General features: G+C 59.0%; 105 protein-coding genes, 2 tRNA genes, 2 rRNA genes and 2 pseudogenes (1 of these 111 cut by a window edge). 62 read left to right on the top strand and 49 right to left on the bottom strand.

Annotated features, from left to right (window positions below; translation table 11 throughout):
• From F8N62_RS14640 to F8N62_RS14610, 6 genes are all read right to left on the bottom strand, one after another.
• Positions 1-2761: ribosomal RNA gene (locus F8N62_RS14640) — 23S ribosomal RNA — on the bottom strand; the annotation flags it as partial.
• 227 nt (positions 2762-2988) lie between these two features.
• Positions 2989-3064 (bottom strand) — tRNA-Ala (locus F8N62_RS14635).
• Between the two features lie 27 nt (positions 3065-3091).
• Positions 3092-3168, bottom strand: a tRNA-Ile gene (locus F8N62_RS14630).
• Between the two features lie 82 nt (positions 3169-3250).
• Positions 3251-4787 (bottom strand): 16S ribosomal RNA (locus tag F8N62_RS14625).
• Positions 4788-5428: 641 nt separating this feature from the next.
• A complete protein-coding gene (locus F8N62_RS14615) occupies positions 5429-6649 on the bottom strand; it encodes a CaiB/BaiF CoA transferase family protein (RefSeq protein WP_150711575.1) in 1221 nt (406 codons plus the stop codon).
• Positions 6650-6662: 13 nt separating this feature from the next.
• Positions 6663-7844 (bottom strand): acyl-CoA dehydrogenase, encoded by a 1182-nt coding sequence (locus F8N62_RS14610; protein ID WP_150711574.1) that lies wholly within the window; start codon positions 7842-7844, stop codon positions 6663-6665.
• A gap of 157 nt (positions 7845-8001) precedes the next feature.
• On the opposite strand from F8N62_RS14610, the gene F8N62_RS14605 reads away from it, so the two are divergent.
• From F8N62_RS14605 to F8N62_RS14560, 10 genes are all read left to right on the top strand, one after another.
• Positions 8002-8901: a LysR family transcriptional regulator gene (locus F8N62_RS14605; RefSeq protein WP_150711573.1), complete on the top strand. Its 900-nt coding sequence runs from the start codon at positions 8002-8004 to the stop codon at positions 8899-8901.
• A 433-nt stretch (positions 8902-9334) separates the two neighbouring features.
• Positions 9335-10456: a Re/Si-specific NAD(P)(+) transhydrogenase subunit alpha gene (locus F8N62_RS14600; RefSeq protein ID WP_150711572.1), complete on the top strand. Its 1122-nt coding sequence runs from the start codon at positions 9335-9337 to the stop codon at positions 10454-10456.
• Positions 10457-10471: 15 nt separating this feature from the next.
• Positions 10472-10792 carry an NAD(P) transhydrogenase subunit alpha gene (locus F8N62_RS14595; protein ID WP_003187417.1) on the top strand — a complete coding sequence of 107 codons (321 nt, stop codon included), beginning with the start codon at positions 10472-10474 and terminating at the stop codon, positions 10790-10792.
• The gene (locus F8N62_RS14590; RefSeq protein WP_150711571.1) at positions 10792-12225 is read left to right on the top strand and encodes an NAD(P)(+) transhydrogenase (Re/Si-specific) subunit beta; all 1434 of its coding nucleotides are present in this window, start codon (positions 10792-10794) and stop codon (positions 12223-12225) included. The genes F8N62_RS14595 and F8N62_RS14590 overlap by 1 nt, the downstream gene beginning before the upstream one ends.
• Positions 12226-12405: 180 nt before the next feature.
• Positions 12406-13899 carry an acetyl-CoA hydrolase/transferase family protein gene (locus F8N62_RS14585; protein WP_150711570.1) on the top strand — a complete coding sequence of 498 codons (1494 nt, stop codon included), beginning with the start codon at positions 12406-12408 and terminating at the stop codon, positions 13897-13899.
• Positions 13900-14218: 319 nt separating this feature from the next.
• Positions 14219-14434: a DUF1127 domain-containing protein gene (locus F8N62_RS14580; RefSeq protein WP_007902752.1), complete on the top strand. Its 216-nt coding sequence runs from the start codon at positions 14219-14221 to the stop codon at positions 14432-14434.
• A gap of 336 nt (positions 14435-14770) precedes the next feature.
• The gene (locus tag F8N62_RS14575) at positions 14771-15088 is read left to right on the top strand and encodes a DUF2388 domain-containing protein (RefSeq protein ID WP_150711569.1); all 318 of its coding nucleotides are present in this window, start codon (positions 14771-14773) and stop codon (positions 15086-15088) included.
• A gap of 106 nt (positions 15089-15194) precedes the next feature.
• Complete coding sequence (locus tag F8N62_RS14570) at positions 15195-15503, top strand: DUF2388 domain-containing protein (protein WP_150711568.1); 309 nt, start codon at positions 15195-15197, stop codon at positions 15501-15503.
• A gap of 27 nt (positions 15504-15530) precedes the next feature.
• Positions 15531-15851, top strand: a complete 321-nt coding sequence (locus F8N62_RS14565) for a DUF2388 domain-containing protein (RefSeq protein WP_150711567.1) — start codon at positions 15531-15533, stop codon at positions 15849-15851.
• The gene (locus tag F8N62_RS14560; protein WP_150711566.1) at positions 15848-17809 is read left to right on the top strand and encodes a DUF4105 domain-containing protein; all 1962 of its coding nucleotides are present in this window, start codon (positions 15848-15850) and stop codon (positions 17807-17809) included. The genes F8N62_RS14565 and F8N62_RS14560 overlap by 4 nt, the downstream gene beginning before the upstream one ends.
• 120 nt (positions 17810-17929) lie before the next feature.
• Here the strand turns inward: F8N62_RS14560 and trpA are convergent, their stop codons facing one another.
• Both trpA and trpB read right to left on the bottom strand, forming a co-directional pair.
• Entirely contained in the window at positions 17930-18742 is an 813-nt protein-coding gene (gene trpA, locus F8N62_RS14555) for a tryptophan synthase subunit alpha (protein ID WP_150711565.1), read from the bottom strand.
• A complete protein-coding gene (gene trpB / locus F8N62_RS14550; protein WP_150711564.1) occupies positions 18742-19977 on the bottom strand; it encodes a tryptophan synthase subunit beta in 1236 nt (411 codons plus the stop codon). Before trpB ends, trpA begins: the two co-directional genes overlap by 1 nt.
• Before the next feature lie 112 nt (positions 19978-20089).
• On the opposite strand from trpB, the gene F8N62_RS14545 reads away from it, so the two are divergent.
• Positions 20090-20983: a LysR family transcriptional regulator gene (locus F8N62_RS14545; RefSeq protein WP_150711563.1), complete on the top strand. Its 894-nt coding sequence runs from the start codon at positions 20090-20092 to the stop codon at positions 20981-20983.
• Here the strand turns inward: F8N62_RS14545 and F8N62_RS14540 are convergent.
• A complete protein-coding gene (locus F8N62_RS14540; protein WP_150711562.1) occupies positions 20980-21306 on the bottom strand; it encodes a DUF883 family protein in 327 nt (108 codons plus the stop codon). The two genes, F8N62_RS14545 and F8N62_RS14540, sit on opposite strands and share 4 nt — an antisense overlap.
• A 157-nt stretch (positions 21307-21463) precedes the next feature.
• Between F8N62_RS14540 and F8N62_RS14535 the strand changes: the two genes are divergently transcribed.
• The gene (locus F8N62_RS14535) at positions 21464-21679 is read left to right on the top strand and encodes a dodecin (RefSeq protein ID WP_010465710.1); all 216 of its coding nucleotides are present in this window, start codon (positions 21464-21466) and stop codon (positions 21677-21679) included.
• A 122-nt stretch (positions 21680-21801) separates the two neighbouring features.
• Complete coding sequence (locus F8N62_RS14530) at positions 21802-22023, top strand: DUF1161 domain-containing protein (RefSeq protein WP_150711578.1); 222 nt, start codon at positions 21802-21804, stop codon at positions 22021-22023.
• A 176-nt stretch (positions 22024-22199) separates the two neighbouring features.
• Here F8N62_RS14530 and F8N62_RS14525 read toward each other — a convergent pair whose 3' ends face one another.
• A complete protein-coding gene (locus tag F8N62_RS14525; protein ID WP_150711561.1) occupies positions 22200-23201 on the bottom strand; it encodes an LLM class flavin-dependent oxidoreductase in 1002 nt (333 codons plus the stop codon).
• A gap of 241 nt (positions 23202-23442) precedes the next feature.
• On the opposite strand from F8N62_RS14525, the gene F8N62_RS14520 reads away from it, so the two are divergent.
• Positions 23443-23874, top strand: coding sequence for an OsmC family protein (locus tag F8N62_RS14520; protein ID WP_150711560.1), 432 nt, complete (start codon positions 23443-23445; stop codon positions 23872-23874).
• A 179-nt stretch (positions 23875-24053) separates the two neighbouring features.
• On the top strand, positions 24054-24293 hold the full coding sequence (locus F8N62_RS14515; RefSeq protein ID WP_150711559.1) for a DUF1161 domain-containing protein: 240 nt from the start codon (positions 24054-24056) through the stop codon (positions 24291-24293).
• Between the two features lie 6 nt (positions 24294-24299).
• Here the strand turns inward: F8N62_RS14515 and F8N62_RS14510 are convergent, their stop codons facing one another.
• Both F8N62_RS14510 and F8N62_RS14505 read right to left on the bottom strand, forming a co-directional pair.
• A complete protein-coding gene (locus F8N62_RS14510; protein ID WP_150711558.1) occupies positions 24300-24722 on the bottom strand; it encodes a hypothetical protein in 423 nt (140 codons plus the stop codon).
• Positions 24723-24762: 40 nt separating this feature from the next.
• The gene (locus F8N62_RS14505) at positions 24763-25185 is read right to left on the bottom strand and encodes a hypothetical protein (RefSeq protein ID WP_150711557.1); all 423 of its coding nucleotides are present in this window, start codon (positions 25183-25185) and stop codon (positions 24763-24765) included.
• A 60-nt stretch (positions 25186-25245) separates the two neighbouring features.
• Here F8N62_RS14505 and F8N62_RS14500 point away from each other — a divergent pair, with 60 nt between their 5' ends.
• Complete coding sequence (locus tag F8N62_RS14500) at positions 25246-26322, top strand: aminopeptidase (protein ID WP_150711556.1); 1077 nt, start codon at positions 25246-25248, stop codon at positions 26320-26322.
• A 117-nt stretch (positions 26323-26439) separates the two neighbouring features.
• Here the strand turns inward: F8N62_RS14500 and F8N62_RS14495 are convergent, their stop codons facing one another.
• Together F8N62_RS14495 and F8N62_RS14490 are read right to left on the bottom strand one after the other, a co-directional pair.
• A complete protein-coding gene (locus F8N62_RS14495; protein WP_150711555.1) occupies positions 26440-27090 on the bottom strand; it encodes an HAD family hydrolase in 651 nt (216 codons plus the stop codon).
• Between the two features lie 27 nt (positions 27091-27117).
• Complete coding sequence (locus F8N62_RS14490; RefSeq protein ID WP_150711554.1) at positions 27118-27663, bottom strand: gamma carbonic anhydrase family protein; 546 nt, start codon at positions 27661-27663, stop codon at positions 27118-27120.
• 62 nt (positions 27664-27725) lie between these two features.
• Between F8N62_RS14490 and prlC the strand changes: the two genes are divergently transcribed.
• The 3 genes from prlC (at position 27726) to F8N62_RS14475 (ending at position 32239) form a co-directional block, all read left to right on the top strand.
• Entirely contained in the window at positions 27726-29804 is a 2079-nt protein-coding gene (gene prlC / locus F8N62_RS14485; RefSeq protein ID WP_191632384.1) for an oligopeptidase A, read from the top strand.
• Positions 29801-30088: a YheV family putative zinc ribbon protein gene (locus F8N62_RS14480; RefSeq protein ID WP_150711552.1), complete on the top strand. Its 288-nt coding sequence runs from the start codon at positions 29801-29803 to the stop codon at positions 30086-30088. The genes prlC and F8N62_RS14480 overlap by 4 nt, the downstream gene beginning before the upstream one ends.
• Before the next feature lie 111 nt (positions 30089-30199).
• Positions 30200-32239, top strand: a complete 2040-nt coding sequence (locus tag F8N62_RS14475; RefSeq protein ID WP_150711551.1) for a M3 family metallopeptidase — start codon at positions 30200-30202, stop codon at positions 32237-32239.
• Between the two features lie 81 nt (positions 32240-32320).
• On the opposite strand, the gene F8N62_RS14470 is transcribed toward F8N62_RS14475, so the two are convergent.
• On the bottom strand, positions 32321-32626 hold the full coding sequence (locus tag F8N62_RS14470) for a hypothetical protein (protein ID WP_150711550.1): 306 nt from the start codon (positions 32624-32626) through the stop codon (positions 32321-32323).
• Positions 32627-32843: 217 nt separating this feature from the next.
• Between F8N62_RS14470 and F8N62_RS14465 the strand changes: the two genes are divergently transcribed.
• The 3 genes from F8N62_RS14465 (at position 32844) to F8N62_RS14455 (ending at position 36494) form a co-directional block, all read left to right on the top strand.
• The gene (locus F8N62_RS14465; RefSeq protein WP_150711549.1) at positions 32844-33902 is read left to right on the top strand and encodes a PA0069 family radical SAM protein; all 1059 of its coding nucleotides are present in this window, start codon (positions 32844-32846) and stop codon (positions 33900-33902) included.
• A gap of 243 nt (positions 33903-34145) precedes the next feature.
• Positions 34146-34877 carry a carbonic anhydrase gene (locus F8N62_RS14460; RefSeq protein ID WP_150711548.1) on the top strand — a complete coding sequence of 244 codons (732 nt, stop codon included), beginning with the start codon at positions 34146-34148 and terminating at the stop codon, positions 34875-34877.
• Between the two features lie 90 nt (positions 34878-34967).
• Positions 34968-36494 carry a SulP family inorganic anion transporter gene (locus F8N62_RS14455; RefSeq protein WP_150711547.1) on the top strand — a complete coding sequence of 509 codons (1527 nt, stop codon included), beginning with the start codon at positions 34968-34970 and terminating at the stop codon, positions 36492-36494.
• A 118-nt stretch (positions 36495-36612) separates the two neighbouring features.
• Here the strand turns inward: F8N62_RS14455 and F8N62_RS14450 are convergent, their stop codons facing one another.
• The gene (locus tag F8N62_RS14450) at positions 36613-37263 is read right to left on the bottom strand and encodes a hypothetical protein (RefSeq protein ID WP_150711546.1); all 651 of its coding nucleotides are present in this window, start codon (positions 37261-37263) and stop codon (positions 36613-36615) included.
• A 372-nt stretch (positions 37264-37635) separates the two neighbouring features.
• Here F8N62_RS14450 and coxB point away from each other — a divergent pair, with 372 nt between their 5' ends.
• The 5 genes and pseudogenes from coxB to F8N62_RS14430 all read left to right on the top strand — a co-directional run bounded on the left by coxB (position 37636) and on the right by F8N62_RS14430 (position 42020).
• Positions 37636-38763 (top strand): cytochrome c oxidase subunit II, encoded by a 1128-nt coding sequence (gene coxB / locus F8N62_RS14445; RefSeq protein WP_150711545.1) that lies wholly within the window; start codon positions 37636-37638, stop codon positions 38761-38763.
• A gap of 82 nt (positions 38764-38845) precedes the next feature.
• Positions 38846-40432 (top strand): cytochrome c oxidase subunit I, encoded by a 1587-nt coding sequence (gene ctaD, locus F8N62_RS14440; protein WP_150711544.1) that lies wholly within the window; start codon positions 38846-38848, stop codon positions 40430-40432.
• Positions 40429-40542: pseudogene (locus F8N62_RS32165) on the top strand (outer membrane lipoprotein carrier protein LolA); the annotation flags it as partial. The gene ctaD and the pseudogene F8N62_RS32165, both read left to right, overlap by 4 nt.
• Positions 40543-40555: 13 nt before the next feature.
• A complete protein-coding gene (locus F8N62_RS14435; protein WP_150711543.1) occupies positions 40556-41107 on the top strand; it encodes a cytochrome c oxidase assembly protein in 552 nt (183 codons plus the stop codon).
• Between the two features lie 25 nt (positions 41108-41132).
• On the top strand, positions 41133-42020 hold the full coding sequence (locus F8N62_RS14430; protein ID WP_150711542.1) for a cytochrome c oxidase subunit 3: 888 nt from the start codon (positions 41133-41135) through the stop codon (positions 42018-42020).
• Positions 42021-42099: 79 nt separating this feature from the next.
• Here the strand turns inward: F8N62_RS14430 and F8N62_RS14425 are convergent, their stop codons facing one another.
• Positions 42100-42303 (bottom strand): twin transmembrane helix small protein, encoded by a 204-nt coding sequence (locus F8N62_RS14425; protein WP_008152470.1) that lies wholly within the window; start codon positions 42301-42303, stop codon positions 42100-42102.
• Between the two features lie 70 nt (positions 42304-42373).
• Here F8N62_RS14425 and F8N62_RS14420 point away from each other — a divergent pair, with 70 nt between their 5' ends.
• Genes F8N62_RS14420 through F8N62_RS14400 form a run of 5 tightly spaced genes read left to right on the top strand, consistent with a single transcriptional unit; the run spans position 42374 to position 46282 of the window.
• Positions 42374-43114, top strand: coding sequence for an SURF1 family protein (locus F8N62_RS14420; RefSeq protein ID WP_150711541.1), 741 nt, complete (start codon positions 42374-42376; stop codon positions 43112-43114).
• Positions 43080-43673 (top strand): hypothetical protein, encoded by a 594-nt coding sequence (locus tag F8N62_RS14415; RefSeq protein ID WP_150711540.1) that lies wholly within the window; start codon positions 43080-43082, stop codon positions 43671-43673. Before F8N62_RS14420 ends, F8N62_RS14415 begins: the two co-directional genes overlap by 35 nt.
• A gap of 10 nt (positions 43674-43683) precedes the next feature.
• Entirely contained in the window at positions 43684-44763 is a 1080-nt protein-coding gene (locus tag F8N62_RS14410) for a COX15/CtaA family protein (RefSeq protein WP_150711539.1), read from the top strand.
• On the top strand, positions 44751-45650 hold the full coding sequence (gene cyoE, locus F8N62_RS14405; protein ID WP_150711538.1) for a heme o synthase: 900 nt from the start codon (positions 44751-44753) through the stop codon (positions 45648-45650). The genes F8N62_RS14410 and cyoE overlap by 13 nt, the downstream gene beginning before the upstream one ends.
• The gene (locus tag F8N62_RS14400; protein WP_150711537.1) at positions 45647-46282 is read left to right on the top strand and encodes an SCO family protein; all 636 of its coding nucleotides are present in this window, start codon (positions 45647-45649) and stop codon (positions 46280-46282) included. The genes cyoE and F8N62_RS14400 overlap by 4 nt, the downstream gene beginning before the upstream one ends.
• Before the next feature lie 182 nt (positions 46283-46464).
• Here the strand turns inward: F8N62_RS14400 and F8N62_RS14395 are convergent, their stop codons facing one another.
• The 3 genes from F8N62_RS14395 to F8N62_RS14385 form a co-directional block, all read right to left on the bottom strand.
• The gene (locus F8N62_RS14395; protein ID WP_150711536.1) at positions 46465-47235 is read right to left on the bottom strand and encodes a MetQ/NlpA family ABC transporter substrate-binding protein; all 771 of its coding nucleotides are present in this window, start codon (positions 47233-47235) and stop codon (positions 46465-46467) included.
• 89 nt (positions 47236-47324) lie between these two features.
• Positions 47325-47999 carry a methionine ABC transporter permease gene (locus F8N62_RS14390; RefSeq protein ID WP_057712603.1) on the bottom strand — a complete coding sequence of 225 codons (675 nt, stop codon included), beginning with the start codon at positions 47997-47999 and terminating at the stop codon, positions 47325-47327.
• Positions 47999-49006: a methionine ABC transporter ATP-binding protein gene (locus F8N62_RS14385; RefSeq protein WP_150711535.1), complete on the bottom strand. Its 1008-nt coding sequence runs from the start codon at positions 49004-49006 to the stop codon at positions 47999-48001. The genes F8N62_RS14390 and F8N62_RS14385 overlap by 1 nt, the downstream gene beginning before the upstream one ends.
• 70 nt (positions 49007-49076) lie before the next feature.
• Here F8N62_RS14385 and katE point away from each other — a divergent pair, with 70 nt between their 5' ends.
• On the top strand, positions 49077-51407 hold the full coding sequence (katE, locus tag F8N62_RS14380; RefSeq protein WP_318181501.1) for a catalase HPII: 2331 nt from the start codon (positions 49077-49079) through the stop codon (positions 51405-51407).
• 126 nt (positions 51408-51533) lie between these two features.
• Here katE and F8N62_RS14375 read toward each other — a convergent pair whose 3' ends face one another.
• The 4 genes from F8N62_RS14375 to zur are packed head-to-tail and all read right to left on the bottom strand — an operon-like array spanning position 51534 to position 54333.
• Entirely contained in the window at positions 51534-52247 is a 714-nt protein-coding gene (locus F8N62_RS14375) for a PA5502 family lipoprotein (protein WP_150711533.1), read from the bottom strand.
• Positions 52248-52284: 37 nt separating this feature from the next.
• Positions 52285-53073 carry a zinc ABC transporter permease subunit ZnuB gene (znuB, locus tag F8N62_RS14370; protein ID WP_017341765.1) on the bottom strand — a complete coding sequence of 263 codons (789 nt, stop codon included), beginning with the start codon at positions 53071-53073 and terminating at the stop codon, positions 52285-52287.
• A complete protein-coding gene (gene znuC / locus F8N62_RS14365) occupies positions 53066-53851 on the bottom strand; it encodes a zinc ABC transporter ATP-binding protein ZnuC (RefSeq protein WP_150711532.1) in 786 nt (261 codons plus the stop codon). Before znuC ends, znuB begins: the two co-directional genes overlap by 8 nt.
• Positions 53851-54333, bottom strand: a complete 483-nt coding sequence (gene zur, locus F8N62_RS14360; RefSeq protein ID WP_150711531.1) for a zinc uptake transcriptional repressor Zur — start codon at positions 54331-54333, stop codon at positions 53851-53853. Before zur ends, znuC begins: the two co-directional genes overlap by 1 nt.
• A 66-nt stretch (positions 54334-54399) precedes the next feature.
• Here zur and znuA point away from each other — a divergent pair, with 66 nt between their 5' ends.
• Positions 54400-55320, top strand: coding sequence for a zinc ABC transporter substrate-binding protein ZnuA (znuA, locus tag F8N62_RS14355; protein WP_150711530.1), 921 nt, complete (start codon positions 54400-54402; stop codon positions 55318-55320).
• A gap of 79 nt (positions 55321-55399) precedes the next feature.
• Here znuA and F8N62_RS14350 read toward each other — a convergent pair whose 3' ends face one another.
• Together F8N62_RS14350 and F8N62_RS14345 are read right to left on the bottom strand one after the other, a co-directional pair.
• Entirely contained in the window at positions 55400-56350 is a 951-nt protein-coding gene (locus F8N62_RS14350; RefSeq protein WP_150711529.1) for a homoserine kinase, read from the bottom strand.
• A 57-nt stretch (positions 56351-56407) separates the two neighbouring features.
• Positions 56408-56698, bottom strand: a complete 291-nt coding sequence (locus F8N62_RS14345) for a DUF2782 domain-containing protein (protein ID WP_150711528.1) — start codon at positions 56696-56698, stop codon at positions 56408-56410.
• A 74-nt stretch (positions 56699-56772) separates the two neighbouring features.
• Between F8N62_RS14345 and polA the strand changes: the two genes are divergently transcribed.
• The gene (polA, locus tag F8N62_RS14340) at positions 56773-59541 is read left to right on the top strand and encodes a DNA polymerase I (protein ID WP_150711527.1); all 2769 of its coding nucleotides are present in this window, start codon (positions 56773-56775) and stop codon (positions 59539-59541) included.
• Between the two features lie 349 nt (positions 59542-59890).
• Here polA and yihA read toward each other — a convergent pair whose 3' ends face one another.
• Entirely contained in the window at positions 59891-60535 is a 645-nt protein-coding gene (yihA, locus tag F8N62_RS14335) for a ribosome biogenesis GTP-binding protein YihA/YsxC (protein WP_150711526.1), read from the bottom strand.
• A gap of 191 nt (positions 60536-60726) precedes the next feature.
• On the opposite strand from yihA, the gene F8N62_RS14330 reads away from it, so the two are divergent.
• The 7 genes from F8N62_RS14330 to F8N62_RS14300 all read left to right on the top strand — a co-directional run bounded on the left by F8N62_RS14330 (position 60727) and on the right by F8N62_RS14300 (position 68028).
• Complete coding sequence (locus F8N62_RS14330) at positions 60727-61017, top strand: c-type cytochrome (protein WP_150711525.1); 291 nt, start codon at positions 60727-60729, stop codon at positions 61015-61017.
• A 46-nt stretch (positions 61018-61063) separates the two neighbouring features.
• A complete protein-coding gene (locus F8N62_RS14325; RefSeq protein WP_150711524.1) occupies positions 61064-61675 on the top strand; it encodes a c-type cytochrome in 612 nt (203 codons plus the stop codon).
• A gap of 200 nt (positions 61676-61875) precedes the next feature.
• Positions 61876-62517 (top strand): thiol:disulfide interchange protein DsbA, encoded by a 642-nt coding sequence (gene dsbA, locus F8N62_RS14320; protein ID WP_150711523.1) that lies wholly within the window; start codon positions 61876-61878, stop codon positions 62515-62517.
• 14 nt (positions 62518-62531) lie between these two features.
• Positions 62532-63407: an endonuclease/exonuclease/phosphatase family protein gene (locus F8N62_RS14315; protein ID WP_150711522.1), complete on the top strand. Its 876-nt coding sequence runs from the start codon at positions 62532-62534 to the stop codon at positions 63405-63407.
• Positions 63408-65453 (top strand): GGDEF domain-containing protein, encoded by a 2046-nt coding sequence (locus F8N62_RS14310; RefSeq protein ID WP_150711521.1) that lies wholly within the window; start codon positions 63408-63410, stop codon positions 65451-65453.
• Positions 65454-65555: 102 nt separating this feature from the next.
• A complete protein-coding gene (locus tag F8N62_RS14305; protein WP_150711520.1) occupies positions 65556-66338 on the top strand; it encodes an N-acetylmuramoyl-L-alanine amidase in 783 nt (260 codons plus the stop codon).
• 76 nt (positions 66339-66414) lie between these two features.
• Positions 66415-68028 carry an EAL domain-containing protein gene (locus F8N62_RS14300; RefSeq protein WP_150711519.1) on the top strand — a complete coding sequence of 538 codons (1614 nt, stop codon included), beginning with the start codon at positions 66415-66417 and terminating at the stop codon, positions 68026-68028.
• Here F8N62_RS14300 and F8N62_RS14295 read toward each other — a convergent pair whose 3' ends face one another.
• Positions 68029-69819, bottom strand: coding sequence for a KinB sensor domain-containing domain (locus tag F8N62_RS14295; protein ID WP_150711518.1), 1791 nt, complete (start codon positions 69817-69819; stop codon positions 68029-68031). It abuts the gene before it with no gap.
• A 10-nt stretch (positions 69820-69829) separates the two neighbouring features.
• Positions 69830-71176 carry a sigma-54-dependent response regulator transcription factor AlgB gene (gene algB / locus F8N62_RS14290; RefSeq protein ID WP_150711517.1) on the bottom strand — a complete coding sequence of 449 codons (1347 nt, stop codon included), beginning with the start codon at positions 71174-71176 and terminating at the stop codon, positions 69830-69832.
• A gap of 436 nt (positions 71177-71612) precedes the next feature.
• Between algB and F8N62_RS14285 the strand changes: the two genes are divergently transcribed.
• The 5 genes from F8N62_RS14285 (at position 71613) to F8N62_RS14265 (ending at position 76080) form a co-directional block, all read left to right on the top strand.
• On the top strand, positions 71613-71900 hold the full coding sequence (locus F8N62_RS14285) for a hypothetical protein (RefSeq protein ID WP_150711516.1): 288 nt from the start codon (positions 71613-71615) through the stop codon (positions 71898-71900).
• An 85-nt stretch (positions 71901-71985) separates the two neighbouring features.
• Entirely contained in the window at positions 71986-72150 is a 165-nt protein-coding gene (locus F8N62_RS14280; protein ID WP_003380232.1) for a DUF1328 domain-containing protein, read from the top strand.
• 2 nt (positions 72151-72152) lie between these two features.
• A complete protein-coding gene (locus F8N62_RS14275) occupies positions 72153-72617 on the top strand; it encodes an inhibitor of vertebrate lysozyme family protein (protein WP_150711515.1) in 465 nt (154 codons plus the stop codon).
• Between the two features lie 714 nt (positions 72618-73331).
• Positions 73332-74663 carry a glutamate/aspartate:proton symporter GltP gene (gene gltP / locus F8N62_RS14270; RefSeq protein ID WP_150711514.1) on the top strand — a complete coding sequence of 444 codons (1332 nt, stop codon included), beginning with the start codon at positions 73332-73334 and terminating at the stop codon, positions 74661-74663.
• 187 nt (positions 74664-74850) lie between these two features.
• Entirely contained in the window at positions 74851-76080 is a 1230-nt protein-coding gene (locus F8N62_RS14265) for a nucleoside recognition domain-containing protein (protein WP_150711513.1), read from the top strand.
• A gap of 127 nt (positions 76081-76207) precedes the next feature.
• Here the strand turns inward: F8N62_RS14265 and F8N62_RS14255 are convergent, their stop codons facing one another.
• The 9 genes from F8N62_RS14255 to F8N62_RS14215 all read right to left on the bottom strand — a co-directional run bounded on the left by F8N62_RS14255 (position 76208) and on the right by F8N62_RS14215 (position 86856).
• A complete protein-coding gene (locus F8N62_RS14255; protein ID WP_150711512.1) occupies positions 76208-76834 on the bottom strand; it encodes an ABC-type transport auxiliary lipoprotein family protein in 627 nt (208 codons plus the stop codon).
• A complete protein-coding gene (locus F8N62_RS14250) occupies positions 76831-77769 on the bottom strand; it encodes an MlaD family protein (protein ID WP_150711511.1) in 939 nt (312 codons plus the stop codon). Before F8N62_RS14250 ends, F8N62_RS14255 begins: the two co-directional genes overlap by 4 nt.
• Before the next feature lies 1 nt (position 77770).
• Positions 77771-78574 carry an ABC transporter ATP-binding protein gene (locus F8N62_RS14245; RefSeq protein WP_150711510.1) on the bottom strand — a complete coding sequence of 268 codons (804 nt, stop codon included), beginning with the start codon at positions 78572-78574 and terminating at the stop codon, positions 77771-77773.
• Positions 78571-79719, bottom strand: a complete 1149-nt coding sequence (locus F8N62_RS14240) for an ABC transporter permease (protein ID WP_150711509.1) — start codon at positions 79717-79719, stop codon at positions 78571-78573. The genes F8N62_RS14245 and F8N62_RS14240 overlap by 4 nt, the downstream gene beginning before the upstream one ends.
• 54 nt (positions 79720-79773) lie before the next feature.
• The gene (locus tag F8N62_RS14235; protein ID WP_150711508.1) at positions 79774-80802 is read right to left on the bottom strand and encodes a DUF5924 family protein; all 1029 of its coding nucleotides are present in this window, start codon (positions 80800-80802) and stop codon (positions 79774-79776) included.
• Between the two features lie 294 nt (positions 80803-81096).
• On the bottom strand, positions 81097-82473 hold the full coding sequence (locus F8N62_RS14230; RefSeq protein WP_150711507.1) for a M16 family metallopeptidase: 1377 nt from the start codon (positions 82471-82473) through the stop codon (positions 81097-81099).
• 192 nt (positions 82474-82665) lie between these two features.
• The gene (locus F8N62_RS14225) at positions 82666-84324 is read right to left on the bottom strand and encodes a Na/Pi cotransporter family protein (RefSeq protein ID WP_150711506.1); all 1659 of its coding nucleotides are present in this window, start codon (positions 84322-84324) and stop codon (positions 82666-82668) included.
• Positions 84325-84696: 372 nt separating this feature from the next.
• Positions 84697-85464, bottom strand: coding sequence for a TerC family protein (locus F8N62_RS14220; protein WP_150711505.1), 768 nt, complete (start codon positions 85462-85464; stop codon positions 84697-84699).
• An 84-nt stretch (positions 85465-85548) separates the two neighbouring features.
• A complete protein-coding gene (locus F8N62_RS14215) occupies positions 85549-86856 on the bottom strand; it encodes a CitMHS family transporter (protein ID WP_150711504.1) in 1308 nt (435 codons plus the stop codon).
• A gap of 417 nt (positions 86857-87273) precedes the next feature.
• Between F8N62_RS14215 and F8N62_RS14210 the strand changes: the two genes are divergently transcribed.
• Positions 87274-87675, top strand: a complete 402-nt coding sequence (locus F8N62_RS14210; RefSeq protein ID WP_150711503.1) for a GFA family protein — start codon at positions 87274-87276, stop codon at positions 87673-87675.
• Here F8N62_RS14210 and F8N62_RS14205 read toward each other — a convergent pair whose 3' ends face one another.
• Positions 87676-88002, bottom strand: a complete 327-nt coding sequence (locus tag F8N62_RS14205; RefSeq protein WP_150711502.1) for a DOPA 4,5-dioxygenase family protein — start codon at positions 88000-88002, stop codon at positions 87676-87678.
• Between the two features lie 83 nt (positions 88003-88085).
• Here F8N62_RS14205 and F8N62_RS14200 point away from each other — a divergent pair, with 83 nt between their 5' ends.
• On the top strand, positions 88086-88751 hold the full coding sequence (locus F8N62_RS14200) for an NAD(P)-dependent oxidoreductase (protein WP_150711501.1): 666 nt from the start codon (positions 88086-88088) through the stop codon (positions 88749-88751).
• A 74-nt stretch (positions 88752-88825) separates the two neighbouring features.
• Here the strand turns inward: F8N62_RS14200 and F8N62_RS14195 are convergent, their stop codons facing one another.
• Complete coding sequence (locus tag F8N62_RS14195) at positions 88826-89776, bottom strand: choline sulfate utilization transcriptional regulator (RefSeq protein WP_150711500.1); 951 nt, start codon at positions 89774-89776, stop codon at positions 88826-88828.
• A 114-nt stretch (positions 89777-89890) separates the two neighbouring features.
• Here F8N62_RS14195 and betC point away from each other — a divergent pair, with 114 nt between their 5' ends.
• From betC to F8N62_RS14180, 3 genes and pseudogenes are all read left to right on the top strand, one after another.
• Complete coding sequence (gene betC, locus F8N62_RS14190; protein WP_150711499.1) at positions 89891-91405, top strand: choline-sulfatase; 1515 nt, start codon at positions 89891-89893, stop codon at positions 91403-91405.
• Positions 91406-91421: 16 nt separating this feature from the next.
• Positions 91422-92342: pseudogene (gene choX / locus F8N62_RS14185) on the top strand (choline ABC transporter substrate-binding protein).
• Between the two features lie 170 nt (positions 92343-92512).
• Positions 92513-94081, top strand: coding sequence for a SulP family inorganic anion transporter (locus F8N62_RS14180; RefSeq protein WP_150711498.1), 1569 nt, complete (start codon positions 92513-92515; stop codon positions 94079-94081).
• An 82-nt stretch (positions 94082-94163) separates the two neighbouring features.
• Here the strand turns inward: F8N62_RS14180 and aroE are convergent, their stop codons facing one another.
• Both aroE and hemF read right to left on the bottom strand, forming a co-directional pair.
• Complete coding sequence (gene aroE, locus F8N62_RS14175) at positions 94164-94985, bottom strand: shikimate dehydrogenase (RefSeq protein WP_150711497.1); 822 nt, start codon at positions 94983-94985, stop codon at positions 94164-94166.
• Positions 94986-94998: 13 nt separating this feature from the next.
• Entirely contained in the window at positions 94999-95913 is a 915-nt protein-coding gene (gene hemF, locus F8N62_RS14170) for an oxygen-dependent coproporphyrinogen oxidase (protein ID WP_150711496.1), read from the bottom strand.
• Positions 95914-96092: 179 nt separating this feature from the next.
• Here hemF and F8N62_RS14165 point away from each other — a divergent pair, with 179 nt between their 5' ends.
• Positions 96093-97070 carry an NADPH:quinone reductase gene (locus tag F8N62_RS14165; protein ID WP_150711495.1) on the top strand — a complete coding sequence of 326 codons (978 nt, stop codon included), beginning with the start codon at positions 96093-96095 and terminating at the stop codon, positions 97068-97070.
• A gap of 105 nt (positions 97071-97175) precedes the next feature.
• On the opposite strand, the gene F8N62_RS14160 is transcribed toward F8N62_RS14165, so the two are convergent.
• From F8N62_RS14160 to F8N62_RS14150, 3 genes are all read right to left on the bottom strand, one after another.
• Positions 97176-97733: an L-threonylcarbamoyladenylate synthase gene (locus F8N62_RS14160; protein ID WP_150711494.1), complete on the bottom strand. Its 558-nt coding sequence runs from the start codon at positions 97731-97733 to the stop codon at positions 97176-97178.
• Between the two features lie 54 nt (positions 97734-97787).
• A complete protein-coding gene (gene dprA / locus F8N62_RS14155; protein ID WP_150711493.1) occupies positions 97788-98888 on the bottom strand; it encodes a DNA-processing protein DprA in 1101 nt (366 codons plus the stop codon).
• Positions 98889-98967: 79 nt separating this feature from the next.
• A complete protein-coding gene (locus F8N62_RS14150) occupies positions 98968-99993 on the bottom strand; it encodes a LysM peptidoglycan-binding domain-containing protein (RefSeq protein WP_150711492.1) in 1026 nt (341 codons plus the stop codon).
• Positions 99994-100162: 169 nt separating this feature from the next.
• Between F8N62_RS14150 and def the strand changes: the two genes are divergently transcribed.
• The 5 genes from def to F8N62_RS14125 all read left to right on the top strand — a co-directional run bounded on the left by def (position 100163) and on the right by F8N62_RS14125 (position 104883).
• Complete coding sequence (gene def / locus F8N62_RS14145; protein WP_150711491.1) at positions 100163-100669, top strand: peptide deformylase; 507 nt, start codon at positions 100163-100165, stop codon at positions 100667-100669.
• A gap of 57 nt (positions 100670-100726) precedes the next feature.
• Complete coding sequence (fmt, locus tag F8N62_RS14140; RefSeq protein WP_150711490.1) at positions 100727-101686, top strand: methionyl-tRNA formyltransferase; 960 nt, start codon at positions 100727-100729, stop codon at positions 101684-101686.
• Positions 101683-102993 (top strand): 16S rRNA (cytosine(967)-C(5))-methyltransferase RsmB, encoded by a 1311-nt coding sequence (rsmB, locus tag F8N62_RS14135; RefSeq protein ID WP_150711489.1) that lies wholly within the window; start codon positions 101683-101685, stop codon positions 102991-102993. Before fmt ends, rsmB begins: the two co-directional genes overlap by 4 nt.
• A gap of 22 nt (positions 102994-103015) precedes the next feature.
• Complete coding sequence (trkA, locus tag F8N62_RS14130; protein ID WP_150711488.1) at positions 103016-104389, top strand: Trk system potassium transporter TrkA; 1374 nt, start codon at positions 103016-103018, stop codon at positions 104387-104389.
• Positions 104390-104568: 179 nt separating this feature from the next.
• Complete coding sequence (locus tag F8N62_RS14125) at positions 104569-104883, top strand: tetratricopeptide repeat protein (protein ID WP_150711487.1); 315 nt, start codon at positions 104569-104571, stop codon at positions 104881-104883.
• Here the strand turns inward: F8N62_RS14125 and F8N62_RS14120 are convergent, their stop codons facing one another.
• The 3 genes from F8N62_RS14120 to tag form a co-directional block, all read right to left on the bottom strand.
• Entirely contained in the window at positions 104884-105123 is a 240-nt protein-coding gene (locus F8N62_RS14120; protein WP_150711486.1) for a PilZ domain-containing protein, read from the bottom strand.
• A gap of 160 nt (positions 105124-105283) precedes the next feature.
• Complete coding sequence (locus F8N62_RS14110; protein WP_150711484.1) at positions 105284-106171, bottom strand: lysophospholipid acyltransferase; 888 nt, start codon at positions 106169-106171, stop codon at positions 105284-105286.
• 40 nt (positions 106172-106211) lie between these two features.
• Positions 106212-106769: a DNA-3-methyladenine glycosylase I gene (tag, locus tag F8N62_RS14105; protein ID WP_150711483.1), complete on the bottom strand. Its 558-nt coding sequence runs from the start codon at positions 106767-106769 to the stop codon at positions 106212-106214.
• Between the two features lie 81 nt (positions 106770-106850).
• Between tag and glyQ the strand changes: the two genes are divergently transcribed.
• The 4 genes from glyQ (at position 106851) to F8N62_RS14085 (ending at position 111257) form a co-directional block, all read left to right on the top strand.
• Positions 106851-107804, top strand: coding sequence for a glycine--tRNA ligase subunit alpha (glyQ, locus tag F8N62_RS14100; protein WP_008155694.1), 954 nt, complete (start codon positions 106851-106853; stop codon positions 107802-107804).
• A complete protein-coding gene (glyS, locus tag F8N62_RS14095) occupies positions 107801-109855 on the top strand; it encodes a glycine--tRNA ligase subunit beta (protein WP_150711482.1) in 2055 nt (684 codons plus the stop codon). Before glyQ ends, glyS begins: the two co-directional genes overlap by 4 nt.
• Positions 109856-109861: 6 nt before the next feature.
• On the top strand, positions 109862-110395 hold the full coding sequence (gmhB, locus tag F8N62_RS14090; protein ID WP_150711481.1) for a D-glycero-beta-D-manno-heptose 1,7-bisphosphate 7-phosphatase: 534 nt from the start codon (positions 109862-109864) through the stop codon (positions 110393-110395).
• An 82-nt stretch (positions 110396-110477) separates the two neighbouring features.
• Positions 110478-111257 carry a lysophospholipid acyltransferase family protein gene (locus F8N62_RS14085; RefSeq protein ID WP_150711480.1) on the top strand — a complete coding sequence of 260 codons (780 nt, stop codon included), beginning with the start codon at positions 110478-110480 and terminating at the stop codon, positions 111255-111257.
• A gap of 457 nt (positions 111258-111714) precedes the next feature.
• Here F8N62_RS14085 and F8N62_RS14080 read toward each other — a convergent pair whose 3' ends face one another.
• Positions 111715-112602, bottom strand: partial view of a TOTE conflict system archaeo-eukaryotic primase domain-containing protein gene (locus F8N62_RS14080; RefSeq protein ID WP_150711479.1) — the end only. The gene runs 1485 nt beyond the window's last position; 888 of the gene's 2373 nt are visible here — the last part of the coding sequence; its start codon lies off the right edge, out of view; it ends in the stop codon at positions 111715-111717.

Here is a 112602-nt window from a genome sequence, read left to right as displayed (position 1 = left end):
AGGCTAGTTTCCCGCTTAGATGCTTTCAGCGGTTATCTATTCCGAACATAGCTACCCGGCAATGCCACTGGCGTGACAACCGGAACACCAGAGGTTCGTCCACTCCGGTCCTCTCGTACTAGGAGCAGCCCCTCTCAAATCTCAAACGTCCACGGCAGATAGGGACCGAACTGTCTCACGACGTTCTAAACCCAGCTCGCGTACCACTTTAAATGGCGAACAGCCATACCCTTGGGACCGGCTTCAGCCCCAGGATGTGATGAGCCGACATCGAGGTGCCAAACACCGCCGTCGATATGAACTCTTGGGCGGTATCAGCCTGTTATCCCCGGAGTACCTTTTATCCGTTGAGCGATGGCCCTTCCATACAGAACCACCGGATCACTAAGACCTACTTTCGTACCTGCTCGACGTGTCTGTCTCGCAGTCAAGCGCGCTTTTGCCTTTATACTCTACGACCGATTTCCGACCGGTCTGAGCGCACCTTCGTACTCCTCCGTTACTCTTTAGGAGGAGACCGCCCCAGTCAAACTACCCACCATACACTGTCCTCGATCCGGATAACGGACCTGAGTTAGAACCTCAAAGTTGCCAGGGTGGTATTTCAAGGTTGGCTCCACGCGAACTGGCGTCCACGCTTCAAAGCCTCCCACCTATCCTACACAAGCAAATTCAAAGTCCAGTGCAAAGCTATAGTAAAGGTTCACGGGGTCTTTCCGTCTAGCCGCGGATACACTGCATCTTCACAGCGATTTCAATTTCACTGAGTCTCGGGTGGAGACAGCGCCGCCATCGTTACGCCATTCGTGCAGGTCGGAACTTACCCGACAAGGAATTTCGCTACCTTAGGACCGTTATAGTTACGGCCGCCGTTTACCGGGGCTTCGATCAAGAGCTTCGCGTTAGCTAACCCCATCAATTAACCTTCCGGCACCGGGCAGGCGTCACACCCTATACGTCCACTTTCGTGTTTGCAGAGTGCTGTGTTTTTAATAAACAGTCGCAGCGGCCTGGTATCTTCGACCGGCATGAGCTTACGGAGCAAGTCCTTCACCCTCACCGGCGCACCTTCTCCCGAAGTTACGGTGCCATTTTGCCTAGTTCCTTCACCCGAGTTCTCTCAAGCGCCTTGGTATTCTCTACCCAACCACCTGTGTCGGTTTGGGGTACGGTTCCTGGTTACCTGAAGCTTAGAAGCTTTTCTTGGAAGCATGGCATCAACCACTTCGTGTTCTAAAAGAACACTCGTCATCAGCTCTCGGCCTTAGAATCCCGGATTTACCTAAGATTCCAGCCTACCACCTTAAACTTGGACAACCAACGCCAAGCTGGCCTAGCCTTCTCCGTCCCTCCATCGCAATAACCAGAAGTACAGGAATATTAACCTGTTTTCCATCGACTACGCTTTTCAGCCTCGCCTTAGGGACCGACTAACCCTGCGTCGATTAACGTTGCGCAGGAAACCTTGGTCTTTCGGCGTGGGTGTTTTTCACACCCATTGTCGTTACTCATGTCAGCATTCGCACTTCTGATACCTCCAGCAAGCTTCTCAACTCACCTTCACAGGCTTACAGAACGCTCCTCTACCGCATCACCTAAGTGATACCCGTAGCTTCGGTGTATGGTTTGAGCCCCGTTACATCTTCCGCGCAGGCCGACTCGACTAGTGAGCTATTACGCTTTCTTTAAAGGGTGGCTGCTTCTAAGCCAACCTCCTAGCTGTCTAAGCCTTCCCACATCGTTTCCCACTTAACCATAACTTTGGGACCTTAGCTGACGGTCTGGGTTGTTTCCCTTTTCACGACGGACGTTAGCACCCGCCGTGTGTCTCCCATGCTCGGCACTTGTAGGTATTCGGAGTTTGCATCGGTTTGGTAAGTCGGGATGACCCCCTAGCCGAAACAGTGCTCTACCCCCTACAGTGATACATGAGGCGCTACCTAAATAGCTTTCGAGGAGAACCAGCTATCTCCGAGCTTGATTAGCCTTTCACTCCGATCCACAGGTCATCCGCTAACTTTTCAACGGTAGTCGGTTCGGTCCTCCAGTTAGTGTTACCCAACCTTCAACCTGCCCATGGATAGATCGCCCGGTTTCGGGTCTATTCCCAGCGACTAGACGCCCTATTAAGACTCGCTTTCGCTACGCCTCCCCTATTCGGTTAAGCTCGCCACTGAAAATAAGTCGCTGACCCATTATACAAAAGGTACGCAGTCACCCAACAAAGTGGGCTCCCACTGCTTGTACGCATACGGTTTCAGGATCTATTTCACTCCCCTCTCCGGGGTTCTTTTCGCCTTTCCCTCACGGTACTAGTTCACTATCGGTCAGTCAGTAGTATTTAGCCTTGGAGGATGGTCCCCCCATATTCAGACAAAGTTTCTCGTGCTCCGTCCTACTCGATTTCATGACTAAGAGATTTTCGCGTACAGGGCTATCACCCACTATGGCCGTACTTTCCAGAACGTTCCGCTAATCTCAAAGCCACTTAAGGGCTAGTCCCCGTTCGCTCGCCACTACTAAGGGAATCTCGGTTGATTTCTTTTCCTCAGGGTACTTAGATGTTTCAGTTCCCCTGGTTCGCTTCTTAAGCCTATGTATTCAGCTTAAGATACCTAACTTATGTTAGGTGGGTTCCCCCATTCAGACATCTCCGGATCAAAGTCTGTTTGCCGACTCCCCGAAGCTTTTCGCAGGCTACCACGTCTTTCATCGCCTCTGACTGCCAAGGCATCCACCGTATGCGCTTCTTCACTTGACCATATAACCCCAAGCAATCTGGTTATACTGTGAAGACGACATTCGCCGAAAATTCGCGATTAAACTCACAAATTTTACCTTAGCCTGATCCGTTACCAGTGAAAGTAACGTCCAGTCTATCTTTCTATCACATACCCAAATTTTTAAAGAACGAACTAGTCAAAGACTAGAAATCAATATTCACTTCAGAATATTCATTTCTAAACTCTAAACAGCAGAAGCAGTTAATGGTGGAGCCAAACGGGATCGAACCGTTGACCTCCTGCGTGCAAGGCAGGCGCTCTCCCAGCTGAGCTATGGCCCCTATTGCTACAGGTTCCCACACAAAAATTGGTGGGTCTGGGCAGATTCGAACTGCCGACCTCACCCTTATCAGGGGTGCGCTCTAACCAACTGAGCTACAGACCCAATTTCGGGCTGCTTCTTATCGTCTTCTTCAATGAATCAAGCAATTCGTGTGGGAGCTCATGGAGCAGCTGATGTCGTCGATTAAGGAGGTGATCCAGCCGCAGGTTCCCCTACGGCTACCTTGTTACGACTTCACCCCAGTCATGAATCACACCGTGGTAACCGTCCTCCCGAAGGTTAGACTAGCTACTTCTGGTGCAACCCACTCCCATGGTGTGACGGGCGGTGTGTACAAGGCCCGGGAACGTATTCACCGCGACATTCTGATTCGCGATTACTAGCGATTCCGACTTCACGCAGTCGAGTTGCAGACTGCGATCCGGACTACGATCGGTTTTCTGGGATTAGCTCCACCTCGCGGCTTGGCAACCCTCTGTACCGACCATTGTAGCACGTGTGTAGCCCAGGCCGTAAGGGCCATGATGACTTGACGTCATCCCCACCTTCCTCCGGTTTGTCACCGGCAGTCTCCTTAGAGTGCCCACCATTACGTGCTGGTAACTAAGGACAAGGGTTGCGCTCGTTACGGGACTTAACCCAACATCTCACGACACGAGCTGACGACAGCCATGCAGCACCTGTCTCAATGTTCCCGAAGGCACCAATCCATCTCTGGAAAGTTCATTGGATGTCAAGGCCTGGTAAGGTTCTTCGCGTTGCTTCGAATTAAACCACATGCTCCACCGCTTGTGCGGGCCCCCGTCAATTCATTTGAGTTTTAACCTTGCGGCCGTACTCCCCAGGCGGTCAACTTAATGCGTTAGCTGCGCCACTAAGAGCTCAAGGCTCCCAACGGCTAGTTGACATCGTTTACGGCGTGGACTACCAGGGTATCTAATCCTGTTTGCTCCCCACGCTTTCGCACCTCAGTGTCAGTATCAGTCCAGGTGGTCGCCTTCGCCACTGGTGTTCCTTCCTATATCTACGCATTTCACCGCTACACAGGAAATTCCACCACCCTCTACCATACTCTAGCTCGTCAGTTTTGAATGCAGTTCCCAGGTTGAGCCCGGGGATTTCACATCCAACTTAACGAACCACCTACGCGCGCTTTACGCCCAGTAATTCCGATTAACGCTTGCACCCTCTGTATTACCGCGGCTGCTGGCACAGAGTTAGCCGGTGCTTATTCTGTCGGTAACGTCAAAACAGCAAAGTATTAATTTACTGCCCTTCCTCCCAACTTAAAGTGCTTTACAATCCGAAGACCTTCTTCACACACGCGGCATGGCTGGATCAGGCTTTCGCCCATTGTCCAATATTCCCCACTGCTGCCTCCCGTAGGAGTCTGGACCGTGTCTCAGTTCCAGTGTGACTGATCATCCTCTCAGACCAGTTACGGATCGTCGCCTTGGTGAGCCATTACCTCACCAACTAGCTAATCCGACCTAGGCTCATCTGATAGCGCAAGGCCCGAAGGTCCCCTGCTTTCTCCCGTAGGACGTATGCGGTATTAGCGTCCGTTTCCGAGCGTTATCCCCCACTACCAGGCAGATTCCTAGGCATTACTCACCCGTCCGCCGCTCTCAAGAGAAGCAAGCTTCTCTCTACCGCTCGACTTGCATGTGTTAGGCCTGCCGCCAGCGTTCAATCTGAGCCATGATCAAACTCTTCAGTTCAAACATCTTTGGGTTTTTAAGAAACCCTAAACTTGGCTCAGCAATCGTTGGTTACATCTTTGATTTCTCGCGGAGTAACTTGTGATGCTGATAATCTTGTTGACTATCAGTCTGACTCCACAAGCACCCACACGAATTGCTTGATTCAGTTGTTAAAGAGCGGTTGGTTAAGATCTTTCGTCTCAACCGAGGCGCGCATTCTACAGCGTCCTCTGTATCTGTCAAGCGGTTATTTTAAGAAGTTTTCAAAGTTTCCTTTGCAACTTCAACCACTTGCGCTTCCGATCTCTCGTTAGCGGGAGGCGAATTCTACAGCGTTACTCGCTGCTGTCAACACCTCTTTTTCTCCGCTTTCGACCGAGAAGATCGAATCGTCAATAAGGCGAAAACACATTGCCTTACCAACTCCTTCTGGGCTTCGATGATCTGAAGCAACTCGCTGTCGAAAACCGTGTAACTCTTTGTTTACCAAGGAGTTTTCCGTTTCGACTGCGCCGGAAGTGGGGCGAATTATAGACTTCCAGAATCTGCCGTCAACCCCTAATTTGGCTTTTCTATCAATAACTTGCAGAAACCCCGAAAACAGCCCGTTTCTCTCTATATAGGAGAGCGAATTCACGCCCTCTATATAGAAGGAATACTCAAAGCACCCCGGCTTCCTTGAAAGCAGCCACAGCAACTGCATCCAGACCCAACACCCGCTGCAGAACCTCCAGCGTATGTTCGCCCAGCAACGGAGGCGCACTGCGGTACTCCACAGGGGTCTCGGACAGGCGAATCGGGCTCGCCACCTGCGGCACCATTCCGGCCAGCACATGGGGGAGCTCGATTGCCAACCCACGCGCCTTCACTTGAGGATCAGCAAACACCTGAGCCAGATCATTGATCGGGCCACACGGCACCCCAGCCTGCTCCAACTGCGCCACCCATTCAGCGGTGGTCTTGAACACCGTTGCCTGGCGAATCAATGGAATCAGCGCCGCACGGTTCGCCACTCGCAGCTTATTGGTGACAAAGCGTGGATCATCCGCCCACTGCGGCTGCCCGGCCACCTCTGCAAATTTGCGGAATTGCCCGTCGTTACCCACGGTGAGGATGAAATCGCCATCGGCCGTAGGAAAATCCTGATAGGGCACGATGTTCGGATGCGCATTACCGAGGCGCTTCGGCGCATTGCCCGTCGTCAGATAGTTCATCGCCTGATTAGCGAGGCACGCCACCTGAACATCCAGCAACGCCATATCGATATGTTGACCGCCACCGACATGCTCCCGATGCGCAAGCGCTGCCAGGATCGCCACAGTCGAATAAAGGCCAGTCAGTATATCCGTCAGCGCCACGCCGACCTTTACCGGGCCCGCGCCCTCATCCCCTTCAGGCCGTCCCGTCAGGCTCATCAGGCCGCCCAGGCCCTGAATCATAAAGTCATAACCCGCTCGCTTGGCATACGGGCCCGTCTGACCAAACCCCGTAATCGAGCAATAGATCAGATTCGGATTGGCGTCCTTGAGCGTTTCATAGTCCAGCCCATAAGCCGCCAGACCACCCACCTTGAAGTTCTCGATCAGGATGTCCGACTTGGCCGCCAGCTCGCGGACCAGCTTCTGGCCCTCCGGTCGCGTGAAATCGATGGTCACTGATTGCTTGTTGCGATTGGCCGACAGGTAATAGGCGGCCTCGCTGGTGTTCTCGCCATAGGCGTCTTTAAGGAACGGAGGCCCCCAGGCGCGCGTATCGTCACCATTGCCAGGGCGCTCGACCTTGATCACCTCGGCGCCAAGGTCCGCCAGTATCTGCCCGGACCAAGGCCCGGCCAGCACCCGCGATAAATCCAGAACCCGTAGATGTGAAAGCGCGCCCATGGCCGTTCTCCTATTAATAGAACGCCTGGATGCCGGTTTGCGCGCGGCCGAGGATCAGCGCATGGACGTCATGCGTACCTTCGTAGGTATTCACCACTTCCAGGTTGACCAAGTGACGGGCCACGCCGAATTCATCAGAGATACCGTTACCGCCCAACATGTCGCGGGCCATGCGAGCGATGTCCAGGGACTTGCCACAGGAGTTGCGCTTCATCATCGAGGTGATCTCGACGGCCGCAGTGCCCTCATCCTTCATACGACCCAGACGCAGGCAGCCTTGCAGCGCCAGGGTGATTTCAGTCTGCATGTCGGCCAGTTTCTTCTGGATCAACTGAGTAGCGGCCAACGGACGGCCGAACTGCTGACGATCCAGCGTGTATTGACGAGCGGTGTGCCAGCAGAACTCGGCGGCGCCGAGCGCGCCCCAGGAAATGCCGTAACGTGCCGAATTGAGGCAAGTAAAAGGGCCTTTCAAACCGCGGACATCAGGAAAGATGTTCTCTTCAGGGACAAAAACGTTATCCATGACGATTTCACCGGTGATGGATGCACGCAGGCCGACCTTGCCATGAATCGCCGGAGCGCTCAGGCCCTTCCAGCCTTTCTCCAGAACGAAGCCACGGATGTCGCCAGCGTCGTCCTTGCCCCACACCACAAACACGTCGGCGATCGGGCTGTTGGTGATCCACATCTTGCTGCCGGTCAGGCTGTAACCGCCTTCGACTTTGCGTGCACGAGTAATCATCGCGCCAGGGTCGGAACCGTGGTTAGGCTCGGTCAGACCGAAACACCCGATCCACTCGCCCGAGGCCAGCTTCGGCAGGTACTTCTGCTTCTGCGCTTCAGTACCGAACTCATTGATCGGCACCATCACCAGCGAAGACTGCACACTCATCATCGAGCGATAGCCCGAATCGACGCGCTCGACTTCACGGGCGATCAGACCGTAGCTGACGTAATTCAGGCCGCTGCCACCGTACTGCTCAGGGATGGTTGCACCCAGAAGACCCATTTCACCCATTTCGCGGAAAATCGCAGGGTCGGTCTTTTCATGGCGGAAAGCTTCAAGAACACGCGGTGCGAGCTTGTCCTGAGCGAATTGCTCGGCAGTGTCGCGGATCATGCGCTCTTCTTCGGTGAGCTGTTGATCCAGCAGCAGGGGATCGATCCAGTTGAAGCTAGCTTTACCGCCCATGAGTGTGTCCTCTCGAATCGGGTCAAATAACGTGGGTTGATCCTAGGCCGGGATAAGCGTCACGGCAAACGAGGATTTTGCATACTGTTGTGCTAATTTCTCACTCCGAGACATCGCGAAACAGCTGATCTGCGATGTATTAGTGAGGTTCAAGTACATGCGCAGAAAAATTCCCAGCACCACGGCCTTGGTCAGCTTTGAAGCAGCCGCACGCCACGAGAGCTTTACCAAGGCCGCGCAGGAGCTTTCACTCACCCAGGGTGCGATTTGCCGACAGATTGCCAGCCTGGAGGAGTTCCTCAGCGTGGAACTGTTCCGACGCTCCCGACGCGGGGTGAAGCTGACGGAAGCCGGGCTTTCCTACAGTCGCCGAGTGGCAACCCAACTCGACGCCGTGGAACGGGACACTTTGTCAGTGATGGGCCAACAGGGCGCCAACGTGATCGAACTGGCGGTGGTGCCGACCTTCGGCACCCAGTGGCTGCTGCCACGCTTGAAGGACTTCCAGCAAAAACACCCGGAAGTCACGGTCAACCTCACTAACCGCACCCGCCCCTTCCTGTTCGCCGACACCGACTTTGACGCCGCGATCTACTTCGGCGACGCCGACTGGTCGGGGACCGAATCCCACAGGTTGATGGGTGAAAATCCGATGCCGGTGTGCAGCCCCGCCCTGCTTGGAAAGAGGACCAATCTCACACCCGCTGAAATTGCCGACCTCCCCCTTCTGCAGCAGACAACCCGCCCCTACGCCTGGCGCCAGTGGTTCAACTCGCAAAACCTAAATATCCCGCGCGACATGACAGGTCCCCGCTACGAGCTATTCTCCATGCTGGCCCAGGCCGCGATGCACGATATGGGAATCGCCCTGATCCCGCCGTTCCTGATTCAACGCGAATTGGCGGAGAAGCGACTGGTGATCGCCAACACTCAGGCACTATCGAGCATCAAGGCCTATTACCTGATGATTCCAGAGCGAAAGATCGAATCTGCGTCATTAAAGGCATTTCGCGACTGGCTGGTGAACCAGGCGCAGAGCTACAGCCTTGAGCAATAAAGGCTTTGCAACATTGCTGACCTCGTAGTCAGTAATTTAAAAGCCCTACAGATATACGTATTTGTCGCTTTACAGCAAACTGTATCGAAAGCAGTACATATGTCCCACAAGCGCCTGAAAACGTGGCCTTGCGCCTGTATTCAGCAGCAATGACACCTCATTCACCTCGCCGATGTGTAAATTCTTGAATTTCGGCCAAAACCCTTGCAAGGCACAGCCCACAAGGGATTGAACGGTGTTGTTGCGACATTCGGTCACGGGGTGACTTGTAGTTAATTTTCCGTCACCCGTCATAATCCCTTGAAGGGCACAAAGTTCACCTGCAAAATGCCGCGCCCCGCCCCGATTTGGCGGGATCGTGCTGATCGGCCGCCCCAGCCGCACCATCCGAAGTGCCTGGGTTTACTCAATAAGATCACGCAGGAGATTTGACGTGCACATTGGTGTTCCTCTCGAAACCCAGACGGGTGAAACACGGGTTGCTGCAACCCCGGAAACCATCAAGAAGCTGATCGGCCAGGGTCATAAGGTCACTGTGCAAAGCGGCGCCGGCATTAGTGCCAGCGTTGTCGACAGTGCTTATGAAGCGGCAGGCGCGATTATTGGCAGTGCCAACGACGCGTTTGGTGCCGAGCTGATTCTCAAGGTGGTCGCCCCCAGCGGCAGCGAACTGACGCTGATAAAGAGCGGCACCGTCGTGGTGGGCATGCTCAACCCGTTCAGCAATGAGACCATTGCGAAATTGGCTGAGTGCGGCATTACCGCGTTCGCGCTGGAAGCTGCGCCCCGTACCTCCCGCGCTCAAAGTCTGGACGTGCTGTCTTCCCAGGCGAACATTGCCGGCTATAAAGCCGTGTTGCTGGCCGCTCACCACTATCCGCGTTTCATGCCAATGCTGATGACTGCTGCGGGGACCGTAAAAGCGGCGCGTGTGCTGATCCTCGGCGCCGGTGTAGCCGGTCTGCAGGCGATCGCCACGGCGAAACGTTTGGGTGCGGTGATCGAAGCGTCTGACGTGCGCCCTGCGGTAAAAGAACAGATCGAATCCCTCGGGGCCAAGTTCGTCGACGTGCCTTACGAGACCGATGAAGAGCGCGAGTGCGCCGTCGGTGTCGGCGGTTACGCGCGGCCAATGCCTGCCAGCTGGATGCAGCGTCAAGCGCTGGCGGTGCACGAACGCGCCAAGCAGGCGGACATCGTCATCACCACTGCACTGATCCCGGGTCGCAAGGCACCGACGCTATTGAGCGCGGAAACCGTGGCGCAGATGAAGCCGGGCTCGGTGGTCATCGACCTCGCGGCAGCCCAGGGCGGCAACTGCCCGCTGACCGTGGCCGATCAGGTCGTGATCGAGAATGGCGTGACCATTTGCGGACCGACAAACCTGGCCGGTGCAGTCGCCGCTGACGCGTCCGCGCTGTACGCGCGCAACCTGCTGGACTTCCTGAAGCTGGTCTTCAACAAAGAAGGCCAGTTCGAGATCAACCTCGAAGACGACATCGTCGCCGCGTGCCTGATGTGCCGCGACGGCCAAGTCATCCGCAAAAACGCCTAAGCAGGGATTCAGACGATGGAAGAGCTTATCTCCCCCGGTATCTACAACCTGATCATCTTCGTGCTGGCGATTTATGTCGGTTATCACGTGGTCTGGAACGTTACACCTGCCCTGCACACGCCGTTGATGGCGGTCACCAATGCCATTTCGGCAATCGTGATCGTCGGTGCCATGCTGGCCGCGGCGTTGACCGTGACGCCACTGGGCAAAACCATGGGCACCCTGGCGGTCGCGCTGGCGGCTGTGAACGTGTTTGGTGGCTTCCTGGTCACTCGCAGGATGCTTGAGATGTTCAAGAAAAAAGCCCCGAAAGTAAAAGAAGAGGCGCCTAAGTAATGAGCATGAACCTTGTAACGACGCTCTACTTGATCGCGTCCATCTGCTTCATCCAGGCGCTCAAAGGCCTGTCGCATCCGACCACTTCCCGTCGTGGCAACCTGTTTGGCATGCTCGGCATGGGCCTGGCGATTCTCACGACGGTCGGCCTCATCTATAAGCTGGGCGCTGAGCTGGCCACCGCTGGCATCGGTTACGTCATCGTCGGCCTACTGGTCGGCGGTACTGCCGGCTCGATCATGGCCAAGCGCGTTGAAATGACCAAAATGCCGGAACTGGTCGCCTTCATGCACAGCATGATCGGTTTGGCGGCAGTGTTCATCGCCATTGCGGCGGTGGTCGAGCCGCAATCGCTGGGCATCGTCAAACAGTTGGGCGATCCGATTCCGGCGGGTAACCGTCTGGAGCTGTTCCTTGGCGCGGCGATTGGTGCCATCACCTTCTCCGGCTCGGTCATCGCCTTCGGCAAGCTGTCGGGCAAGTACAAATTCCGCCTGTTCCAGGGCGCCCCAGTACAGTTCGGCGGCCAGCATAAACTGAACCTGTTGCTGGGTTTGGCCACACTCGCGCTCGGCATTACCTTCATGCTGACCGGCAACCTCAGCGCCTTCGCATTGATGCTGGCCCTGGCCTTCGTGATGGGCGTGCTGATCATCATCCCGATCGGCGGTGCGGACATGCCGGTGGTGGTGTCGATGCTTAACAGCTACTCCGGCTGGGCGGCGGCGGGTATCGGCTTCTCGCTGAACAACTCGATGCTGATCATCGCGGGCTCACTGGTCGGCTCGTCCGGTGCGATCCTCTCGTACATCATGTGCAAGGCGATGAACCGTTCCTTCTTTAATGTGCTGCTCGGCGGTTTCGGCAACACGGCCGATGCTGGCCCTGCCGGCGCGCAGGAAGCCCGCCCGGTGAAATCCGGTTCGGCTGACGACGCAACGTTCCTGCTGACCAACGCTGACACCGTCATCATCGTTCCGGGTTACGGCCTGGCCGTTGCGCGCGCACAGCATGCGCTTAAAGAGTTGACCGAGAAGCTGACCCACCGCGGCGTGACCGTGAAGTACGCGATCCACCCGGTGGCCGGTCGGATGCCTGGCCATATGAACGTGTTGCTGGCCGAGGCGGAAGTGCCTTACGACCAGGTGTTCGAGATGGAAGACATCAACTCCGAATTCGGTCAGGCCGACGTAGTGCTGGTGCTCGGTGCCAACGACGTGGTCAACCCGGCGGCGAAGAACGATCCGAAATCGCCGATTGCCGGCATGCCGATCCTGGAAGCGTTCAAGGCCAAGACGATCATCGTCAACAAGCGTTCGATGGCCAGCGGTTATGCCGGTCTGGACAACGAACTGTTCTACCTCGACAAGACCATGATGGTCTTTGGCGACGCCAAGAAAGTCATTGAAGACATGGTTAAAGCGGTTGAGTAAAACCTGATCCAGCGCAACACCAAAAACCTCAGCCTTTAGTAGGCTGGGGTTTTTTTATTCCCCGTGAAACCCGACCAAAGGCTCTAAATCAAGGCTCGACATTCGACCATGGTAGCGGGACGGATTTTTTTCAAATCACTAGACTGCACCCCTTGCTTCCGTTTCCCGAGATAAACAGCCATGTACCGTGATCGTATTCGCTTGCCTTCGTTGTTGGATAAGGTGATGAGCGCCGCTGACGCAGCCGCCATGATCGAGGACGGCATGACCGTCGGCATGAGTGGTTTCACTCGCGCCGGCGAAGCCAAAGCTGTGCCCCACGCATTGGCAGAACGAGCCAAAATCACCCCGCTGAAAATCACCTTGATGACCGGCGCAAGCCTGGGCAACGACCTCGATAAACAGCTCACCGAAGCCGGGGTTCTTTCGCGACGCATGCCGTTCCAGGTCGACAGCACCCTGCGCAAGGCAATCAATGCCGGCGAAGTCATGTTCATCGACCAGCACCTTTCGGAAACCGTGGAGCAGCTGCGCAACCAACAGCTCAAACTGCCGGACATCGCAGTCATCGAAGCGGTGGCGATTACCGAGCAGGGCCACATTGTGCCGACCACTTCCGTGGGCAACTCGGCGAGCTTCGCGATTTTTGCCAGACAGGTGATCGTCGAGATCAACCTGGCGCACAATCCGAACCTCGAAGGTTTGCATGACATCTATATCCCGACGTACCGCCCGACCCGCACGCCGATCCCACTGGTGAAAGTGGACGACCGGATTGGCAGCACCGCCATTCCGATCCCGCCGGAAAAAATCGTCGCGATTGTGATCACCAACCAATCCGACTCGCCGTCGACGGTGCTGCCACCGGACGTCGACACTCAGGCCATTGCCGACCACCTGATCGACTTCTTCAAACAGGAGGTGGCTGCCGGGCGCATGACCAACAAGGTTGGCCCGTTGCAGGCGGGCATCGGCAATATTGCCAACTCGGTGATGTGCGGCCTGATCGACTCGCCGTTCGAAGACCTGACCATGTACTCCGAAGTCTTGCAGGATTCGACCTTCGACCTGATCGACGCCGGCAAGCTGAGTTTTGCCTCCGGCAGCTCGATCACCTTGTCGAGCCGCCGCAATGCGGACGTGTTCGGCAACCTGGAGCGCTACAAGGACAAGCTGGTTTTGCGCCCACAGGAAATCTCAAACCATCCGGAAGTGGTGCGACGCCTGGGCATCATTGGCGTCAACACGGCACTGGAATTCGACCTGTACGGCAACGTCAATTCCACCCATGTGTGCGGCACGCGGATGATGAATGGCATCGGCGGTTCGGGAGACTTCGCGCGCAATGCGCATCTGGCTATCTTCGTGACCAAGTCGATCGCCAAGGGTGGAGCGATCTCCAGCGTGGTGCCGATGGTCAGCCATGTTGATCACACGGAACACGACGTCGATATCCTAGTGACTGAAATCGGCCTGGCAGACCTGCGCGGGCTGGCGCCTCGGGAACGGGCTCGCGTCATCATCGACAACTGCGTGCACCCCGACTATCGCCAAGCCCTGGATGATTACTTCACGGCGGCGTGCGCACTCGGCGGACATACTCCGCACATCTTGCGGGATGCCCTGAGCTGGCATATCAACCTGGAAGAAACCGGCAGCATGCTGGCGGTGTGATTGGTACAGATCGCCGCTGACGCAAACACAGTTTCGTCAGCTGGCGATTGCCAGATAGAAATGCGTTTAAAACTGTACTGCTGTACTGGTCTTTTCCTACCTCTTTTACTCACCTTTCCGACTCAAAGCGTGCAAAGTGCACCTTATCGGTGCAAACAAGTACAGTTGCCTCAATTTGGACCGGTACACCACCCATTAACAGTTAACTGGTCCCTCACAATACAGGTGAACTGTATCTAGAGAGACTGGCCAAACGAGAGGATCATTGGCATCAGTTAAACCACTACCTAATCCCGCCACAAGCGGAAGGATGTCAATCATGGAACGTACACTCAGTTCCGAACTGTTCTTCGAAGATACCGCTGCAAAAACCCAGGCTTCCATGCCTCTTCGCGTTATCGCCAACCTGATGCTGTGGCAGCGCCGCATCTCCAGCCGCCATCAACTGGCTCGTCTGGATTCGCGTCTGCTGGCTGACGCCGGGATTAGCGAAGCACAACGCTACGAAGAGCTGAGCAAGCCGTTCTGGCGCTAACTCAGCGTCGCTGGCCCTGACCTGTAGGGTCCACCGCCAGCACCCGAATTGAACAAACAAAACCCGTCGTGGGAAACCACGGCGGGTTTTGTCGTTAAAGGGCCTGGGAAACTTGGTAGAAACGAAACAGGTACAGATTAGTGTTTTTAAAAATAGACCAGAACAGTTGATCGTCGTGCCCCACTCCAGTTTTTATCACTGGAACAAAAGGCACTGTGCGAACTGATACTTGCGGGCCTAATATCAATTCAGAAAGTGGCGATGGCTGCGTGACAGGCGTCTGACTCATTAGACACCGCGCCACCTCTCAATCGGTTTCCCAAAAGGAGTTATTCCATGTCCCGTCTTCGCCTGCTCAGCGCTGCTGCCCTGCTTGCCGTGGCTGCCAATTCCCACGCCACCAGCTTCATCGTGACCACCGATGCTGTCGTCGGTGCGCTCAAGGCCACGTCCGACGCTACTTCCGATGTCACATCGTCCTTCCGTGATGACAAGATCGTCCGCGCCGCCCGTGACGATGCCGCGAGTTTTGTTGCCAGCGAGGGCGCCATTCGCGGGGTAAAACTGGAAAGCGCACTCGATCACATCCGCCATCAGGCGCCTGCATTGAACGCGACTGACGCACAGCTGGCTCAGGCAATCCTGACGATCTAAGCGACTCTGCGAAACGGGGCACGCTAGCCGTGTCCCATTATTTCGGCGCTGGCTCTAGACCGGGCGTTGCGCTAGCCTTGGGACTCGTTTTCCACTGTCGAGTCTCATGCGTTTTCTCAGCCATTTATTGATTGCCCCGTTTTTCATGGCGGCCTGCTGGGCAGCTCCAGTCCATGCCTTTGATCTGACGACGCAAGGCGTCGTTGCCAGCGGCTATGCCTCCAGCATGGTGACCTCCGCCCCCTTCGACCGTAAGCTGCTGCTGGCCGCGCGGGATGATGCCGCGTCATTCATTGCCAGCGATGGCCAACTACGTGGAGCACAACTGGAATCCGCCCTGATTCATCTGCGGCGTGCCCGGCCAAAACTTCATGCAAGCGACCTTGAACTGGCACAGGCTATTCTCGTCCAATAGTTATCCTTGTCCCTCCGGAGTTGTTCCATGCGTAACTCGCTGATTGTTGCCACTTTAGGCTTGTTGTCACTGGCTGGCATGGCCCAGGCCCACACCCTGGTTGCTACCAGTAACATCATCATCAACGCCACCCAGCGCACGCTGGATTTCACGTCTGACACCACCACGTCCATCCGTGATTCGAAAATCATTCGTGAAGCCCACGACGACGCGGCCAGTTTCGTTGCCAGCGATGGCAAGATTCGCGGCGCACATCTGGAGGCAGCCCTCAACACATTGCGCACCCGCGTACCGGAAGCACGGGACGCCAGTGATCAGGTACTCGCCGAAGCCATCCTCGCACTGTGAGGTGGTCAAGCGCCTGGCTTCTGGCCGGGGTCGTGTTGCTGCTTGGCAATACGGCTCAGGCCGGACTGCAATTACGGCTGAAAAGTGAAGGCCTGAGTCCGGCGCAGCAACAGGCCAGCCAGGCGCTGTTGGACGAAGCCATGCAGGCGCTGCCACCCCGCTTCATCGAGCAACTCGACCGGCGCATCGATGTCGGCTGGACCGATGACATGCCCAGCAACGCCTACGGCCAGGCGTCGCTGGTGTCCGAACTCGACTTGAACCGCAATCTGTTGGACAGCCTCACTGACGGCAGCGCGGCCAGCAAAAAAACCTACCGTCCTCATGGCACCGTGCGCCGGGAAATGCTGGCCACGGTGCTGCATGAACTCACACACATTTATGATCGATCCCGCTTTTGGCCTACCGCCGAACGCACGCTGATCCAGCGCTGCACCCGGCGCAACGACAGCTCGGGCCTGATCGGCATTCCCGATGAATGCCGCGGCCAGTCTGGTCGCCGTTTCACCCTCAGCGATGATCCGCGTTTGCTCGACCTCGCGGGCTGGCCGCAATACGTGGGCCGGCGTGGCGAGCGTGAACAGCACAATCGTCAGATCGCGCGCAGCCCGGACATCTACGAGACCAGCAGCCCCAAGGAGTTCGTCGCGGTCAACATGGAGTATTTCCTCCTCGACCCGAGTTACGCCTGCCGCCGGCCTGCGCTGTATCGCTACTACAAAGAGCATTTCGGCTGGGCGCCTGCCGCCAAGGACACCTGCGGCAAATCCTTCGCCTTCCTCAACGCCGGCAACGATTTCGCCAAACAGCCGCTGGGTCAGGTCGATCCGGAACGGGTGTATGCCGTCGACTATCTGCTAGCCGAAGCCAATCAAAACTGGGTCAGCCGCTGGGGCCACAGCATGCTGCGCCTGGTGATCTGCGCGCCGGGCCGGCCGCGCGGGCCGGATTGTCGGCTGGACCTGGATCAGCATCTGGTGTTGTCCTATCGCGCCTTTGTCGGCGACGTGCAGCTGTCGAGCTGGGACGGGTTGGTCGGTAAATACCCGTCGCGTCTGTTCGTCCTGCCGCTGGCGCAAGTGATCGACGAATACACCAAGACCGAACTGCGCAGCCTCGCCTCGGTGCCGTTGAACCTGTCACGCAACGAGATCGAGGACGTGGTGGAACACGCTGCCGAGATGCACTGGAGCTACGACGGCAATTACTTCTTCCTGTCCAACAACTGCGCAGTGGAGGGGCTGAAGTTGCTGCGCAGTGGTACCAACAACGCGAAACTGGTCGGGCTGGACAACATCATGCCCAACGGCTTGCTGGAAGTGCTCAAGGGCCGCGGCCTGGCGGACACCAGCGTGCTGGACGATCCTCGCGAAGCATTGCGGCTGGGTTATCGCTTTGACTCCTTCCGCGATCGTTATCAAGCGATGTTCGACGTGCTGAAAAAGCACTTGCCGATCAAACAGGACAAAGTCGAAGACTGGCTGGCATTGAAGGCTGAGGAACGCCGGCAATGGATTGATCGGGCTGATCTGCGGACCAGCGCGGCGTTGCTGTTGTTGGAACAGGCCGCCTTCCGCCAGCAATTGGTACTGGCCCAGGATGAAGTGAAGCAACGCTATCTCGGCGCTCGGGAGTTGAAGAATGGCGGCATGGACAAGGCCAATGCGACCTTGCAGCAGATTCTCGCCAACAGCGGGTTCCTCAGTCGCCCGGCGGAGCTACTGGGTACAGGCGGTTACGGATTGCCGCAGCCGAGTGAATGGCAGCGACTGGAATCGGAAAGCAGCTTGCGGCAGAAGCAGCTTCAGGCACTGACGGGCGACCTGGATAAAGAAGTCAGAGCGCTGCTGGAACCGAGCCGTGCAGCGGAGATGGCCGCCAACGAAGCCAACCTGAAACAGGTTGGCGAGCATTTGCGGAAATTGCATAAGGCAGCGGGCGGGTTGGAGTTGCCCTGACAATCAAAAGATCGCAGCCTGCGGCAGTTCCTACATAGAATTGCGATCCCATGTAGGAGCTGCCGCAGGCTGCGATCTTTTCAGCTTACAAACCCACCCGAGACGTCCTCTTTATCAGCTTCAGTTGACGCGTGCTTTACGCACGCCTTCTGCCAAGGCCGCGCAAAGACTCAGCACGCCATCAATCGCCTGATCCGGCGTCGAGGCATTGGCGATGTGATCGATCAATGCCGACCCCACCACCACGCCATCAGCCAATCGCGCGATGGACGCCGCCTGCTCGGGTGTACGAATCCCGAAACCGATGCTGATCGGCAGATCAGTGTGACGACGCAGACGTGCAACGGCCTCTTCAACGTGTTCCAGCGTTGCTGCTCCGGCACCGGTCACACCGGCCACAGACACGTAGTAGACGAAACCGGAACTGCCATTCAAAACGGTCGGCAGACGCGCATCGTCGGTAGTCGGCGTGGTCAGACGAATGAAGTCCAGACCGGCAGCCTGCGCCGGATCGCACAGCTCGCCGTTATGCTCAGGCGGCAGATCGACCACGATCAGGCCATCCACCCCAGCCTCTTTCGCATCAGCAATAAACCGCGGTACGCCGTACATGTGGATCGGGTTGAAATAGCCCATCAGCACCAGCGGAGTCTCGCTGTTGCCTTCGCGGAATTCGCGAACCATTTGCAGGGTTTTCACCAGGTTTTGCTTGGCGCCCAAAGCGCGGATGTTGGCCAGCTGGATCGCCGGGCCGTCAGCCATTGGGTCGGTGAAGGGCATGCCCAGCTCGATCACGTCGGCGCCGGCACCGGGCAAGCCTTTGAGGATCGCCAGGGAAGTGTCATAGCTCGGGTCGCCAGCGGTGACGAAGGTCACCAGGGCGGCGCGGTTCTGTTCCTTCAGTTCGGCAAAACGCGTTTGCAGGCGGCTCATCAGTGTTTCTCCTGCTGGGAGTGCTCTTGTTGAGAGTGTTCCATGTGGTGCATCACGGTTTGCATGTCTTTGTCGCCACGGCCGGACAGGTTGACCACCATCAGGTGATCTTTCGGCAAGGTCGGGGCGCGTTTGAACACTTCTGCCAGCGCATGAGCGCTTTCCAGTGCAGGAATAATCCCTTCCAGGCGACAGCATTTGTGAAACGCATCGAGGGCTTCGTCGTCGGTCACCGAGGTGTACTGAACGCGCCCGATGTCATGCAACCAGGCGTGTTCCGGGCCGATGCCCGGATAGTCGAGGCCGGCGGAGATCGAGTGGGCGTCGATGATCTGGCCGTCGTCGTCCTGCAGTAGGAAGGTGCGGTTGCCGTGCAGTACGCCCGGAACCCCGCCGTTCAGGCTGGCGGCGTGCTTGCCGGTTTCAATACCGTGGCCGGCCGCTTCAACACCGATGATTTCGACGCTGGTGTCATCGAGAAACGGGTGGAACAGGCCCATGGCGTTGGAGCCACCGCCAATGCAGGCGACCAGGCTGTCGGGGAGGCGACCTTCCTGAGCTTGCAGTTGATCGCGGGTTTCCTTGCCGATGACGGCCTGGAAATCACGAACCATCGCCGGGTAAGGGTGCGGGCCCGCCACGGTGCCAATCAGATAGAACGTGCTGTCGACGTTGGTTACCCAGTCACGCAGCGCTTCGTTCATCGCATCTTTCAGGGTGCCGGTGCCTGCGACCACCGGGATCACTTCGGCACCCAGCAATTTCATGCGAAAAACGTTCGCTTGCTGACGTTCGATGTCGGTCGTGCCCATGTAGATCACGCAGTCGAGGCCAAAACGTGCAGCCACGGTGGCGGTCGCCACGCCGTGCATGCCGGCGCCAGTCTCGGCGATGATGCGTTTCTTGCCCATGCGGCGCGCCAGCAGGATCTGCCCGATGCAGTTGTTGATCTTGTGCGCGCCGGTGTGGTTCAGCTCTTCACGCTTCAGATAAATCTTCGCGCCGCCGCAGAATTCGGTCAGGCGTTCGGCGAAATAGAGTGGGCTTGGACGTCCGACGTAGTCGCGCTGGAAGTAGGCCAATTCTTCTTTGAAGGCCGGATCATCCTTGGCAATTTCGTACTCTCGGGCCAGGTCGAGGACCAACGGCATCAGGGTTTCGGCGACGTAGCGGCCGCCGAACGCGCCAAACAGGCCGTTGGCGTCGGGGCCGTTGCGCAGATTAGTCTGGGTCATGGGTCGCTCCAGTAGGATTCGTGAGATGACAATGACGGTCACTCTACCCCTGACGCCCCAACCTGAAAACCGATAAGATCGCCACAACCTGTCAGGAAAACTCACAGATCCCATGAGCCATGACCTTCCCCCGCTGAATGCCCTTCGCGCATTCGAAGCCACTGCCCGCTTGAACAGTGTCAGTCAGGCCGCTGAACAGCTGCACGTCACTCATGGCGCTGTCAGCCGCCAACTGAAAGTGCTGGAAGAGCATCTCGGCGTGAGTCTTTTTATCAAGGATGGCCGCGGCCTTAAACTCACAGATGCCGGCGTTAGATTGCGCGATGCCAGCGCTGAAGCCTTTGAGCGTTTGCGCACAGTCTGCGCCGAACTGACCCACAGCACCGCCGATGCACCGTTCGTGCTTGGCTGCTCTGGCAGTCTGTTGGCGCGCTGGTTTATTCCGCGTCTGGGGCGGTTGAATGCGGACCTGCCGGATCTGCGGCTGCACCTGTCAGCCGGAGAAGGTGACCTGGACCCGCGCCGACCGGGGCTGGACGCGTTACTGGTGTTTGCCGAACCGCCCTGGCCAGCGGACATGCAAGTCTACGAGTTGGCCAGCGAACGAATCGGCCCAGTCATGAGCCCACGCGCTGTCGGTTTTGAACGCTTTGAAAACGCACCGGCAAACGAACTGTTGAATGAGCCGTTGCTGCACACCACTTCTCGCCCACAGGCCTGGCCTAGCTGGGCACAGCAAAGTGGTCTCGACGCCAAGGCGTTGAAGTACGGACAGGGTTTCGAGCATTTGTATTATTTGCTGGAAGCGGCGGTGGCGGGGTTGGGTGTGGCAATTGCCCCTGAACCCTTGGTGGCCGAAGACTTGAAGGCCGGTCGCCTGGTTGCGCCGTGGGGCTTCAAGGAAACCCCGGCGCAACTGGCGTTGTGGCTACCCAAGCGCGCCGCGGACGGGCGCGCTCGGCAACTGGCGCAGTGGCTCAAAAACGAGCTGCGCCAAGCAGATTAGTCGCCGCGTTTGCACAGCAAGTAGGCTGCCAGCAGACCCAGCGCACCGACAGCAACGCCGGCTGTAGTCCAAGGGTGTTCCTGGGCGTAGTCCCGAGTGGCGAGCCCGGTCTCACGGGTTTTGACTTTGACTTCTTCGTACGCGTCGCTGAGCAGGTGGCGCGAATGCTTCAGGGCGCTCTCGGCATTGGTTTTCAACGCTTTGAGGGTTTTGCGCGACTCGTCCGAGGTATCGTCCTTCAAGCTTTCCAAAGACTTCAGCAGACTCTCGATCTCGGCTTCCATGCTTTGCAATGAGGCTTTACGTAAAGAGGTGTTGGCCATGGTGGCTCTCCTGCATTGGTGATGAGTGGCGTGTGTTGGTTGGGACTTCAAGGGATTGAGAAAGTGCAGTAAATCTGAACTTCTGTGTCGAGAAGACCGACAGAAGTAATACGAAAAATCACTGCTAGGCTGTATTTCATACCCCAAGGAGAACGCCATGACTGACCATCACACGTACAAAAAAGTCGAACTTGTCGGCTCGTCTACCAGCAGCATTGAAGACGCCATCAACAATGCGCTGGCCGAAGCCAATAAAAGTATCAAGCACCTGGAATGGTTCGAAGTGACCGAAACCCGCGGGCACATCAAGGACGGCAAGGCAGCCCACTTTCAGGTGACGCTCAAAGTCGGGTTCCGGATTGCCAGTAGCTGAGTTTGAGAGCGACTTCTGAACTTGCGCGCTGGCGGAGTGCCATAGGGAATGGCAAAGCGCTACATGAGTGCATCCGACGAAAGGCCGGATGCTCCCTTAGATCCGACCAGGGAATGCGACCGATGAAGAAGTTAATGTTAGCGATAGGTTTGTTAAGCCTTGCGGGGACAGCGTTTGCTGACGGCAAGTCGTGCGAAGACCTCAAGGCTGAAATCGCAGCGAAACTGGATGCCAAGGGCGTTGCAGGTTATTCGCTGGAAATCGTCGAAAAGGACACGGCGGCTGACGGAAAAGTCGTCGGCACCTGTGAAAAGGGCACCAAGGAAATTGTCTACAAGCGGTAGGCAGATTCCGTCGTTAAATGAAAAAGCCGACGCAATGGCGTCGGCTTTTTTGTGTACGCAAAACCTTGTAGGAGCGAGCTTGCTCGCGATGGTCGTGAACGAAAACGCGTAAAAACAAATGCCCCGTGGCGGCCGTGAGTTTTTCGCGAGCAAGCCCGCTCCTACAGTACCCGGCATCAGCCCTTCATGGCCTGCGCCAGCAGCTCGTAGGAGTGGATGCGATCAGCATGTTCGTACAGGTCAGAGGTGAAAATCAGTTCGTCTGCCTGAGTTTGCTCGATCAGCACTTCCAGTTTCGCGCGGATTTTTTGCGGGCTGCCGACCATTGCCAGTCCGAGGAAATCGCCGACCGCTTCTTTCTCATGGGGCAGCCACAGGCCGTCCATGGTCTTCACCGGCGGACGTTGCACCAGGCTCTGGCCGCGCATCAACGCGAGGATGCGCTGATACACCGATGTGGCCAGGTAATCGGCCTGCTCATCGGTGTCCGCAGCCACCAAAGGCACGCCGAGCATCACGTAGGGTTTGTCCAGGACCGCTGAAGGCTTGAAGTGATTGCGGTAGACGCGAATCGCCTCATGCATGAAACGGGGTGCGAAATGGGAAGCGAAGGCGTAGGGCAAACCGCGTTCGCCAGCCAGTTGCGCGCTGAACAGGCTCGAACCCAGCAACCAGATCGGGACATTGGTGCCGGTGCCCGGCATGGCGATCACCCGCTGGTCCGGCGTGCGGGGGCCGAGGTAGCGCACCAGCTCCGCTACATCTTCCGGGAAATCGTCGGCGCTCCCTGAGCGCTCCCGGCGCAGGGCGCGCGCCGTCATCTGATCGGAGCCCGGTGCGCGCCCCAGGCCAAGGTCGATCCGGCCCGGGTACAAGCTTTCGAGAGTGCCGAACTGTTCAGCGATCACCAGCGGCGCGTGGTTGGGCAACATGACGCCACCTGAACCGACGCGAATGGTCGAAGTGCCGCCGGCCAGATAGCCCAGCAACACCGAGGTCGCGGAACTGGCGATGCCGTCCATGTTGTGGTGCTCGGCGACCCAAAACCGGGTGTAGCCGAATTTTTCGACGTGCTGCGCCAGGTCCAGGGAGTTGCGCAGCGACTGGGCCGGGCTGCCGTTCTCCCGCACGGGCACCAGATCGAGGGTCGAAAACTTGATGTCGGACAGTCGTTTCATAAACCTGCTTCTCCAATTGAGGGCGCAGGTTTTTGTGTAATCGAAAACCTGCCGAATCCATAAGCGTGTTTCATGCAATGAGGGCATATACCCGAGTTTCAATAGCAAAGACGAAATTTCCTACGAAAATGGTAGGACTTATGAGATCAGGTGAACTTTGCACCACCGTCTATCCTCAGAACCCTAGCAACCGAAAACCACGAAGGCGCGACGCTTCGCGCCGGATCTTGAGGAGGCAGACATGGCTATTACCAAGAAAGCATCGGCGCATTGGGAAGGTGACCTGAAAACCGGCATCGGCTCGATTTCCACGGAAACCGGTGTTCTCAGAGACGCACCCTACGGTTTCAAGGCCCGTTTCGAGGGCGGTAAAGGCACCAATCCCGAAGAGTTGATCGGCGCAGCCCACGCAGGCTGTTTCTCCATGGCGTTCTCGATGATCCTCGGCGACGCCGGCCTCAAGGCTGACAGCATCGATACCAATGCCGAAGTGACCCTGGACCAAGTGGACGGTGGGTTTGCGATCACTGCGGTGAAGTTGATTCTAAAGGCGAAAATCCCTGGAGCGACTCAGGCGCAGTTCGAAGAGCTGAGCAATAAAGCCAAAGAAGGCTGCCCGGTGTCGAAAGTGTTGAATGCGAAGATCAGCCTGGATGCCACGCTGATCAGCTGATTTTGTACCGGCGGAAAAGATCGCAGCCTGCGCCAGCGTCTACGGATCCCTGTAGAAGCTGGCGCAAGCTGCGATCTTTTTTGCGCTGGAACAAAACCTGGCCGGTACGACTGTGGTCGAATAAATGACAGCAGCTCAAGCGCACCACGGGTGCGCGCTGCACCCAAAGGAGCTTCACCATGAAACGTTTTGCCTTGGCGGTTATCTGTTGCGCGCTGGCAACTTCGGCGCTCGCGGCGCCAAAAGATTGCGAAGAACTCAGGAAAGAGATCGAAGTGAAAATCCAGGCGAATGCCGTACCGTCCTACACCCTGGAGATTGTTTCGAAAGAAGAGGCCGATAAGCACGACGTCGCCATGGTCGTCGGCACGTGTGACAACGGCACCAAAGCCATCATTTACCAGAAGAACGACCGCTGATTCGCCTTACATGAGGCAATAGGACTCTCGATCTTCAGCGACGATCTCCCGCTTGGCGTTATACAACCGGGCGCCGGGCGTGAAGGCTATAGAACGGCCTTCCAGTACATAGCGCTGGCCGGCTTCGAAGTGATCGTAGTTGATGGTCAGATAGCACAACCGTTCCGAGGGGCCGCTCATCAGACCCAAACCCCCGCCACCCGGCACTTCAAAGTCGAATCGAACGACCAGTTCATGACTGCCGGGCGTCACCTGGAAAAAACGCCCATCGCGCAATCGCTGCTTGTCCAGCCGCTCCGCCATCAGCAACTTGTCGTTGGGGAATGGCGTAGAAAATTCGACCCAGGCCATTTGTGGATTGACCGCCGGTAACGGGCTTTGGCAACCGGTAACGACGACGGCCGCGAGCAACAGCAACACCCTGCGCATGATGAATGTCCTGAGGTTTGGTCATTCAGCATAGCGCCGATCAGGTGCGCTGGCAGCCTGCCGGTGTGCCCTGGCCAATCACTTTTCGCTGCTGGTCATAGAGCTTTGCCCACGGCCGAAAACCGATATTCCCTGCCTGCAGCTGATATTTCTCACCCGCGTTGAAGCCGTTGAATTTCACATTCAGTTGGCAATCCCGCCAGAGAGGCTCCGCGTCAGGCCCGATGTTGGTCGGCTCGACCGGGAATTGATAACGCACCGTCAGCTCGTGGCTGCCGGGCTGCACCTCGAAATAGCGCTTATCGGTCAAGGCTTTGTCATCGACTTCCAGCGCTTGCAGCGCAGTGTCTTCCTGTTGAGCATCGAGATCGATCCACGCCCGGGTCGGGTCGTGGTGGGGTAATCCGAAACCGGCACAGCCGGTCAGCATCAACAGGCCTCCTGTCAGCATCATCTTGCGCATAGCGGAGCTCCAGTCAGGCGGGATAGTCTTGCGGGCAGACTCTCCAGGGATGTTTTTATTTTGATCAGGCCGATTCCAAGCCTTGGGTTACTTGATCGCGTTTCGCGCATTTTGTTTCCGGGTGTGTTGTTTTTGTTGCTCAACGGCTGCGCCAGCGTCAGCTATTACGGCCAATTGGCCAGTGGCCAGCTGCAACTGCTGCAGGCTCGGGAGCCGGTCTCCGAAGTCATTGCCGACCCTTCCCGCGATCAAACGCTACGTACCCACCTGGCCCAGTCGCAAAAAGCCAGGGCTTTTGCCAGCCAGCAACTGCACCTGCCGGACAATCAGAGCTACCGCTTGTACGCCGACATTGGCCGACCGTTTGTAGTATGGAACGTCTTCGCCACCCCGGAATTTTCACTTTCGCCGCAAAACCACTGCTTTCCCGTTGCCGGTTGTGTGGCGTATCGCGGCTATTACAGCCAAAGCGCGGCCCGTGGTGAGGCCGCCGTGCTGCGATTGCAAGGTATGGACGTATCGATTGGCGGTGTCGAGGCGTATTCGACGCTCGGCTGGTTCAACGATCCGATCATCAGTTCGATGCTGGGTTGGGGCGATGAGCGGCTGGCGACGTTGATCTTTCACGAACTGGCGCACCAGCGCTTTTATGTGAAGGACGACACCGAGTTCAACGAGTCCTTCGCCACTTTTGTGGAGCAGGAAGGCACCCGCCAGTGGCGTGCCTGGCGCGGGTTGCCACCGGACACGGGTGACCAGGCGCAGCAACGGGACCAGTTCATTCAATTGGTGCTCGACACCCGCACGCGGCTTGAACGCCTCTACGCCCAACCACTGCCCGCCGAGCAGATGCGGCAACGCAAAGCGGCGGAGTTCGAGCGGCTACGCGCCGATTACCGACGGCTGCGCGACAGCCAATGGGCTGGGGATAAACGCTATGACGCGTGGATCAATGCACCGATGAACAATGCCCGCTTGTTGCCATTTGGACTGTACGACCAGTGGGTGCCAGCGTTTGCCGCGTTGTTCCGGCAGGCCGGCGGGGATTGGCTGAAGTTTTATGCGGCGGTGGAGAGGCTCGGTGCGTTGCCGGTTGGGGAGCGCAAAGCCGCGCTCAAGAATCTGGCTGCTTTGTAATCCTGTGGCGAGGGAGCTTGCTCCCGTTCGGCGGGGAACCCGTCGCCGTGCGGTGCCTTCAGATTTTTGGGGCGCTGCGCGCCCAGCGGGAGCAAGCTCCCTCGCCACAATTTAGAGTCAGCGTCGCAAAAAAGCCTGGTGCAACTCATCCAGCGTTTCAAAGTGATAGGCCGGAGACTCCGCGTTGAGCTCTTCGCGGCTGCCAAACCCGTAACCCACCGCCGCTGCGTCCAGCCCATTGCTGCGCGCGCCGATCAGGTCGTGTTTACGGTCGCCGATCATCAAAGTGTTGGCCGGGTCCAGGCCTTCTTCGGCGATCAGGTGGGCGATCAGTTCGACCTTGTTGGTCCGTGTGCCGTCCAGTTCGCTGCCGTAGATCACCTTGAAGTGTTTGGCGAAGTCGAAGTGCCGGGCGATTTCCCGGGCGAAAATCCACGGTTTGGAAGTCGCGATGTACAACTGCCGCCCCTGCCCGCCGAGGGTTTCCAGCAGTGGCGTGACGCCCTCGAACACGTGGTTTTCATACAGGCCGGTGACTTTGAAACGCTCGCGGTAGAAATTCACCGCTTCCCAGGCCCTGGCCTCGTCGAAGTCGTAGAACTGCATGAACGCCTGCAACAACGGCGGGCCGATGAAGTGTTCGAGTTTAGTCAGGTCCGGCTCATCGATGCCCAGTTTGCTCAAGGCGAACTGGATGGAACGGGTGATGCCCTCGCGCGGGTCGGTCAGGGTGCCATCGAGGTCGAACAAAACGGTTTGGTAATGCATGTTGAATCCTGAGTAGGGGCGCCGGGGTCAGAGCAGGTCGTAGCCTTCAGCCAAATGCAGATCCTTGAGCTTTACGTAGTTCGCCGCGCTGTAGGTGAAAAAGGCGTTTTCCTTGTCAGTCAGCGCACGGATTTGTTTAACCGGGCTACCGACATACAGGAAACCGCTGACAAGGCGTTTGCCGGGTGGCACCAGACTGCCGGCGCCGATGATCACGTCATCTTCGACCACTGCGCCGTCCATCACGATACTGCCCATGCCGATCAGTACCCGACTGCCGACGCTGCAACCGTGCAGCATGACTTTGTGCGCGATGGTCACATCGTCGCCGATCAGCAACGCAAAACCATCGGGGTTGAACGGCCCGGCATGGGTAATGTGCAACACGCAGCCGTCCTGAACGCTGGTGCGCGCACCGATGCGGATACGGTGCATGTCGCCACGGATCACCGTCAGCGGCCAGACCGAGCTGTCTTCGCCAATTTCGACGTCGCCGATCACCAGCGCCGAACCGTCGACAAAAGCGCCTTTACCCAGCAGCGGCGTGTGGTTCTGATACTTGCGTAGGGTCACGATAGGGTTTCTCTCTGTTGCCGATAGCTGCGGTGAGCGTCGATTGTAATTAAGATGGCCGCATGTTTCTTCCAGCCAAGGTGCCAACCGTGAGCGTGAACAATCCTCTTTTGCAGTCCTACGACCTGCCGCCGTTCTCGGCGATCCGTGCCGAACACGTGCAACCGGCCATTGAACAGATCCTGGCTGATAACCGCGCCGCCATTATCGAGATCCTCGAAAGCCAAGGCAAACAACCGACCTGGGCCGGCCTGGTGCTGGCGATGGACGAACTCAACGACCGCCTCGGCGCTGCCTGGAGTCCGGTCAGCCACCTGAACGCCGTGTGCAACAGCCCCGAGTTGCGCGAAGCCTACGAGTCGTGCCTGCCGGCGCTTAGCGCCTACTCCACCGAGTTGGGCCAGAACCGCGAACTGTTCCAAGCCTTCGAAGCCTTGGCCAACAGCCCGCAAGCCGCCGGTTTCGACGTGGCGCAGAAAACTATCCTGGAACACTCGCTGCGCGACTTCCGTCTGTCGGGTATTGATTTGCCTGAAGCCGAGCAAAAGCGTTACGCCGAAGTGCAAAGCAAATTGTCGGAGCTGGGCAGCCGCTTCTCCAACCAACTGCTCGACGCGACCCAAGCCTGGACCAAACATGTTACCGATGAAGCCGCTCTCGCCGGCCTGACCGATTCGGCCAAAGCGCAAATGGCCGCCGCCGCACAGGCCAAAGGGCTGGACGGCTTCCTGATCACCCTGGAATTCCCGAGCTACTACGCGGTGATGACCTACGCCCACGACCGTGCCCTGCGCGAAGAAGTCTACGCCGCCTATTGCACCCGCGCGTCGGACCAGGGCCCGAATGCCGGCCAGAACGATAACGGCCCGGTCATGGAAGACATCCTCGACCTGCGTCAGGAACTGGCAAAACTGTTGGGCTTCGCCAGCTTCTCCGAGCTGAGCCTGGCCACCAAAATGGCCGAGTCCAGCGATCAAGTGCTGAGTTTCCTGCGCGACCTGGCCAAACGCAGCAAGCCGTTCGCCGCCCAGGATCTGGAACAGCTCAAGGCCTACGCCGCCGAACAAGGCTGCCCGGACCTGCAAAGCTGGGACAGCGGCTTCTACGGTGAAAAACTTCGCGAACAGCGGTACAGCGTGGCCCAGGAAGCACTGCGCGCTTACTTCCCTATCGACAAAGTGCTGAGCGGCCTGTTCGCTATCGTCCAGCGCCTGTACGGCATCGAAATTGCCGAACAGAAAGGCTTCGACACCTGGCACCCGGATGTTCGCCTGTTCGAAATCAAGGAAAACGGCCAGCACGTCGGCCGCTTCTTCTTCGATCTCTACGCCCGCGCCAACAAGCGTGGCGGTGCCTGGATGGACGGCGCACGCGACCGCCGCCGAACCGCTGAAGGCGTGCTGCAAAGCCCGGTGGCCAATCTGGTGTGCAACTTCACCCCGGCCGACAGCGGCAAACCGGCGCTGCTGACCCACGACGAAGTGACCACGCTGTTTCACGAATTCGGCCACGGTTTGCACCACCTGCTGACCCGCGTCGAGCATGCTGGCGTGTCCGGCATCAACGGTGTGGCATGGGATGCCGTCGAGCTGCCAAGTCAGTTCATGGAAAACTGGTGCTGGGAGCCGGAGGGCCTGGCGCTGATCTCCGGTCACTACGAAACCGGCGAACCGTTGCCACAAGACCTGCTGGGCAAAATGCTCGCGGCAAAAAACTTCCAGTCCGGGCTGATGATGGTTCGCCAGCTGGAATTCTCGCTGTTCGACTTTGAGTTGCACGCCACTCACGGCGATGGCCGCAGCGTGCTGCAAGTGCTCGAAGGCGTGCGCGACGAGGTTTCGATCATGCGCCCACCGGCCTACAACCGCTTCCCGAACAGCTTCGCGCACATTTTCGCCGGCGGTTACGCCGCGGGTTACTACAGCTATAAATGGGCCGAAGTGCTGTCCGCCGATGCCTTTTCGAAGTTCGAAGAAGACGGCGTGCTCAACGCCGACACCGGCCGCGCGTTCCGTGAAGCGATCCTCGCTCGCGGCGGTTCTCAAGAGCCGATGGTGCTGTTCGTCGACTTCCGTGGCCGCGCGCCGTCGATTGACGCACTCTTGCGCCACAGCGGCCTGAGTGAGGACGCGGCAGCATGAGCGAGGGGCCTGTGATCACCAAAAAACGCTTTATCGCCGGGGCGGTCTGCCCGGCTTGCAGCGAGCCGGACAAGTTGATGATGTGGAGCGAAGACGACGTCCCCCATCGCGAGTGCGTGGGCTGCGGTTATTCCGACACGCTGAATGAACAAGGCCTGTCGGTGCCCAAGGAATTGGGTACGCGGGTCAACACGTCGGCGCTGAAAGTCCCCGACGCCAAGGTACAAGCCGTGCAGTTTTTTCCGAACCCCAAGCTAAAGAAAAAGCCCGACGAGCAGCACTGAGTCATGACCACCTTCCACTTTTAATCGAGTGGGAGGTGGTAACTATCTAACACCCTCTCCCTGCGCTTCCTTTTTACGCTGAGCGAAATCAGCCGCTTTCAAGGAAGACTCATGTCCGATACCAACCCGCTGTTACAACCTTGGGCACTGCCGCCCTTTTCCGCCGTACGCACCGAGCATCTCGTCCCGGCTATCGAAAAAATCATTGCGGACAACCGACAGACCCTCACCGACATCATCGCGTCCCAAGCAGTGTCGCCGAGCTGGGATGACCTGGTGCTGGCGGTCGATGAAACCGATGCACGCCTGGGTGAAGCCATGTCCGTCATCCAAACACTGGACTTGGTGAAACGCGACATCGCCTGGGAACTGGCCAGTGCAACGTGCGGCTTTGCTACGGCACGCTACATCGCCGAAAAAATGAACAACCAGGCGCTGCATCAGGCTTACCGGCAGCTGGCTCAAAGCGCGATTGCGGCGAGCTTCGACGAACCGCGCAACGCGGTGCTGACCAAGATCTTGCGCAGGTTTCGTCTGGCGGGAATCGATCTGCCTGCCGAACAACAACGGTCACTGGCGCGCATCAATGTCGAGATCAGCGGGCTTCAAAGCCTGTTTATGACGCATCTCGAAAGCGCCTCCGCAGCCTGGACCAAGCGCATTGACGACGTAGCACAACTCGACGGTTTGTCCCGGACGACCATCGATCGCCTGGCGCTCAATGCGCGAAAGGCCGGTCATGAAGGGTGGCTGCTGTCTCTGGACCAGAACACCTGCCATCAGGTCATGACGTATGCGCAAAATCGAAACCTGCGCGAGGAGTACTTCATCGCCTACAACACACGCGCTTCCGATCAAGGACCCAACGCCGATCAATTCGATAACGGTCCGGTGCTGCAAATGCTGTTGTCGCTGCGTCACAGGAAGGCCCGATTGCTCGGTTATGAAAACTTCGCGCAACTCAGCGTGGCAACGGAAATGGCGCAGTCCACCGCCCACGTTGACGGGTTCCTGCGCCGGCAAATCACCCAGGCTACGCCAGGCTTCGAAAAAGACGCCCAAGCACTCAAGGCCTTTGCGCCAGAGTGGAACATTGCGCAGATCCAACCCTGGGACCAAGAGTTTCTCGCCGAACAATTGCGTCAGCGCCAACTGAGTGGCGCGCTGAAAAACCTGCGGGCTTACTTCCCGCTGGACGGAACGCTACGGCGTCTGTGCCTCTTCAGTGAACGCATGTTCGGGATCGAGATCGTCGAGAAAAAGCAGTTCAGCCGTTGGCATGACAGTGTCCGCCTGCTCGAAATCAGCGAGCGTGGGCAGGTGATCGGGCATATCTACCTCGATCCTTTCCACCGCGAGGACGCGCCGGACTACGCCTGGACTGCCACGTGTCGCAACCGGCGACGGAACGCGGAAGGCCAGTCAACGCTGCCGATTGCAATCATGCACAGCAACTTCACCGCAGGCATCGACGACCAGCCTTGCCTCCTCGCCCATCTGGACCTGCGCGTTCTGTTCCACGAGTTTGGTCATTGCTTGCAGCATGTACTGACACGCTCACCGCACTACACCCTCTCCGGCATTTCCCAGCTGGGACGCGATTCAGGAGAGTTTGCGGGCCAGTTGTTCGAACTGTGGTGCCTGTCCAGGGAATTCCTGTTGTGGCTTGCCGCTCACCACGAGACCGGTGAACGCCTGACCGAGGAACAAGTCGATGCGGCGCTGGCGGCCATTCAAACCCAGAGCAGCTGGCAATCCGCACACTTGCTGATGAGCGCGTTGTTTGACTTTGAATTGCATCGTTGTCACGGCGATGGTCGCAGTGTCCAGCAAGTCTTTGAAGACGTGCAAAAAGAGGTCAATCACCTGCAATTGCCGTCCTACAGCCGATTCGCCAACAGCTTTGATTACATGGTGACCGGCTATGGCGCTTCGGTGTACGCCTACAGGTGGTCAGGCGTGCTGGCCAGCGAAGCGTTCAAACGGTTTCAGCAGGATTGGGTCTTCAATGCGCAAACCGGCAAGGCCTTTCGCGAGGCATTTTTTTCGCCGGGTGATTCGCGCTCCTTGCTGACCGCCCTGGAAACTTTTCTTGGACGCCCGATCGCTGACGACCTTTTCGCGGTGTCGTCGGAAACGGTTACCCACTGACGCAACGGATTACTCGATATGGGCGCGCATTCGCAACTAAGCCCGCATGAAGATTCATACGGGCTTAGTTCGAAAGCAGACTTATGGGTTGACGATACTGGTATAGGCTTGCGCCAAAGCCAGTAGTTTCTGCTTGTCGCCGTTATCGATATAGCCGTCACCGTCCACATCGCTCTCGACCACGTTGATGCTGAAGGACCGGCCGCCATCATTCGAGGTCGCCGTGACGTAAACGGAGTCCACCAGGGCCTCCGTCGGCTCTTGATTGTCGGCGTCCCAACCCTGAATTTTGCGAGCAAGTTGCATCGACACTTGTGCCTCTTTCGGGTTGACGACAGAAGGCGACAACAACTGTAAAAAGATACCGCGCTGATTAAAAAACGACATTGTTTAATTCCATTTAAATTAGTTATTCACGAAGACTTCGTGTGCGACGAATATTACTTATAAAGTTTGTTTTGAAGCCAACCGTTATATGTTTCCCGGCATTGCTCTTATATGTCGTAAGCCATGCGTCCCGCTGCTCACTGGAGTGCCGAACGGCACTGGTCGTTTCACTCGGCCTCGGATACTGTATGTGCATACAGCAACGAGTAATGGATCGATGAGCACTCCCCTGCCACCGCGCGGTCGCGGAACCGCCACTAACCCGCACAACCGCTTCGCGCCGAATCATTCGGTGACGGAGGACGATGGCTGGTATCAGGAAGTCCCGGTGACCCAGGGGACTGAGGTGCGCATCGAGACGGCGAAAACCATCATCACCCGCAACAATTCGCCCGACCTGCCTTTCGATCGCTCGATCAATCCCTATCGCGGCTGCGAGCACGGTTGCATCTACTGTTACGCGCGGCCCAGCCACGCCTATTGGGACATGTCACCGGGGCTGGACTTTGAAACCAGATTGATCGCCAAGACCAACGCCGCCGATGTGCTGGAGGAGCAGCTATCCAAACGCGGCTATCAATGCGCGCCGATCAACCTGGGTTCCAACACCGATCCATACCAACCCATCGAGCGCGAACACAAAATCACCCGCAAAACCCTGGAAGTGCTCCTGCGTTACCGTCACCCGGTGACCATTATCACCAAGGGCTCGCTGATTCTTCGTGACCTGGACCTGCTGGCCGAACTCGCCGAACAGCGGCTGGTGGCGGTGATGATCAGCCTGACCACCCTGGACGATGAACTCAAACGCATCCTCGAACCCCGTGCTGCCGCGCCCAAGGCTCGGCTAAGGGCGATTCGCGTGATGCGTGAAGCCGGGATCCCCGTGGGTGTGTTGTGTTCGCCGATGATTCCAATGATCAACGACAGCGAACTCGAAAGCCTGCTGACCGAGGCGCAGGCTGCGGGTGCGCAAAGTGCGGGCTACATGATGTTGCGTCTGCCGCTGGAGGTGGCGCCGCTGTTTGAAGAATGGCTGGCCGCCCACTACCCGCAACGCGCGGCGCATGTGCTAAGTCTGATCCGCCAAAGCCGCGGCGGTGAGCTGTATGACAGTCGATTTGGCAGCCGGATGCGCGGCGAAGGCCCTTTTGCCGACCTGTTGGCGCAGCGCTTCGCCAAAACCATCAAACGCTTGGGGCTGAATCGGCGTGAAGGCTTTAATCTGGACTGCGAAGCCTTCTGTCCGCCAGGTCGCCAGATGTCGTTGATTTGAGGACAATTGGCCTGTGGTGAGGGGTAGGAAACGTGCGGCATAATCAGGCCGGTCACGTTTTTTGTGACCTGGAACACACGTTCTAGAGCGGTTGATTCAGTTTGAATTAAGTTTCGGCCGATACCTTGTTCATCGAGTGACTGACGGGTCGAGCTTTCTCGCCCGGATGTTTTTTAGACAGCCACTGGCTTCACACCGGACAAAACGGGAAAATCCCCTGACTCCGCCAATGAGGATGAATTCATGAGTGACAAGGATAAACAGCCGTTGGCTGCGTCGGCTTCCGCCCAACCAGAGGCAGAATCCGCCGATGCAGCGTTGAAGCACATCGTTGACGGCTTTTTGCATTTTCATCATGAGATCTTTCCGCAACAGGAAGAGCTCTTCAAGAAACTCGCCACGGCGCAACAGCCACGGGCGATGTTCATCACCTGCGCCGACTCGCGCATCGTACCCGAGCTGATCACTCACAGTTCGCCGGGCGATCTGTTCGTGACCCGCAATGTCGGCAACGTCGTACCGCCTTACGGTCAGATGAACGGTGGCGTTTCCACCGCCATCGAGTACGCGGTACTGGCGCTGGGCGTGCAGCACATAATCATCTGCGGCCACTCCGATTGCGGTGCCATGCGTGCGGTGCTCAACCCCGCCAGCCTGGAAAAGATGCCCACGGTCAAAGCCTGGCTGCAACACGCCGAAGTCGCGAAAACCATGGTGCACGACAACTGCAACTGCGCAGACGAAAACGAGACCATGCATGTCCTCACCGAGGAAAATGTCATCGCTCAATTGCAACATCTGCGTACCCACCCCTCGGTAGCTTCGCGCATGGCGAGCGGTCAGCTGTTCATCCATGGCTGGGTCTACGACATCGAAACCAGCAAGATCAAAGCTTACGACGCGGACCAGAGTAGTTTCCTGCCGCTCGACGGCAGCCATCCGATTCCGGTGGCGACGCCCAAAGCGCGCTTCTAAATCTTCCTAAAAATCTGTGTGGTTTGACGCCGGCCGCTGACTCAGCGGTCCGGCCTCGCCATGCCTGAAGAAAACTTCGGGAGAATCGTCATGCGTGCTGCGCAACTCAAAACTGTTCTGCCACGGGAGCTGCTCGCTTCAGTGGTCGTGTTTCTGGTCGCTCTGCCCTTGTGCATGGGCATCGCCATCGCCTCGGGCCTGCCGCCCGCCAAAGGTCTGATCACCGGCATCATCGGTGGTTTGGTTGTTGGCTGGCTCGCGGGATCGCCTTTGCAAGTCAGTGGTCCGGCAGCGGGTTTGGCTGTTCTGGTGTTCGAACTGGTGCGCCAGCACGGTATCGCCATGCTCGGGCCGATCTTGCTGCTGGCGGGTTTTCTGCAACTGGTGGCCGGGCGCCTGAAACTGGGCTGCTGGTTTCGGGTCACGGCGCCCGCGGTGGTCTACGGCATGCTGGCCGGTATTGGCGTGTTGATCGTGTTGTCACAGGTGCATGTGATGCTCGATGCGGTGCCCAAGCCGTCCGGGCTGGATAACCTGGCTGCCTTCCCGGCGGCCGTGGCGCAAGCGTTGCCTTCTTTAGGCTGGCAGGCCGGCTTGCTCGGGCTCGCAACGATAGCGGTGATGTACCTGTGGGAAAAACTGCGCCCCCATTCCCTGCGTTTCATTCCCGGTGCTTTGCTCGGGGTAGGTCTGGCGACTGTCGCCAGCCTGATGCTCGCCTTGCAGGTCAAACGGGTGGAGGTTCCGGCCAATCTGGCAGAAGCCATCGACTGGCTGAAACCAGCCGACTTGCTCAACCTCGCCGACCCGACGCTGCTGATCGCCGCCTTCGCCGTCGCTTTCATCGCCAGCGCCGAAACTTTGTTGTCAGCCGCCGCGGTGGATCGCATGCACAGCGGCCAACGCTCGGATTTCGACCGGGAATTATCGGCGCAAGGTGTCGGCAACATGCTCTGCGGCCTACTCGGTGCATTGCCGATGACCGGCGTGATCGTGCGCAGTTCGGCCAATGTTCAGGCCGGCGCTACCACGCGAATGTCGGCGATATTCCATGGCCTGTGGTTGCTGGCGTTTGTCTTGCTGCTGTCGAGTGTGTTGCAAAGCATTCCGGTGGCGAGTCTGGCGGGGGTGCTGGTCTATACCGGCTTCAAACTGGTTGACTTGAAAGCCTTTCGCGGCCTGGGCCGTTATGGCCGGATGCCGATGTTCACTTACGCGGCGACCGCGCTGGCAATCATTTTCACGGATTTGCTGACCGGTGTATTGATTGGCTTTGGTTTGACCCTGGCCAAACTCGCATGGAAGGCCTCGCGACTGAAAATCAGCCTGATCGATCTGCCACAAAGCGGCGAAATGGAATTGCGCCTGATGGGGGCGGCGACCTTTCTCAAGGTGCCGGCACTGACGCAGGTGCTGGGAACCATTCCCGCAGGTGCGACGGTGCATGTGCCGCTCAACAACCTGAGCTACATCGATCATTCGTGTCTGGAGTTGCTTGAAGAGTGGGGAAGGGCCAACGCGGCCAAGGGCTCGACGCTGTTGATTGAAGCGCGGGGGTTGAAGCGCAGGCTGGAGGGACGAGTGCGGACTAACACCGGTGTCGGCGCGCCTGGCTGAGCAACCTGTGGGAGCGGGCTTGCCCGCGATTGCGGTGGATCAGTCAACAACTTGGCTGAATTTGATTCCGCTATCGCGGGCAAGCCCGGCTCCCACAGGTGCTGTATTGACCCTCAACTCAGGCCGCGGGCTGATCCAGTTCCAGTCCTACGCCCAAACGACGCGACATGCACGGCCAGCGCTTCCACGCTGCTCCCGTGTCCGGGCTGCTGAGTTTCTCGCGGTAGGCTTCCACCGACTCCAGCGCAAAGCTTTCGTCGTTGAGCATCTCGTCCACGGCGTGATGCACCGCCTCATCCAGCTGGTTGGCAAATTCCTCACCGATCAATTGGTGGGCAATCAGGTTGGCGACAGTCATGTCCAAGGGGATCAGTGGCTGGCCAAAATGCTTGATGTACAGGTCGTTGACCTCTTCGACAAACCGATGCGCCAGATAGGCTTCGTCCAGCAGGCTGTCGAGCCCGACGTGTCCGGCCAAGAGGGTCGGCGGCTGAAGGAAGTATTGTTCGGCAATTTTCAGCACCGGTTTGATCTGCGATTCGATTCCCGCTTCCCTGGCCACTTCATTGGCTGCATCCAGAAGATCGGGAACCTCAGCAATGTAGGCGTCGACAAACCGCGTCAGGACACCTTTGGCATCTGTCTCCGGCAGTTGGATCGAAGGATGGAGGTTAGGCAGTTTGCTTTCCAGCTGACGCGTCAGCAGGCCGGTCTCGGCTTCATGTTGTTGGGCTTTTTGGATCTGCTCGCGCAATGCGGCGGTGTTCATGAAAACTCCAGGTAACAAAGGCAGTGAAATAGGGAAGACATAACTTAGCTGGCTTACGAAAATTGCTAAGACGCATTTGTCATAATTATTTCATCCTTGAGACATCACAGTTATATCGATTTGCCACCACTCGTCTGCATCCTTCTCCATTCGTGACCTTGAACGCAAGTGCCAGCTGTTTCAGATGATTTACGCCCTCACGTTGCGAGGTAGCAGGCGCTGTCTATACTCGGGTTGGAAATGGAGTTAGCTGATGACGTCCGACTGCACACGCAGCAAGACCCGGCGATTCAAGTTCGTAGTCTGAAAATGCCGCTCCCTTGCCGCAGGTGAAAGCCGGCGGGATAACAAGAACGATAAGGGGAACCCGCAATGATGCGACATCCACACGTCTGGATGGGCCTCCTGTTGTGGTCGATTTTCAGCCAGGCGCAAGCTGCCTGGACTGTGAATATGGCGCCGGGAGCGACTGAAATCAGTCACGCAGTATTTGACCTGCACATGACCATTTTCTGGATCTGTGTAGTGATCGGCGTCATCGTCTTCGGCGCCATGTTCTGGTCGATGATCCTCCACCGCCGCTCGACCGGGCAGGTGGCTGCAAAATTTCATGAAAGCACCACCGTTGAAATCCTCTGGACCATCGTGCCCTTCCTGATTCTGGTGGCCATGGCGGTTCCCGCGACGGCGACGCTGATCAAGATGTACGACGCCAGTGAGCCGGATATTGATATCCAGGTCACCGGCTATCAGTGGAAGTGGCACTACAAATACCTGGGCCAGGACGTTGAGTTCTTCAGCAACCTGGCCACGCCCGCCGATCAGATTCACAACAAGGAAGCCAAGAGCGAGCACTACCTGCTCGAGGTCGACAAGCCGCTGGTGCTGCCGATTGGCGCCAAGGTGCGCTTCCTGGTGACCTCCGCCGACGTCATCCATTCCTGGTGGGTGCCGGCCTTTGCGGTCAAGCGCGATGCCATCCCGGGGTTCGTCAACGAAGCCTGGACCCGCGTCGACAAGCCCGGCATCTACCGTGGCCAGTGCGCCGAGTTGTGCGGTAAGGACCACGGCTTCATGCCGATTGTGGTCGAGGTCAAGGAAAAGGCCGATTACGAAAAATGGCTGGGTGAACGCAAGGCCGAAGCCCTGCAACTCAAAGAGCTGACCAGCAAGGAATGGACCCTCGAAGAACTCAAGGAGCGCGGCGACAAGGTCTATCACACCACGTGCGTGGCCTGTCACCAGGCTGAAGGCCAGGGCCTGCCGCCGATGTTCCCGGCGCTCAAAGGCTCGAAAATCGCCACCGGGCCGAAAGAAGGTCACCTGAGCATTGTCTTCCACGGCAAGCCTGGCACCTCGATGGCGGCGTTCGGCAAGCAACTGTCGGAAGTCGATATCGCGGCGGTCGTGACCTACGAACGTAACGCCTGGGGCAATAACAAAGGCGACATGGTCACGCCAAAAGAAGTGCTGGAGATGAAACAGGCGGAAAGCAAATGACCCGGTCTATTGCGCACGTAAGGAACCGGTCGGGGCAGCGCGCCCCGGCCTGCCCAGCCCATCTGTTTGCAGGAGACACGCCATGAGCGCCGTCATTGATGACCATGGTCATGCCGACCACGCCCACGGTCCCGCCAAAGGCCTGATGCGTTGGGTGCTGACCACCAACCACAAGGACATCGGCACGTTGTACCTGTGGTTCGCGTTTTCCATGTTCCTGCTCGGCGGTTCTTTCGCGATGGTGATTCGCGCCGAACTGTTCCAGCCGGGGCTGCAAATCGTCGAACCGGCGTTCTTCAACCAGATGACCACCATGCACGGTCTGGTCATGGTGTTCGGTGCGGTGATGCCGGCCTTCGTCGGCCTCGCCAACTGGATGATTCCGTTAATGATCGGCGCGCCGGACATGGCCCTGCCACGGATGAACAACTTCAGCTTCTGGCTGTTGCCGGCGGCATTCATCCTGCTGGTGTCGACGCTGTTCACACCGGGCGGCGGGCCGAACTTCGGCTGGACGTTCTACGCGCCGCTGTCCACGACCTATGCGCCCGAGAGCGTGACGTTCTTCATCTTTGCCATCCACTTGATGGGGATCAGTTCGATCATGGGCGCGATCAACGTGATCGCCACCATCCTCAACCTGCGCGCCCCCGGCATGACGCTGATGAAAATGCCGCTGTTCGTCTGGACCTGGCTGATCACTGCGTTCCTGTTGATCGCGGTAATGCCGGTGCTGGCGGGTTGCGTGACGATGATGCTGATGGACATCCACTTCGGCACCAGCTTCTTCAGTGCTGCCGGTGGCGGTGATCCGGTGTTGTTCCAGCACGTGTTCTGGTTCTTCGGTCACCCCGAGGTGTACATCATGATTCTGCCGGCCTTCGGTGCCGTCAGCTCGATCATTCCGACCTTCTCGCGCAAACCGCTGTTCGGCTACACCTCGATGGTTTATGCGACGGCGAGCATCGCGTTCCTCTCGTTCATCGTCTGGGCGCACCACATGTTTGTGGTCGGCATTCCGCTGGTGGGCGAGTTGTTCTTCATGTACGCCACGCTACTGATCGCGGTGCCCACGGGGGTGAAGGTGTTCAACTGGGCCAGCACCATGTGGCAAGGCTCGCTGACCTTCGAGACGCCGATGCTGTTCGCGGTGGCGTTTGTGATTCTGTTCTCCATCGGCGGTTTCTCCGGGCTGATGCTGGCCATCGCCCCGGCGGATTTCCAGTACCAGGACACGTACTTCGTGGTCGCGCATTTCCACTACGTGCTGGTGCCGGGAGCGATCTTCGGGATCTTTGCGTCGGCCTACTACTGGTTGCCGAAATGGACCGGCCACATGTACGACGAAACCCTCGGCAAGCTGCACTTCTGGCTCTCGTTCATCGGCATGAACATGGCGTTCTTCCCGATGCACTTTGTGGGTCTGGCGGGCATGCCGCGGCGCATTCCGGACTACAACCTGCAATTCGCCGACTTCAACATGGTGTCGTCGATCGGTGCGTTCATGTTTGGTGCGACGCAGATTTTCTTCCTGTTCATCGTGATCAAGACGATTCGCGGCGGCCCGCCGGCACCGGCCAAACCGTGGGATGGGGCGGAAGGCCTGGAATGGAGCATTCCGTCACCGGCGCCGTACCACACCTTCACTACCCCACCGGAAGTGAAATGAAACGCCTCACTGTAGGAGCGAGCTTGCTCGCGATGTTCGCCAACGATAACGCTGGGAGCCTGACACCCCGTGGCGCTCTCAGGTTTTTCGCGAGCAAGCTCGCTCCTACAGGGGATCAAAATCATGGCTGACTCGATTTCGATGAAGAAGCTGGTCACCCGCCTGTTATTGGTGGTGGTGGCGATGTTCGCCTTCGGGTTTGCCCTGGTGCCGATCTATGACGTGATGTGCAAGGTGTTCGGCATCAATGGCAAAACGGCCGGGCAATACGAAGGCGAGCAGATCGTCGACACCTCGCGGCAGATCCGCGTGCAGTTTCTCTCGACCAACTCCGCCGACATGTCCTGGGATTTCTACCCCAAAAGCGATGAGCTGACCGCCAACCCGGGCGCGGTGAACGAGATGGTTTTCATCGCGCACAACCCGACCGACCGGCCGATGAGCGCGCAAGCGGTGCCAAGCATCGCGCCGAGCAACGCCGCCGCGTATTTCCACAAGACCGAATGTTTCTGCTTTACCCAGCAAGTGCTGCAGCCCGGCGAACGGATCGAGATGCCGGTTCGGTTCATCGTTGACCGTGACATGCCCAAGGATGTGAAGCACCTGACGCTGTCCTACACGCTGTTCGATATCACCGCCCGACATCCGCCGGTGGCTGTAAACACTGGCGGCTGAGCGTGCCCGATAAGGAGAACAATAAATGGCAACTCATGAGCACTATTACGTACCGGCCCAGAGCAAATGGCCGATCATTGCCACGGTCGGCATGTTCGTCACCGTGTTCGGCCTGGCCACCTGGTTCAACGATCTGAAAGCTGCGCGGCCGGAATCCCACGGCCCGCTGATCTTTTTCGTCGGCGGCCTGTTGCTGGCGTACATGTTGTTTGGCTGGTTCGGCACGGTGATCAAGGAAAGTCGTAGCGGCTTATACAGCGCGCAGATGGATCGCTCATTCCGCTGGGGCATGAGCTGGTTCATCTTTTCGGAAGTGATGTTTTTCATCGCGTTTTTCGGTGCGCTGTTTTATGTGCGACAAGTCTCGGGGCCAGCGCTCGGCGGAGAAGGCGCCAAAGGCCTGGCTCACATGCTCTGGCCGAACTTCGAATTTGTCTGGCCGTTGCTGAACAACCCTGACTCGAAGCTCTTTCCACCCCCCAAGGACGTCATCAGCCCGTGGGGTCTGCCGTTGCTCAACACGGTGTTACTGGTGAGTTCCAGCGTGACGGTGACCATCGCCCACCACGCGTTGAAAAAGGGCCATCGCGGCGCGCTGAAAATCTGGCTGGCGATTACTGTGTTGCTGGGCTGCGCGTTCCTCGGGTTCCAGGCCGAAGAATACGTGCACGCCTACCAGGAGCTGGGCCTGACCCTGGGCTCGGGTATCTACGGCGCGACGTTCTTCATGCTCACCGGATTCCACGGCGCCCACGTGACCATGGGCACCATCATCCTGTTTGTGATGCTGATGCGGGTCATGCGCGGGCACTTCGACAACGAGCACCAGTTCGGCTTCGAAGCAGCGAGTTGGTATTGGCACTTCGTGGACGTGGTGTGGATCGGGCTGTTCGTTTTCGTCTACGTACTGTAGGAGCGAGCTTGCTCGCGAAGGTGTGTCAGACACGTTGATTTCGATTGAGACACCTTCGCGAGCAAGCTCGCTCCTACAGCTACCAGGGCACGTGCGACACCAGCTGGCCGCTGAAAAAACCCCAGGCGATCAAGCCGACGGTGATGGCGGCCAGGGCTACACGAACACTCAAGGCAATGACGAGGCGGTTCGAGCTGCTGTCGTCCTTGACCAGAAAAAACAGGCCGCTGAACAGGCTGACAACCGTGGCAATCAGCATCAGGACGATGGCTGCTTTGAGCATGGGGAAACTCCGGGGGAAAGGCGATGCACTTGAGTATAGCTATCGCGATGACCGACTTTCTGGCGACGCCATGAAGCGCTTTCGCCCGGGCGTCGTGCCAACGCTGGTGGTCGCACTTTTGCTGCCGCTGCTGGTGTCGCTCGGGTTCTGGCAACTGGGACGGGGGGCGGAGAAAAGCGCGCTGCTGCAAACCTACAGCGAGCGCCGTGCCGCCGAACCGATGGCCAGTAGCGCACTGCTGCACACCGAGGACCTCGCCTTTCGCCGCGTTCACCTGCGCGGCCAGTTCGATGCCGCTCACAGTCTGCTGCTGGATAACCGCCAACGCGACGGCAAGGTGGGCGTCGAGCTGCTGCAACCGTTCCACGATCAGGCGACCGGCTTGTGGCTGCTGGTCAATCGCGGCTGGCTGCCGTGGCCAGACCGGCGCACGCCGCCGCAATTCACCACGCCGACTCAGGCGCAGAGCCTTGATGCCTGGGTCTACGTTTCACCCGGTGCGACCTTTCAATTGCATGCCGACCCGAGCGCTACAACCTGGCCTCAGTTGGTCACCGCGGTCGAGCCGTCGAAACTCTGGACGGCGCTGGATCGTGAGGGTTTTGCATACGAACTGCGCGCAGAAAACGCTCCCGCGACTTACCAGGCCGATTGGCCCGTCGTCGCCATGGGCCCGGAAAAACACATCGCTTATGCCGTGCAGTGGTTCGCCATGTCGATCGCCCTGCTTGGCTTGTTTATCTACCTCGGTTGGCACAACGCAAAGGAGAAACACCATGGGAGCGGCCATGAATCCACCCAGCATGTCTGAGGCGAAAACGCCGGCGAACCGGCGCAAGGGTCGCTTGCAGTTGCTGTTGATCGTGCTCGGGGTCATCGGTCCGATGATCCTCGCCACCGGCATGTACAAGTTGCAGTTCTGGGTGCCGGAGGGTCGCAGCTATCACGGTGAGTTGATCGGCAATGGCCAGACCCGCGCCGACCTTGGGGTGCAGGCACAGGAAGACCGTTGGCAAATGCTGGTCACCGCGCCGAAAGATTGCTCGGTGGACTGCCAGCAACTGGTGTATCTGGCGCGGCAGATTCAGATCGGCCTGGGTCGCGATGCATCCCGCGCCAGTCACGCACTGGCGGCGGCGCAACCGCTGAGTGCCGACTATGAAGCCAAGCTCACGCGCGAATACCCGCAGTTGCAACGCTACCCAATGGACCTCACCACGTTCAGCAAGACCACGGGCGATCAAGCCGTGCCGCAGCTATGGATCATCGACCCCCATGGCAATCTGGTGCTGCGCTACGACCCGACGGTGAAGGGTAAGGACCTGCTCAACGATCTGCGTCATCTGCTGAAACTGTCGAACATCGGATAAGGGCATCGTCATGGCCAAACCTGGATTTCGCCTCGCGCTGTTTGCCACCCTGCTGGCACTGATTGTGGTGTTGCTGGGCGCCTACACCCGCCTGACCCACGCCGGCCTCGGCTGCCCGGATTGGCCCGGCTGCTACGGCTTTATCAGCGTGCCGAAAAGCGAAGCCCAACTGGCCCATGCCGAACTGCATTTTCCGGATGCGCCGGTTGAAGCCCACAAGGGCTGGAACGAAATGATTCACCGCTACTTCGCCGGCACGCTGGGGCTGCTGATTTCAGTATTGGCCGGGCGTGCCTGGGTGCATCGTCTCCAGCCGGGGCAACCGGTGAAATTGCCATTGTTTCTGTTGGCAGTGGTGATTGCCCAAGCCGCCTTCGGCATGTGGACGGTGACGCTCAAGCTGTGGCCGCAAGTGGTGACCGGGCATTTGCTCGGCGGTTTTGCCACGCTGAGTCTGTTGTTTTTGCTGACGTTGCGATTGTCTGGCGTGTTGCCAGCGCTGACCGTGCCCCGGCGTTTGCAATATTGGGCGACGGCCGGGTTGCTGCTGGTGATTTTGCAGATTGCCCTCGGTGGCTGGGTCAGTTCCAACTACGCCGCCGTCGCCTGTATCGATTTCCCGACCTGCCACGGTCAATGGCTGCCGCCGGCGGACTTCGCCAACGGCTTTCACCTGAGCCAGCACATCGGCCCCAATTACCTCGGCGGGCAACTGGACAGCGATGCCCGCACCGCCATTCACGTCACTCACCGCATCGGCGCGCTGCTGGTGACACTTGTGCTGCTCGGGTTGGCCTGGCAATTGAAAGTCGTCGGCATGACGCGCCTCGCCGGGTTGGTGCTGATCGCCCTCGCCGCACAAATTACCCTTGGCATCAGCAACGTGCTGTTTCACCTGCCGCTGCCGGTCGCCGTCGCGCATAACGCCGGCGGTGCGGCGCTGTTGCTCACAATGGTGCTGGTCAATTATCACGCGCGAACCAGCCTGGTTCGGGTCAAACAGCAATCCCCTGTGCGCTGGCGTTTCAGCCCGCGTAAACATTCGGCCGGGCCCATAACAATAAAAGGAGAGATGCCATGGCGACTCTGATCGGCGCACGTCACAGTCAGGCGATCTGGCGTGACTACCTGGAGCTGACCAAACCGAAAGTGGTGGTGCTGATGCTCATCACCTCGCTGGTCGGCATGTTTCTCGCGACCCGTGCCGGGGTGCCGTGGACGGTACTGGTGTTCGGCAATCTGGGGATCGCCCTGTGTGCCGGCGGTGCGGCGGCGGTCAATCATGTGGTGGACCGGCGCATCGATGCGGTGATGGCCCGAACGCACAAACGGCCGTTGGCTGAAGGCCGGGTTTCACCCAAGGCGGCGTTGACGTTCGCCCTGGTGCTGGCGGTGCTGGGGCAAGCGTTGTTGCTGGCTTTCACCAACCCGCTGACGGCTTGGCTGACCCTCGCCTCGTTGCTCGGTTACGCCGTGGTCTACACCGGTTTCCTGAAACGTGCGACGCCGCAGAATATCGTTATTGGCGGCCTCGCCGGCGCCGCCCCGCCGCTGCTCGGCTGGACTGCCGCCACTGGCCACGTCAGTGCCGAACCGCTGTTGCTGGTGCTGATCATCTTCGCCTGGACCCCGCCGCATTTCTGGGCGCTGGCGATTCACCGCAAAGAGGAATACGCCAAGGCTGACATTCCGATGCTGCCGGTGACCCACGGCGAGCACTACACCAAAGTTCACATCCTGCTTTACACCTTCGCACTGCTGGCCGTGAGCCTGATGCCATACGTGATTCACATGAGCGGCATGCTTTACCTGATTTGCGCCCTGGGGCTGGGCGCGAGGTTTCTGCAATGGGCCGTGGTGCTGTACCGTGGCACTCGGCCGCACGCGGCGATCAACACCTTCAAGTACTCTATTTATTACTTGTTCCTGCTGTTTATCGCGCTGCTCGTAGACCACTACTTACTGTTGAACCTATGACTCGAACTCAGAAAACCGTCTTCATCCTCGTCGCCCTGATCGCGCTGGTTCTGGGCCTGACCATCAACAAAGTGCTGTCCGGCAAAGGCCAGGGTGACCCGACGGCGCTGATCGACGCCGGGATCATCCTGCTGCCACAAAGCCGCAATTTGCCGGACGTGACGATGACCGATCAGGACGGCAAACCGGTGGCGGTCAACGCACTGAAGGACAAGTGGAGCCTGCTGTTTTTCGGCTACACCTTCTGCCCGGACATCTGCCCGACCACGCTCGCGCAACTGCGCCAGATCAAAAGCGAACTGCCGCCGGAAGTGATGGATAAGTTGCAGATCATTCTGGTCAGCGTCGATCCGAACCGCGACACGCCCAAGCAGCTCAAGCAATACCTGGGTTACTTCGATCCGCAGTTCCAGGGGCTGACAGCGGCCTCGGTAGAAGACATTCAGAAGCTGGCCAACGCGGTGAGCATTCCGTTTATTCCGGCAGACACCAGCAAGCCAAACTACACCGTTGATCACAGCGGCAATTTGGCCGTGATCGGCCCGGACGGGACGCAACGCGGGTTTATTCGGGCGCCGTTGAACAACGCGAAGTTGGTGGCGCAGCTGCCGGTGATGCTGAACCGCAAATAAACAACGCGACCCCCTGTAGGAGCGAGCTTGCTCGCGAAGGTCGTGAACGATAACGCGTAGAGTCAGATTCTCAGTGGCGTCCTTATGTTTTTCGCGAGCAAGCTCGCTCCTACAAGGTCGGCGTTTCGAGCACAAAAAAAGGGGCGCATTTGAATGCGCCCCTTTTTCGTTGCTTCAGACGATCAGAACGCAGGCACCACCGCGCCTTTGTACTTCTCGAGAATGAAGGCTTTCACTTCCGGGCTGTGCAGCGCAGCAATCAGTTTCTTCATGTCTTCGCTGTCCTTGTCGTCCGGACGCGCCACGAGGATGTTTACGTAAGGCGAGTCGCTGCCTTCGATGACCAGCGCATCCTTGGCCGGATCAAGCTTGGCTTCCAGCGCGTAGTTGGTGTTGATCAGCGCCAGGTCGACCTGGGTCAGCACGCGCGGGATGGTCGCGGCTTCCAGCTCACGGAATTTCAGGTCCTTGGTGTTCTCGGTGATGTCCTTGACGGTCGCCAGGATGTTGTTCGAGTCTTTCAACTTGATCACACCAGCCCTCGCCAGCAGCAACAACGCACGGCCGCCGTTGGTGGCGTCGTTCGGGATCACCACGGTGGCGCCGCCCGGCAGTTCGGTCAGCGCTTTGTACTTGCTGGAGTAAGCGCCCAGCGGTTCCAGGTGTACGCCGGCAACCGACACCAGGTTGGTGCCCTTGGCCTTGTTGAACTCATCAAGGTACGGCTGGTGCTGGAAGAAGTTCGCGTCGAGACGTTTCTCGGCCACTTGCACGTTCGGCTGAATGTAGTCGGTGAAGACTTTGACCTTGAGGTCTACACCTTCTTTGGCCAACGCCGGTTTCACAAACTCGAGGATTTCTGCGTGCGGGACCGGCGTGGCCGCCACCGTCAGAGTGTCAGCGTGGGCGGAAAAGGCTGCAACAGCAGCAAACGCGACGAGTAGTTTTTTCATTCAGCTAACTCCTTGTGGGTACTCGCTTGCGACGCCGTTTGACGGCGCCTACCAGCGAATGGCCGGCTCATGCATTTAATGACAACAGCTTATTTGCGCGAAAAGTGTACGACCAGCTTATCGCCAACGGTTTGCAACACTTGGACCAGTACCAGCAGCAATACCACGGTGACCACCATGACGTCGGTCTGGAAACGCTGATAACCGAACCGGATTGCCAGGTCACCCAGGCCACCCGCGCCCACCACACCGGCCATCGCCGTGTAGGAAACCAGTGTAATAGCTGTCACCGTAATCGCTGCGAAAATGCCCGGACGGGCTTCTGGCAGCAAGGCATTGGTGATGATCTGGCGGGTTGTCGCGCCCATGGCCTGGGTCGCTTCGATGATGCCGCGATCCACTTCGCGCAGCGCGGTTTCCACCAGTCGCGCAAAGAACGGCGTAGCGCCCACCACCAGCGGCGGAATCGCGCCAGCAACGCCCAGCGAAGTGCCGGTGATCAACACAGTGAACGGAATCATCACGATCAACAGGATGATGAACGGCAGCGAACGCAGGATGTTCACCACCAGCGACAACATCGCATAAATGCCTTTGGCTTCGAGCAACTGACGCGGACTGCACAGGAACAACAGCACGCCCAGCGGCAGGCCCAACAGCACCGTGAACAGCAGCGAACCACCCAGCATCAACAACGTGTCGCCAGTGGCCAGCCAGATTTCGAACCAGTCGATATTGGCAAAGAAACTTGTCAGGGCTTCCATTAACGCAGCACCTCCATGTGGACGTCAGCCGCGGTGAAACGGGCAAACGCCGCCTCCATGTCTCCGCCGGTGACCGCCAGGGTCAATTGCCCGTAGGGGATGTCTTTGATGCGGTCGATACGCCCGGCGAGGATGCTGTAGTCCACACCTGTTTCCCGAGCGACGGTTCCGAGCAGTGGCGCGTAGGTCGCTTCGCCCTGGAACGTCAGGCGTACGATGCGACCTGGCACGTGAGCGAAGTCGTCGCGCTGTTCGCTTTCGTCGATCTGCTCGCTTTCCTGCACGAAACGCTTGGTGGTCGGGTGCTTCGGATGCAGGAACACGTCGGCCACCGAACCTTGTTCGACGATCACACCTGCGTCCATCACGGCCACCTGGTCACAGACCCGACGGATCACGTCCATCTCGTGGGTGATCAGGACGATGGTCAGTTTCAGCTCGCGGTTGATTTCGGCCAGCAATTGCAGCACCGATGCAGTGGTCTGCGGGTCAAGGGCGCTGGTGGCTTCGTCGCACAGCAGGATTTTCGGCTTGGTCGCCAAGGCACGGGCGATGCCGACGCGCTGTTTCTGGCCGCCGGATAACTGCGCCGGGTATTTTTTGGCGTGATCGGACAACCCGACCCGCGCCAGCAATTCGGCGACGCGCTGGTCGATCTCGCGGCGCGACAGCTCGCCGGCGAGCGTCAGCGGCAGCGCGACGTTGTCGGCCACGGTCTTGGAGGCCAGCAGGTTGAAGTGCTGGAAAATCATCCCGACCTGTTGGCGGAAGCGGCGCAGGCTGTTGGCGTCGAGCGCGGTGACTTCTTCGCCGTCAACGAAGATCTTGCCGCCAGTGGAATTCTCCAGGCGATTGATCAGACGCAGCAGGGTACTTTTTCCCGCACCGGAATGGCCGATCAGGCCGAAGACCTGGCCGTTCTCAATCGTCAGACTGGTCGGGTGCAGGGCGGGAATATCCTTACCGGCGACGCGGTAGGTTTTGTGGACGTTTTGAAACTCGATCACGTAGCGAACCTTGTGGGGCGCGTTAGAAAAGGATCAGCGGTTAGCCGGGCGCGCATTTTAGCCTGTCCGTATAGAGGTTATTAGCATTTATTCCGCATTCATCCTTCCATTTGGCAATAACGCGATCAAAGGTCATAAAAAAGGAACGCCGCAAACCCGCGCAAGTCACTACTTAAGCAACTCGATAACCGCCAGGTGCCGTGCCTGGAACCTTGCTCACAAGTCCAGCCAGGACGAGAACGCAACGAGGAGTTTACGACTGATGAGTACCAAGAAACCCGCCCCCCCAAAAAGCGCACTGGCCGGGACTGACACCCTGGACCGCGGCAATACCAACGCCAAGCTCGATAGCCTGGAAAAATTCCGTTCCGACGCCACCGATCAAGCCCTGCGCACTAACCAGGGCGTGAAGGTTTCGGACAACCAGAACACCTTGAAAGTCGGCGCCCGCGGGCCGTCGTTGCTCGAAGACTTCATCATGCGTGAAAAGATCACGCACTTTGACCATGAACGTATTCCCGAGCGCATCGTCCATGCCCGTGGCACCGGCGCGCATGGTTATTTCCAGACCTATGAAAACCATTCCGTACTGACCAAGGCCGGGTTCCTGCAGGATCCGGGCAAGAAAACCCCGGTATTCGCACGTTTCTCCACGGTACAGGGCCCTCGCGGTTCGGGCGATACCGTGCGTGACGTTCGCGGTTTCGCCGTGAAGTTCTTCACCGACGAAGGCAACTTCGATCTGGTGGGCAACAACATGCCGGTGTTTTTCATACAGGACGCGATCAAGTTTCCTGACTTCGTGCACGCGGTAAAACCCGAGCCACACAACGAGATTCCTACGGGCGGCTCGGCTCACGACACCTTTTGGGATTTCGTCTCGCTGGTACCGGAATCGGCGCACATGGTCATCTGGGCGATGTCCGACCGGGCCATTCCGAAAAGCTTGCGCAGCATGCAGGGCTTTGGCGTGCACACCTTCCGCCTGATCAACGCCGAGGGCAAATCGCGCTTTGTGAAATTCCACTGGCGTCCTGCCACCGGCACCTGCTCGCTGGTCTGGGACGAAGCTCAGAAACTCGCTGGTAAAGACACTGATTACCACCGTCGCGACCTCTGGGAATCGATCGAAATGGGCGACTACCCGGAATGGGAACTGGGTGTGCAGGTTATCGAAGAGGAAAACGAGCACTCGTTCGACTTTGACATCCTCGATCCGACCAAGCTGATTCCTGAAGAAACCGTGCCGATCACGCCGCTGGGCAAAATGGTGCTCAACCGCAACCCCGACAACTTCTTTGCCGAAGTCGAGCAGGTTGCATTCTGCCCAGGGCACATCGTGCCGGGGATCGACTTCTCCAATGACCCATTGCTGCAAGGTCGACTGTTTTCCTACACCGATACGCAGATCAGCCGACTCGGCGGGCCGAATTTTCACGAGATTCCGATCAACCGTCCGGTGGCACCGTTCCATAACGGCCAGCGCGACGCGTTGCACCGCACGACCATCGACAAGGGGCGCGCCTCCTACGAGCCGAACTCCATCGACGGCGGCTGGCCAAAAGAAACTCCGGCTGCCGCGCAGGATGGCGGATTCGAAAGCTATCCGGAACGCATCGACGCCAACAAGATCCGGCAGCGCAGCGAGTCGTTCAGCGATCACTTCTCCCAGGCGCGCCTGTTCTTCCACAGCATGAGCAAGCACGAACAGGAGCACATCATCTCGGCCTACAGCTTCGAATTGGGCAAGGTTGAGCGAGAGCACATCCGCGCACGCGAAGTGAATGAGATCCTCGCCAACATCGACCTTGAGCTGGCCAAACGCGTGGCGCAGAACCTTGGCTTGCCCGCACCGAAAGCCGGGACGGTCGATGTGCCGAAAACTTCTTTGGACCGCTCGCCGGCCCTGAGCCAGGCCAATTTGCTGCCGGGCGACATCAAAACCCGCAAAGTCGCGATTCTCGCGGCCAACGGTGTCGACGGTGCGGCGATTGATGCGATGAAGGCTGCGCTGAAGGCCGAAGGTGCCCACGCCAAATTGCTCGGCCCGACTTCGGCGCCGGTGACCACCGCTGACGGCAAAACGCTGCCCGTGGATGCATCGATGGAAGGCATGCCCTCCATCGCGTTCGATGCGGTATTCGTTCCGGGTGGCGCAGCGTCGATCAAGGCGTTGAGCGGGGACGGTGTGGCGTTGCATTACGTGCTGGAGGCGTACAAGCATCTGAAGGCGATTGCGTTGCACGGCGAAGCCAAGCAATTGTTGGATGTGTTGAAACTGGAGACTGATGCGGGGTTGATCGTTGGGACGGATGCCAAATTGGCCAAGGCGTTTTTCGCGGCGATTGCGCAGCATCGGGTTTGGGACCGGGAGCCTAAGGCCAAAGCGATTCCGGCTTAAGGATTGGTATCGTCAGGGATGACGCCTTCGCGAGCAGGCTCGCTCCCACAGGTCCAGTGTCGTTCTCATAAACGACATAAGTCCTGTGGGAGCGAGCCGGCTCCGGGCGGCGATCCGACGAAGCTTTTAAGGTTTACGCGGACTCAGAACAATCTGCGCCGGAACATTGCGCAAAATCTGCTTTTGCAGATTCAGCTCAAACTCAGCATCCAGCTTCTTCACGCGCTTGGTCAGTAACGTCGCCAACCACGGATAGTCCTGCGTGCGCGGCGCCTGAATACTCACGTCACACTGATAATTCACCACGTCGGTCGCAATCGCGTCCAACTGGCGGCGAAGTTTGCTCATGTCGGTGAGGTTCAAGGCGACCGTGGTGCTCTCGGCGGTCGGATCAATCACCTTCGCCTGCGGTTTGGCTTCGGCAGCCTTGAGCGCTGCTTCGGCCTTGTCCAGCTCGGCCTTGCGCGCATTGACGATGGCGTTGTTGACGCCACCGGTTAGCGCCGGCGCTTTGGGCATCAACGCCCGAGCGCGACTCAGCGCCGTCGCGGCTGCATTCACATCGCCCTTTTGCAGGACGATCCGACTGCGCAGCAAATACGCCTCGGCCAACTGACGCTGGTATTGCTCCAGGGATTGATCGTTCGGTGACTCGGTCTGCAACGCAGCCAATTGCCCTTCAGCGGTGGCCAGCTCACTGCTGGCCAGGCTTTGTTCCAGCTGCGCGATGGCCGCGGCCCGCGCATCACTGACCTCAGTGGCCGGTGGCGTGCTTTGGCAGGCGCCCAGTAGCAGCGAAAATGCGACAAGGAGCAGATAACGGGAGGCTGACAGCTTCATTCCTGCGACTCTCTATTTGCGCAAAAAACGAGCAAGTCTACACCCCTCGACGGGGCAGGACAAAACTCAGCAGAAACAGTGCGGCGGCCGTCACAACAATCGATGGGCCCGCCGGGGTGTCCTTGAACCAGGACAACGCCAACCCGCCACACACCGCGAGCATGCCCAGCAGGCTCGCGCCCAATGCCATCTGCTCCGGCGACCGGGCGTGACGTTGTGCCGCAGCGGCCGGGATGATCAGCAGCGACGTAATCAGCAACACACCGACGATTTTCATCGCCACGGCAATAACAACGGCGATCAGCAACATCAAGGTCAGGCGCAGCGCCGGTACCGGTAAACCTTCCACCCTCGCCAGCTCTTCATGCACCGTGATCGCCAGCAAGGGTCGCCATAACGTCACCAGCAGGGCCAGGACGGCAGCACTGCCGCCGAGGATCCACGCCAGATCGGTCGGACTGATTGCCAGCAAATCGCCGAACAGATACGCCATCAGGTCGATCCGCACTTCGTGCATGAAGCTTAGTACGACAAGTCCCAAAGAGAGCGTGCTCGGTGCGAGAATTCCCAAAAGGGTGTCAGACGCCAGCGGTTGGCGCTGTTGCAAGGTCACCAGCAACACCGCCAACAGCAAACAGCCGACGGTGACCGCCACTGTCGGGCTGACATCCAGCAAAAAGCCCAACGCCACGCCGAGCAGGGCCGCATGGGACAAGGTGTCGCCAAAATACGCCATGCGCCGCCAGACCACGAACGAACCCAGCGGGCCCGCGACTAACGCCAGAGCCAGGCCTGCAAGCAGGGCGTAGAGCAGAAAATCAGCCATGCTTGCAGCCATCTCCGTGAACGTGAGGTTGGGCCGACGGGGCCGCGCTGACAACCGAGCCATGCAGATCATGGGCGTGGTCGTGGTGGTGGTGATAAATCGCCAGGCTTTGGGCGTTCTTTCCGAACAGCTCGACGAACGCCGGATCGCCGCTGACCTGCTCGGGATGGCCGGAACAGCAGACGTGCCGGTTAAGGCAGACCACCTGATCGGTGGTGCTCATGACCAAGTGCAAATCATGGGAAACCATCAACACGCCGCAGCCGTGACGGTCGCGCAGACGAGTGATCAGGCTGTACAACTCGGCCTGCCCCGCCACGTCGACGCCTTGCACCGGCTCGTCGAGCACCAGTAATTCCGGCTCGCGCAGCAGCGCCCGGGCCAGCAACACCCGCTGCATCTCACCACCGGAAACACTTTGCACCGGGCTGTCGATGACCTGCTCGGCACCGACTTCCTTGAGTGCGGCCAGGGCGCGCGTGCGATCCACGCCGGGCACCAGCCGCAAGAAGCGCAGCACCGACAGGGGCAGCGTCGGATCGACGTGAAGTTTTTGCGGCATGTAACCCACCCGCAACTTTGGCTTGCGCCACACGCTGCCGCTGTCCGGCTTCAACAAGCCGAGCACCGCGCGTACGAGGGTGGTTTTGCCGGCACCGTTGGGGCCGATCAGGGTGACGATCTGCCCCGGCTCGACGCTCAGCTCAATGTTATCCAGCACGTTTTGCCCGGCAAAAGTCACGGCGACCTGCTCGAGACGGATCAGCGCGTTGCTCATCAAGCCCCCTGGCAACCCGAGCAGACACCGACCACTTCGACCGTCTGGCTCTCGACCACAAATCCGACATCCATGGCGCTGCCAATGATCGCGTCGCTGATGGACTTCTGTTCGAGTTCGATGGCGGCGTGGCATTCGCGGCAGATCAGGAACTGGCCTTGGTGGGCGTGCTCCGGGTGGTTGCAGCCAACGAAGGCATTCAGCGAGGAGATGCGGTGCACGAGGCCGTTTTCCAGCAGGAAATCCAGCGCGCGGTAGACAGTCGGCGGCGCGGCACGGCGGCCGTCCTGCTCGCTGAGCACAGCCAGTATGTCGTATGCGCCCAGTGGTTTGTGGCTCTGCCACACCAGTTCCAGCACTCGCCGGCGCAGGGCGGTCAGGCGCAGGCCTTGACGTGCGCACAGGGTATCGGCCTCGGACAGTGCGCTATGGACGCAATGAGAGTGGTCGTGGGGACGGCTGGCAATCGGTGTTTTAGGCATGAGCGGAGACGATTTTTGTGAGAGACGTTATTATGTTACCCGTTCTCGCCTCTTCGAGTGGTCATCGTGTCCCGACTTTTTTCTATTTTTGTCGCATTTGTCGCCAGTTTTCTGCTCATCGGTTCTGCTCAGGCCGAGGTCAAAGTCCTCACTAGCATCAAGCCGCTACAGCTGATCGCTGCTGCGGTGCAGGACGGTGTGGCGATTCCCGAGGTGTTACTGCCGCCAGGTGCTTCGCCGCATAACTATGCATTGCGCCCATCCGACGTACGGAAAGTGCAATCGGTGGATCTGCTGTACTGGATTGGCCCGGACATGGAAGGTTTCCTGCCCCGCGTACTGAATAGTCGTACGCTGCCGAGCGTCTCGGTGCAGGATTTGCCGGGGCTGAAATTGCGGCGTTTCGCTGAGGACAGTCATTCCCATGCCGAAGAGGCGGACGAGCACGACCACGATCACCGTCCGGGCAGCCTGGACGCACATTTGTGGTTGTCACCGGTCAACGCTCGGGTGATCGCGACGAAAATGGCGGCTGATTTGAGTGCTGCCGATCCTGCCAACGCGGCGCGATATCAGAACAACCTCAAGGCGTTCGATGAGCGCCTGAATGCGCTGGACCTGCGCTTGAAAGCACGCTTGGCCGGTATCGCGGGCAAACCGTACTTTGTGTTCCATGAAGCGTTCGACTATTTCGAAGACGCCTACGGCCTCAAGCACACTGGCGTGTTCAGCGTTGCCGCCGAGGTGCAGCCCGGCGCCCAGCACGTCGCGGCGATGCGCACGCGGTTGCAGGAAGTCGGCAAAACCTGTGTGTTCAGTGAGCCGCCGTTGCGCCCGCGCCTGGCGGAGACGCTGGTGGCGGGGTTGCCCGTCAAACTCGCGGAACTGGATGCGCTTGGGGGGTACACGCCGGCGACTGCTCAGGGGTATGAACAGGTACTGGAAAAGTTGGGGAATGAATTGGCGGGGTGTCTGGAATCGCTGTAACCCCCAAAAAAGATCGCAGCCTTCGGCAGCACCTACACCGATCAAGGTAGGAGCTGCCGAAGGCTGCGATCTTTTGACCTTAAAGGGCGAACGGTAGCGGCGTACTAACCTTCTGCCGCTGCGCCAACCGCTGCTGAAACTCCATCGGATCATGAATCAGCACGTCCTGGCCGGCGAATGACTCCGCCGCAATCAACCGCGACAACCAGAACCGCACACACGCCACCCGCAGCATCGTCGGCCACAACTCCGCCTCGGCTGCGGTGAACGGCCGCAACGCCGCATAAGCCCCGAGCATTGCCCGCGCCCGTGGCCCATCAATCACCCCGTCGTCATCCGAACACCAATCGTTCAAGGCGATCGCCACGTCATAGAGCATCGGCCCGGAGCACGCGTTGTAGAAATCGATCAGCCCGGTCAGGTGCGTGCCTTCGAACATCGCGTTATCGCGGAACAGGTCGGCGTGGATGTTGGCGCGCGGCAGTGCCAGAATTTTCGTCTTCTGCTGAGTGATTTCGTCCAGCGCCCGTTGCAGCAAATCGCTCTGCCCGGCATTCAGGTGCGACAACAGCTGTGTGCCCTCCTCCAGCATCCAGTCCAGGCCCCGATCGGTTTTGCGCTTGATCATGTTGGCCTGCGTTGCCAGGTGCAGGTGCCCGAGCAGCTCACCCACTTGAGCGCAATGCTGCGCGTTGGCGACCTTGATGTGCTTGCCCGCCAGACGTGGTTGCAACAGGGCAGGTTTGCCGGCCAGTTCGCGCAACGCGATGCCGTCAGTGGTGCGCAGGGCGTAGGGCACCGGCAGGTTGGCGTCGTGCAGCACATCGAGCAACTCGATGAAGAACGGCATTTCCTGCACCGGGCCACGCTCAACCAGGGTCAGGACAAACTCGCCCTGCTCCAGGCTGATAAAGAAATTGGTGTTTTCGCTACCGGCGGCAATCCCCTGGAAATCAAGCAGGCGGCCGAGCCCGTATGGGGCGAGAAAGGTTTCCAGCTCGGGCCGAGCCAGCGGGGTGAACACAGACATGTTTTAACTGCCAGTACGGGCGCCGCTGCTTGAGCCGGCGCCGATTGAATTAAGAAACTACTTCCACTCAAAAATCTTCCACGACGGAATCAGCATATCCGGCTGGTCCGAGCGGATGAAGTTTGCATCCGTCCCGTCGGCGCGCACCAGAAAATAGGGCGGCGCGCCCTTCGGCGTGACCTTGATCGCGTACAGGAAACCGTTTTGGCGGTATTCCTGAATGACCTTGTCCCCTTCCGTGCGGATCGTGACGTCGGGCTCCGAGGTCGGTGCATCGTCCGCCGCCATGACAGCCAGTGGAACGGTTGCAAACAAGCCAGCCAGCAGCAAGCGATTTAGTGTGCGCATGATAACCTTGTCCCTTTGTCGTCAACGGTCCCGCTATTCTAGCGCCGGACCCGCCGAAAAGGTTGATCCTGCTCATGAGCCAAGCCCCCCTCGTCCTGGTGGACGGTTCTTCTTACCTGTACCGCGCCTTTCACGCCCTGCCGCCGCTGACCACCTCCAAAGGTCTGCCGACCGGCGCCGTCAAAGGCGTGTTGAACATGCTCAAGAGTCTGCGCAAGCAGTACCCGGACAGTCCGTTCGCCGTGGTGTTCGACGCCAAGGGTGGGACGTTTCGCGATGACATGTACGCCGAATACAAAGCCAATCGCCCGAGCATGCCCGACGACATGCGCGTGCAGATCGAGCCATTGCACCAGAGCGTGAAAGCGCTGGGCTTCCCGCTGTTGTGCGTCGATGGCGTCGAGGCCGATGACGTGATCGGCACGCTGGCGCGCAGCAGCGCAGCAGCCGACCGCCCGGTGGTGATCTCCACCGGCGACAAGGACATGGCGCAACTGGTCGACGGCCACATTACCTTGGTCAACACCATGACCGGTAGCGCGCTGGACGTAGAGGGCGTGAAGGAGAAATTCGGTGTCGCTCCCGAGCAGATCATCGATTATCTGGCGCTGATGGGTGATTCTTCCGACAACATTCCGGGCGTACCGGGTATTGGTCCGAAGACGGCCTCTGGCTTGCTGGTGGGTGTAAACGGCGGCCTGACCGAGCTCTATGCGCAGCTCGATATCGTCCCGACCCTGCCGATCCGCGGCGCCAAGACGCTGCCAGCCAAGCTCGAAGAGCACAAAGAGATGGCATTCCTCTCTTATAAGCTGGCGACGATCAAGATCGACGTGCCACTGGACATCGGCCTCGATGACCTGCAAATGGGCACACCGGATCACGACAAGCTCGCCGAGCTCTACACCCTGCTCGAGTTTAAAAGCTGGTTCGACGACAACCAGCGCGACGCCAAGCGTTCCGGTCAGGAAATTGTCGAGGTCGTTCAAGAGCAGCCGGACGCTGTTGAAGCCCAGTACGAAACCATCCTTGACCCAATACGCTTCGAAGCCTGGCTGGACAAACTCGACAAGGCGCCACTGATCGCCTTCGTGACGCAAACCAACGGCACCGACGCTCAGCACGCGCAATTGGTGGGTCTGTCGTTTTCCGTCGCGATTAACGAAGCGGCCTACATTCCGCTGACCCATTCCTACATGGGCGTACCCGAACAGCTGGATCGCGACACCGTTCTGCTGGCATTGAAGCCACTTCTGGAAAACCCGGACAAGCTCAAAGTCGGCCAGCACGCCAAATTCGATACCAACATCCTCGCGAACTGCGCCATCGGCGGCGATCAGAACAACGGGATTGCCGTTCAGGGCATTGCCTACGACACCATGCTCGAATCCTACGTGCTCGACTCGACCGCCACCCGCCACGACATGGACAGCCTGGCGCTGAAATACCTGGGCCAAAGCAAGACTGATATCCAGGAAATTGCCGGCAAGGGCGTCAAGCAGCTGACCTTCGATCAGCTCTCCCTGGAGCTGGCCGGCCCTTATGCTGCGGAAGATGCCGACGTCACTTTCCGCCTGCATCTGGCATTGCAGGAAAAACTCGCGGCGACCCCAAGCCTGGGCAAGGTGCTCAACGACATTGAAATGCCGTTGATGCCCGTACTGGCCCGGATCGAACGCCAGGGTGCGCTGGTGGACGCCAAATTGCTGGGAATCCAGAGCGTGGAGTTGGGTGAGAAACTGGTCGCCCTGGAGCGTGAGGCATTTGCCATTGCTGGCGAGGAATTCAACCTCGGCTCGCCGAAGCAATTGGGCGTGATCCTGTATGAAAAGCTCGGTTTGCCGGTACTCAGCAAAACCGCGAAAGGCCAGGCTTCGACGGCCGAGGCGGTGTTAGCCGAGCTGGCTGAACAAGATTACCCATTGCCCAAGGTACTGATGCAGTACCGCTCGCTGAGCAAACTCAAAAGTACCTACACCGATCGTCTGCCCGAGCAAATCAACACGCGCACCGGGCGCATTCATACGAACTATCAGCAAGCCGTCGCTGCCACCGGACGTTTGTCTTCCATTGATCCGAACCTGCAGAACATTCCGATCCGCACTGCTGAAGGGCGGCGGATTCGGCAGGCGTTCGTTGCGCCAAAAGGCTACAAACTATTGGCAGCGGACTACTCGCAAATCGAATTGCGGATCATGGCCCACCTGGCCAAGGACGAAGGCCTGCTGCACGCCTTCCGCAATGACCTGGACGTGCACAGAGCCACCGCTGCCGAAGTGTTCGGCGTCGAGCTGGAGCAAGTCACCACGGATCAGCGTCGCAGCGCCAAAGCCATCAACTTCGGTTTGATCTACGGCATGAGCGCGTTTGGCCTGGCCAAGCAGATCGGCGTGGATCGCAAACAGTCCCAGGCTTACATCGACCGCTACTTCGCCCGCTACCCTGGCGTGCTGGAATACATGGAGCGCACCCGCGCCCAGGCCGCCGAACAGGGTTTTGTCGAAACCATTTTCGGGCGTCGCTTGTACCTGCCGGAAATCAACGCGAAAAATCCGGCCCTGCGCAAAGGTGCCGAACGCACGGCGATCAACGCGCCGATGCAAGGCACCGCGGCAGACATCATCAAGAAGGCCATGGTGGCTGTGGATAACTGGCTGACGTCCTCGGGCCTGGACGCCAAAGTCATCTTGCAGGTACACGATGAACTGGTGCTTGAGGTGCGGGAGGACCTGATCGACCAGGTTCGCGACGAAATCCGCACGCACATGAGCGACGCGGCAAAGCTGGATGTGCCGCTACTGGTAGAGGTTGGCGTGGGTAACAACTGGGACGAAGCCCACTGATCCCCGCTTTCTGTAGGAGCGAGCTTGCTCGCGATGGTCGTTAACGATAACGCTGAAAGTCTGATACCCGGCGGTGTTCTGTCGTCCATCGCGAGCAAGCTCGCTCCTACAGGGGAGTGGCGCGTTTAGTTCGGTAAATGATCCGGCTTATTTCAAATGGTTTTTGAGGTCCCGGAACTAATCCTGTGAACTGCCACTCAGAGTTACTGAATGGCTGGTGAAGCCGTTCGATGCTCCTAATGTTGTGTTAAGTGTTGGCAGATATCTGGACCCCGCCCTAACGGTCCGGAACTTGAACCCCGGAACTTCCCCCTCCCCATAGAAGTCCGGGGTTTTTTTTGCCTGCGATTTATTGCCCGGCCTGCTCCGCGCCCTTGTCTGCCAATTCCATCCAGTCCGCCAGTACAGTGTAGGCGTCTTCCAGGCCCAAGCGCTTTGGCGCCGAAAACAGCTGGATGGAGATCGCATCGCCCCAGCCTTTACGGATGTCCGACTGCACTTTGAGCAGGACGTTTTTTGCCGCGCCGTAGGTCAGCTTGTCCGCTTTGGTCAGCAGAATGTGCATCGGCATGCCGCTGGCGACCGCCCAGTCGAGCATCAACAGGTCGAAATCGGTCATTGGATGACGGATGTCCATCATCAGAATCAACCCTTTCAAACTCTCGCGACCACCCAGATACGCTTCCAGGTGACGCTGCCAGTGCAGCTTCAGCGGGATAGGCACTTTCGCGTAACCGTAGCCCGGCAGGTCGACCAGACGCCGATCATCGTCTAGCTTGAAGAAGTTCAAGAGTTGCGTGCGACCCGGGGTTTTCGAGGTCCGCGCCAGGCTGGCATGCGTCAGGGTGTTCAACGCGCTGGATTTACCGGCGTTGGAGCGCCCGGCAAAGGCCACTTCAAAGCCTTCATCGTCGGGGCATTGATCGACTTTGGCGGCGCTGAGCATGAAGGTGGACTGTTGGCACAGGCCGAGGATAGGGTTCTTGAGTTGCATGAGATTTCCGATGTGGGCGGCGCCGGGAATGGACGCGGCAAGCGGTGTCGTTTCCGTTTCAGTGACGCCAGTATATAATGCCGCAGATTTTGTGTGCGCTTTGTCCCAGCGTAGGATGAAGTTCACGAGAGCGATTGACCTTGATTGCGCACTAGAACGCAGAATGCTCTCAACCCTGAAAAGGTCGTTTTATGACGAAATGGCTGCTAGCTGCCGGTGTCTTGATGCCGCTTTACAGCGCTCAGGCTACACAGGATCCGGAAGCTGTGTACAACCGTGTTTGTGGCGCCTGTCATTCCGGCCAACTTCCAATGGCGCCCAGAAAGGGCGATCAGGACGCTTGGACGCCGAGGTTGGCGAAAGGTATGGAGACGCTGGTGCAACACGTGACCCAGGGTTTCAAGGCGATGCCGCCGCGTGGTTTGTGCATGGACTGCAGTGCCGAGGATTACCAAGCCATCATCCAGTGGATGAGCGAGTGATCCCGGCCCATAACTCTTTAACCCTTAGCCGTAGTTGGATTAGCTGATGAACAAATTGATCGTGAGTCTGCTGTTGACCGTGGGGATCTCCGGCATAGCCCATGCTGCAGGTGATGCAACAGCTGGTCAGGCGAAAGCCGCAGTATGTGGCGCCTGTCATGGCCCGGATGGCAACAGCATGGCGCCTAACTTTCCGAAACTGGCAGGTCAGGGCGAGCGTTATCTGAACAAGCAGTTGCACGACATCAAGTCCGGCAAACGCACGGTGCTGGAAATGACCGGCCTGCTGACCAACCTGAGCGATCAGGACCTGGCTGATATCTCCGCCTATTTCGCCAGCCAGAAAGGCAGCGTCGGCGCCGCCGACCCTAAAGTCGTGGCTCGCGGTGAGGCTCTGTTCCGTGGTGGCGACCTGGCCAAGGGCCTCCCAGCCTGCACCGGCTGCCACGCACCCAATGGCGCAGGCAACGCAGCGGCCGGTTTCCCGCACCTGGGCGGCCAGCACGCTCAATACATCGCCAAGCAACTGACCGACTTCCGCAAGGAAGAAGGCGGCCGCGCCAACGATGGCGACACCAAAACCATGCAGACCATTGCCAAACGCCTGAGCGACGAAGACATCGCCGCAGTCTCCAGCTACATTCAGGGCCTGCACTAAGACCGGCGGATCGGGCACCGTGCAGGACGTACATCTCCTGCAACGTTAACGCTCTATTAATCCGTCGCAGCAAGTATAAAAAGGGTGGCTCAGGCCGCCCTTTTTTGTGGCCGCTGCCGTTACACTACAGAACTCACGCCCGCCATGACTTGTCTGAAAACAGGTCGCGCGAGGCGACCAAAATTGTCCAGGAGTAAAGCATGCGTAATCTGATCATCAGCGCCGCACTCGTCGCTGCCAGCCTGTTCGGCATGACTGCCCAAGCCGCAGAAGCACCCGCCGCCCCTTATGTCGAACTGAGCAATCCGGTTCCGGTCGCTGTGCCTGGCAAGATCGAAGTGGTGGAGCTGTTCTGGTATGGCTGCCCGCATTGCTACGCGTTCGAACCAGTGATCAATCCTTGGGCCGAGAAGCTGCCTTCCGACGTGAACTTCGTGCGTATTCCTGCGATGTTCGGCGGTCCATGGGACGCACACGGCCAAATGTTCCTGACCCTGGAAGCCATGGGCGTCGAGAACAAGGTTCACGCAGCGGTCTTCAATGCGATTCAGAAAGAACACAAGAAGCTCGTCGACAAAAATGAAATGGCCGACTTCCTGGCGACTCAAGGCGTAGACAAGGACAAGTTCCTGGCGACTTTTGATTCCTTCGCCATCAAGGGCCAGATCAACAAGGCTCGCGAGCTGGCCAAGAAGTATGAAATCTCCGGCGTTCCAACCATGGTCGTCAACGGCAAGTATCGCTTTGACGTGGGCTCTGCCGGTGGTGCCGAACAAGCGCTGAAACTGGCCGACAAACTGGTCGACCAAGAGCGAGCGGCTACCAAGGCTGCCGCCAACTAAGCCCGGGGCCTGCCATGCGCCGCTGGGGAACTGAACGTGTTGTTGGCCTGCATGATCCACGGGTCAACGAGCATCATCTGGAATCGACGGGCTTGCCGGCAGACAGTCGTCTGCGCTTGCTCAGTTTCAATATCCAGGTCGGCATCAGTACCGAGCGGTATAGGCATTACCTGACCCGGGGCTGGCAGCATCTGTTGCCGCATACCGGGCGTGCCGGCAACCTGCAAAAGATCGGCGATCTGCTGGGTGACTTCGATCTGGTCGCCCTGCAGGAAGCCGATGGCGGCAGCATGCGATCCGGCTACGTCAATCAGGTCGAACACCTGGCGCAACTCGGCGCCTTCCCCTACTGGTATCAACAACTCAATCGCAACCTCGGTCGCCTCGGCCAGCACAGCAATGGCGTGCTCAGCCGCCTGCGCCCGTGGGCGATTGAAGATCATCCACTGCCGGGGCCCAAGGGTCGCGGGGCCATCCTGGTGCGTTTCGGTGAAGGTCCGGAAGCGCTGGTGGTGGTGATGATGCACCTGGCGCTTGGGGCTCGTACCCGCAGCATGCAACTGGCTTACATCCGCGAGTTGATCGGCGGTTACAAGCATCAGGTGTTGATGGGCGACATGAACACCCACGCCAGTGACTTGTTGCAAAACTCGCCGTTGCGCGACCTTGGCCTGTTGGCGCCGCAACTCGAAGCGACCTTTCCGAGCTGGCGTCCCCAACGCTGCCTGGACCATATTCTGCTGAGCCCGACCTTGACCCTGGAAAAGGTCGAAGTGCTGGCCCAACCCATTTCCGATCACTTGCCGGTCGCGGTAGAGATTCGTCTGCCGGGTTCGCTCACGGCCGATGCATTCCCCGCGCTGAGTCCTGCCCCCTCGCGGACCCCATGAATGAGCGAAGAAGCACAGCGCTGGAAAGAGAAGTACCTTAAAAGCATCGAACAACAGGAAAAGCTCGAACGTCGCTGGGACGCCCGACTCGACCTGCTGCGCCGAGGCTTGGTGCGCAGCACACTGGCGGCCGAGGGCACCGACCGCGCGGTTGACCAATGCATGAAAGAAATGCGCGAAGTCATCCGCACCAACGACATGGACGCCGGTCTGGCCGCCCTGCTTCCGCGCCTGGAAAAAGCCGTACTCGACTCCGAGCAACGCCGTGAAACCCGGGTCAATCAGACCAGTGCCGCACTGACTTCACTGGTCGCGCAGCTGCAAACCTTGCCGCTGCCCCGGGAAGTGAGCCGACCGCTGAAAACCTTCGCCAAACAGCTGGACGGACGCGTCGATCAGGCGCGTGAGATTCCCCTGCTGCTCAGCGAATTGAGCAGCTTGCAAGGCAAAGCCCTGAGTCAGCTGGAGAACCCGGCAGAACCGGGTCGGCCGGGTTTGTTGCAGCGATTGTTTGGCGGTCGTGACGCGGAAGATGCGACGCCGCAGGTAGTCACCCCGCAAGTCCCGGTGACTGCCCCGCTGCCGGTCGATGCGGTCGCGCCGTCACCTGCCGACACTCCACAAGCCCCTGTCGAAGCAGCACCAGCGCTGGAAGCGCCGAACGTTGCGGTGCCGGTCGCTGCAACGGTCGAATCCGAACCATTAGTGATCGAGCCACCCACCGCCACCCTGCTCTCACCCACAGAAGCCGTGGCATGTATCCCGCCAGTGCTCGACGCTCCTCAAACGCCGCCCCAAACGGATATCGAACCGTCCGCACCCGCCGTCGCTAACCTGGCTGCTCAGACTCAATCGGCCATCAACCCCGACGAGCTGGCGCCGAGTGTTTTTTCCGACAGCCTGCCACTGCCCTCGGCCATGGCCCAGACGCTGGCTGCCATCGATCCTGAACAACCCGAACACGATATTCTTTACGCCCTGCCGGACTCGCCTGAGCCGTCCTACAGCTCTGTCGCCAAACACATTGAAGCAACGTTGCTGGGCCTGCTCGACGATCTGTCGTTACCCGAGCGTCACCGCCCGCAGGCGGAAGCGATGCGTGATCGCCTGCAAAATGGTTTGAATTGGTACGAGTTACTGCCGATCCTCGACGATCTGGCAACCTTGATGCTGGCAATCAACAACAGCGGCCAGCACGAGTTTGAAGCCTACTTGCAGCAGCTCAACGAACGACTCGAGTCATTCCAGAGCAACTTGCAGGCTGCCAGCGACGGGCATGCGGACAATCGCTCTGCCGCACGGGAGATGGACACGCAGATCCGTGAGCAGGTCGATGGTTTGCAGAGCAGCATGCAGGAGGCCGCAGACCTGGACGATCTCAAACACGTCCTGGAAAACCACCTCGAAGGTTTGCTCGGCACCATGGATCAGCACCAGAAGCAACGCGACGAGCGCGAGCAGGAAGTGGCGGCCCGTCTGCAGGGCCTGGCTGAACGGGTTGCGCACATGGAACAGGAAGCGCTGGGCTATCGCGAGCATCTAGAAGAGCAGCGCCAGAAAGCCCTGATCGACCCGCTGACCAGCCTGCCAAACCGGGCCGCGTGGAGTGAACGCCTCGACCATGAAATCAGTCAATGGCAGCAGCACGGCAACACGCTTCTGCTGGCCATGCTCGACCTCGATCACTTCAAACGCATCAATGACAACTACGGGCACCTCGCCGGCGACAAAGTACTGAAAATCATCGCCGGCGTGCTGCGCAAGCGCTTGCGGGGGACGGATTTCATCGCCCGATTTGGCGGTGAGGAGTTTGTGCTGTTGATGCCGGGAACAGTGCCAGCCGTCGGCGCAAAACTGCTGGAACACCTTCGCGCGGCAATCGAAGCCTGCCCGTTTCACTTTAAAGGCGAGCCGGTGACCATCACCGTATCAATGGGGATGACCACCTTCAGACCCGGAGAACACAGCGATCTTGTGCTTAAAAGAGCCGATCAGGCGCTGTACCGCGCCAAACACGCTGGCCGTAACCGGGTAGAAACGGGTTAACGCGAATTGTGCCATTTTGTTTAAAACGCCGCGTTGGCCGTCGTCGTGCAGAGCAGTACGTTACACTGTTGCATTACTGTCCTGCGCGTACTGTCCTCTGCCATGAAATATTTCGTTCTCATCGTCTCTCTGATTCTATTGGCCGGTTGTGCCAGCGGCCCCCGGTTCGACACCAGTAACCCCTCGGTGAATTACGACAGCCGCATTCAGTTCGTAGTGGTGCATTACACCTCCGCTTCCCTGGAACGTTCGCTGCAATTGTTGACCCGCGGCGAAGTCAGTAGTCACTACCTGATCGGCGATGACAACAACGCCACGATCTACAAGCTGATGGATGAAAGTCAGCGCGCATGGCACGCCGGGGAAAGTGAATGGCAGGGCCGGACCTGGCTTAATTCCAGCTCCATCGGCATCGAAATCGTCAATCCTGGTTTCAAGGACGCTCCAAACGGCGGGCGTCTCTGGTATCCCTACAGCGAAGCTCAGGTGCAGTCGCTGATTGTCTTGCTCAAGGACATCAGCAAGCGTTACGCGATCAATCCCCGCAGCATCATCGGTCATAGCGACATCGCTCCTCTGCGCAAGCTGGACCCGGGGCCGTTGTTCCCCTGGAAACGCCTGGCGGCAGAAGGCCTGGGGGTCTGGCCGAACGAGCAGGCCGTGGCACGCCAACAGGCACAATTCGAAGCTCAACTGCCCGGCATCAGCTGGTTTCAGGGGCAGTTGGCCCGTCTCGGTTATGCCACGCCTCAAACTGGCGAGCTGGATGTTGCAACCCGGCACGTGATTGGGGCCTTTCAAATGCATTTTCGACCGAGCCGCTTCGACGGCCTGCCAGATGCGCAAACCGCAGCACTTCTACAGGTGCTGAATCAGACAAAATAATGACGGCCGCCCGACGGTGCAGGCATTTTTCCAATCAGCAGCTATAACTCATTGGTAATTCTTCGGATATTCCAATATGCCTGCTGCTCAAGAGACGCTTCGTAGCTGGTTCTATCGCCCCTGGTTTTTGGCGACGCTGGCTGCTGCCTTGAGCGCTACATTGTTGATGGCGGCCGGGCTGTTTTTCGCCATACATCAAGTCGAGCAAAAAGAAAGCCAGGAGATGAACGCCCAGGGTGAGCGCTTTCTTGCGCGCCTGGAGCAGTTGTTCGGGCAGCTGCGTGAAGGCCTCGATGATCTGGAGGCCCAACCGCTGCGCACCTGCAATAGCGAAATGATCGCCACCTTGCAGCAGGTCACCTTCAATTACCGCTTCGTTTACGAAGCCGCGTACATGGATGCCTCAAGAATCTGCTCCAACCGTCCGCGCCAGGAAGGTTTGTCGCTGGCACGACCACCGGACATTAAAGACCCCACCTACAGTTACTGGTTGAACACCACCACCGAACCTGATGAAAATCGCGCTGCGCTCATGCTGGGCCGCGGCAATTTCCGTGTCGCGACCTCGCGCGGGCATTTGACCGACATGGTCGACCTGTCGCCGGGCAGCAGCCTTTTGGTGATCCTCGACCGCGGTACCCGCACGATTCCGGTGCTGGGCTCCGCGCAAGCCTGGCCGCCGAACGAGCCTTGGTCACCCAATAGCAGCGACGCCTTGCAAGTCACCCAGACTCGCCTGATTTATCGCATGCCCACCAAAAGCCCTGAGTACCAATTGGTGCTGATCACTCCGCGTACCGGCATGAATGTGCCCGCCGGCTGGTGGTGGCTGGTGCCGGGCAGCCTGGCGCTGGGATTATTGGTCGGCTTCATGGTGTTCCTGCTGGTGCGCCAGCGACAGTCGCTGGACGCCGAACTGGCCGGCGCGATACGGCGCGGGGAATTGCAGGTGTTGTATCAACCGATCTTTGATCTCGACAGTCGCAACTGTGTCGGGGCCGAAGCGTTACTGCGCTGGCGCAGACCGGACGGCACGCTGACCAGCCCCGACCTGTTCATTCCGATGGCGGAAAACACCGGCCAGATCCGCCAGATGACCGACTTTGTCCTGCAACGCCTGCTCGAGCAGCTCGGGCAATTGTTGCGGGCCAATCCGCAACTGTACATCTCGGTCAACCTGGCCGCCTGCGACGTCATGGTGCCGCGCATCGGCCAAGTGATGGCGCGCCTCCTGTTATTGCATCGCGTGGCGGCGAAGCAAATCGCCTTTGAAGTGACCGAACGCGGCCTGGTCGATGTGGTGGTGGCGCGGGAAAATCTGCAAGCCCTGCGCGATGTCGGGCATCAGGTGTTGATCGATGACTTCGGCACTGGCTATTGCAGCCTGGCCTACCTGCAAACGCTGCCGGTGGACTGCCTGAAAATCGACAAGGCGTTTATCGATGCGCTCGGGCATGACGCCGCCAGCAGTGGTGTGGCACCGCACATCATTCACATGGCCCAGGCCCTGCAGCTCAAAGTGATTGCCGAGGGCATCGAGTACGAGGCCCAAGCGGCATTTTTGAGCAGTGAGGGGGTCAAGTTCGGACAGGGATGGTTGTTCGCCCACGCGCTGAGCGCGGTGCAGTTCATCGAACTGATTACCCGAGGCCGGCGACTGGCGGCCCGGCGTATGGACGACGAAGCGTAATTAAACGGCCAGCGCCATGTAGAACTGCGTGCCCTGCCCCGGCCGCGAATAAACGCCCATTCGGCCGCCGTGCAATTGCACGATTTCCTTGCAAAGCGCCAAGCCAAGCCCTGCACCGCCCTTCTTGCGACCGACCTGTACAAAAGGTTCGAAGATTCTTCCCTGCTGGCCGTAGGCAATGCCTTCGCCGTTGTCCTCAACACTAATAATCACCCGCTCGCCATGCCGTCGCGCCTGCAAGCGAATCTGCCCATCGGCACCGGTATGGCGCAGCGCGTTGTCGATCAGGTTATCAAGCACCCGTTCCAGTTGCGGCTGATCCGCCTGCAACCACGGTAACGGCCCCTGCACTTCCACCAGCAGGTCGATACCCTGTTCTTGTGCCCTATCGACAAAGCGCAGACGCGCCTGCTCCAGCAGCTCCTCGATGGAACATGGCGCCAGCGTGAGTTTCTGCAAGCCGTTCTGATAGCGTGAGAAATTCAACAAGTCGTTGATCAGCTGCATCAGACGCTGCATTTCTTCATTCACGGTGTCGAGCAGGTCGGCCTCTCGCGAATCTTCGGCGAAATGCGCGCGCTCACGGAACAGCCCGAACGCCATGTGCATGCCGGTCACCGGCGTACGCAGCTCATGCGAGGCGCGCAACACGAATTCACTGCGCACCCGCTCGAACGCCCGTTGCTCGGTCACGTCATGCAGCACCATCACCGCGCCGAGGATATGACCTTGGGTATGACTGACCGGCGTCAGGCTATAAGTCAGCAGCCGGGATTCGCCATCGACCTCGATACTCAGGTCTTCGGGCGCGCGCTCCAGCGTGCCTCCGCGCAATACCAGCTGCAGCTGTTGATCCAGTTCAGGACGTTCGAGCGCAGAACCCAAGCCTTGGCCGAGACGATCCGAGTCCCAACCCAACTGGCGCTGCGCCACCGGATTGAGATGTTCGAGATGGCCATCGCGGTCGATCATCAACAGACCGTCGTCAATGCTGTCGAGCACCGCCTGCAAGCGCTGCTGACCGGCGAGCAATTCATCGATGTTGGTGGCCTGATGCTGACGCAGCGCCTCAGCCATGATTCCGAAGCGCTTGGTCAGTTGATTCATTTCCGCCGCCGAGGAAATCGGCAGGGTCACCTCGAAGTTGCCTTGGCCAATATCGTCAGCTGCCTGGGCCAGCGCTTCAATCGGCGCGCCGAAACGCCGTGCAATGGCATGAGCCGTCACGAAGCCGATAATCAGCACCGCCAATCCCACCAGGCCGAGCAGCCCGGCAATCAGCAGGGCCCGGTCCCGGGCCTGGCGTTGCGTTTCATTGATATTTTCCAGCGCGTGCTTGTGCTGGGTGATCAACCCATTGCGCAGCACGTTGAATTTTGCCGTGAGGTCATCATTACCACTCAGCACATGGGACGGATCGCTCGACAAGTCCAGGGTCTGGAGGAAGCTGATGTAATCGTTTTTGGCTTGCAGGAATCCATATTTAGGACCCTCGCTGCCACGATCATGGGCGATGCCTTCCTCCAGCAGTTGGAAATAATGCTGCCTGGACGCTTCGAAAGCCGCCGGGTCGGGCTTGTCGCCCATCATCAGAATCAACTGGTCGCCCAAGGACTGGCGCAATTTGAGCCCCAGGTCCAGCGTGACGAAGTTATTGCGAACCAGCGCTTCCTGAGTGCTGGCCATCTGCATCACGCTGACCAGCCCGAGTAGCAGGCCCAATAGCGCGACGGTGATCAGTGCGGAAATACTCAAAAAAAGCCGAGTTCGCAACTTCATCGCTAGTTTCATCGGGCAGTACTCACAGGTTGTACTGCTTGCGCTTGCGGTACAGCGTCGAAGCGTCGATACCCAATGTTTTGGCGGCCTGATCCAGGGTGTCGGCGGTGGCCAGCACGGCGCCGATGTGGGCCTTTTCCAACTCGTCCAGACTCAGCGCGGCGCCGATGCGTGGTGCATTGTTGACCGGGGTTTCGGCCATGCCCAAATGGCTGATCTCCACCCGCTCCTGCGGGCAAATGATGCTCGCCCGCTCCACCACGTTGCGCAGCTCGCGAATGTTCCCCGGCCAGCGGTAGCTGAGCAGAGCTTCACGTGCCTCATCGCTGAAGCCCCGCGCCGGACGCGCATACTCCTTGACGAACCGTGCCAGGAATCGATCAGCCAGGTTGAGAATATCTTCCCGACGCTCGCGCAATGGCGGCAGGTGCAAAGTGATGACGTTCAGGCGGTACAGCAAGTCTTCGCGGAAACGGCCGTCGCGCACCATGTCCTCAAGATTGAGGTTGGTGGCCGCGAGAATGCGCACATCGGCGCGACGGGTGACGGGATCGCCGACCCGCTCGTATTCCTTGTCCTGGATAAAACGCAACAACTTTGGTTGCAACGTCAGGGGAAAATCGCCGATCTCGTCGAGAAACAGCGTACCGCCGTCCGCCTGATTGACTCGCCCGAGGGTGCTTTCGCTGGCGCCGGTAAACGCACCACGGCTGTGGCCGAAGAGTTCGCTTTCCATCAACTCGGCGGTCAAGGATGGGCAGTTGATGGTGACGCAGGATTTCTTTGCGCGCTTGCTCCAGCCGTGAATGGCCTGGGACAGCTCGCCCTTACCGGTGCCGGACTCACCGAGAATCAGGATGTTGGCATCGGTGCTGGCCACTTGGCGGGCAGTTTCGAGCACGACTTTCATGGCCGGGCTGTGCGAATCCAGACCGTCCTTGGGTTTGCGAATCTCCCCTTCCAGCGCTTCCAGGCGCGCCGACAGTTGACGCACTTCCAATTGCTTGGCGGTGGCGAGACGCAACTGATCCGGACTGCAGGGTTTGACCAGATAATCTGCAGCGCCCGCCTGAATCGCATCCACCGCAGTATCTACGGCCGAGTGAGCGGTCACGATCACCACGCGCATCCATGGCGCCTGGATGCGCATTTGCGCCAACACATCCAGACCGTTGTCTTCGCCGAGGCGCAAATCGAGGAAGCACAAGTCAAACACCTGGCGTTGCAGCAACGCATCAGCTTGGGTCGCGCTATTGGCAGTGGCGACGCTGTAACCCTCATCTTCGAGGCAATAACGGAACGTTCGCAGGATGGCAGACTCGTCGTCCACCAGCAGAATGCGGCCTTGATGCTCGGTGGCAGATTCCATTTTCCTACGCTCCTTAAAGAATGATCTTGGTTAGTCCCGGAAAAATCGGGCAAGTTGCATGGTTGATTCTGGTCGATTCCGCCGCATTCAGAGTAGCAATCTGTTCACCCTACGGCTAATCACCTGATTTTGTTGTTTTTTTATCGGATCGCCGGTGTCCAGGCACTGGTCTGACTTCTTTTGTGACATCCGCGCCCTCCTCGCAATTCAAAAATTCTGAAAGTTCCTACAAATTTATCGTGCATTACGCACGACTCCAATGGGGTCATCGTGCAGGATGCGTCCCACAGGATTTTCCTAAACCACATAACACATTGATTTTATTGATTATTTTTGACTTAAAAAAGCTGGCATGCAGGCTGCAATACAAGTCTTAACCAGGGCATTCAATCCATCGCCCACAACAAGATCTCCACACTGTGGGAGGAGCTTCAGGATGAGTCGCCAACGTGCCGCCCAATTGCGTATCTCGCCCCTGCATATCCAGCAAGGCCTGTTTGCTGTTCTGGCGCTTTTGATCACCTTGATCGGCGGTCAACAGTTTCAGCGCTGGGAGCAGGGCCAGCAGCAAGAAGCGCCACGCGTGCCGATTCAGCACCCGACCCAGACCCATTTCAGCGCCGTCAGCAGCAGCTTCGTTGACAGCGCGCCCATGCGAATGATGGACGTCGACCAGGCGCAACCTGCCGATGAGCTGCCTCGTCAGGAACGCTGGGTGTTCTGAATACACCAACTTGGCGCAGCAATAGAGGCGCCGGGATAAGCACCACAAGCATCACCTACTAAATAGAAGCGTAAGGAGAATCACCATGTTGAGCTGGGCAATCACATTCTTGATCATTGCCATCATTGCTGCAGTACTGGGCTTCGGTGGTATCGCGGGCACCGCCACGGGTATCGCCAAGATTCTCTTTGTCGTGTTCCTGGTGATGTTTGTTGTTTCGTTCTTCTTTGGCCGTCGCGGTCGAGGTTAACGATGAGCGTTTCCCTGAAAACGTTGGCAGCCGCCCTGCTTCTGGGCGGCAGTGCCATCGCGATGGCGGCCAACGATGGCCAGGCGCGGGTCAGTGAGTTGTTGAGCGCGGACCCGCAGTTTCACGACACTTGGCAAGGCGTAGTGAAGAAGGAAGAACGTCTGCCGGAATGGGTGATGAACCTGTCTGGCGATGCCGAGCAAATGAATGCTGTGGAAGAAGATGGCGACAAGTATCTGGTGGGGCCGCTCTGCGAATCGCAGAACACCTGCCTCAATAAGCGCTTGATCGTTGCCGTCAGCTTCGACAAAAAAGACGCCTACGCCATGCTGGTCGAAGTCCCGGCGGGATTACCGGCCGACAAGTCGCCCACGCGACATGCGGACTACCGGTTTCTCGGCAAGCCCGATCAGGGCATGCAGGACCTGTTGATGGAACAACTGAAGAAAGATCCGAACTGGTACTGAATTTGTCACACGAAAGAAGCAGCATTGCTTCTCTCCAGTGCGCTACCTGAGGAAGGTAGTCGCATGACCAAGGGGTCGGGACGTTCTGCCTGTTTCAGGGGCGGAGTGACCTACGGGTACAGGGAGTACCTGCGCAAGGGCCGGGTCAGGTAAAAGCTGCGACGCGAGTTCGCCGATCCTCATGGATCGACGGACTTGCGAAGAGCTTATGCAAGCCAGACATTCAACATCTGCGAGCCACTCGGTTTCGCTGTTACATCCCTCAATCTCGTGATCGCCTGCGAAAAATCCTTCAATCGGGGTTGGCTGGGTGACCGTACATCGAGAAAAAACTGCCTGATTTTGCGGAGATTTTTTCCCTTTCGTTGTCGGATTTTTCCGAAATCCTCCGCCCGCAAAACTGATCAGAAAATACTCACCCCTCCCGGAAATGGCCGGTTCGCGGCATGTTCGCCTGCCGAAATGTCATCTCGCAACCGTTTGCGACGTCGCTTACGGTAAAAAAACCTCATGCCGATTCGGCATAGGGTAGGCGTTTACGGCATTAGACGTCGCTTCCTTGCATCGGAATAGTTGCGCCTTTTTTCGCCTGCCAGAGAGCCATAAGTACTCGCTCCGGGGCACCTTATACGGGGGCAGATGCCTACAACTTTTTCGCCACAAGCGTTCCTGTTTCCGCATCTGCCTGAGTCAAACGCAAGTAAGGGTAAAGATATGAAGAAGGCAAAGCTCAGCCTCGCCTGGCAGATCCTCATCGGTCTGGTATTGGGGATTGCAATCGGTGCGCTGCTCAACCATTTCAGTGCCGAGAAGGCCTGGTGGATCAGCAACGTCCTGCAACCGGCAGGCGATATCTTTATCCGTCTGATCAAGATGATTGTGATCCCGATCGTGATCTCGTCGCTGATCGTCGGTATTGCCGGCGTCGGCGACGCGAAGAAACTCGGCAGCATTGGCCTCAAGACCATCCTTTACTTCGAGGTCGTCACCACGATCGCCATCGTCGTCGGTCTGGTGTTGGCGAACGTGTTCCATCCGGGCGCCGGCATCGACATGAGCACCCTGGGCACCGTGGATATTTCCAAGTACCAGGCGACCGCCGCCGAAGTCCAGCATGAACACGCGTTCATCGAAACCATCCTTAACCTGATCCCGTCGAACATCTTCGCGGCCATTGCTCGCGGCGAAATGCTGCCGATCATCTTCTTCTCGGTGTTGTTCGGTCTCGGCCTGTCGAGCCTCAAGCCCGAGTTGCGCGACCCGCTGGTGACGATGTTCCAGGGCGTTTCGGAAAGCATGTTCAAGGTCACTCACATGATCATGAACTACGCCCCGATCGGCGTATTCGCACTGATCGCGGTGACCGTAGCCAACTTCGGTTTCGCGTCGTTGCTGCCGCTGGCCAAACTGGTGATCCTGGTTTACGTCGCCATCGCCTTCTTCGCCTTCGTGGTACTGGGCCTGATTGCTCGCCTGTTCGGCTTCTCGGTGATCAAGCTGATGCGCATCTTCAAGGATGAGCTGGTCCTGGCTTACTCCACCGCTTCCTCCGAAACCGTATTGCCGCGGGTGATCGAGAAGATGGAAGCCTACGGCGCGCCGAAAGCCATTTGCAGCTTCGTGGTGCCCACCGGCTACTCGTTCAACCTCGACGGTTCGACCCTGTACCAGAGCATCGCGGCCATCTTCATTGCCCAGCTCTACGGCATCGACCTGTCGATCAGCCAGCAATTGCTGCTGGTGCTGACCCTGATGGTCACCTCCAAAGGCATCGCCGGCGTACCGGGCGTGTCGTTCGTGGTACTGCTGGCGACTTTGGGCAGCGTGGGCATTCCGCTGGAAGGCCTGGCGTTCATCGCCGGTGTCGACCGCGTGATGGACATGGCACGTACCGCCTTGAACGTGATCGGCAATGCTCTGGCCGTACTGGTCATCTCCCGCTGGGAAGGCATGTACGACGATGCCAAGGGCCAGCGCTACTGGAACTCCCTGCCGCACTGGCGCAGCAAGGAAAAATTGCCGGTGGGTGAAGTCTCCAGCAACTAATGCAAAACCCTGTGGGAGCGAGCTTGCTCGCGATGACTGAATAACAGTCAACAGTGATGTCGACTGACACCGCTATCGCGAGCAAGCTCGCTCCCACAGGTACACAAACAAACCCCGGAGAAATCCGGGGTTTGTCGTTTCTGCCTGTCCCGCTATCATTCGCCGCATTCTTCGGGGGATTTAACTGATGCTCAATGGCCTGTGGCTTGGCTTCTTCATTGTCGCAGCCGTGTCGGCGCTGGCGCAGTGGCTGATCGGTGGCAACGCCGGGATCTTCGCGGCGATGGTGGAAAGCATTTTTGCCATGGCCAAGCTGTCGGTCGAGGTGATGGTGCTGCTGTTTGGCACCCTCACCCTGTGGCTGGGGTTTTTGCGCATCGCCGAGAAAGCCGGGATCGTCGAATGGCTGGCCAGGGCACTGGGCCCGTTGTTCCTGCGCCTGATGCCGGAAGTGCCGGCCGGCCACCCGGCCATCGGCCTGATCACCCTGAACTTCGCCGCCAATGGCCTGGGCCTGGACAACGCCGCCACGCCGATCGGCCTGAAAGCCATGAAGGCGCTGCAAGAGCTCAACCCCAGCGCGACCATCGCCAGCAATGCGCAGATTCTGTTCCTGGTGCTTAACGCCTCCTCCCTGACCCTGCTGCCAGTGACGATCTTCATGTACCGCGCCCAGCAAGGCGCGCCTGACCCGACGCTGGTGTTCCTGCCGATCCTGCTCGCCACCAGTTGTTCGACACTGGTGGGGCTGTTGTCCGTGGCGTTCATGCAGCGTCTGCGCCTGTGGGACCCGGTGGTGCTCGCCTACCTGATTCCCGGTGCCCTCGCCCTCGGTGGCTTCATGGCGCTGCTGGCGACGCTGTCAGCCACCGCGCTGGCCGGCTTGTCATCGATCCTCGGCAACCTGACCCTGTTCGGTTTGATCATGCTGTTTCTGGTGGTCGGCGCGCTGCGCAAGGTGAAGGTTTACGAAGCGTTCGTCGAAGGCGCGAAAGAAGGCTTCGACGTGGCCAAGAATCTGCTGCCGTATCTGGTGGCGATGCTCTGTGCGGTGGGCGTGCTGCGTGCGTCCGGGGCGCTGGATTTTGGCCTCGACGGGATTCGTCATCTGGTGGAATGGGCCGGTTGGGACACGCGCTTCGTCGATGCGCTGCCGACGGCGATGGTCAAACCGTTCTCCGGCAGCGCGGCACGGGCGATGCTGATCGAAACCATGAAAACGTCCGGGGTGGACAGTTTCCCGGCGTTGGTGGCGGCGACGGTGCAGGGCAGCACGGAAACAACGTTTTATGTGCTGGCGGTGTATTTCGGCGCGGTAGGGATTCAGCGGGCAAGGCACGCGGTGGGGTGTGCACTGCTGGCGGAGCTGGCCGGTGTGCTCGGCGCCATTGGCGTTTGCTACTGGTTCTTTGGTTAACGACAACCCCCTTGTAGGAGCGAGCTTGCTCGCGAAAAACGTCAGAACGCCTCGGGGTGTCAGGTATCCCGCGTCATCGTTGACGACCATCGCGAGCAAGCTCGCTCCTACAGGGGTGGCGGCGGTTTCAAGGCCTCAGTGGCGGCGCGACTTTCTGGCCTTGCTCCACCGCCCAACTCACCACCTGCGCCGTCAACTGATCACTGGCCTGGCCAAACCCGCTCACCACCGCCGGCACCTTCACATCGCTCAACGGCTGGCGCACTTCGAAGCGGCGGCTGGCGAGGATGCGCTGGTCATAACCGCGCACCAGCAACGCATCAAGACGCACCACCACGCTGGCCGCCGTGCCTTGGTATTCGGTCTGGAACGCTTGCAGATTGCCGCCCAATTCCAGGTCCGCCTGGAAGTTACTGTCATCGGTGCTCAACAACGCCACCCGACCGTCACGCTGGAAACCATCGAGCAGACGATTGCGCAGCAGGACCGGCGCCGGGTCGCTCCAACGTGAAGCCGTATAACTGCTGATCAGATCGCCTTGCGGGATCACGGCGATTTTAGGACTGTTCAGCGCCTCGCTGGCCTGCGGCTTGGTCAGGCGCAGCGACCAGCGCTGCGGTATGCCGTGGTTGCCCGCAACGCTGCTCTGGGCCGAGGGCAGGCGATAAACATCCGACGGCTCGGACTTGGGCAGGATCGAGCAGGCGCTGACTAAAGCGAAACCAGCGAGGAGGGCAGCGTGGCCGAGCTTCATGGCGTGAACTCCTTGTTCTTGTCATTGCCCAGCAAGTAACCGCTGGGGTTGGCTTCCAGGCGTTGAGAAATCGCACGCAACGACGTCAACGTGTCGCGTAACTCTCGCACCGCCGGGGCCAGGCCATTGAGGCCTTGCATGCCGCTGTTGAGCGAATCCTGATTGCTGGTGAGCAGTTTGTTGATGGTCGCGCTGCTTTGTTCCAGTGATTTCATCGCTTGCTCGGCGCTGCCGAACATGTGCTTGCCCTGATCGTTGAGCAAACCATTGGCGTTGCGCATCAGTGCCGATGTCTGTTCGAGCATGACCCCGGCCTGCTTGCCGACCGACGCCAGTTGCTGCATCGCCTGACGAATATCGCCGCGCTGGTCGGCGATGGTGCCGGTGGTTTGCTCCAGGTGCTCAAGGGTTTTGCTGATGCGCTCGACGTTCTCCGAGGAGAACATCTGGTTGGCGTTGTGCATCAGCGTGTTCACACCGGCCATCAGGTCGCCGCTGTCATTGAGCAAGCGAGCGATAGGCGAGGGCGACGCGATGATCACCGGCAGATTACCGTCCTTGCCCTTGAGGGTCGGACTTTGCGGCGTACCGCCGCTGAGCTGAATGATCGAGGTGCCGGTAATCCCGGTCAGCGCCAATATGGCCCGGGTGTCTTCCTTGATCGGCGTATCGCCGCCCAGGCGAATCCGCGCCAGCACCCGGCGCGGGTCTTTCGGGTCGAGGCGCAACGTCACCACGTCGCCGACCTTGATCCCGCTGTACTGCACGGCGCTGCCCTTGGACAAACCACTGACGGCCTCGTTAAAGACGATTTCGTAATCCTTGAACTCGGTGTCGACGCTGGACTTGGCCAGCCACAGACCGAAGAGCAGGGCACCTGCCACCACAATCACAGTGAACAGGCCGATCAATACATGATGGGCTCGGGTTTCCATGTCAGACCTCATTCAACTGTTGAGCGGCCGTCAGCGCCGCGCGGCCGCGTGGGCCGTGGAAGTATTCGTGAATCCACGCATCGTCGGTTTCCGAGACGACATCAATGGCATCCGCCACCAGCACTTTCTTCTGCGCCAGCACCGCCACCCGGTCGGTGATGGTGTAGAGCGTGTCGAGATCGTGGGTGACCAGAAACACGCTCAAACCCAACGCGTCGCGCAGGGTCAGGATCAACTGATCGAAGGCCGCCGCGCCGATCGGATCGAGGCCGGCGGTCGGTTCGTCGAGAAACAGGATGTCGGGGTCAAGCGCCAACGCCCGGGCCAGTGCCGCGCGCTTGATCATGCCACCGGACAGCGAAGCGGGGTACTTGTCTGCCGCCGACAGCGGCAAACCGGCCAACGCCAGTTTGACCGCCGCCAGGTGTTCGGCGTCGTTGCGGCTCAGGCCCGCATGTTCGATCAGGGGCAGGGCGACGTTTTCGGTCACGGTCAGTGAAGAGAACAGGGCGCCTTTCTGAAACAGCACACCGAAACGCCGCTCGACCATCGAGCGTTCGTGCTCGGACAGGGTCGGCAGGTTCTTGCCGAAGACCTTGACCACGCCTTCGCTGGGCTGGCGCAAGCCGACAATGCTGCGCAGCAACACCGACTTGCCGCTGCCGGAACCGCCGACCACCGCAAGGATTTCGCCCTTGTACAAATCCAGGTCGAGGTTCTCGTGCACGCTCTGGCTGCCGAAACGATTGCACAGCCCGCGAACTTCAATCACCGCCTCGGAGGGCGCTCGGGGTAGACGACTCACCAGCCCATCTCCATGAAAAACAGCGCGGCCACGGCGTCGAGCACAATGACCACGAAAATTGACTGCACCACACTCGACGTGGTGTGCGCGCCGACCGATTCGGCGCTGCCGCTGACCTTGAAGCCTTCAAGGCAACCGATGGCAGCGATGAGGAAGGCGAAGATTGGCGCTTTGACCATCCCCACCAGAAAGTGCTGAACGCCGATGTCGGTTTGCAGCAACGACAGAAACATCGCCGGCGAGATACCCAGCGACACCGCGCAAACGACGCCGCCGCCAATAATCCCCGAGAGCATCGCCAGAAACGTCAGCATCGGCAGCGCCACCAACAGCGCCAGGACGCGCGGGACCACCAGCAACTCCATCGGGTCGAGGCCTAACGTGCGAATGGCGTCGATTTCTTCGTTGGCCTTCATCGAGCCGATCTGCGCGGTAAATGCACTGGCGGTGCGCCCGGCCATCAGGATCGCGGTGAGCAACACGCCGAATTCGCGCAGAAAGGAAAACGCCACCAGGTCCACGGTGAAAATACTCGCGCCGAAACTCGCCAACACCGTCGCCCCGAGAAAAGCCACCACGGCGCCCACCAGAAAGGTCAGCAAGGCAACGATGGGCGCGGCGTCGAGGCCGGTCTGCTCGATGTGCGCGACCATGGGCGTGATGCGCCAGCGTTTCGGGCGGAACAGCCCACGGGCGATGGTTTCCAGGATCAGGCCGACGAAGCCCAGCAGTTGCAGGGTGTCCTGCCAGACCGCATCCACCGCACGGCCGATACGGGTCAGCAATTGAATGCCGACGCTGATTTCCGGTTCCCTGATCGGCACGCAGAAGTCAGTCATCGACTGATAAACCGTTTGCAACAACGCACGATCAGCGACGGACAACGTGCAATCGGGATGTTCGGCGGATTTGCCAAGGCGCTCAGAGCCAAGCAGCTCCACCAGCAGCGATGCGCCGGCGGTATCGAGCGCGCCGAGGCTATTGAGGTCGATGTGGGTGCTGTCGTCGTATTCGCCGCGCAGCTTTTCGCTCAGGTCCTTGAGGTCGGCGTAATGGGCAAGCGTCCAGTCACCCGTCACCCGTAACTGAGCGGGGGAGTGTGAGGCGTCTAGGCTGGCGTTGCCGGGCGTTGTGCTGCTGGTCATAAGCTCCGTGCTTGTTCGGCTGTTGCGCAGAGCTACGTAATAGCACGAACCTCATTACTTTTCTTTGGTCGGTGTGCTGTCTGTGATCTTGAAGCGCAATACGCCGATCAGTTGGCCGTCTTCGGTCAGCACCCGAACCTGCCAGTTACCCGCCGGATTGCCGGGGAAGTTCTGCTTGTGGGTCCAGGCGCGATAGCCTTCCTTGCGCCCACCGTGGATGTCCAGCGCGATGCGGTCAACCTCTTTGCCGTTGAATTGCCACACGTGGTAAATCCGCTCGTCCAGACCGCGCGGGGCGTTGATCGCGGTGTAGGCGTACAGCCCGTCACCGCGAATCTGTTCGGCGCTGACCTCGTCCAGACTCTTGCCGGGCGTGCGGTCCTGCAGCTGGGTGCTGATCGCCACGTCGGTCATCCACAACGTTGCCGGCGGCACCCACGAGCGCAGCACCCAACCGACGCCGCCAATGCCCACCGTGATGCTCAGAATAGCCAGCGCGTTACGCAAGGTGCGAATCGGAAAGATCGAGGCCAGGCTCGGGAACGACAGGACAACGGAGATGCCCAGCGCCCATTTGAAACTCTGGGAGGTGGTCAAGTGCAGGATCACGGGCAGGGCGGTCAGTAGCGCCGCGAACAGCGTCAGCGTGTGCAATGCCAGAAACGCCCAGCGCCGCGGTGCCAGCCATTTGTAGTAGAGCGGGTCGATGATGGAAATCAACGCAGAGATGGCCAGCAGCCCGGTGAAAAACAACTGGCCGCTGTTCCAGGTGGTGGTGATGAAAAAGAACGGCAGGACGAAAAACAGGCTTTCCTGATGGATCATCTGCGTGGCGTAACGCAGTAACGGTTGGGGGATTTCCCGTTTGAAGATCCGGGTGAACAGTTTGGTCAGGCTGTTTTCCAGCATCAACCAGATCCAGCTGAGGACCATGATGATGGTGATCCAGGTCGCCAGGCCTTGCTGACGATCCACCAGCATGAAACTGCCGACACCGGAGATGAAACCGCCGAGCGCGATGACCCCTGGGTAGCGCTTCATCAGCTCAAGGATGCGCTGTACGAATAAGGTCAGAGTAGGCATTCGGCGGTTCACAATAGTCGTGGGAAAAATCCTCGACAGGTTACCGCCGAGGAGGGCGGTGTGGCGAGGGTGCCGCTCGTATTGGTCCTGTCACCAACCCAACACGGATTGGAAATCTAACTGTGGCGAGGGGATTTATCCCCGTTGGGTCGCGAAGCGCCCCCAGCGACCGACCAATCAAACCGAATTGTCCGAATTGGCGACTGCTTCGCAGCCGAACGGGGATAAATCCCCTCACCACAGATTCCTCGCCTGCCTGAAGATAATCTCAAGTAGACCGTCACAGGTGGATTGCTATCGTCGGCGATAAACGCGCCAGGCCAGCAACCCAAGCACAATCAAAGCGAACACCCCGACAATCGCCCACAACACCTGATCATCACTCACCAACGGCTTCTCGATCCGGATGTACCCCGGCTGCATCAGCAACTCGCGCATCGCCTTGTTGGCCTCGGCCAGCGTCACGCCCTGGAGTTCCCTGGCCGGGTCAGCGAATCGGCCATTCTGATACTCACCGAGCGCGCTCCAGTAGTAATCGGCCAATGCGCTGTTGCCTTGCACGGCCCAGGCCTGGCGGGCGATAGCCGCTTGCTTGAGGCGGTTGAAGGTGTCGGCATCGAGGCCATTCTTCAGCAGCCCCGCTTTCAAGTCCTCGAGCACCTGCTCGGCCTCGGTTACACCGTCGCGATCCAGATCCGCATTCAGGCTCATGAAGCCCACGCCGCCAAACACCTCGCGCTCCGCCGAAGGGCCGTAGGACAAGCCATGCGCCAGGCGCATCTGGCGATAGAGCGCCCAGTCCAGATAGTCCTTGAGCAGGTCGAACGTTTCGTCGTGCTGATCCTCAAGCACGGGCTCCGGCACCAGCCAATGCAACTTGGCAGCGCCACCGACGAAACCATGACTCAAGGTGCGCTCATGGGCGGCGCTGGCCTGGATTTCCGGGAGCGGCGGGTGATCGGTCGGGTCCACTGCCTCGAGTTCGCCCCAGGCCCGCTCCAGATAGGCCGGCAGCAAACGGTCGAGGTCGCCGACCATGATCAGTGTCATGTTGTTCGGCGCGTACCAGGCTTTGCGCACGGTCTCCAGTTGTTCGCGGGTCAGGTGATCGACTTCGGCCCGTTCCGCGCATTTCAGGCCCAGCTCCACAGCGAGCTGATTACTCGCCGTGTGGCCCAGATCCTGACGGTCCAGCCAGCGTTGCAGGTGCGAGTAATGACCGCCGTCCTCACGCTCGACCACTTGCTTGGCGGCGTTGATGGCGTTGTCGTCGATGCGGGTCTGGGTCAGCAACGCCAACAACAGGTCGAGGACCTTGCGCTGGTTTTTCGCCGGCGCTTCGATGACGAACGTGGTGTCGGCATTGCTCGTGAAGGCGTTCCATTCCCCGCCCAGGGCCTGCATGCGTTCTTCCAGACCGCCTTCACCGTTGGCGTCGATGCCGCTGAACAGCAGGTGCTCGAGCAGGTGCGGCAGCTCTTTGTCGGCGCAGTTGAAATCATCAATGCCGACACCGACCACCAGCCGAATCGCCACGTGCCCGCGTTCGGTGCCGGGTTTTAGCAGCATTTGCAGACCATTGGGCAGCGTATAGCCCTCGACCTGAAAGCGATCCAGGGCGAACGAAGGCAGCGATGCAATCAACAGGCAGGCGAACAACAGACAACGCATAGCAGGTTTCCATACGGCTGATTGGAGATCCATGTTGTCAGTCAGGGCGCCATCGCGGGCAAGCCCGCTCCCACAGTGATCGGTGTTGAACACGAAATTGCGGCCAACCTGATTCCCTGTGGGAGCGGGCTTGCCCGCGATGGCGGCTTGAAGACTGAATACATGTTACTGACTGACCACACTGCCAGACGTTCAAGGCGAATGCGTGATGTCAGCCAAATCGTCGACGATGAGCGCGCCGGTGTCGGACGCTTCCAGCACCACATACGCACTGCTGCAGAACAGCGAATTCAAACGTTTCATGTCGGCAATCAGCTCCAGGTGCAGCGAACTGGTCTCGATACTCTGCACGACCTTGCGTTGCAGACGGCTGACGTGGGCGTGGGCCAGGCGGCGTTCCTGTGCGCGGAATCGACGTTTTTCACGCAGCAACTGGCGGGCACTTTCCTTGTCGGCACTGAGAAATACCGACAAGCCCAGGCGCAAATTGGAAATCAGCTGACTGTGCAGCCCCGCCAACTCTTCGAGACCGACCTCGGAAAAAGACCGACGCTGCGAGGTTTTCTGCTGCTGCACTTTGCGCAGCATGCGCTCGATCAGGTCAGCGGCGAGTTTGAGGTTGATCGCCAGTTCGATGATTTCCGCCCAGCGTCGGCTGTCCTGCTCGCTGAGGTCTTCGCGGGGCATTTGCGCCAGATAGAGTTTCAGCGAGCTGTAGAGCGACTCCACATCATCGGTCAGGCGGCGCATTTCCTGGGTCACGGCGGTCTGGTTGCCGCGCAACACGTCGAGCATGGCTTCGAGCATGTTGTCGATCAGGTCGCCGATGCGCAGGGTCTCACGGGCACCGTTGGCCAGCGCGAGGCTCGGAGTGACCAGCGCCGTCGGATCAAGATGCCGCGGCTTCGCAGTGCCGTTGACTTCCGGGCGCTCCGGCAGCAGCCACGCACAAAGCCTGGCCATCGGCCCTACGCTTGGCAGCAGGATCAGGCAACGCGCGGTGTTATAGAGCAGGTGGAAACCGATGACCATTTCCTGGGGACTGAAATCGAGGCTGTCGATCCAGTGCACCAGCGGGTCGAGCACCGGGATGATCAGCAGCAACCCGATCAGTTTGTACAGCAGGCTTCCGAGCGCGACCTGACGGCCCGCGGCGTTCTGCATGCTGGTGCTCATGAACGCCAGAATGCCGCTGCCGATGTTGGCGCCGATCACCAGGCCAATGGCCACCGGCAAACTGATCACACCGGCGCCGGCCAGGGTCGCGGTCAACAGGACCGCGGCCAGGCTGGAGTAGGAAACCATCGCGAACAACGCGCCGACCAGGGCATCGAGCAAGATGTCGCCCGTCAGCGAGGCAAAAATGACCTTGACCCCTTGGGCCTGCGTGATCGGCGCGGCGGCTTCGACGATCAGCTGCAACGCCAGAATGATCAGCCCCAGGCCGATGCTGACGCGGCCCATTTGCCCGAGCCGGGTCTGTTTGCGCGACAGGAAGAAAATCACCCCGAGGAAAATCAGCAACGGCGACAGCCACGACAAATCAAACGTCAGCACCCGCGCCATCAGCGCGGTGCCGACATCGGCGCCAAGCATGGTCGCCAGCGCCGGCGTCAACGCCATCAGGCCCTGGCCGACAAAGGAAGTCACGAGCATGGCGGTGGCGTTGCTGCTTTGCACCATGGCCGTCACGATGATGCCGGCGATGAACGCCAACCCGCGCTTGGACATGTTCTGGCCAATCACATGGCGCAGGTTGGAACCGTAGACCCGCAAGATGCCGGTTCGGACGATGTGCGTGCCCCAAATCAACAAGGCCACGGCAGAGAGCAAATTGAGCAGGGTGAGCATACGGGCCCCCTGTGGTGGTAGCGCCCCAAAGGAGCAAGTGGACAGTGCCGCGACGTTCTACGTTCTGTACTTAAGCTGTAGTTGGCTAACGGTCTGGGCGCCAGCATCGCATAGCTAAAGAAGTGATTGAAACAAAACTGTCATGAAAACAGCTTCATGCAGAAAATGAAAAAGGGACCCGAAGGTCCCTTGATCATAAATGTGGGTATTGCATTCACATGACCCGTGGCGAGGGAGCTTGCTCCCGCTGGGCCGCGAAGCGGCCCCAATGACCAGCTAAGCGCATTCGCATTTTTTTACGACTGCTGCGCAGCCGAGCGGGAGCAAGCTCCCTCGCCACAAAGGCTCGCTCCCACAGGTTTTGCATCCAGTTTACTGCCCTGGAATATCCTTGCGCAGTTTTACCGGGTCTTGCTGTTTTCTCTTTTTCGCAATCGCGGTGCGCATCTTGATGTTGATCGCTTCCACCGCCAGCGAGAACGCCATGGCGAAGTAGACGTAGCCTTTTGGCACGTGCACGTCGAAGGATTCGGCAATCAGCACGGTACCGACGATCAGCAGGAACGACAGCGCCAGCATTTTCAGCGACGGGTGCTTGTCGATGAACGAGCTGATGGTGCCCGAAGCCAGCATCATCACCAGCACCGCAACGATGATCGCCGCGACCATGACCGGTACGTGAGAGACCATGCCAACCGCGGTAATCACCGAGTCGAGAGAGAACACGATGTCGATGATCGCGATCTGGATGATGGTGTAGAGGAAATTCCCGCCCTTGCCGCCGGGCTCTTCGTGGGTTTCGTCTTCACCTTCCAGCGCGTGGTACATCTCTTGCGAGCTCTTCCACAACAGGAACAGACCACCGAAGAACAGGATCAGGTCACGCCCGGAAATACCCTGGCCGAACATTTCGAACAGATCTGCGGTGAGGCGCATGACCCAGGTGATCGACAGCAGCAACAGGATCCGCGTGACCATGGCCAGCGCCAGGCCGAAAATCCGGGTGCGCTGCTGCATGTGCTTGGGCATGCGGCTGACCAGGATCGAAATCATGATGATGTTATCGATACCCAGGACGATTTCCAGGGCGGTCAGAGTTAAGAAGGCAACCCAGATTTCAGGGTTGGTCAGCCATTCCATGTTTATTCCTTTGAGCGATTGTTAAACCAGAACGGGCCCGCCTTCAAACAGCGAAGCCTGGACCCGTCTTGGTGAGTCTTGGGCTTATAGAGTGCTGAACAGCGGAAAAATCCCCATCAGCAATGCTGCAACCAGTATGCACATGCACACCAGCACTGCCCATTTCAGGGTGAAGCGCTGATGGTCACCGAAGTCGATCCCGGCCAGGGCCACCAACAAATAGGTCGATGGTACCAGCGGGCTCAGCAAGTGGACGGGCTGACCGACGATCGAGGCACGTGCCATTTCAACTGCGGTTATACCGTAATGACTGGCCGCTTCGGCAAGTACTGGTAACACCCCGTAATAAAATGCATCGTTCGACATGAAGAACGTGAACGGCATGCTCACCAGCGCGGTGATCACGGCCAGGTACGGGCCGAGGAAATCCGGGATGACTGCCAACAGGCTCTTCGACATCGCATCGACCATGCCGGTGCCCGTGAGGATACCGGTGAAAATGCCCGCAGCGAAGATCAAACCGACCACTGCCAGCACGCTGCCGGCGTGAGCCGCAACGCGATCCTTCTGCTGTTGCAGGCAAGGATAGTTGACGATCATCGCGATGCTGAATGCCACCATGAACAACACTGGCAGCGGCAACAGGCCGGCGATCAAGGTGCACATCAGCGCCAGGGTCAGCGCGCCGTTGAACCAGATCAGCTTCGGACGACGGGCATCCGGGAACTGCGAAACGCTGATTTCGCTGTGATCGACCTCGTCACCCACCAGGTGCAGTTCACCCAGACGAGCGCGTTCGCGTTTGCCGTAGAAGTAGGCAATCGCCAGGATCGCCACCACACCGGCCAGCATCGCCGGAATCATCGGCACGAAGATCGCCGACGGATCCACATGCAGCGCACTGGCCGCACGGGCAGTCGGGCCGCCCCACGGTGTCATGTTCATTACGCCACCGGCAAGAATGATCAGACCGGCCATGATCCGCGGGCTCATGCCGATGCGGCTGTAGAGCGGCAGCATGGCGGCCACGCAGATCATGTAAGTAGTCGCGCCGTCACCATCAAGGGAGACGACGAGGGCCAGGACGGCGGTGCCGACCGACACTTTCAACGGGTCGCCCTTGACCATTTTGAGGATCTTGCGCACGGCCGGGTCGAACAGGCCGGAGTCGATCATCAGGGCGAAGTAGAGAATGGCGAACATCAGCATCACGCCGGTCGGCGCAAGCTTGGTGATGCCTTCGAGCATCATCGGGCCGATTTTCGGCGCGAAACCGCCGAACAGGGCAAAGACGATAGGAATGATGATCAAGGCAATCAGCGCGGACAGGCGCTTGGTCATGATCAGGAACATGAACGTGATGACCATGGCGAAGCCAAGGAAAGTCAGCATGGGAATACTCCAGGCGTAGCGCGGCTAGGGAATGGGCGAACCGGGTGGGTCAGCGCAGAACGGGAAGCACGAGGCGTACGGGCGGAGTAGCGGCGAAGCGGCGGGTATCAAAGGACATCAGGATCACCATTGTTGTTGTTAAATGGGCTGTGCGAGCGATAAAACACTGGCATTGGCCGACCGGTCTGTTGCCGGTAGTGGGGCGATCCTAATCGGGGAAGCTTTCAGCCAGCTTTCGCCGGTGAAAGCATTGACGGGATGCTTGACCGGTCGTCGGACCGGGGCAGGGAGTTAAACCGGGTTGAGGCCATCGCGGGCAAGCCCGCTCCCACAGGGGTTTTGTGTACGACAAAGATCCACTGTGGGAGCGAGCCTGCTCGCGATGGCGTCGGTACATACGCATCAGGAGGAAACAGAATGGCTAACATTCACAGCGGCGGCTGCCACTGCGGACAACTGCGCTACCAATTCAATGGCCCGCTGCACGACATCGCCCACTGCCATTGCTCGATTTGCCGACGGGTCAGCGGCGGCATCGTGACCACCTGGATCACCGTCCCCGCGTCGACCTTTGAGTGGGTGAAAGGCACGCCGGCGCAGTACGCATCTTCATCAAGCTGCGTACGATATTTCTGCCCGAACTGTGGGGCGCAACTTGCGCTGATAACCCGCCTCAGCCCGCAAAGCATCGACCTGACCATCGCCACCCTCGATCACCCCGAGCAAGCCCCGGCCGAGCGACACATCTGGACCGACAGCCGTTTGCCCTGGCTGCACCTGGACGAACACCTTCCGGGTGAACCCGAAGAAACACTCTGATCAAAAAACAGACAGGTCCAATGGCCGGACGGCCCCCATCCAGATCGCATGTTCGGTGTGATCAAGCAGATCGTCGCCGGTGTCCGGGTGCAGGAACACCACCAGCCCCTTGCGGTTGAGCGCCAGCCACGGCAATACGTCGCCGATGAGCTCGGGCCCGAACGCCAACTGGCAACTCCAGTCCGGATGCGGCCCCACCGGCCGTTCATGCACGCGGCCCATCTTCAGCGCGAACAACTGCGCCGCGTGCTCACACAACTCGCGCGCCTGAGCGAGGGTGCTGGCATCGAAATACACATGGGCGTGATAGCCCCTGATCGGTTGCATCTGAATCCCTCCAAAACCGGTCGAACCCTCACCGCTGCCCACAGGTCACACGCCATATACGTGAGAAAGTTCGGAGCGCAGCCATGAAAAATGCCGAAACCCCGGTGGTCAAAGTGGTGCTCTATGGTGCCATGAGTAGCCTGGGCAGTGCGCTGATGGCTGAAATGCTGCGGCGTCAACATGAAGTGATCGCGATTCTCGACAACCTGACTGCGCTGGCACCCCGGCCCGGCTTGCGCGCCAAGACCGGCGATTTGTTTGAGGCCGAGCGGGTCAAGCAAAGCGTCGCCGGCTGTTCCGCCGTCATCTGCTTACTGGATGCGCCGGGATTGCCGTTCAACAGTGAGCATGTCGAGAAAACCATTGTGCCGGGCCCGGTTGAACAGGTACTGGCGGTCGATGCGCTGATCGATGGCATGCAGGCTGCTGGCATCTCAAGACTGTTTCTGGTGGGTGATTTCGAGGTGCTGGACGATCCGGAAATCGAGGATCGGCTGAAACGCCATGCCGCGGAAGAAATCCGCGAGGCCCTGCAAAGCAGCGCGTTGCACTGGACATTGGTCAATGCACCACGTGGCGTCGCAGGCCTGACGATCGAGCATTTCAGTCAGGTCAGCAGCAGCCTTGAACCGGGGCTGGCGGAACCGCTTGAGCGCTTGAGTCGCGTCGCGACGGGGATTGCCGATGAACTGCAGCTGAACCTGCACATTGGCGAGCATGTGAATTTTGTCGCTACTTCAGATCAATAAAAGATCGCAGCCTGCGGCAGCTCCTACGCCGGGATCACCCGTAGGAGCTGCCGAAGGCTGCGATCTTTTGACTTTCAAACCGCAATCGAAGGTAAAGGCAGGCCATTAAGCGATTGCGCGCTGCTGGCCTGCTCGGCCATCAACCAATCCACAAACTGTTGAATCAATGCCCCGCGCCGTTTGCGTTGTGGCAGGACCACGTAATAGCCCAGCCTGGAGACTACCGTGTCGGCAATCGGTCGACACAGCAAACCTTGCGCCAGCAAGTTATCCACAAGATGCCGCCAGCCGATGGCAACGCCCTGGCCGCCAAGCGCGGCCTGGATCAGCAAGGTGTAATTGTCGAAACGCAATTGCCCGGGTGCTGGCGCCGACGCAATCCCCAACTCGCGAAACACACCGCTCCAGTCGAACCAGTTGCTGCTGTTCTCGCCGCGCAGGTGCAGCAGCGGAAACTCCAGTAACGACTGGGCAGGCAAGGGCAGGGGACGATCCTTCAACAATAACGGACTGCACACCGGAAACACTTCTTCGCTGAACAGCCAATGACTTTCGCCCTGTTTGAATCGGCCGTCACCGAACATCACCGCCACATCAATGTCCGTGCGCAGCATATTCAGGCTGCGTTCGCTGGTCACCAGGCTGACATCCACCTGGGGGTTGGCGGCGTGAAAACGATGCAGGCGGGGCATCAGCCAATAGGCAGCGAAAGCGAAATCAGTGGCCACCTGTAGCACTTCGTGCTGGTGCTGTGCGCTGATTGCGCTCAACCCTGCATCGATATTCTGCAAACCGAGCTGAACCTGCTCGAACAGAATGATCCCGGCCTCAGTCATTTCGATGCCGCGATAAATGCGATCAAACAGCCGCGTTCCGAGCTGATCTTCCAGCCGCTTGATCTGCTGACTGATCGCCGGTTGCGTAGTGCCCAGCTCCACCGCCGCAGCGGTAAAGCTGCGCTGTCGGGCCGCCGCTTCGAAGGCGCGAAGCAGATCAAGGGACAAATCACCCAAAGCGTCATACATAAGCTGTGCTTATCCTAGTCATTGCCGGGCATGGGCTTTACCACAATTAGCATGGACTCCATGCTCGATCGCAGCACTCTCGCATAAATATTCACTATGGAATGCCGCGATCACATGAAGCGCAAGAATATTCTTTTCATCATGGCCGATCAGATGGCCGCGCCAATGTTGCCGTTCTACGGTCCTTCGCCAATCAAATTACCCAATCTCAGCCGCCTCGCCGCCGAAGGCGTGGTGTTCGACGCCGCTTATTGCAACAGCCCACTGTGCGCGCCGTCGCGTTTTACCTTGGTCAGCGGTCAGTTGCCGAGCAAGATCGGCGCCTACGACAACGCGGCCGATTTCCCTGCCGATGTGCCGACCTACGCCCACTACTTGCGTCGCCTTGGCTATCGCACCGCGCTGTCCGGCAAGATGCACTTTTGCGGCCCCGACCAACTCCACGGCTACGAAGAACGCCTGACCAGTGACATTTACCCGGCCGATTACGGCTGGTCGGTCAATTGGGATGAGCCGGACGTTCGCCCGACCTGGTTTCACAACATGTCGTCGGTGCTGCAAGCCGGGCTGTGCGTGCGCACCAATCAACTGGATTTCGATGAAGAGGTGGTGTTCAAGGCCCAGCAGTATCTGTTCGATCACATTCGCGAGGACGGCGAACAGCCGTTTTGCCTGACCGTTTCGATGACTCACCCGCACGACCCGTACACCATTCCCAAGGCATTCTGGGACATGTACGACGACGCCGACATACCGTTGCCCGACACCCCGGACCAGGGCTCGCTCGATCCGCATTCCCAGCGTTTGCTCAAGGTGTACGACCTGTGGGACAAACCTTTGCCTGTGGATAAAATTCGCGATGCACGCCGCGCGTATTTTGGAGCTTGCAGCTATATCGATAGTAACGTCGGCAAACTCCTGCAAACGCTCGAAGAAACCGGGCTGATAGACGACACCATCATCGTCTTCTCCGGAGACCACGGCGACATGCTCGGCGAACGCGGGCTCTGGTACAAAATGCACTGGTTTGAAATGGCAGCGCGCGTACCGATGCTGATCAGTTCACCGGGGCAATTCGGTGCAGGCCGGGTCAACGCAGCCGTGTCGACGGCCGATCTGCTCCCGACTTTCGTGGAGTTGGCCGGTGGCTCACTGGAACCGGGCCTGCCGCTGGACGGCCGCTCGCTGGTCTCGCACCTGCAAGGGCAGGGCGGGCACGACGAAGTGTTCGGCGAGTACATGGCCGAAGGCACCATCAGCCCGTTGATGATGATTCGTCGCGGCGCTTACAAATTCATCTACAGCGAAGACGACCCTTGCCTACTCTTCGACGTACGCAATGACCCGCGCGAGCAGGAAGAACTCAGCCAGTCGGCGCAACACCGGCCACTGTTCGAAGAATTCCTCGCCGAAGCCCGGGCCAAATGGAACATCCCGGCGATTCACCAACAGGTGCTCGCAAGCCAGCGTCGTCGGCGTTTCGTCGCAGACGCGCTGACCATCGGCAAGTTGAAGAGCTGGGATCACCAGCCGCTGGTGGACGCCAGTCAGCAGTACATGCGCAACCACATCGACCTCGACGACCTGGAGCGCAAAGCACGTTATCCACAACCCTGCCAAAACCAATAATGTTAAGGGGAAGTCCATGCAAAAGTTATCCACAGCACTGACGGTCGGGCTGCTGGCTCTGGGCAGTGCGTCGGCGTTCGCCGATCAGAGCTGCGCGACGGTGAAAATGGCCGACCCGGGCTGGAGCGACATCGCCGCGACCAACGCCATCACCGGGTTTCTGCTGGAAGGCATGGGCTACAAGGCCAAAGTCGACACCTTGGCGGTGCCGATCACGTTTGGTGGGTTGAAGGATGGCCAGGTGGATGTGTTCCTGGGGAACTGGATGCCGGCGCAACAAGGTTTCTATGACAAATTCGTCGCCACCGGCGACGTCACGCAACTGGCGAAGAACCTCGACGGCACCGAATTCACCCTGGCCGTTCCGGATTACGTCTGGGATGCGGGTGTGCATAACTTTGCCGACTTGAACAAATATGCCGACAAGTTCGACAAGAAGATTTATGGCATCGGCTCTGGCGCCCCGGCGAATATTTCGCTGCAAGAGATCATCAAGAAGAACGACTTCGACATGGGTCAGTGGAAACTGGTCGAGTCCAGCGAGCAGGCGATGTTGGCCGAAGTGTCTCGCGCGGTGAAAAAACAGAAATTCGTCACCTTCCTCGGCTGGACCCCGCACCCGATGAACGTGCAGCTGAAAATGCATTACCTGAAGGGCGGCGAGAAATACTTTGGCGACACCGGCAGTGTGCATACCCTGACCCGCAAGGGTTAAGCCGAAGCCTGCCCGAATGTGGGCAAGCTGTTGACCAACCTGAGTTTCACGCAGGAAATGGAAAACAGCATCATGGCCGAGGTGGTGAACAAGAAGGTCAGCAACGCGGAGGCGGCCAAGGCGTGGATCAAGGCCAATCCGGCAGTGCTGGATAAATGGCTGGATGGCGTGAAGACCGTGGACGGGAAAGATGCGTTAGCGGCCGTGAAAGCCAAGCTCTGACACCGTGTGTGTGAAAGGGCCTGGATGGCCATCTGTAGGAGCCGGCTTGCTGGCGATAGCGGTGGATCAGGCGCCGTCACTGTTGACTGATGCGCCGCTATCGCCAGCAAGCCGGCTCCTACAAGGTGTTCGTCCTGATAGTCTGTGTAAAACCCTGAACCAGAGGACTCATGGCCTTTCCCAGCCGCCATTCACTCTTCCCCTTCCTCGCCTGGTTGCCCCGGCAGACCCGCGCCAGCGTCGGTCGCGACCTGATCGTTGGCCTCAGCGGCGCCATTCTTGCGCTGCCGCAGTCCATTGCCTACGCGCTGATCGCCGGTCTCCCACCGGAATACGGTTTGTACGCGGCGATCATTCCGGTGTTGATCGCCTGTCTCTGGGGTTCGTCGTGGCATCTGATCTGTGGTCCTACAGCGGCGATCTCCATTGTCCTGTTCGCCAGCGTCAGTCCTCTGGCCGTTCCTGCGTCGCAGGACTACATCACGCTGATCCTGCTGCTGACATTGCTGGCCGGGATTTTCCAGTGGCTGCTGGGTTTGCTGCGTTTCGGTGCGCTGGTGAATTTCGTCTCGCATTCGGTGGTGCTGGGTTTCACCCTCGGCGCCGCCGTGGTGATTGCCATCGGGCAAATGCCCAACCTTCTTGGGATGGATTTACCCAGTCAGGCCACGGCACTGGACAGTTTTTTGATGCTGTTGCGGCATCTCGGCGATGTGGATAAAGCTTCGCTGATCCTGGGTCTTGCGACAGTCGTCGTTGGCCTGGTGTTGAAGTTGTTGCTGCCTCGCTGGCCGACGCTGCTAATCACCCTGATCCTCGCCGGGCTGCTGGTCTGGCTGTGGCCTTCGATGTTCGGGCACGTGAAGCTGGTCAGCGCATTTGTCGGGCGCTTGCCGCCCTGGAGCCCGTTGCCACTGGATCTGGATATGATTTTGCGCTTGCTGCCCAGCGCGGTGGCGGTGGGGATGCTCGGGTTGGTGACGAGCCTGTCGATTGCCCGTTCCTTGTCCGCTCGCTCGCAGCAGTTGCTCGATGCCAATCAGGAAGTTCGCGCCCAGGGCTTATCAAACATTGTCGGTGCATTTTTTTCTGGATCGCTGTCAGCGGGTTCCTTCACCCGTTCGGGCCTGAGCTACGAGGCGGGGGCCTGCTCGCCGCTGGCCGGGGTGTTCTCGGCGTTGTGGGTGGCGCTGTTTGCGATTTTCGGCGCGGCGCTGATCGCACACATTCCGATCCCGGCCATGGCCGGCAGCATTCTGTTGATCGCCTGGGGCCTGGTGGATCATCGCGGGATTCGGGCGTTGTTACGGGTCAGCCGCGCCGAGTTCGTGGTGATGGCGCTGACCTGTGTCGCAACGCTGTTGCTCGAATTGCAGACGGCCATTTATGCCGGGGTGCTGGCTTCGTTGTTCTTTTACCTCAAGCGCACTTCACAACCGCGCATTCAGCATTGGCGCGAGGGTGACGAAGACATTCTGCGGGTGGGCGGTTCGATCTTCTTCGGCGCCAGCCACTACCTGCAAGTGCGCCTGCAACGCATGCACGGCGCGCGCGTGGTGATCGAGGCGCAGCACATCAACTTCATCGACTATTCCGGCGTGGAAATGCTGCACCAGGAAGCGCGACGGCTACGCAAGCAGGATCGCAGCCTGACCTTGCGCGGCGCGCGGCCGCCAGTGGTGGAGGAGTTGAGGAAGCTCGAAGGCGCGGAGAAATGCCCGATCCGGTTTGAGGATTGAAAAGATCGCAGCCTGCGGCAGCTCCTACGGGAGAAAGGCCTGCACACTGTAGGAGCTGCCGCAGGCTGCGATCTTTTGATTTTCAAAGGGCCAGTTGGCGGCGCAGTTCGGCCAATACCGGCGCGGTGTCCGGGCGCACACCGCGCCACAGGAAAAATGCCTCTGCCGCCTGTTCAGCGAGCATGCCCAAACCATCCATCGACACTGCCGCGCCATGCTCGCTTGCCCAGCGGCAGAATGACGTCGGCTCCTTGCCATACATCATGTCGTAGCAAAGGGTCTTGCCCGGTTCGATCAGGCTGCTGGCAATGGGCGGTACATCACCGGACAAACTCGCCGACGTTGCGTTGATGATCAGGTCCACCGGCTCCTGCAACCAATCGAAACCACTGGCCGACACCGGCCCCAGATCGGCGAACAATTCCGCCAGCAATTCGGCTTTTTCCACCGTTCGGTTGGCGATGATCACCGAAGCTGGCCGCTCGGCCAGCAGCGGTTCGAGCGCACCGCGCACCGCGCCGCCGGCACCGAGCAGCAGGATGCGTTTGCCCGTGAGGCTGAAACCGGCATTGACCGTCAGGTCGCGCACCAGCCCGGCGCCGTCGGTGTTATCGCCCAGCAAACTGCCATCGGCGAGTTTACTCAAGGTGTTCACCGCGCCGGCGCGCTGGGCGCGCGCGGTGAGACTGTTCGCCAGCCGGAACGCCTCCTCCTTGAACGGCACCGTCACATTCGCTCCGCGTCCCTCAAGGAAAAACGCTCGGGCGAAGTCGGAAAAGTCGTCGAGCGGTGCCAGCGAAGTGCTGTAGTCCAGTTGCTGAGCGGTCTGCTCGGCAAACAAACGATGGATCAGCGGCGACTTGCTGTGACTTATCGGGTTACCGAATACGACGTAAAGGTCCATCAGGATTCCTCGTTCAGGCCTCGGCCAACCAATCGCGATCTTGCAGGAAGTACTCGGTCAGGCGCGCTTCCTCGCTACCGGGCTCGGCTTTCCAGTCATAGCTCCAGCGGACTTGCGGAGGTAACGACATGAGGATCGATTCGGTGCGCCCGCCCGATTGCAGGCCGAACAGCGTGCCGCGGTCGTAAACCAGGTTGAATTCGACGTAACGGCCCCGGCGGAACTCCTGGAATTCACGCTGTTTGGCGGTAAACAGATCATTTTTCCGGCGTTGCAGGATGGGCAGATAAGCGTCGATGTACGCATCACCGATGGCGCGCATGAAGGCGAAACTGGTGTCGAAGTCCCACTCGTTCAAGTCATCGAAGAACAGCCCGCCGATGCCGCGCGGTTCGTGGCGATGCTTGATGTGGAAGTAGCTGTCGCACCAGGCTTTGTAACGCGAGTAAACGTCCGGCCCGAACGGCGCGCAGGCCTGCTCGGCAACACGGTGCCAATGCACGCAGTCTTCTTCATTACCGTAATACGGAGTCAGGTCGAAGCCGCCGCCAAACCACCAGACCGGTTCTTCGCCTTCTTTTTCGGCGATGAAAAAGCGCACGTTGGCGTGGGAAGTCGGCACATGCGGGTTGTGCGGATGAATCACCAGCGACACGCCAAGTGCTTCAAAGCCACGACCGGCCAATTCTGGTCGATGGGCGCTGGCGGACGGTGGGAGACCGCTGCCAAACACGTGGGAAAAGTTGACGCCGCCCTTTTCGATGACCGTACCGTTCTCGATCACCCGGGTGCGACCGCCACCGCCGGCAGGCCGGGTCCAGGCGTCTTCGACGAAGTGCGTGCCGCCGTCTTCGGCTTCCAGAGCGGCGCAAATGCGGTCTTGCAGGTCGAGCAGGTAGGCTTTTACGGCCTCGGTGCGGGTCGTCATGTCATCACCTTGAATCGGGCAAAACTACGCGGCGCGCCATGGGAGCGGGGGGCCGGCGCAAATGGGCGCGTAGCATAACATCGCAGACAGGCTCGCCGCAGTTGACGAAGATCATGCTTGGGAGTTGGATAGGGGGCTTCGCGCTACACCTTCAGTAGCCAAGACCAAGGAGTAGGCAGATGGCAAAGCGTATCCAGTTCCGCGCCCATGGCGGCCCCGAAGTGCTTGAGTATGTCGATTACCAACCCGCCGAGCCCGGCCCGCAGCAGGTCCGCGTGAGCAACAAGGCCATCGGCCTGAACTTCATCGACACCTATTTCCGCAGCGGCCTGTATGCGCCGCCGGCCTTGCCGTCTGGCTTGGGCGCCGAAGGTGCGGGCGTTGTCGAGGCAGTGGGCAGTGAAGTCAGCCGGTTCAAGGTCGGTGACCGCGTGGCTTATGGCAGCGGGCCGCTGGGTGCCTATAGCGAAGTCCACGTATTGCCCGAGGCCAATCTGGTTCATCTGCCGGACGCGATCAGCTTCGAACAGGCTGCCGGGGTGATGCTCAAGGGCTTGACCGTGCAATACCTGCTGCGTCAGACCTATGAACTCAAGGGTGGCGAAACCATCCTGTTCCACGCCGCCGCCGGGGGTGTCGGTTCTCTGGCCTGCCAATGGGCCAAGGCATTGGGCGTGAAGTTGATCGGCACGGTCAGCTCGCCGGAGAAAGCCGCGCTGGCCAAGGCCAACGGTGCCTGGGCGACCATTGACTACAGCCATGAAAACGTTGCACAGCGGGTACTGGAATTGACTGACGGGAAAAAGGTCCCGGTGGTGTACGACGGTGTCGGCAAGGACACCTGGCTGACGTCGCTGGACAGCGTTGCCCCGCGTGGCCTGGTGGTGAGTTTCGGCAATGCGTCGGGCGCGGTGGACGGTGTGAATCTGGGGATTCTGTCGGCGAAAGGCTCGTTGTACGTGACCCGGCCTACGCTGGCGACTTACGCCAATAACGCCGAAAACCTGCAACGGATGGCGGATGAATTGTTCGAGATGATTATCAGCGGGAAGCTGAAGGTGGAGATCAGCCAGAAGTATGCGCTGGCAGATGCGGCCAAGGCGCAGACGGAGCTGTCGGCGCGGCGGACCACGGGCTCGACTGTTTTGTTGCCTTGAGGCCCCCTTCGCGAGCAGGCTCGCTCCCACCTTTAACCGTGTTTCGTCAGTGGAACACGGTCCAATGTGGGAGCGAGCCTGCTCGCGAATGGCAGCACCGCGGTCCTAATCCGGGCGGATCACATGCCCGGTCGCCACATCCCGAATCACGCTCGGGTTCTTGCGCCCGCCCAGATTGCCACCCAGGATAAAATCCACCTGCCCACGGAAATACTGCTCCACGCGAATCCGGGTGCGCGCCGCGGGCCGCCCCTGCGGATTAGCCGAGGTCGACACTAATGGCCCGACCACCGCGCACAAATCCCGCACCAACGGGTGATCGCTGACACGCAACGCCACCGTTTCATGCACTCCGGTGATCCACTGCGGCAACAGGTTCTGATGCGGAACCAGCCAGGTATTCGGCCCCGGCCAGGTGCTGGCCATGCGATCCATCCACAGTTCAGGGAAATCTTCGAAGAGGAAGTCGAACTGGCGAATGTTGTCGGCAACCAGAATCAGACCCTTTCCCACCGACCGGCCCTTGAGCATCAGCAGACGTTCCACCGCTTCTTCGTCCCACGGGTCGCAACCCAGGCCCCAGACCGCTTCGGTCGGATAGGCAATCACCGCCCCTGCGCGAACGGCTTGCGCGGCTTGTTGCACACGCCAACTGTTGACCATGAAAAACTCTCCGGAATTAGGCTCTGCGCAGTTTACCGATCTTCCCTGTAAAACCTAGCTCACCCGCGCAAACCAGCGCCCGCTTTCGCACACTGCTCGCCCGTCCATCTCCAGCTCCGTCAAGGCCGCCAGCACTTTGGGCAGGGCCCAGCCACTGGTGACGGCCAACGCTTCACTGGTGTGTGGCGCCGCATGCAGCAGCACGAGCAACGGATGAGTGACCGTCGGCGCCTCCATGGCCAAGGGCAATTGTTGCCAGCCACGCAAGGCTTCAAGGATATGTTCAATGGTTTCCACCAGCATCGCGCCATCACGAATTAACTGATGGCAGCCCTTGGCGCCCGGATGATGAATAGATCCCGGTATCGCATACACCTCGCGACCTTGCTCCGCCGCCAGCCTCGCCGTGATCAGAGAACCGCTGGCAACACTGGCTTCGACCACCAGCACGCCAAGGGACAAACCGCTGATGATGCGGTTGCGGCGCGGGAAGTTACTGGCGGTCGGGGGGGCGTCCAGCGGGAACTCGGAAAGCACCGCGCTTCCCGACGCGATCATGGCGTCTGCCAGCCTTCGATTGCGCTGTGGATAAAACTTTTCAAGTCCCGTGCCAAGTACACCGACCGTTTGCCCGCCCACGTCCAAAGCGGCCTGATGCGCGGCGGCGTCAATCCCCAGCGCCAGGCCGCTGGTGATGACAAAACCGGCGCTCGCCAGACTCCGCGAAAAAGCGGCGGCGGTGTCCATCCCGGGCCGGGAGGCACGACGACTGCCGACCATCGCCAGCTGCGGTTTTTCCAGAATGCCCGGATCACCCGCCACGAATAGCAACGGCGGTGGATCGCTGATTTCCGCCAGCAATGCCGGGTAGTCAGGCTGGTCCCACATCAGTAAATGCTGGCCCGGACGCTCGATCCAGGCCAATGCATGGCTCGCGCCATCGCGCACTTCAGGGCTACGCCGAGCCTCCGCACACGCCAGTGGCAACCCCAGCGAACGCCAGGCGCTGGCTGGCGCACCGATGGCTTTGGACGCTGAACCGAAGGCCTCCAGCAACTTCCTGAAACGCGCGGGACCGAGATCCGGCAAACGATGCAGACGTAAACGAGCTTCCAGTTCCGCAGGGGAAACCGGTGTGACGGCAGACAGCGACATGGATCATCCTTGATCGTTATGAGCCCCGTTCAAACGGGAATAAGCTGTGGATAACTCTGTTGGTAACTTGTGAAGCAGCCTAAGGATTTCGCACCTTGTCCATCACCGCCAAGGAGCGCGATGCGTTGAGCACCAGCCCGTAACTGAGCTTGTCGTAGGTGCGAAACACCATCAGCAAACCGGAGCGTTCATCCGGGATTTTCAATCGCTCGCCGGTGATCCGGTCACGCACGGTTTCGCCGGTTTTCATCACCACCAGCACATTGCCTTCGGCCAGACCATCACGCCGGCCCTTGTTCAGCGTCACGACATCCAGCGTGCCAATTTGGGTGACACCGCGCGGCACATCGATGATCAAGCCGTTTATCGGGGTTTTCGGTGCGCTGGGCATGAAGGTCGAGTTGATCGACCGCTCTTCGCCGCTGAACAGGCGATCACCAAGACGCACTTCCTGAGTCGTGCGTTGCAAAGCAAGGGTGGCGACATCACCTTCGGTGGCGATAATTTCGCCACCGCCAATGTCGTCAGCGTTGATCCCCAGAAACTCTTTGCTCTCGGGGTCGGTGTAGACCTTGCCCTGACGGAAGATGCCGTAGACCGGCTGGTTCTGATCGAAATGGCCACGGACAAAAATACGGTCGCCGGTGCCGCTGAGCACCCGTTCGGCGTTGCCTGCGACAATGTAAGGCGCCGTGTCGAACTCCTCGACCTTGTCGACAATGCGGTTGCTCAGCAGAAAACTGTTGATCGCTTGCAGCGGGATGCTCGGGATGGCGTCGGCCACTGGCGAACTGCGCACCCGTGGCGAGAGCTTGATGGTGCCCCGTGAAGCGCCGCGATTGAGGGTCAGACGCGGCTGGCCGTCGACATAGACCAGCGACAGCACGTCGCCGGGGTAGATGAGATTGGGGTTCTGGATCTGCGGATTGACCTGCCACAGCTCTGGCCATTTCCACGGTTCACGGAGGAATTTTCCCGAGATGTCCCAGAGCGTGTCACCCGCGACAACCGTGTATTGCTGTGGAAAACCTTCCCTGAGTTGCACTTGCCCGTGCGCAAAACCGGCCGAAGCCAGAAGGAGCAGGGCGAGTAGTGATTTCCTCATGCGGTGAATCCCTTTATTATGTGCGTTCGCGTGAAACGCCAGAGCCTTCGTGGCTCGCTCCAGGCTCACTCCTGAAAAGCAGGGAGCTACGTTTCACAACGGTAGCCGGCATCTTCGGACCCGCCAGGCCATCGACCCGACTTTACCTCACACGTGCAGCAAATAAGCCATGGCCATTTTAGACATCCTCGAATTTCCCGACTCGCGCCTGCGCACTATCGCCAAACCTGTGGCCGGAGTGGACGACGAAGTGCGTCAGTTGGTCGATGATATGTTTGAAACAATGTATGAAGCGCCAGGCATCGGCCTCGCCGCGACCCAGGTCAACGTGCACAAACGTATCGTCGTGATGGACCTCTCCGAAGACCGCAGCGAACCGCGGGTGTTCATCAACCCCGAGTTCGAATCCCTGACCGACGAGATGGAGCAATATCAGGAAGGCTGCCTCTCGGTGCCGGGCTTCTACGAAAACGTCGATCGCCCGCAGCGGGTCAAGGTCAAGGCCCTGGACCGCGACGGCCAGCCCTACGAACTGATCGCCGAAGGTCTGCTCGCCGTGTGCATCCAGCACGAATGCGACCACCTGAACGGCAAATTGTTCGTCGACTACCTGTCCAATCTCAAACGCGACCGAATCAAGAAGAAACTGGAAAAGCTCCATCGCCAGAACGCTTGATGCCCTCCTTTCAAAGGCTTGCTGCGGCAAGCCTTTTTCTTTTCAGAGATTGCTCCCATGACTGAGCCACTGCGCATTGTCTTTGCCGGCACCCCGGAATTCGCCGCCGAACACCTCAAGGCGCTGCTCGACAGCCCTTATGAGATCGTCGCGGTCTACACCCAACCGGACCGTCCGGCAGGCCGCGGGCAAAAGTTGATGCCGAGCCCGGTCAAGCAGTTGGCCTTGGAGAACAGCATCCCGGTGCTGCAACCGCCGACCTTGCGCAACGAAGACGCTCAGGCTGAACTGGCCGCGCTGAAGCCGGATATGCTGGTGGTGGTCGCCTATGGCCTGATCCTGCCGCAAGTGGTGCTGGATATTCCGCGCCTGGGCTGCATCAACAGCCATGCGTCCTTACTGCCGCGCTGGCGCGGTGCGGCGCCGATCCAGCGTGCCGTCGAAGCGGGCGACAGCGAAAGCGGCGTGACCGTGATGCGCATGGAACTGGGCCTCGACACCGGCCCGATGCTGCTCAAAGCCACCACGCCGATCAGCGCTGAAGACACCGGCGGCAGCCTCCACGACCGTTTGGCGAAAATCGGCCCACCGGCGGTGATCCAGGCCATCGCGGGCCTCGCCGCCGGCATGCTGGAAGGCGAAGTGCAGGACGACAGCCTCGCCACCTACGCGCACAAATTGAACAAGGACGAGGCGCGCATCGACTGGAATCGCCCGGCCGTAGAGCTGGAACGACTGGTTCGCGCCTTCAACCCATGGCCGATCACCCACAGCACGCTCAATGGCGAAGCGCTGAAAGTGCTGGGCGCGAGCGTCGCTGACGGCAAGGGCGCACCGGGTGAAATCCTCGGCGCCAGCAAAGAGGGCCTGATCGTCGCCTGCGGTGAGCAAGCGCTGTGTCTGACCCGTCTGCAATTACCCGGCGGCAAGGCGCTGAACTTCAGCGATTTATTCAACAGTCGTCGTGAGAAATTTGCCGTCGGCAGCGTTCTCGGTCATACGGCGGACGCGCAATGAATCCTCGTCTGGCCGCCGCCAAGGCGCTTGCTGCCGTTCTAAACGGAAAAGCCTCACTCAACAGTTCGCTGCCGACGCAAATGGACAAGGTCGAAGACCGCGATCGCGGTTTCACTCAGGACCTGGCGTTCGGCACGGCTCGCTGGCAACCGCGCTTGTCGGCGCTGGCGGCCAAGTTGCTGCAAAAGCCATTCAAGGCGGCGGATGCCGATGTCGAAGCGCTGTTGCTGGTCGGCCTCTATCAACTGCTCTATACCCGCGTTCCGGCCCACGCCGCTATTGGCGAAACCGTCGGTTGCGCCGACAAGCTGAAAAAACCGTGGGCCAAGGCCTTGCTCAACGCTGTGTTGCGCCGCGCCCAGCGTGAAAGCGAAGCGCTGCTGGCCGAACTGGAACACGACCCGGTGGTGCGCACCGCGCATCCGCGCTGGCTGCAAAAATCCCTCAAGGCGTTCTGGCCCGAGCAGTGGGAAGCCATCTGCACGGCGAACAATGCGCATCCGCCGATGATTCTGCGGGTTAACCGTCGGCATCACAGCCGCGATGCCTACCTCGGGTTGCTGACCGATGCCGGCATCGCCGCCACGCCGTGTGTTTTCAGCCGGGACGGCATCATTCTCGAGGCCGCTGCCGACGTGCGCAGCCTGCCGGGCTTCGCAGAAGGCTGGATCAGCGTGCAGGACGAAGCCGCGCAGCTGGCCGCCGATCTGCTTGACCTCGCGCCGGGCCAACGGGTGCTCGACGCCTGCTGCGCACCGGGCGGCAAGACCTGCCACATTCTCGAAGCCGAACCTGCACTGGCTGGCGTCGTAGCCGTCGACCTCGAAGCCAAGCGCCTGGTGCGCGTGCGGGAAAACCTCGCGCGCCTGGGCCTCAGCGCCGAACTGATCGCCGCCGACGGCCGCGACACCGCGACCTGGTGGGACGGCAAGCCGTTCCAGCGCATCCTGCTCGACGCGCCGTGCTCGGCCACCGGCGTGATCCGTCGTCATCCGGACATCAAGCTGACCCGTCAACCGGACGACATCGCCGCGCTGGCCGTGCTGCAAGGCGAACTGCTCGACGCCCTGTGGATAACGCTGGAAGTGGGTGGCATTCTGCTGTACGCCACGTGCTCAACGCTGCCGACGGAAAACACCGAAGTCATCGAAGCCTTCCTCGCCCGCACGCCGGGCGCCCGTGAACTGGACCTCGCCACCGCAGCCGGCATCAAGCAACCGCATGGTCGCCAGTTGCTGGCGCAGGAAGGTGGCCACGACGGGTTCTACTACGCCAAGCTGATCAAGATTGCCGCCGCGCGCGGTTAACCGGTTTTAAGGGAGTGACTGGATGAAAATCATCATCCTCGGCGCAGGGCAGGTCGGCGGTTCGCTGGCGGAACACTTGGCCAGCGAGGCCAACGATATCACCGTGGTCGACACCGACGGCGAGCGCCTGCGCGACCTCGGCGACCGGCTCGACATCCGCACCGTACAGGGCCGCGGCTCGCTGCCGACAGTGCTGCGTCAGGCCGGCGCGGATGACGCCGACATGTTGGTGGCAGTGACCAACAGCGACGAGACCAACATGGTGGCCTGCCAGGTCGCCCACACGCTGTTTCACACACCGACCAAGATCGCCCGCGTGCGCGAAGCGGCGTACCTCACACGTTCCGAGCTGTTCGATAACGAATCGATTCCGGTGGACGTGCTGATCAGCCCGGAACAAGTGGTCACTAATTACATCAAGCGCCTGATCCAGCATCCGGGCGCGTTGCAGGTGATCGATTTCGCCGAAGGCAAAGCGCAACTGGTCGCGGTGAAGGCTTACTACGGTGGCCCGCTGGTCGGTCAGCAACTGCGTCAGTTGCGCGAACACATGCCGAATGTCGAAACCCGGGTCGCGGCAATTTTCCGCCGTGATCGACCGATCCTGCCGCAGGGCGATACGGTGATCGAGGCGGACGACGAAGTGTTTTTCATCGCCGCCAAAGCGAATATTCGTGCAGTCATGAGCGAGATGCGTCGTCTCGATGAAAGCTACAAACGCATTGTCATCGCCGGTGGCGGGCAGATTGGAGAGCGGCTGGCCGAGGCCATCGAAAGTCGCTATCAGGTGAAGATCATCGAGATGAACCCGGCCCGTTGCCGCCATCTCTCAGACACCCTCGACAGCACCGTGGTCCTGCAGGGCAGTGCCTCCGACCGTGATTTGCTGATGGAAGAAAACATCGCCGACGCTGACATCTTCCTCGCCCTGACCAACGACGACGAAGCCAACATCATGTCGTCGCTGCTGGCCAAGCGCCTGGGCGCGAAGAAGGTGATGACGATCATCAACAATCCGGCTTACGTGGATTTGATTCAGGGCGGCGATATCGACATCGCCATCAGCCCGCAATTGGCGACCATCGGCACCTTGCTGGCCCACGTGCGGCGCGGCGATATCGTTAGCGTGCATTCATTGCGCCGTGGTGCGGCGGAGGCCATTGAGGCGATTGCCCACGGAGATGAGAAGTCGAGCAAGGTGATTGGCAAGGCCATCCAGAATATTGGTCTGCCGCCGGGGACGACGATTGGCGCGATCATTCGGGACGAGGAAGTCATCATTGCCCATGACACGACCGTGATCGAGGCGGGGGACCATGTGATTCTGTTCCTTGTGGATAAAAAGCATATTCGGGACGTTGAGAAGTTGTTCCATGTGGGCCTGAGTTTCTTCTGATCCAGAATTTGCGGCGGCTTATCTGGCCTCATCGCGAGCAAGCTCGCTCCCACAATGGATTTCTGTCCTACACAAATTCTGTGTCCACTGAACCAACAATGTGGGAGCGAGCTTGCTCGCGATTACTTTCTTGAAGACCCACATTTCTAGCTGACAAGCCTCTGGAAGGAATTCACGCGATGATCGAGTCACTGGAAAAAATGCTCGCCAAGGGTGTGGATAACTCTTTGCTGCGCTTCGGCTTGGGCAAAGGCTATCTGGACCTTGGGGATAACACCAAGGCCGCCGAGCATTTCCAGCGCTGTGTCGAATTCGATCCGAAGTATTCAGCGGCGTGGAAGCTGCTGGGCAAGGCTCATCTGGCGCTGACGGATTATGCTGCCGCTCGTCAGGCATGGGAGCGGGGTGTGGAAGCCGCACATTCCCACGGTGACAAGCAGGCAGAGAAAGAGATGACGGTGTTTTTGAAGAAGCTGGACCGTCAAGCACTCTGATCAAAGATAACGCAGGCCAATGCCATCGGCGTCCACCAGCACCACTTCCATGCAAACCCGCGGCGCGCCTGTGGGTAAGTCCTGGACCTGGCCGTAGACCACGGCGCCCTTGGGCAACGCAACCAGGCTCGGATGCTTGACGTAGACGCCTTTGTTCGAAAGATTGCGCGTCTGGCCCAGGCATTCGCCGAAGCTTTCATGACTGATCTTGATGCGAAACGATTGTCGGTGTTCGGACATCTTCTGCGCCCTTTTTTGAACCGTTGTGGATAACTGTAGGAGCGAGCTTGCTCGCGATGGTCTTTAACGAAAACGCGTGTTTACTGGCTAAACGCGGCGCTCTTGAATTCATCGCGAGCAAGCTCGCTCCTACAGTTATCCACAGAGCGTGCCAATTCGTTCAATACCAGCGTTCTTCACCCGGTGGCCTTTTCTTGAAGCGCTTCATGCTCCACATGTATTGGCTCGGATAGGCGCGTACATAGCGCTCGACCACTTTACTCATGGCCGCGCACGACGTCTCGGTATCGGTGCTGTACATGGCCTCCGGCGCAGCTTCGAGAATCACTTTGTAGCCCGAGCCGTCTGGCAGCCGCAGGGCATGCAGGAACACCCCGACCGCTTTGCCGCCTGCGAGCATGTTCGGCACAAATTTACTGGTCAACGCCTGAGTGGCGAAAAACGGCACGAAGATCCCGGCGGATTCGGACGGTTCCGGGTCGGCGGGAATGCCTACTGCACCACCTTTGCGCACTTCCTTGATCACGCTGAGGATGCCTTCCTTGGTGGACGCAGCAACCTTGTTGCCCAATTGCACCCGCTGCTTGCGCAACAAGTCATCCACAGCCTTGAGCTTGGGCGGACGGTAGAAAATGATCGGTTTGCACTGGCTGCAATAGAAGTGATTCAACACTTCCCAGTTGCCCAGGTGGCTGGTGATGCCGACGACGCCTTTGCCGGAGGCCAACGCCTCCTTCAAAACATCGAGCCCTTCGACTTCACGCACCAGATCGATAGAACGCTGCGCCGGCCAGATCCAGGCGCAGGCGCTTTCGGTCAGGGACTTGCCGATGTCCTTCAAGCTCTGGCCAACCAGGCGCTCGCGCTCCGCCGGGTCCATCTCCGGGAAGCACTTGGCGAGGTTGATCCGGACCACGTCGCGGGAACGGTTGGGGGTTTTCCACATCACCCAGCCAATCGCCGAGCCCACCGCCTGAACTGCCCGCCAAGGAAGCAGGGCAAACAGCCGCAGAGCGCCTACCAGCAAGGCGCCTTTAAACTTATCCACAGGTCACTCCTGATCTTGTGCTGTGCGCGAGGCGGCTATTCTAACCGCCGTTGGCCAAGGTCGCGTAGCGATCGCAATCCCGGGTGTGGTCCATGACCATCCCCGAGGCCTGCATCAGCGCGTAGCAGATGGTCGGGCCGACAAAGGTGAACCCGGCCTTTTTCAGGCCTTTGCTCATCTCCACGGCGGTCGGCGTGACGGCCGGCACTTCGGTGCGATCCTTGAAGTGATTGATCTTCTGCACGCCACCGACGAACGACCACAGAAACGTCACTGGGTCTTCAAGCGCCAGCCAGGCCTGGGCATTGCGCCGGGCCGCATTGAGTTTGAGGCGGTTGCGGATGATCCCCGGATCAAGCATCAATTCATCGATTTCGGCGTCACTCATCTGCGCCACGCGCTGGACATCGAAGCCGAACAGCACCTGGCGATAACGCTCACGTTTTCGCAGCACCGTGATCCAGGAGAGGCCTGCCTGGAACCCTTCGAGCAAAAGCAACTCGAACAAACCCTGCGCATCGCGCAGCGGCGTGCCCCACTCCTGGTCGTGATAAGCCACGTACAGCGGATCTTCGGAACACCAAAAGCAGCGTGGCATAAGGCTCCAGGGGGCGTGCGCAGTAATGAATCGGGTATACTCCCGCTCTTTAAATCGCAGCCCAAGAAACAGGTGAATTTCGTGAGCCAGCCTACGCCAGCCGTGCGTACCTTCCAAGACTTGATCCTCGCCCTCCAGCAATACTGGGCCGAGCAAGGTTGCGTGGTACTTCAGCCCTACGATATGGAAGTAGGCGCCGGGACTTTCCACACTGCCACGTTTCTGCGCGCCATCGGCCCGGAAACCTGGAACGCCGCTTATGTGCAGCCCAGTCGTCGCCCGACTGACGGCCGCTACGGTGAAAACCCGAACCGTCTGCAGCACTACTACCAGTTCCAGGTGGTGTTGAAGCCGAACCCGGACAACTTCCAGGAGCTGTACCTGGGCTCCCTCAAGCATGTCGGCCTGGACCCGCTGGTCCACGACATCCGCTTCGTCGAAGACAACTGGGAATCGCCGACACTGGGCGCCTGGGGTCTGGGCTGGGAAGTCTGGCTGAACGGCATGGAAGTGACGCAGTTCACCTACTTCCAGCAAGCGGGCGGCATCGAGTGCTACCCGGTGACCGGCGAGATCACTTACGGCCTCGAGCGTCTGGCCATGTACCTGCAAGGTGTGGACTCGGTCTACGACCTGGTCTGGGCTGACGGTCCGATGGGCAAAGTGACCTACGGCGACGTGTTCCACCAGAACGAAGTGGAGCAGTCCACTTACAACTTCGAACACGCCAACGTCGAGAAGCTGTTCGAGTTGTTCGACTTCTACGAAAGCGAAGCCAAGCGCCTGATCGAACTCGACCAGCCGCTGCCATTGCCGAGCTACGAAATGGTGTTGAAGGCCTCTCACACCTTCAACCTGCTGGATGCGCGCCGGGCGATCTCGGTGACTGCGCGTCAGCAATACATTCTGCGCGTGCGCACCCTGGCGCGTTCCGTTGCGCAAGCCTACCTGCTGGCTCGCGCCAAACTGGGCTTCCCGATGGCGACCCCGGACCTGCGTGATGAAGTACTGGCCAAGCTGGAGGCTGCACAATGAGTGCTCAAGATTTCCTGGTTGAACTGGGCACCGAAGAACTGCCACCCAAAGCCCTGAACACCTTGGCCGACGCATTTCTGGCCGGTATCGACAAAGGCCTGCTAGCCGCCGGCCTGAATTACGAAAGCAAAACCGTGTACGCCGCGCCACGTCGTTTGGCTGTGCTGATCACCGCGCTGTCCACCCAGCAGCCGGACCGCAGCATCAACCTCGACGGCCCGCCACGCCAGGCCGCCTTCGATGCTGAGGGCAATCCGACTCAAGCGGCATTGGGCTTTGCCAAGAAGTGCGGCGTTGATCTGAGCGAAATCGATCAGAGCGGCCCGAAACTGCGCTACAGCCAAAGCATCGCCGGCAAGCCTACCGCGAGCCTGCTGCCGACCATCGTCGAAGATTCCCTGAACGACCTGCCGATCCCGAAGCGCATGCGCTGGGGTGCGCGCAAGGAAGAATTCGTTCGCCCGACCCAGTGGCTGGTGATGCTGCTCGGTGACCAGGTCATCGATTGCACGATCCTGGCGCAGAAGTCCGGCCGTGATTCCCGTGGTCACCGCTTCCATCATCCGGAAAGCGTGCGCATCACCTCACCGGCGAATTACCTGAGCGACCTGCGTGCCGCCTACGTGCTGGCCGACGCCAACGAGCGTCGCGCAATCATCAGCAAGCGCACCGAAGAACTGGCAACGCTGCAGGAAGGCACGGCGATTGTTCCGCCAGCCTTGCTCGACGAAGTGACCGCGCTGGTTGAATGGCCGGTGCCGCTGGTGTGCTCGTTCGAGGAACGCTTCCTCGACGTGCCGCAAGAAGCGCTGATCACCACCATGCAGGACAACCAGAAGTACTTCTGCCTGCTGGATGCCGACGGCAAGTTGCTGCCGCGTTTCATTACCGTGGCTAACATCGAAAGCAAAGATCCGCAGCAGATCATCGCCGGTAACGAGAAAGTGGTTCGCCCACGCCTGACCGACGCCGAGTTCTTCTTCAAGCAAGACAAGAAGCAGAAGCTCGAAGACTTCAATCTGCGTCTGCAGAACGTGGTGTTCCAGGAAAAACTCGGCAGCGTCTACGACAAGGCCGAGCGTGTTTCCAGGCTCGCCGCGTTCATCGCGCAACGCATTGGCGGCAACGCGGCATGGGCGTCCCGTGCCGGCCTGCTGTCCAAGTGCGACCTGTCGACCGAGATGGTCGGTGAGTTCCCGGAGATGCAAGGCGTCGCCGGTTACTACTACGCCCTCAACGACGGCGAGCCGGAAGAAGTCGCACTGGCGCTGAACGAGCAGTACATGCCGCGTGGCGCAGGTGCCGAGCTGCCGACTACCCTGACCGGTGCGGCCGTGGCCATCGCCGACAAACTCGACACGCTGGTGGGAATTTTCGGCATCGGCATGTTGCCGACCGGCAGCAAAGACCCGTACGCCCTGCGCCGCGCAGCGCTGGGCGTGTTGCGCATCCTGATCGACAAGAAGCTCGACCTCGACCTGAACGATGCGGTGGCGTTTGCCGTAAATGCATTCGGTACCAAGGTCAAGGCTGCCGGCCTTAACGACTCGGTGCTGGAGTTCATCTTCGACCGTCTGCGTGCCCGTTACGAAGACGAAGGCGTGGACGTCGGGACTTACTTGTCGGTGCGTGCGCTGAAACCGGGGTCGGCATTGGACTTCGATCAGCGTGTTCAAGCCGTGGAAGAATTCCGCAAATTGCCGCAAGCAGCTGCCTTGGCAGCGGTGAACAAGCGCGTTTCGAACTTGCTGAGCAAGGTCGAAGGCTCCGTTCCTTCTGTGGTTGAAGCCAAATACTTCGACAACGCCAACGAGTTCTCGCTGTATTCGGCGATTCAGCAGGCTGACCAAGCCGTTCAGCCGATGGCTGCTGCGCGTCAGTACAGCGAATCGCTGGCGCGCCTGGCTGCCTTGCGCGAGCCGGTGGATGCGTTCTTCGAAGCCGTGATGGTCAACGCCGAGGATGCCAAGGTACGTGCCAACCGTTATGCGCTGCTGGCGCGTTTGCGTGGCTTGTTCCTCGGTGTCGCCGACATTTCGCTGCTGGGGTAAGACTGTTTGAAACTGCTGATTCTCGATCGGGACGGGGTGATCAACTATGACTCCGACGCTTACATCAAGTCGGTGGAGGAGTGGAATCCGCTCCCCGGCTCGATCGAAGCCATCGCGCAGTTGAGCAAGGCCGGCTGGACGGTGGCGGTCGCTACCAACCAGTCGGGCATCGCTCGCGGCTATTACGACATCGCCACCCTGGATGCCATGCACGAGCGCTTGCGCCTGCTGGTGGCGGAGCAGGGCGGTGAGGTCGGGCTGATCGTCTATTGCCCTCACGGGCCAGACGAGGGCTGCGATTGCCGCAAACCCAAACCGGGGATGTTGAAAACGATTGCCGCGCATTACAACGTATCGCTGACCGATCTATGGTTTGTCGGCGACAGTCTCGGTGACCTGGAAGCCGCCAAAGCCGTCGATTCTCAGCCAGTTTTGGTTAAAACCGGAAAGGGCGAAAAGACGTTGGGCAAAACCCTCCCGGCGGGCACCTTGATTTTTGACGATCTCGCGGCGATTGCCGCAGAACTTATCCACAATTAGAGCGTTTTCGAGATTCCTGACCAAGGATTGATCGGGAGTACGCTTTATATAGACGGGCAGAGCCCGCACGGTAAACGTCGCCATGTCGATACTGCAGGCCATCAGAACCTTCCTCTTCTACCTTCTGCTGGGCACCAGCTCCTTGCTCTGGTGCAGCCTGAGCTTTTTTATCGCGCCCTTTCTGCCGTTCAAGGCGCGCTATCGCTTTATCAACGTCTACTGGTGCCGCTGCGCCTTGTGGCTGAGCAAAGTCTTTCTGGGCATCAGTTACGAAGTGAAGGGCGCGGAGAATGTGCCGGACCAGCCGTGCGTGATTCAGTCCAATCACCAGAGCACCTGGGAGACTTTCTTCCTCTCGGCCTACTTCGAACCGTTGAGCCAGGTACTGAAACGCTCATTGCTCTTTGTACCGTTCTTCGGTTGGGCCATGGCCATGTTGCGACCGATCGCCATCGACCGCGACAACCCTAAAGCCGCACTCAAGCATGTGGCGAAGAAAGGCGATGAACTGCTGAAGGATGGGGTCTGGGTACTGATCTTTCCTGAAGGGACGCGCGTTCCCTACGGGACTGTCGGAAAGTTCTCTCGAGGTGGTACCGCATTAGCCGTCAACGCCGCACTTCCGGTGCTGCCGATTGCGCACAATGCTGGCAAATTCTGGCCGAAAACCGGTTGGGCGAAGAAGCAGGGCGTCATCACGGTGATCATCGGCGAGCCGATGTACGCCGAGGGCAGTGGGCCGCGCGCCATTGCTGCGCTTAATGACCGGGTTCAGGCTTGGAACGAGCAGATGCAACGGGAAATGGGCTCGCTTCCACCTGCTCCGCAGGCGCCGTCTGCAAGTGAGCAGGTCGCTGTTTGAGATTCTGTGGATAACCTGTGTACCGTTTCTCCTGAACCCGTCGCATGTAATTTGTAGGTAGTTGATTTCTATGCATATTTCTCGAGGTCATAAAATTCGGAAAAAGGTGCATAAGTTTTTTTTGGACGTAAAAAAACCGGCTGATATAGCCGGTTTTTTTATGTGTCAGTTTCAGACCATTGCACCTATAAAAAAGGCCAGCGCAATGCGCTGGCCTTTTTTTGTTTGGCAAATCGCTGGATGTCGATGGGCATATTAAGTGTCATGCGTACCCCAGGTGGAATCAGGGTTCCACGTGGAACATGGGCACCATAAATGTCGCAGATGAGCCGTAATTAGTGTCGTTTTGCGGTTTTTTGACCTTATTAAATGTCGTTTCCGGAACTGGCATCCTTCACCCAACAATGAAGGTGCCTGCTGGCTGTATCCAAAATCTGAATCCAAAGGGACCGTGCTCCTAGAGCAAGTCCATAGTGGCTAGGGAGTCAGCCATTCGGTAACCCATCGCTTTGTACCCCGCCTGCCGCTTATTCCACATCCTGATCAACGCGACATTACCCGCGTCAACGAAGTCGATCACTCGCACGTCGGCCTTATCGGCATGCGCTCGATGCAATCGGCCTGCGTATTGCTGAAGAATTCCTTTCCAAGAGATAGGCATTGCCAACACCAATGTGTCCAATGCTGGATGATCGAAGCCTTCACCAACTAGCTTTCCAGTTGCAACGAGGACGCGTGGAGCATCAGGTGGCAGTGAGTCAAGATCATGCATGCGGGCAATTCGCTGCTTTTTTGGCACACGCCCATGAAGTGTAAAAAGGTTATGCACGCGCCCCTTCAATTCAGTCTCAAGTGCATCCACATGTTCAGTACGCTCAGTCAGCACCAAGATCTTCCTACCTTGGCTAAAGGCTAGCTCAACCTCGGAGACAATTTTGGCTGTACGCTCGACATCGTCGGCTAAACGTCGAAATACATCCTGAATCCCTGAGCCATCGGTGACGACAATAGGCTTGGAAAGTAATCGGGGCACCACAGACAAATCATGAGGGGCACTTGCCGGTCGAGTAGCAGAGTGCCGGATCGGTCCGCATTGCATAAAGATGATAGGTTGCTGCCCATCACGTCGTATTGGAGTTGCTGTAAGTCCCACCACATACCTTGCGGCAGCACTCCTCAGTAACGACTCGAACGAGATCGCTGACACGTGATGGCACTCATCAACTATGATCTGGCCGTAGTTTTTTACCTGATCGCTAACCTCACCTTTTCGCGATAAAGACTGCATCACAGCGATATCGATGACACCTGTGGGTTTTGCCTTCCCACCTCCAATGGTTCCTAC

It is taken from the genome of Pseudomonas fluorescens (assembly GCF_902497785.1).
GTDB classification, from domain to species: Bacteria; Pseudomonadota; Gammaproteobacteria; order Pseudomonadales; family Pseudomonadaceae; genus Aquipseudomonas; species Aquipseudomonas fluorescens_BO.
The sequence above is the reverse complement of the archived record's forward strand: the minus strand, read 5'-3'. Positions and strand labels throughout refer to the sequence as shown.

Bases quoted from the DNA above. Each gene is read 5' to 3' on its own strand.
- F8N62_RS14200 (WP_150711501.1), top strand. From the start codon at position 88,086: ATGAAAAATGCCGAAACCCCGGTGGTCAAAGTGGTGCTCTATGGTGCC.
- F8N62_RS14330 (WP_150711525.1), top strand. From the start codon at position 60,727: ATGACGAAATGGCTGCTAGCTGCCGGTGTCTTGATGCCGCTTTACAGC.
- F8N62_RS14565 (WP_150711567.1), top strand. From the start codon at position 15,531: ATGCGTAACTCGCTGATTGTTGCCACTTTAGGCTTGTTGTCACTGGCT.
- F8N62_RS14540 (WP_150711562.1), bottom strand. From the start codon at position 21,306: ATGGCCAACACCTCTTTACGTAAAGCCTCATTGCAAAGCATGGAAGCC.
- F8N62_RS14585 (WP_150711570.1), top strand. From the start codon at position 12,406: ATGTACCGTGATCGTATTCGCTTGCCTTCGTTGTTGGATAAGGTGATG.
- betC (WP_150711499.1), top strand. From the start codon at position 89,891: ATGAAGCGCAAGAATATTCTTTTCATCATGGCCGATCAGATGGCCGCG.
- F8N62_RS14415 (WP_150711540.1), top strand. From the start codon at position 43,080: ATGGGAGCGGCCATGAATCCACCCAGCATGTCTGAGGCGAAAACGCCG.
- F8N62_RS14165 (WP_150711495.1), top strand. From the start codon at position 96,093: ATGGCAAAGCGTATCCAGTTCCGCGCCCATGGCGGCCCCGAAGTGCTT.
- rsmB (WP_150711489.1), top strand. From the start codon at position 101,683: ATGAATCCTCGTCTGGCCGCCGCCAAGGCGCTTGCTGCCGTTCTAAAC.
- F8N62_RS14615 (WP_150711575.1), bottom strand. From the start codon at position 6,649: ATGGGCGCGCTTTCACATCTACGGGTTCTGGATTTATCGCGGGTGCTG.
- F8N62_RS14220 (WP_150711505.1), bottom strand. From the start codon at position 85,464: ATGGAATGGCTGACCAACCCTGAAATCTGGGTTGCCTTCTTAACTCTG.
- F8N62_RS14580 (WP_007902752.1), top strand. From the start codon at position 14,219: ATGGAACGTACACTCAGTTCCGAACTGTTCTTCGAAGATACCGCTGCA.
- cyoE (WP_150711538.1), top strand. From the start codon at position 44,751: ATGGCGACTCTGATCGGCGCACGTCACAGTCAGGCGATCTGGCGTGAC.
- gltP (WP_150711514.1), top strand. From the start codon at position 73,332: ATGAAGAAGGCAAAGCTCAGCCTCGCCTGGCAGATCCTCATCGGTCTG.
- F8N62_RS14205 (WP_150711502.1), bottom strand. From the start codon at position 88,002: ATGCAACCGATCAGGGGCTATCACGCCCATGTGTATTTCGATGCCAGC.
- fmt (WP_150711490.1), top strand. From the start codon at position 100,727: ATGACTGAGCCACTGCGCATTGTCTTTGCCGGCACCCCGGAATTCGCC.
- F8N62_RS14120 (WP_150711486.1), bottom strand. From the start codon at position 105,123: ATGTCCGAACACCGACAATCGTTTCGCATCAAGATCAGTCATGAAAGC.
- F8N62_RS14595 (WP_003187417.1), top strand. From the start codon at position 10,472: ATGGAAGAGCTTATCTCCCCCGGTATCTACAACCTGATCATCTTCGTG.
- prlC (WP_191632384.1), top strand. From the start codon at position 27,726: ATGTTTCTTCCAGCCAAGGTGCCAACCGTGAGCGTGAACAATCCTCTT.
- F8N62_RS14300 (WP_150711519.1), top strand. From the start codon at position 66,415: ATGCCTGCTGCTCAAGAGACGCTTCGTAGCTGGTTCTATCGCCCCTGG.
- F8N62_RS14325 (WP_150711524.1), top strand. From the start codon at position 61,064: ATGAACAAATTGATCGTGAGTCTGCTGTTGACCGTGGGGATCTCCGGC.
- znuB (WP_017341765.1), bottom strand. From the start codon at position 53,073: ATGGCTGATTTTCTGCTCTACGCCCTGCTTGCAGGCCTGGCTCTGGCG.
- F8N62_RS14160 (WP_150711494.1), bottom strand. From the start codon at position 97,733: ATGGTCAACAGTTGGCGTGTGCAACAAGCCGCGCAAGCCGTTCGCGCA.
- F8N62_RS14545 (WP_150711563.1), top strand. From the start codon at position 20,090: ATGAGCCATGACCTTCCCCCGCTGAATGCCCTTCGCGCATTCGAAGCC.
- F8N62_RS14210 (WP_150711503.1), top strand. From the start codon at position 87,274: ATGGCTAACATTCACAGCGGCGGCTGCCACTGCGGACAACTGCGCTAC.
- F8N62_RS14465 (WP_150711549.1), top strand. From the start codon at position 32,844: ATGAGCACTCCCCTGCCACCGCGCGGTCGCGGAACCGCCACTAACCCG.
- F8N62_RS14345 (WP_150711528.1), bottom strand. From the start codon at position 56,698: ATGCGCACACTAAATCGCTTGCTGCTGGCTGGCTTGTTTGCAACCGTT.
- F8N62_RS14225 (WP_150711506.1), bottom strand. From the start codon at position 84,324: ATGCTCACCCTGCTCAATTTGCTCTCTGCCGTGGCCTTGTTGATTTGG.
- F8N62_RS14475 (WP_150711551.1), top strand. From the start codon at position 30,200: ATGTCCGATACCAACCCGCTGTTACAACCTTGGGCACTGCCGCCCTTT.
- F8N62_RS14570 (WP_150711568.1), top strand. From the start codon at position 15,195: ATGCGTTTTCTCAGCCATTTATTGATTGCCCCGTTTTTCATGGCGGCC.
- dprA (WP_150711493.1), bottom strand. From the start codon at position 98,888: ATGTCGCTGTCTGCCGTCACACCGGTTTCCCCTGCGGAACTGGAAGCT.
- zur (WP_150711531.1), bottom strand. From the start codon at position 54,333: ATGCCTAAAACACCGATTGCCAGCCGTCCCCACGACCACTCTCATTGC.
- F8N62_RS14400 (WP_150711537.1), top strand. From the start codon at position 45,647: ATGACTCGAACTCAGAAAACCGTCTTCATCCTCGTCGCCCTGATCGCG.
- F8N62_RS14235 (WP_150711508.1), bottom strand. From the start codon at position 80,802: ATGCCTACTCTGACCTTATTCGTACAGCGCATCCTTGAGCTGATGAAG.
- F8N62_RS14455 (WP_150711547.1), top strand. From the start codon at position 34,968: ATGCGTGCTGCGCAACTCAAAACTGTTCTGCCACGGGAGCTGCTCGCT.
- F8N62_RS14285 (WP_150711516.1), top strand. From the start codon at position 71,613: ATGAGTCGCCAACGTGCCGCCCAATTGCGTATCTCGCCCCTGCATATC.
- F8N62_RS14255 (WP_150711512.1), bottom strand. From the start codon at position 76,834: ATGAAGCTCGGCCACGCTGCCCTCCTCGCTGGTTTCGCTTTAGTCAGC.
- def (WP_150711491.1), top strand. From the start codon at position 100,163: ATGGCCATTTTAGACATCCTCGAATTTCCCGACTCGCGCCTGCGCACT.
- F8N62_RS14535 (WP_010465710.1), top strand. From the start codon at position 21,464: ATGACTGACCATCACACGTACAAAAAAGTCGAACTTGTCGGCTCGTCT.
- F8N62_RS14250 (WP_150711511.1), bottom strand. From the start codon at position 77,769: ATGGAAACCCGAGCCCATCATGTATTGATCGGCCTGTTCACTGTGATT.
- dsbA (WP_150711523.1), top strand. From the start codon at position 61,876: ATGCGTAATCTGATCATCAGCGCCGCACTCGTCGCTGCCAGCCTGTTC.
- F8N62_RS14395 (WP_150711536.1), bottom strand. From the start codon at position 47,235: ATGAAAAAACTACTCGTCGCGTTTGCTGCTGTTGCAGCCTTTTCCGCC.
- F8N62_RS14420 (WP_150711541.1), top strand. From the start codon at position 42,374: ATGAAGCGCTTTCGCCCGGGCGTCGTGCCAACGCTGGTGGTCGCACTT.
- F8N62_RS14505 (WP_150711557.1), bottom strand. From the start codon at position 25,185: ATGCGCAAGATGATGCTGACAGGAGGCCTGTTGATGCTGACCGGCTGT.
- F8N62_RS14515 (WP_150711559.1), top strand. From the start codon at position 24,054: ATGAAACGTTTTGCCTTGGCGGTTATCTGTTGCGCGCTGGCAACTTCG.
- F8N62_RS14575 (WP_150711569.1), top strand. From the start codon at position 14,771: ATGTCCCGTCTTCGCCTGCTCAGCGCTGCTGCCCTGCTTGCCGTGGCT.
- F8N62_RS14390 (WP_057712603.1), bottom strand. From the start codon at position 47,999: ATGGAAGCCCTGACAAGTTTCTTTGCCAATATCGACTGGTTCGAAATC.
- F8N62_RS14240 (WP_150711509.1), bottom strand. From the start codon at position 79,719: ATGACCAGCAGCACAACGCCCGGCAACGCCAGCCTAGACGCCTCACAC.
- F8N62_RS14435 (WP_150711543.1), top strand. From the start codon at position 40,556: ATGGCTGACTCGATTTCGATGAAGAAGCTGGTCACCCGCCTGTTATTG.
- F8N62_RS14350 (WP_150711529.1), bottom strand. From the start codon at position 56,350: ATGTCTGTGTTCACCCCGCTGGCTCGGCCCGAGCTGGAAACCTTTCTC.
- F8N62_RS14310 (WP_150711521.1), top strand. From the start codon at position 63,408: ATGAGCGAAGAAGCACAGCGCTGGAAAGAGAAGTACCTTAAAAGCATC.
- trpB (WP_150711564.1), bottom strand. From the start codon at position 19,977: ATGACCCAGACTAATCTGCGCAACGGCCCCGACGCCAACGGCCTGTTT.
- F8N62_RS14315 (WP_150711522.1), top strand. From the start codon at position 62,532: ATGCGCCGCTGGGGAACTGAACGTGTTGTTGGCCTGCATGATCCACGG.
- F8N62_RS14530 (WP_150711578.1), top strand. From the start codon at position 21,802: ATGAAGAAGTTAATGTTAGCGATAGGTTTGTTAAGCCTTGCGGGGACA.
- F8N62_RS14305 (WP_150711520.1), top strand. From the start codon at position 65,556: ATGAAATATTTCGTTCTCATCGTCTCTCTGATTCTATTGGCCGGTTGT.
- ctaD (WP_150711544.1), top strand. From the start codon at position 38,846: ATGAGCGCCGTCATTGATGACCATGGTCATGCCGACCACGCCCACGGT.
- F8N62_RS14470 (WP_150711550.1), bottom strand. From the start codon at position 32,626: ATGTCGTTTTTTAATCAGCGCGGTATCTTTTTACAGTTGTTGTCGCCT.
- F8N62_RS14520 (WP_150711560.1), top strand. From the start codon at position 23,443: ATGGCTATTACCAAGAAAGCATCGGCGCATTGGGAAGGTGACCTGAAA.
- F8N62_RS14610 (WP_150711574.1), bottom strand. From the start codon at position 7,844: ATGGGCGGTAAAGCTAGCTTCAACTGGATCGATCCCCTGCTGCTGGAT.
- F8N62_RS14480 (WP_150711552.1), top strand. From the start codon at position 29,801: ATGAGCGAGGGGCCTGTGATCACCAAAAAACGCTTTATCGCCGGGGCG.
- F8N62_RS14410 (WP_150711539.1), top strand. From the start codon at position 43,684: ATGGCCAAACCTGGATTTCGCCTCGCGCTGTTTGCCACCCTGCTGGCA.
- F8N62_RS14085 (WP_150711480.1), top strand. From the start codon at position 110,478: ATGTCGATACTGCAGGCCATCAGAACCTTCCTCTTCTACCTTCTGCTG.
- F8N62_RS14605 (WP_150711573.1), top strand. From the start codon at position 8,002: ATGCGCAGAAAAATTCCCAGCACCACGGCCTTGGTCAGCTTTGAAGCA.
- F8N62_RS14150 (WP_150711492.1), bottom strand. From the start codon at position 99,993: ATGAGGAAATCACTACTCGCCCTGCTCCTTCTGGCTTCGGCCGGTTTT.
- F8N62_RS14280 (WP_003380232.1), top strand. From the start codon at position 71,986: ATGTTGAGCTGGGCAATCACATTCTTGATCATTGCCATCATTGCTGCA.
- F8N62_RS14230 (WP_150711507.1), bottom strand. From the start codon at position 82,473: ATGCGTTGTCTGTTGTTCGCCTGCCTGTTGATTGCATCGCTGCCTTCG.
- znuC (WP_150711532.1), bottom strand. From the start codon at position 53,851: ATGAGCAACGCGCTGATCCGTCTCGAGCAGGTCGCCGTGACTTTTGCC.
- tag (WP_150711483.1), bottom strand. From the start codon at position 106,769: ATGCCACGCTGCTTTTGGTGTTCCGAAGATCCGCTGTACGTGGCTTAT.
- trkA (WP_150711488.1), top strand. From the start codon at position 103,016: ATGAAAATCATCATCCTCGGCGCAGGGCAGGTCGGCGGTTCGCTGGCG.
- F8N62_RS14195 (WP_150711500.1), bottom strand. From the start codon at position 89,776: ATGTATGACGCTTTGGGTGATTTGTCCCTTGATCTGCTTCGCGCCTTC.
- F8N62_RS14590 (WP_150711571.1), top strand. From the start codon at position 10,792: ATGAGCATGAACCTTGTAACGACGCTCTACTTGATCGCGTCCATCTGC.
- yihA (WP_150711526.1), bottom strand. From the start codon at position 60,535: ATGCAACTCAAGAACCCTATCCTCGGCCTGTGCCAACAGTCCACCTTC.
- F8N62_RS14180 (WP_150711498.1), top strand. From the start codon at position 92,513: ATGGCCTTTCCCAGCCGCCATTCACTCTTCCCCTTCCTCGCCTGGTTG.
- F8N62_RS14295 (WP_150711518.1), bottom strand. From the start codon at position 69,819: ATGAAACTAGCGATGAAGTTGCGAACTCGGCTTTTTTTGAGTATTTCC.
- trpA (WP_150711565.1), bottom strand. From the start codon at position 18,742: ATGAGCCGCCTGCAAACGCGTTTTGCCGAACTGAAGGAACAGAACCGC.
- aroE (WP_150711497.1), bottom strand. From the start codon at position 94,985: ATGGACCTTTACGTCGTATTCGGTAACCCGATAAGTCACAGCAAGTCG.
- F8N62_RS14425 (WP_008152470.1), bottom strand. From the start codon at position 42,303: ATGCTCAAAGCAGCCATCGTCCTGATGCTGATTGCCACGGTTGTCAGC.
- F8N62_RS14265 (WP_150711513.1), top strand. From the start codon at position 74,851: ATGCTCAATGGCCTGTGGCTTGGCTTCTTCATTGTCGCAGCCGTGTCG.
- F8N62_RS14125 (WP_150711487.1), top strand. From the start codon at position 104,569: ATGATCGAGTCACTGGAAAAAATGCTCGCCAAGGGTGTGGATAACTCT.
- F8N62_RS14215 (WP_150711504.1), bottom strand. From the start codon at position 86,856: ATGCTGACTTTCCTTGGCTTCGCCATGGTCATCACGTTCATGTTCCTG.
- algB (WP_150711517.1), bottom strand. From the start codon at position 71,176: ATGGAATCTGCCACCGAGCATCAAGGCCGCATTCTGCTGGTGGACGAC.
- F8N62_RS14525 (WP_150711561.1), bottom strand. From the start codon at position 23,201: ATGAAACGACTGTCCGACATCAAGTTTTCGACCCTCGATCTGGTGCCC.
- F8N62_RS14375 (WP_150711533.1), bottom strand. From the start codon at position 52,247: ATGAAGCTGTCAGCCTCCCGTTATCTGCTCCTTGTCGCATTTTCGCTG.
- hemF (WP_150711496.1), bottom strand. From the start codon at position 95,913: ATGACGACCCGCACCGAGGCCGTAAAAGCCTACCTGCTCGACCTGCAA.
- glyS (WP_150711482.1), top strand. From the start codon at position 107,801: ATGAGTGCTCAAGATTTCCTGGTTGAACTGGGCACCGAAGAACTGCCA.
- F8N62_RS14430 (WP_150711542.1), top strand. From the start codon at position 41,133: ATGGCAACTCATGAGCACTATTACGTACCGGCCCAGAGCAAATGGCCG.
- F8N62_RS14275 (WP_150711515.1), top strand. From the start codon at position 72,153: ATGAGCGTTTCCCTGAAAACGTTGGCAGCCGCCCTGCTTCTGGGCGGC.
- polA (WP_150711527.1), top strand. From the start codon at position 56,773: ATGAGCCAAGCCCCCCTCGTCCTGGTGGACGGTTCTTCTTACCTGTAC.
- F8N62_RS14495 (WP_150711555.1), bottom strand. From the start codon at position 27,090: ATGCATTACCAAACCGTTTTGTTCGACCTCGATGGCACCCTGACCGAC.
- coxB (WP_150711545.1), top strand. From the start codon at position 37,636: ATGATGCGACATCCACACGTCTGGATGGGCCTCCTGTTGTGGTCGATT.
- F8N62_RS14450 (WP_150711546.1), bottom strand. From the start codon at position 37,263: ATGAACACCGCCGCATTGCGCGAGCAGATCCAAAAAGCCCAACAACAT.
- F8N62_RS14510 (WP_150711558.1), bottom strand. From the start codon at position 24,722: ATGCGCAGGGTGTTGCTGTTGCTCGCGGCCGTCGTCGTTACCGGTTGC.
- F8N62_RS14460 (WP_150711548.1), top strand. From the start codon at position 34,146: ATGAGTGACAAGGATAAACAGCCGTTGGCTGCGTCGGCTTCCGCCCAA.